The organism is Neorhizobium sp. PAMB6716 (genome assembly GCF_058242805.1).
Map to the genome: position 1 here is coordinate 565592 of NZ_CM177835.1, position 115343 is coordinate 680934.

A 115343-nucleotide genomic window follows, 5' to 3' on the forward strand; every position below is an offset into this window, starting at 1 on the left:
TGTTGCCGTATCGAGCGCCGTGCCCTGCGGCACGTCGGAACCGATGGCAACGACGCGCTGGCGCGAATGGCGCTTGATGGAGCTTGGGCCTTCCGAATAATCGACATCCGCAACGCTCGACAGCGGAACGCTTGTGCCGTTTGCCGTTGCAATGCGCAGCGCGCGGATGGCCTGCAGGTCGCGCCGGAGATCAAGCGAGGCCTGCACCCGGATGGGGATCAGCCGATCATCCAGCGAGATCTTTGGCAGCGCCGAATCGATATCGCCGATGGTGGCGACCCGCACGGTCTCTGAAATCTGTTGCGGGGTGATGCCGAGGCGTGCGGCTTCATCCTTGCGCGGACGGATCTGCAGTTCGGGGCGCGGCAGTGCGCCTTCGGAGGAGACATTGGCAAGGATGGGCGAGGCGCGCAGACGGCTTTCCAGCTTGTCGACGGCCGCGTTCAGGTCCTCGTTGTTGCTGGCGAGGAAGTTGAAGGACAGTTCCCGTTCGCCGCGGTCGTTGAGCTTGGTGATGCGCACGTCCGGAATGCCGCGTACCTTGGCAAACAGCTCCTTCTCAATCTCCCATTGCGGCCGGGTTCGGCCATTTTCGGGCAGTTTCGGCAAATGTGTGCCGATGAACGGCAGCGAGCCCAGCCCCTTGTTGACCAGCGTCTTTACCAGCGAATGTTCGATGGTGCCGAGAATGACGCGCACGGTGGCGCGGCGCCGTTCCAGGTCACCCTTCGGCGAGGCGCCGCCGAGCACGAAGACGCTTTCAACGCCGTCGAGACCCTTGATCGTGTCGTAAATCACCGTTGATGTGGCAGAGGTTTCCTCCAGCGTTGCGTTCGGCGGCAGTTCCACCGAGAGCACGATGCGCGAGGAATCTTCCGGCGGAAGAAAGCTGCCAGGTACCTGCATCAAGAGCATGATGGAGCCGATGAGGAAGGCAATGGCGCCAACGAGCGTCGCATACCGCATGTACCAGCGACGCGTGGTGCCGGACACAAGCCGCGTATAGGCCTTCATCAGGCGGCCGTCATTGTCGTGATGGTCGTCCATCGCGTCTTCCGCCCGCATCAGGTAGGCGGCCATCAGCGGTGTTATGAGGCGCGCCACAAGCAGCGAGAAGAGGACGGAGAAGGCAACCGTCAGGCCGAACTGGATGAAATACTGGCCGGGAATGCCCGGCATGAACGACACGGGCACGAAGACGGCAATGATGGTGAAGCTTGTGGCAATCACCGCAAGGCCAATTTCGTCGGCCGCTTCCAGTGCTGCCCGATAAGGCGTCTTGCCCATCTTGATATGCCGGGCGATGTTTTCCACCTCAACGATGGCATCGTCAACGAGAATGCCGGTGGCCAGCGTCAGCGCGAGGAAGCTCACGAGGTTGAGCGAAAAGCCCATGAGGTCCATCACCCAGAAGGTGGGGATGGCTGAAAGCGGTAGCGCAACGGCTGAAATCAGCGTGGCGCGCCAATTGCGCAGAAAGAGCATGACGACGATGACGGCAAGGATCGCGCCCTCGATCAGCGTGTGGATGGCGGCTTCGTAATTGCCATAGGTGAAGTAGACGCTATCATCGACCATCTGGATCGAGACGTTCGGATGGTCCTTGCGGATGCCATCCAGCTGCTCCGCCACGGTTTCGGCCACCGAGACTTCGCTGGCGCCCTTGGCGCGGAACACGGCAAAAGTGACGGTCGGTTCGCCATTGAAGCGCGAAAACGACTTCGGCTCCTCATAGGTATCCTTGACGGTGCCGAGATCGGTGAGCTTGACGAAATTGCCGTTCGGCAGTGCAATCGTCGTGTTGGCAAGCTGCGTCACATCACGCGAATCGCCAAGCGTGCGGATGGTCTGCTCGTTTTCGCCCACCTGCCCACGGCCGGAACCGAGATCGACATTGGTGCCGCGCAGCTGCTGGTTCACCTGGGGTGCGGTGATGCCGAAGGCGTTCAGCTTGTTCTGGTCAAGCGCGATGTTGATCTCGCGGTCGGCGCCGCCGTACCGATCGATGCGGCCGATGCCGGGCTGGCCCTGCAGCGAGCGGGTGATCGTATCGTCCACGAACCAGGACAGCTCTTCCAGCGTCATGTTGGGCGAGGAAACGGCAAAGGTCTGGATCGCCTGTCCTTCCACGTCAACCTTGGTGACGATCGGCTCTTCGACAGAGGCCGGAAGATCACCCCGGATGCGGTCGATGGCGTCCTTGGTGTCCTGCACCGCTTCTTCCGTCGGCTTTTCGATGCGAAACAGCACGACGGTCTGCGACTGGCCATCGGTGACGGTGGAGGAGATTTCATCGACGCCGCTGATCGAGGCAACCGCGTCCTCGATCTCCTTCGTCACCTGCATTTCAAGCTCGGCCGGCGAGGCGCCGCTCTGCGTGACGGTGATGGAAACCACCGGCACATCGATATTCGGGAATCGCGTGATCGGCAGCTTGTTGAAGGCCTGAATGCCCATGAACATCAGGAGGGCGAAGGCAAGAAGCGGCGCGATGGGGTTTCGGATCGACCAGGCGGAAAAGTTCATCTTGTGCGCTCTCAGTTCGAAACGACGGGGGCGGCCCGCACCGGTGTGATGCGGTCGCCATCGCGCACAAAGGCGCCGGCCTTGGCCACCACCACATCACCGGCGGCAAGACCGCTCAGGATCTCAACATACCCGTCATGCTGGATGCCGGTTTCGATCTTGACCTGCTTCACCACATTGTTCTCCACCCGCCGGGCGATGGAGCCGTGGCGATCCGTTGTCACCGCCGATTGCGGCAGCGACAGCGCCGTGGTCTCGGTGACTATGATGTTGGCTGATCCGTACATGCCGGCTTTTGCGCCGCTGTTCTCGTCCAATGCGATATGCACCGCGCCAAGGCGGGTGACCGGATCGACGGTGGGCGACACGAGGCGCACGGTGCCCGACAGCGGCTGATCGGCGCCATTGATCATCACGCGTGCGGACAAACCCTGTTTGATGCGGCGGATATCGCCTTCGGCAACATCGGCCACAAGCTCGATATCGCCGTCGCGGATGAGCGTGAAGAGGGGAGAGCCGGAGCCCGCGGCAATCGCGCCGATCTTGGCGTTGCGCACCGACACCACGCCATCCACTGGCGCCTTGATGGCGGTGCGTTCCAGACGAAGGTCGATATCGTCGATCTGGGCATCGACCACCTTGATGTCGGCCCTGCCGACATTAACCGCCTGACGGGCCGCATTAAGGCGCGCTTCGGCAGCCGATGCCGTCGCTGTCAGCTGTTCAACCTGCGAGGCCGACACCGTGCCGTTGCGGCTCAGCGTCTGCGCCCGGTTGCGCTGGCGGACCGCATCATCCAGATTGGCTTCCGCCTCGATAACCTGCGCCTGGTACTGGGCAAGGGCTGCTTCTGCCTTGGCCTTGTTGGCCTGCTGCTGGCTCTTTTGCAGGAGAAGCGTGTCTTCGTTGAGCGTGGCGACCACATCGCCGGCCTTGACCCGGTCTCCCACATCGGCCCCGAGCGACTTGATCGAAAGCCCGTCCACCAGCGGCTGGACGTAAACCTCCTGCACAGCGCGGATCGTGCCGCTTGCAACGACGCTGTCGGTCAAGGGCCTGTCCACCGCTTCTGTCACCACGATTGCCGGAAGCGCCACCTGGCCAGCGGCAGGGGCCGGTGCAGAGACTGGTGATGGCGTTGCGCCCGGCGCGGCCGCCTGCTGCGCGCCTGCCGGAAAGGCAAGCACTGCTGCAAACAGGCCGGCGGCGGTTGTCAGTATGGCAGCGGGCATCTTCTGGGCAATCATGAGCTTTCCGACCTGTTCCTGCATGCGGGCGCTGCCTCCAGGGGAAAGCGCGCCGAAATTTCAGAGGATCTTTTTAAACGGCGTTGCGCGCCGCACAGCCTCCTCCTGCTGTTTGGCGGGCCAAAAAATGGCAGCTGGCGTCGGTCTAATAGTTATCGACGCATAGGTGGTTACGTCGGAATTTTCCCGCAAGATCAGCGTACAAGAAAACGTGACCAGTTCAACCGTATCAGCCGCGTTGATCAATTCTGTGGCAGAGAGACCACAATTTCGCGTGGTGCAATAAAAAACGCGCGGCAGAGGCCGCGCGTCAGTATAACTCAAGTAGATCAGGCGGATGTTTTTACTTCAGTGCCGCCGCCGTGATCTCGGTCGTGTAGGCGCCCTTTGGTTCCTTGGTGATGACAGGATCCGAACCGCCACCGAGCAGGGTTTTGACCGTGCGGTCGTAGTCCGCCTTGTCCAGTGCGCCGTTGGAGCCGGCCGTCAGCTTTGCCACTTCGCCCATCATGCGCTTCTGGTGCTTTTCGGTCTGCGCGCCTGAGGCGTCGTTTTCCAGAACGATGCCGGCTGCTTCATCCGGGTTCTTCTCGGCCCACTTCCAGCCCTTCATCGAAGCGCGCACGAACTTGACCATCTTTTCCTTGAAAGCCGGGTCCTTCAGCTTGTCTTCCAGAACGTAAAGCCCGTCTTCCAGCGTCGCCACGCCTTCCTTTTCATACTGGAAGGTGACCAGCTGCTCCGGCTTGATGCCGGCATCGATGACCTGCCAGTATTCATTGTAGGTCATGGTGGAGATGCAGGCGGCCTGCTTCTGCAAGAGCGGATCGACGTTAAAACCCTGCTTCAGAACCTTGACGCCATCGGCGGAGCCATCCGTCTTGATGCCGAGCGTCGCCATCCAGGAGAGGAACGGATATTCGTTGCCGAAGAACCAGACGCCGAGCGTCTTGCCCTTGAAATCGGCGGGCTTGGTGATGCCGGTTTCCTTGAGGCACGTCAGCATCATGCCCGACGACTTGAAGGGCTGGGCGATGTTGACGAGCGGAACGCCTTTTTCGCGCGTTGCAAGGGCAGACGGCATCCAGTCGACGATCACATCAGCGCCACCACCGGCCAGAACCTGCGGCGGGGCAATGTCCGGGCCGCCCGGCTTGATGTCGACGTCGAGGCCTTCTTCCTTGTAAAAGCCCTTGTCCTTGGCGACGTAATAACCGGCGAACTGCGCCTGCGTCACCCATTTCAGCTGCAGCGTCACCTTATCGGCGGCGGCAGCCTGCATGGCCGTCAGCGAAACTGCTGCGGCCAGCAGCAGGGAGGCTAGTTTGATTGTCATGGTTCAGTTCCCTCTTGTTGTTGTTTGCGATTTTACCCTTACGCCCGCCCACCACGGACGGACGGATGCCAGAAGGTGACGGCCCGCTCACTGAGCGCCACCAGACCGTAAAAGACCGAACCTGCGAGCGCGGCCACCGCGATCTCGGCCCAGACCATGTCGACATTGCTGCGCCCCACTTCCGTGGAGATGCGAAAGCCCATGCCGACGATGGGCGTGCCGAAGAATTCCGCCACGATGGCACCGATCAGCGCCAGCGTCGAATTGATCTTCAGCGCATTGAAGATGAACGGCCAGGCGGCCGGAAGCCGGAGCTTGATGAGCGTCTGGCCCCAGCCGGCGGCATAGGTGCGCATCAGGTCGCGCTCCATGTGGCTGGATGCCGAAAGCCCCTGCACCGTGTTCACCAGCATCGGAAAGAAGGTCATGATCACGACGACGGCGACCTTGGAGGGCCAGTCAAAGCCGAACCACATGACCATGATCGGGGCGACGCCGACCACCGGAAGCGCGGAAACGAAATTGCCGATGGGCAGCAGGCCCTTTTGCAAAAACGGCGAGCGGTCGATGAGGATCGCGACGATAAAGCCAAGGCCGCAGCCGGCGACATAACCCGTGATGACTGATTTCAAAAACGTCTGCTGGAAATCCGCCCAGAGGATCGGCGTCGAGGAGAGGATGCGTGTCCAGATCATCGAGGGCGGCGGCAGAAGGATGGAGGGGATGGCAAAGCCGCGCACCACACATTCCCAGATGACGAGCAGCGTCACCCCGAACAGCACCGGCACGACAATGCCGATCAGCCGCGCAAAATTCCGGTTTTTCGGCCTGAGCTTCACCAGCCAGGCATTCAGCCCCCAGGCAAAAATCCAGAAGACGAGGGCAAAGACAAGAAAACCGCTCATGGCTTTACCCCCATGCGCTTCAGCACCCGTTGATGGGCAAAACCGACGATGGAGACAAGCACGGCGGCAAGCCCGGCGGCCATGAAGAGGGCAGCCCAGATCTGGATCGTCTGGCCGTAATAGGAACCGGACAGCAGACGCGCCCCAAGCCCCGCCACCGCACCCGTCGGAAGTTCCCCGACAATCGCCCCAACCAGCGAAATGGCGATGGCCACCTTCAGCGAGGTGAAGAGATAAGGCATGGAGGCCGGCCAGCGCAGCTTCCAGAAGGTTTGGGCCTGGCTTGCGTGATAGGTGTGCATGAGATCGATCAGCAGCACCTCGGGGCTGCGCAGGCCCTTCACCATGCCAACGACGATGGGGAAAAACGACAGATAGGTGGAAATCAGCGCCTTGGGCATCAGCCCGGATATGCCCACGGAATTCAAAACAACGATGATCATCGGCGCGATGGCAAGGATCGGAATGGTCTGGCTCGCAATCACCCAGGGCAGCAGCGAGCGATCCATCGCCCGGCTGTGAACGATGCCGATGGCAAGCGCGATGCCGAGCGCCGTCCCCATGCCAAAGCCCGCAAGCGTCGCCGAAAGCGTGATCCAGGCATGGTAGACGAGGCTGCGCTTGGAGGTGACCGCCTTGTTGACGGTGGTATCCCAAAGCTCGGCGACGATCTGGTGCGGCGCGGGCAGCACCGGCCGCTCCTGCGCAAACGTGCGCTCCACGATCTGCGACAGCGTGATCGCCTCGCCGGCGCGGGCCGCCTGATCGCGCACGAAGGGGGCGTTGAGGTAAACGACGGCGACATGCCAGAGGACGAGGATGGCGGCAATGACGGTGAGAACCGGCAGGATGCGGTCACGCAGGTAGGCGCTCATGGCGTTCCCCCTTGCGCTAAAAAGGCCGTTTGCAAAACACTATTCGTCATAGCTATGCCCCGCCTTCAGGCCCTGGCGCACGCGGTGGGCAATCTCCAGAAATTCCGGTGTCTCGCGGATATCGAGCGGGCGCTCCCGAGGCAGTGTCGATGTGATGATATCGGTGACGCGGCCGGGGCGGGGGCTCATGACGACGATCTTGGTGGAGAGATAAACCGCTTCAGGAATGGAATGGGTGACGAAACAGATGGTCTTTTTCGTTGCCGCCCAAAGCTTCAACAGCTGTTCGTTGAGGTGATCGCGCACGATTTCGTCAAGCGCCCCAAAGGGTTCGTCCATCAGCAGCAGGTCGGCATCGAAAGCGAGCGCGCGGGCAATCGAGGCGCGCTGCTGCATGCCGCCGGAGAGCTGCCAGGGGTATTTTTTGCCAAAGCCACTGAGATTAACGAGATCGAGCATGGCAGCGACCCGCTTGTCCTGCTCGGATTTCGCATAACCCATGATTTCGAGCGGCAGCGCGATGTTTTTCTCGATGCTGCGCCAGGGATAAAGGGCGGCTGCCTGGAAGACGTAACCGTAGGAGCGGTTCTTGCGCGCCTCCTCCGGCGTCATGCCGTTGACGGTGATGGTGCCGGCCGTGTGTTTTTCGAGATCCGCGATGACGCGCAAAAATGTCGTCTTGCCACAGCCGGACGGGCCGATGAAAGAGACGAAATCACCCTTGTTGATCTCGAGATCGACATTCGACAGCGCATGCACAGGCCCATCATTGGTCTCGAAGGTGAGGCCAAGATTTTGGGCGGAAACGACGGAAAGAGGCGAGGGGTTCATGAAAAAGCCTTGTCGGAAATGATGCGTGCGCAAAGGCCCGGATGGGCCTTTGGCTGAAAATATCGCCGCTTGATGTACCGCGTCATGCGCCTCTCACACGCCCGATGCTGGAATGCCCGAGCGTTCCACCTTGCGTGGGGCCGTCAGTTCCTTCCAGGTGGACAGCGCCTTGGAGACGGCCGGATAGGGCTCGCGCGCCACGAACTGGCCGTGGCCCTCGCGGGTCTTGATCGCACCCTCTTCGATGGCAACGACGCCGCGGGTCAGCGTGTAGCGCGGCAGACCTTTGACGGCCTTGCCCTCGAAGACATTGTAATCGATCGCGGATTGCTGGGCCTTGGCACTGATGGTCTTGGTCAGCGTCGGATCCCAGACGACGAGATCGGCATCGGCGCCGACGAGGATGGCGCCCTTCCTCGGATAGACGTTGAGGATTTTGGCGATGTTGGTGGAGGTGACGGCGACGAATTCGTTCATGGTGATGCGGCCGGTCGCCACGCCATGGGTCCAGAGCATCGGCATGCGATCTTCCAGTCCGCCGGTGCCGTTCGGGATCTTTCGGAAATCGCCCACGCCATAACGCTTCTGGTCGGTGGTGAAGGCGCAGTGGTCGGTTGCGACGACCTGCAGGGAGCCGCTCGCAAGCCCCGCCCAGAGACTATCCTGATGCTGCTTGTTGCGGAAAGGTGGGCTCATCACGCGGCGTGCGGCATGGTCCCAGTCGGGATTTGAATATTCGCTTTCATCCAGCGTCAGGTGCTGGATCAGCGGTTCACCATAAACCCGCATGCCGTTCTGGCGCGCGCGGCGGATGGCTTCATGCGCCTGTTCGCAGGAGGTATGGACAACATAAAGCGGCGCGCCCGCCATATCGGCAATAATGATGGCGCGGTTGGTGGCCTCGCCCTCGACGCTGGCGGGCCGCGAATAGGCATGCGCCTCCGGGCCGTTATTGCCCTCTGCCATCAGCTTTTCCTGCATGGCGGCAACGATATCGCCGTTTTCGGCATGCACCAGCGGCAGCGCGCCCAACTCGGCGCAGCGCGAAAACGAGGCGAACATCTCGTCATCGTTCACCATCAGCGCGCCCTTGTAGGCCATGAAATGCTTGAAGGTGTTGATGCCTTTCTCTTCAACGACCGTCTTCATGTCGTTGAACACCTGCTCGCCCCACCAGGTGACGGCCATGTGGAAGGAATAATCGCAATTGGCCCGCGTCGCCTTGTTGTCCCAGCGCTTCAGCGCATCGAGAAGCGACTGACCGGGATCGGGCAGACAGAAATCCACCACCATGGTTGTGCCGCCGGCCAAGGCAGCACGGGTGCCGCTTTCAAAATCATCGGCGGAATAGGTGCCCATGAACGGCATTTCCAGATGCACATGCGGATCGATACCGCCGGGCATGACATAACAGCCGGTGGCGTCCAGCACGGTATCGCCGGAGAGGTTTTCGCCGATCTCGATGATCCGCCCACCGTCCACCTTCACATCCGCCTTGTAGGTGAGATCGGCGGTGACGATCGTGCCGTTTTTGATGACTGTTGTCATGGTGGATTGACCCTCTAATCTAGCTCAATGACGAGGCTCGAGTTAAGAATAGCTGTTTTCTCGCCCTTGCCAGTTCCAACTGCTGACACCCTGATTCCCGCACCAGGGTTGCTAATAAGGTACATTGCAGCGTCTTCGATTTTGGCGAATTTGGTTGAATGAATATCTTCGTTCGACAACCGACCCTTGGGGAAGCATTTATAGACTGGCAGCGGATCGGTTGGGCCCTTGGTAGGCTTTGCTTCCCTCCCTGAAACTTTCCAGAAAATTCTCACCCCACAATCTCCGCAGTTTCCACCACCGCGTGAAACAGCACGTCGCAGCCGGCTGCTGCCCACTCCTTGGAAATCTCTTCCGCCTCGTTGTGGCTGACGCCGTTAACGCAGGGGCACATGATCATGGTGGAGGGGGCAAGCCTTGCCGCCCAGCAGGCATCGTGGCCGGCGCCGGAGATGATGTCCATGTGGCTGTAGCCGAGTTTTTCGGCAGCCGAGCGTACGCGTTCCACCAGCACCGGATCGAACGTCACCGGATCGAAATGGCCGACCGCTTCCACCGAGCAGCCGACGCCGAGCGGTTCGCAGATCTTTGCGGCCTCCGCCTCGATCTTTGCCCGCATGCGGTCGAGCTTTTCCTGGCTTGGCGTGCGCATGTCGACGGTGAAGACAATCTTGCCGGGCAGTACATTGCGCGAATTGGGGGAGAAGAAGGCCTGTCCGACGCCGGCAACGGCCCCCGGCTGCTCTTCCATGGCAACCGCCTGCACCATTTCCAGGATGCGGCCGAAGGCGAGGCCGGCATTGACGCGCATGGTCATCGGCGTCGAGCCGGTATGCGCCTCGCGTCCGACTAGCGTAAATTCAAGCCACCACAGCCCCTGGCAGTGGGTGACCACGCCAATCTGCTTCTCCTCGGCTTCAAGGATCGGGCCCTGCTCGATGTGATATTCGAAATAGGCGTGCATCTTTCGCGCGCCGACCTCTTCATCACCCAGCCAGCCGATGCGCTTCAGTTCCTCGCCATAGGTCTTGCCGTCGGGGTCTTTTCGTCCGTAGGCGTAATCGAGACTGTGGATGCCAGCAAACACGCCAGATGCCAGCATGGCCGGCGCAAAACGGGCGCCTTCCTCGTTTGCCCAGTTTGTCACGACGATCGGATGTTTTGTCTGGATGTTGAGATCGTTCAGCGTGCGGATGACTTCGAGCCCGGCGAGCACGCCCAGCACGCCGTCATATTTACCGCCCGTTGGCTGCGTATCGAGATGGCTGCCGACATAGACGGGAAGCGCATCCGGATCGGTGCCGGGGCGCGTTGCAAACATCGTGCCCATCTGGTCGACGCCGAGGATAAGTCCCGCCTCATCGCACCAGCGCTTGAACAGGTGGCGCCCTTCGCTGTCTTCATCCGTCAGGGTCTGGCGATTGTTGCCGCCGGCAATGCCGGGGCCGATCTTCGCCATCTCCATCAGCATGTCCCACAGCCGATCGCCGTTCACACGCAAGTTCTCGCCTGGTGCCGCCACCATTCGCTCATTCCTTCAACTGTTTCAGCCCTTGGGGGTCTGATGCCCGGCTGCTGTTCCCATGCGGTCGTGGCGCGCGTCCTTCTTGTGATGCAGCAAGCTATGGCTTGCCTTTGTCGGGTGCGTCGCCGATAAATTGACCGGTTGGTAAAACCTTACAATTTCCGTGGTTGCACTCAAGTCGAAAAACGCCGCCGGGATGAAAAAATGAACAGAAATCCGGCAACGGGCTTTCTGGGGTAATTTTTGTGCATCTGCGTCTTGTCGTGCGCAGTGCAAGAGGGGATAACGGGTCCATGATTCCACGAGCGGCGAAAACGCAGCGGCGCACCCGCATTCAAGAGGAGAAAGAGGAAAAGATCCTCGAAGCGGCGCTGGACGTGTTTTCCGCCTATGGCTTTCGCGGCGCAACGATCGACCAGATCGCAGACGCTGCGGGCATGTCAAAACCCAATCTGCTCTATTATTTCCGCACCAAGGAGGCCGTGCATCGCACGCTTCTCGACCGCATGCTGTTTACCTGGCTGGAGCCTCTGAAGGCCTTTGATGCGGACGGCGATCCCGAGTCTGAAATCCGCTCCTATATTCGCCGCAAGCTGGAAATGTCGCGGGATTTTCCGCGCGAAAGCCGGCTGTTTGCCAACGAAATCCTGCAGGGTGCGCCGCATATCGAGGACGAGTTGACCGGCCCCCTGAAGGCACTGGTGGACGAGAAGGCGCAGGTCATCCGCACCTGGGCAAAGGCCGGCAAGATCGCCAAATGCGATCCCTACCACCTCATCTTCTCGATCTGGTCGACCACGCAGCATTATGCCGATTTTGACGTGCAGGTGCGCGCTGTCCTTGGCAACAAGGCCGGAGAAGGCCGTTTCGAGGATGCCGCCCGCTATCTGGAAGAGCTTTTTCTGCGCGGGCTGAAGGTGGAAAAGGCTGTCAGCTGACGTGGGCTCAAAAGCCGGTCAGCTTCACCATCATATAACCGAAACCCGAGATGAACAGCCAGCCGAAGGCGCCAAGCGCCAGCGGCCGCAGGCCGCGGGCCGCAAGCTGGCGCACCTGCGTCTGCAGGCCCATCGCTGCAAGGCCTGTTGCAAGCAGAAAGGTCGCCGCCTGGCTGGCGATCTGGCGGAATTCAGACGGCAGGCTTGCGGCGCTGTTGAACGCCACCATCAGCAGAAAGCCGATGACGAACCACGGGAAGGGTGAGCCCGCCGCTTTCTCGCCCGCCGGTCTTTTAAACACGGTCAGCGCCAGCGTCAGAACCAGCGGTGCCAGCAGCATGACGCGGGCAAGCTTGCCGATCGTGCCATACTGGCCGGCAAGATCGCCGGCCTGGAAGGTGGCGGCCACGACCTGCGCCACCTCGTGAATGGTGGCGCCCGACCACAGGCCATAGGCCGTCGTATCCAGATGCAGAGGCACCATCAGCAGCGGATAAGCGAGCATGGAGATGGAGCCGAAAATGGTGACGCAGGCCACCGCATAGGCCACATCTTCGTCGCGTCCACGCACCGCCGCATTGGCGGCAATCACGGCCGATGCGCCACAGACGGAGGTGCCGGCGGCGATCAGCCCGGTCAACTGCCGGTCGACGCCGAGTACACGGCCCCCAGCCATGATGGCGAGGAAACTGACGGCCAGCGTCAGCGTCACGGTGATCAGGCCGCCAAGACCCAGTGAGAGGACCTGCGACAACGTGATCTGCAACCCGAGCAGAATGATGCCGAAGCGCAGCAGCCGTTTGAGCGAAAATGCCATGCCGGGGCGGCAGGCGGCTGGCGGCTGGGTGAAATTGCCGATCACCATGCCGATGATGATCGAAAGAATGAGCGGTGACAGCGCGCCGATGCCGGAATAGGCGCGAAACAGCATGGCGGACGCGGCAATGGTGCCGGTCAGGGCAAGGCCCGGCAGCAGGTCAAGGCCTGGCATGGCCGGGGTCTTGGCGCGATCAGCGGGGAGAGTTTGGTTCGGCATGACAGGCGCATCATTCTGAAAAATTTGATGCCCGCAGTGTGCGCCGGCCCCTTTCATCGGTCCAACAAATCGATATTGTCAGTTTAATCGAAAATAACGATGATTGCTGATGACCCTTGAACAGTTGCGGATCTTTCTGGCGGTGGCTGTGGAAAGCCATGTCACGCGGGCTGCCGAACAGCTCAATCTCACGCAATCGACCGTCAGCGCCGCCGTTGCCGCGCTGGAAACACGCCACGGCATAAAATTGTTCAACCGCGTCGGGCGCGGCATCGAACTGACCGAGGCGGGCCGGCTGTTTCTGCCGCAGGCGCGTGCCGTGCTGGAGCAGGCGGATGAGGCCGCGCGCCTGTTGAAGGATCTGTCTGGCGCGCCCTCCGGCACGCTGTCGATCCACGCCAGCCAGACGGTGGCAAGCTATTGGCTGCCCTCGCGGCTGATGGTCTACCGCGAGCGTCATCCGCCGGTGCTGCTGGCCATCAGCGTCGGCAATACGCGACAGGCAGCCGAGGCGGTGCTGGCGGGGCGCGCCGATCTTGCCGTGGTCGAGGGGCAGGTGGATGCGCCGGCGCTCTCGGTCACGCGGGTGGGAGAGGACCGGCTGGTGCTGGTTGTTGGCCGGCGCCACCGCTGGGCCAAAGGCGAGGGGCTTGCCCCGACCGATCTTCTGACCACAAGCTGGATCCACCGTGAACCGGGATCTGGCACGCGCGCTGGCCTTGAACAGGAGTTGCAACGGCTGGGCATCGCGCCCGCGGCCCTTCAGGTGGCGCTGGAACTGCCCTCCAATGAAGCCGTTATCGCGGCCGTCGAAGCCGGCACGGGCGCTGCCGTCCTCTCCTTTCGCGCGGTAGAGGCGCATCTGGCGCAAGGTCGGCTGGTCATGCCGGATTTCCCCATGCCGACGCGGCCGTTCTTTCTCCTGCGCCACCGCGAACGGCATGAAACGCGCGCCATGCGGGCGATGGTGGCGGTGCTGGGCGAGGGGCCGCCCGACGGGGCATAACCGGACCGGCTCGCCCTCGGGAAAGGCGGTGCCGCAGCATTGTCTTCCATCACAAGCGTTGCGAATGGCGCGCAAGCGAAAAAAGCCATTCGAGGCAGGCGCCTGTTGTCTGTCGCCCGCTCGGCCTGGAGCGTCGCATGAGACAAAATGGCTCCCGGTTTTTTGTTTCCTCGGCGGTTTTTACGAAATCCGATGTCTGTTATCCGGTGCGGAGCGCGGGGGAGAAGCCTGTCGTCATGGCTGCAGATCAAGGTTGAAGGCGGCCTTGCCGCAGGCCTTGGCGCGGTAAAGCGCCCGGTCTGCCCGCAGGAAAATTTCCTCCGGCGTGCTGGTCGGGCTGATCGCCGCCGCGCCGATCGAGGCGCTCACCGTCAGGCCGTGGAGGCTGAGGGATACGTCATCATCCAGCACCTCGGCGATCTGCCGGGTCAGCATGATCAGGTCTTGCTGCGTCTCGAAAGCCTGGATGATGGCGAATTCGTCGCCGCCGATCCGCGCCCGCATCACGGCCGTGGGTGCTGCCTCGATCAGGCGGCGCGCCGTCAACCGCAGGAATTCATCGCCGGCCTGATGCCCGAGCCGGTCATTGACCGCCTTGAAGCCATCGAGATCGATCAGCAGCAGGGCGTGGGGCAAGGCCTGCTTTTCCGTCCAGATCGTGCGAAACAGGTCCTCGAACCGTGCGCGCGACGCAAGGCCGGTCAGGCTGTCCACCTCTGTCATGCGGCGGATCTGCTCGAACATCAGCTTTTCCGAGGTGATATCCTGCTTCATGCCGAAAATGCGGACCGGACGCCCGTCGATCCGGTCGACGATTGCGGTGATCCGGATCCAGCGAAGATTGCCCTTGGCCGTCGTGATGCGGGCATCGAGCGTGAAGCCCGTGCCGTCTTCGATTGCCTTGTCGCGCACGGCCTTCAGCTCAAGACGCGATTGCGGACAATAAAGCGAGACGATGTAATCGCGGCTGATCGCCGATTGCGGCTCGATGTCGAACAGCTCAAACACCGTGTCTGTCCAGCGCAGCGTCTCATCCGGCAGGCTGCATTCCCAGATGCCGACGCGCGCCGCCTTGAACGAGCGGTCGATCAACGTGCCCAGATCGCCAAAATTGCCCGGAGGCGCACCGCTCTTCAGAATGGGGCTCGATCCATCCAAGTCCCGGCCTGGCGTTTCCAGCCAGGACCTCAGAATATCCGGTATCGATTCCACCATTGCAGATCCAATGCATGCGAAGATATGGCACGAAAGTTCAAGCGACAATTATGCCTTTCACCGGCTGATTTGGCCAGATGCTTCGCCTGCCTTTTGGTCCTCACGCCCGGTGCGACTGTCACGTTCGATTGACCTTGAGGGTGTTTGGATGGCCGGGTCCTTGGGTCTTGCCGCCGCTGCACGCGACACCGGCAAGTGAGGCCGCGGCGCGCGCAGCTTACGTCCGGCGCGCTTCCAGCCGTCGCCTGTCGCGCTCCAGATGCTGGACGCCAAGCGCCGTCAGGCGCATCTGTCGCTTCTGGAACTCGCCGCGCACCTCGACAAACCCCTGCTCTTCGGCTTCACCGAGCGTCTTCAGGCTGGTGCCCTTCGGGGGAGACTGCCAGTCCACGCCAACCGCGCTGTGCAGCAAAACCATGATCTTGATAATGTTTCTATCTCCGGAATGGGTGCGAAAAGGTGTCTGCCGACCAGTTGTCGCCGGTTGGGGAGGCAGAGAAGGTCTGCTCTTATCGCATCGCGAATGATTTGTAATGTGGGGGATGGTGAAGGCAATGTTCTCGTGCATTCAACTGACGATAGTGGTCGGTGTATGAAGCCGTGCGCCCACCTTTTGAGCCGCAGCGGTAAGCCTTTTGTCTCTGGTCCATAAGGCATATCTGCGATCGAACAGAGTCGATGCGAGCAAATGTGCGTCTGTATAGCCGATGCCCAAGCTGAATATGGAATCACGTGCGATCATCAGCATGACTTCCTCGTGTGTGGCTACCAAGGCTTGTTGCTGTGCCTCAAGCAACGCAATGACCGCATCACGATTTCGCAGACTGCCAAGCGCCAGTTCCCCAATCACGAAGGGGTGGCACAACAGACGGTCCTCTTCGAGGATCCTACGGAGTTCATCGTCGCCATGCCGAAAATGATCGATCCAGATGGAGGTATCGACCAAGATCATGCGCCGCTGTCGCTGCGGTGGCGCGGTGCTGCTTCTGCGTCAGGCATGGAGGCACCAAGGGCTGCGAGGCGCCTGCCGGATTCGATACGCACAAGCGTCTCCAACGCTTGGCGAACAAGCGCTGCCGTTTCCTTCGTACCGGTGAGGGCTCGTGCCTGCTCAAGAAGCTGGTCGTCGAGTTTTATTGTTGAGCGCATGACTTAGGCTCCTCTGCTGCTGCCAAATTAGCACCATCTGGTGCTAAACGCCAAGCTTATCGAAGGCGCGGTTGCACCGGCGCGCATGGTCTCAGACCCTTGGCACAGTCTCCTCGGTTGCATGAGGCGCAACGGAGGCGGGGGCGACGCAGCAGAAATAGCTTCCCCAATTGGCGGGGCGCTGCTCGGACGCGCCGCTGATGGCGCTACTTCTTTTTCTCCTGATCGCGATGCCATTTGATGGCGTAGAACATGCCCACGCCCAACACGAGAATCTTGAGCGGAAAGAAGACGATAGGGAACCAGTCCCACATATCGGATGTTTGCATGTTATGACTGGGCACTGTTGATCGTCAGGGACCTCTACCGCAAAACGACCGCATCCTAAATCAGCCATGTTGACGCAGAAGGGATCGTAACAGTCCCATCCGGGGCATGAGCGGGCTTGTTCCTGTTTCTGGAGAGGCTTTTGACCTTACAAGCTGGCGACTGCTTCCGGCGCAAGGCTGCAATCCCTTCCACCCCCACATCCCGCAAGCGGGGCATCACACCCCGCCCGCCTCGTGCCCCTTACTCCGCCGCAACCCTTGCCATCGGGTTGTTCGGATGCTGCGTCCAGTTCGCGTAAGCCGGATCCACGCGCTTGCCGGTGCGTTTGTCCAGGTCTCCGGCCGGCAGTGCCTCCAGCGTGATGCAGTTTTCCACCGGGCAGACGTTGACGCAGAGATTGCAGCCGACGCATTCCTCCTCGATCACCTCGAAGTGGCGCACGCCATCGACCATCTGGGTGATCGCCTGGTGCGAGGTATCCTCGCAGGCGATATGGCAGCGGCCGCATTTGATGCAGGCGTCCTGGTCGATATGGGCTTTGGCGACATAGTTGAGGTTGAGAAACTGCCAGTCGGTGACATTGCCGACGGCGCGGCCGGTGATGTCATCGAGCGTTTTGTGGCCCTTTTCGTCCATCCAGTCGGAGAGACCGGAAATCATTTCCTCAACGATCTTGAAGCCATAGGTCATGGCGGCGGTGCAGACCTGCACATTGCCGGCGCCGAGTGCTAAAAATTCCGCCGCATCGCGCCAGGTGGTGACGCCGCCGATGCCGGAGATCGGCATGCGGTAGGTTTCCGCATCGCGGGCAATTTCGGCGACCATGTTGAGCGCAATGGGTTTCACCGCCGGGCCGCAATAACCGCCATGGCTGCCCTTTCCGCCGATCGAGGGATTGGGCGAAAACGTATCGAGATCGACCGAGACGATGGAGGAAATGGTGTTGATGAGCGAGACGGCATCGGTGCCGCCGCGTTTTGCCGCGCGTGCCGGGTGGCGGATGTCGGAAATGTTCGGCGTCAGTTTGGTGATGACGGGCATGCGGGTATATTGCTTGCACCAGCGCACCACCATCTCGATATATTCCGGCACCTGTCCGACGGCCGATCCCATGCCGCGCTCGGACATGCCGTGAGGACAGCCGAAGTTCAGCTCGATGCCATCGACGCCGGTTTCTTCGACCAGCGGCAGGATGGCGCGCCACTCTTCTTCCACGCAAGGCACCATGATCGAGGCGACGAGCGCCCGGTCCGGCCAGTTCATCTTGACCTGTTTCATTTCGCGCAGGTTCGTCTGCAGGTCGCGGTCGGTGATCAGTTCGATATTGTTCAAGCCGAGCAGCCTGCGGTCGGCGCCCCAGATCGCGCCGTAACGCGGACCGTTGACGTTGACGACCGGCGGGCCTTCCGAGCCGAGCGTCTTCCACACGACACCGCCCCAGCCCGCCTTGAAGGCGCGCTCGACGTTATAGGCCTTGTCGGTGGGTGGCGCAGACGCCAGCCAGAAGGGGTTGGGCGATTTGATGCCGACGAAATTATTCCTGAGATCAGCCATGGTTCATCCTCCCCCTGTTCACGCGACAGCCACAGCCGGTTGACCGGCTGAGACAAGATGAAGATGAATGGCCTCTGCCGCATCGCGACCATGAGCGACCGCCTGCACCGTCAGGTCCTCGCCGCGGCTGGTGCAATCACCCCCGGCATAAACCTTCGGGAGGGAGGTTCGACAGTGTTCGTCGATGAGGATTTTGCCGCGTTCCATCGCAAGCGCGCCAAGGCCGCTTGTCGTGAAAGACTGGCCGATGGCCTTCAGAACCTGGTCGCAGGCAATCACGCCCGTCTCGCCTGTTAGGGTCAGGTGGCCGTCGCTAAGTGCGGTATAGTCGAGTTCGATGCCGGCAACCGTTCCGTCGCGGCCGAGGATACGTTTGGGCGACAGCCAGTGGCGGATCAGCACGCCCTTGGAGGCGGCAAGATCCTGTTCGTATTCGGAGGCGTTCATCTGCTCCTTGCCGCGCCGGTAACAGATGGTGACTTCGTCCGCGCCCAGCAGCTTTGCCTGGATGGCCGCATCGATCGCGGTCATCCCGCCGCCGAGCACGACGACGCGCCGACCGATCGGCACCTCTGCCCTGTTTTTGGCTTGGCGAAGGGCTGCAATGAAATCCACCGCGTCATCGACGCCGGCAAGATCCTCGCCCTCGAGCCCGAGCGCATTGACGCCAGCAAGACCGAGCCCAAGGAAGACGGCATCGTAATCGCGAACAAGGTCCGACAGCGAGAAATCGCGGCCGAGCGCCTGTCCGGTGCGGATCTCAATGCCGCCGATGGCGAGAACGTAATCCACCTCGCGCTGGGCAAACTCGTCGGTCGCCTTATAGGTGGCGATGCCATATTCGTTGAGACCGCCGGGTTTTTCGCGGGCATCGAAGATGATGGCGGTGTGGCCGTGCATGGCAGCCCGGTGTGCGCACGCCAAGCCCGCCGGGCCGGCGCCGATCACGGCGATGGTTTTGCCGGTTTCTGCCGCGCGGACAAAAAACTGCCGGCCGGTCTCCATGGCAATGTCGGTGGCATAACGTTGCAGGCGACCGATCTCCACGGGGCGATCTTCTGCCGTGTGGCGCACGCAAGCTTCCTCGCACAGCGTTTCGGTGGGACAGACGCGGGCGCACAAGCCGCCGAGAATGTTTTGCGAGAGAATGGTGCGGGCCGAACCCAGCGGATTGCCGGTTGATATCTGCCGGATGAACAGCGGAATATCGATGGCGGTGGGACAGGCCGTCATGCACGGCGCGTCGTGGCAGAAGTAACAGCGATCGGCGGCAACGAGCGCCTCGTGCCGGTCTAACCGTGGATGAAGGTCGGAAAAGTTCTTGTCATAGTCTGCGGGCGCCAGCCGGCCTCCCGCGATGCCGCTTCCCAGTCTGTCCATGTTGCATCCCTCTTTTATCATGGAATTCTTACGCAACTGCGGGAGCGTAACACGGCCAAAATTTTTATCAAACGGTAAAAGTTTGCCCGTGCGAATCGTCAAATCCTGCAGCGGTTCAGGCGGGCGCACATAATCATGATACAAACACTCAAGTTTATTCTTTACTCGATTTGTCATGTTATCTATGGTGCCCGCCAAGCACCCTTGCGAGGGGGAAATGACTCGGATGATGAAGAGGAAGACGAGCCGTGGCGAAGAAAGACAAGCGCAAGGCTGACAGCAGGGCGCGGGGCGAGGAAACACCGTCGAAGGCGCAGGACAGTCGCAGCGTCAAAAGCTTTCTCTATGTCGGCGGGCGTGATTGCCAGGTGGCGCATCTGCGCCAGATCGCCAGCAATTTCGGCGCCGAGCTGATCCACCACGATGGTGGCTTGCGCGAAGCCGTGTCGCGCATCGATACGCTTCTGCCTTCCGTCGACTGTGTGTTCTGCCCCATCGACTGTATCAGCCATGATGCGTGTCTGCGGGTAAAGACCGGCTGCAAGAAGTTTTCCAAGGCCTTCATTCCCTTGCGCAATGGCTCAAAATCCTCGCTGGAGCGGGCGCTTCAGACGATGCATGAGCGCAGTGAACAGAGATTGAGTGAGACGAGATGAGTGAAGATCGCCGCGACCCGACCCTTTTGATCGGCCTGCACAAGCTTGCCCAGCAGAATGGCGATGGCCTGGTGCCGGAGCTTTACGATCTCCTGACCCGCCGCCCCGACGAGTTGGAGGAGGACGAGTGCATCATGCGTTTTCCCATCGGCCGCACCCGCCTTCCCGGCGTTTCCCTGTCCGGAAACGAGGCAGCGCAACCGGCTCGAATCATTCCGCTTCGACGGGCATAATCACCAGCGCAAGAGCGTAGCTGCCACAGGGGGCATCGTTTCTGCCATGATATGGTTAACATTTTAGAGGGGTGAAAAGTAGCAATTGTGAAAAATCCTGCTGAGCGTAATTTCATCATCAGGAGGGCAGCTCATGTTGCGCATTACAATTCTTCTGGCATCTCTGGTTTTTTCAACGGCGGCAGCGGCAGATCAGGCGCGCGGCGATCCCATGAAGGTGTTTGAAACCTATGCGGTTTTCGTCGTGGCAAACACCAATTGCCTCGGCTTGAACTTCAACGTCGACAATCTTCAGGTCGAGCTGTTCAACCTCGGTGGAAAGATGAACTGGTCGTCCACCCGCAGGCGCCAGCAGACGGAGGCGCAGGTGGCAGCCAGCACCCTCCAGTATGGTCAAAATCCGCAGGCATTCTGCACCATGGCCCGCTCGCTGGTCACCCATCACGGCGCACGCCAGCTGCAAAGCGCCGGCCTGCTGTATCGCTCCTGAACTCGGCCCACAGACAGGCGAGGGCTTTTCCTGAAGCCCTTCGTGTAATCTGATCCGACCATAACGGCGTAAGGGACTATAGATCCCCAGTTTGACCAGCCGCCGGTTCATGACACGCAATCTCATCTTCATTCTCGGCGACCAGCTGTCGCCCGACCTTTCAAGCCTTCGCGATGCCGACCCGGCCCGCGACGTCATCCTCATGTGCGAGGTGATGGCGGAAGCGACCTATGTGCGCCATCACAAACGCAAGATCGCCTTCATCCTGTCGGGCATGCGCCATCATGCGCAAAGCCTGCGCGAGGCGGGATTTGAAGTCCGTTATACGTTCCTGGACGCCCCTGAAAACGCCGGTTCGTTTCGCGCCGAGCTTTTGCGTGCCGTGGCGGATCTGGCGCCGGACCGCGTCATCGTCACCGAGCCCGGTGAGTGGCGTGTGCTGGACGACATGCGCGGCTGGCAGCAGGCGGCAGGCTGTCCGGTGGACATCCGCCCCGACGACCGCTTTCTGGCCAGCCATGAAGAATTTGCCGCCTGGGCTGCGGGTCGCAAGCAGCTGACCATGGAGTTTTTCTACCGCGACATGCGCCGCAAGACCGGCCTTCTGATGGAAGGGGACGTGCCTTCAGGCGGGCGCTGGAATTTCGATGCGGAAAACCGCAAGCCCGCAAAACCGGATCTGCTGCGCCCGCGCCGCCGGCAGTTTGCGCCGGATGCGATCACGCGCGACGTTTTGGCGCTGGTGGCGGAACGGTTCAGCGATCATATCGGCCGTCTCGATGGATTCGGCCTTGCCGTCACCGCAGCCGATGCGCAAGCGCTTCAGGACGATTTTATCGCGGATTTCTTGAGCCAGTTCGGCGAAACGCAGGATGTGATGCTGGCATCCGACCCCACCCTCAACCACGCGCTTTTATCGTTTTACATCAATATCGGCTTTCTCGATCCGCTGTCCGTCTGTCGTGCGGCCGAACGCGCCTATCTGGAAGGCCACGCGCCGCTCAATGCCGTTGAAGGTTTCATTCGCCAAATTATCGGCTGGCGCGAATATATGCGCGGCATCTACTGGCTGAAGATGCCCGACTACGCCGCGAGCAATTTTCTGGAAGCTTCGCGCCCGCTGCCGGATTTTTTCTGGACGGCCGAGACGGACATGGCCTGCCTTGCCACCGTTATCGGCGAGACCATCGACAACGCCTATGCCCATCACATCCAGCGGCTGATGATCACGGGTAACTTTGCGCTCCTTTCAGGCATCGCGCCCTTAGCCGTTCACGAATGGTATCTGGAGGTTTATGCGGATGCCTATGAATGGGTGGAAATGCCCAATGTGATCGGCATGAGCCAGTTTGCCGATGGCGGGCTCCTGGGCTCCAAACCCTATGCCGCAAGCGGCAATTATATCTCAAAGATGTCGGACTACTGCACGGGCTGTCGGTACGACGTGAAGAAAAAGACGGGTGAGGGCGCCTGTCCGTTCAACGCGCTCTACTGGGATTTTCTCGACCGAAACCGGGAACTGCTGTCCGCCAATCACCGCCTTGCCCAGCCTTATGCCACATGGGCGCGCATGGCCGAGGCGCAGCGGCAGGATTATCGCGCAAGCGCGCAGCGGTTTCTGGAAAAGCTTGATGCAAAAGAACGGGTGTGAGGCAAAGAACCGGTCTTTCAGCGCTTGCGTATAAAGGAACTAACGACAACCCCGGAGACGATGATGACAGACGCCCTGATGACATCCCTGCCGCAGGATTACCGGGCGCTGGTGATCGGCGCGAGCGGCGGCATTGGTGAGGCGCTGTGCGCCGTCATTGCCGCTGATCCGCGCTCTGGCGAGCTGGTGCGCCTGTCGCGCAGCGAAAACGGACTTGATGTCACCGACGAAGAGAGCGTTCAACGGGTGGCCGCGACGTTGTCGGGTGAATTCCAGCTGATCTTCTGCGCAACCGGTGGCCTCACCATCGATGGGGTCGGCCCGGAAAAATCGATCCGCCAGATTTCCGCAGACGCGATGATGCGGCAGTTTGCCCTGAACGCGGTGGGAACAGCACTGCTGATCCGGTATTTTTCGCCGCTTCTCTCAAAACGCGACCGGGCGCTGATGGCGTTTCTGTCCGCCCGCGTCGGCTCCATCGGCGATAACCAGCTGGGCGGCTGGATGTCTTATCGCGCCTCCAAGGCGGCGCTGAACCAGATCGTGCGCACCGCCTCCATCGAGCTTGCACGCACCCATCCCGCCACCGTTCTGGTGCCGCTTCACCCGGGAACGGTTGCCACGTCCTTGTCGGAAAAATATTCGGGCGGCCACCAGCGCAGCGACCCGCAGGTGAGCGCAAGGGCGATGCTATCCGTGCTCGACGGACTTTCGCCGGAAGAAAGCGGCCGCTTTTTCGCCTATGACGGCCAGCCGATCGACTGGTAAAGCGGGTAGATGGCTGTCAGTCAAACGTGATGAGCGCCAATCCATAAGCAAACAGCACCAGCAGCGTGACAGAGAGGCGCAGGGTAAAATACCAGCGCTTTTCGAGCGCGCCCGACGCCAGATACCGGTCTCCGGCCAGAAGCCCGACAAACGATGCGGCCTGAAGCACCAGCGCCAGACGGCCTGCCGGCATCAGAACCGTGCCCCAGGCGATAAGCGCCAGCACATTGCTGATCACAAGCATGGATATCACAATCGACGACCGTTCAGCACTTTGCACCAGCCCCCACAACGTCCCCGCCATGAAGGCTGCTATGACCGCGCCATAGGCGATAAAGGCAAAAAGCCGGGCGCCCTCATCGAACACGGGCAGTTGCAGCAGGTAAAACGGCAGGGCGCCGGCGCATGTCAAAAGCACGGTGAGGCGTTGCGGCGAGACCATCACGCTTCCCTCTTTCGTGTTGTCCGGGCAGGTAAACTGTCGCAAAACATCTCTCTGAGCGTCACGCCCAGACCATGGCCGCTCAGAAACGCCGCTTCCACGCGGTTGCCGATGCACCAGTCGCCGCAGGCGCCGATCTGCTTGTCCCGGTCGAGGATGAAAGGCTGCCCGAGTGGCGTTTCCACATTGGCATAACGCCAGCGGTGCAGCTTCACACCGGTTGCGGCATCAAAGGCAAGGGTGGGAAAGAGATCCCGACAGGCGGCAAGCATATGCTCACGTACCGTGTCCGGCTCATCCTCGAGATGAGCATCGGACCAGGCGCTGCCGGCATGGATGACAAGCGTGTGGTCGGGCACTGAGCCTTGGGAAACGTCTGTGGCCGCCTCCCGCTCCGGCTTGCTGCTGTTGGCGGCAATCCAGCTGATCACAGGCAAACCCTCCGCCGCATCGGTCAAAGCCGACACCTGGCAGGCCTCGAACGGCAGCGGCTCATCACCCGGCAGTTGCAGCATCAGCGTGAAACAGCCGTTCATGCGTACCGTTGAAAGCGCTGCCTTATCCGCCTCGCCAAGTGGCAGGAGGTTTAAGCTTTGTGGCGCGGGTGCCGTCGAGATCACCCAGTCGAACGGGCCGTAAGGCTGATCGTCCGTCACCAGATACCAGCGCCCGGGATCGCCAACGATCGAGAAAACGTGTCGGTCGACCTTCACCTCGAAGGGAGCAGCCATTGCCTTGGCAAGCGAGGTCATTGCCGGCACGCCGACGAAGCGCGGCGCCCGTTCGACAAGCCGTTCCAGCGACCGATCCGCATTGAGGCGCATCAGCGGCGCATTCCACGCCTCGACATGGCCGGCCTCCAGAAGCGGCTCGAGTGCGCTGTGGAAGCGGGCATCGCGCACGGTAAAATATTGCGCGCCATGATCAAACCCGGTCTCGCCCACACGGCGTGTGGCAAGCCTGCCGCCGACGCCACGGCTCTTGTCGAATAGGGTCACCTGCGCATGCGCGGAAAGTTCTGCCGCAAGCGCAAGGCCTGCCATACCGGCGCCGATAATGGCGATGGACGGCTGTTTCATCTGGTCTCTCCCCTGGCTTTGCGGCACCGCTTAGAACAAAACTTGACCGCCGGCCAATCCCGCACCCACTTGCGCCGCCACGAAAACGGCCGGCTGCAGCAAACGCAGGTCTTCTGCGGCAACTCGCTTTTCTTCACCTGCTTCGGCATAAGGCAGCCCAATCACTTTTTTATGATTACGCGGTGATGAGCGACCCGGATCAGGGTTAGGGCTATCGTATTTGAAATAAGACCTTCTCTGGTCTGCCGGGCGACCGGGGCGAGCCATGGGGCTCGCTCCGTCCTTCGGACCCCCCACAAGGGGGGAGATACGAGGCAGTAAACGTCCCTTTCCAGAAACGGACGGCGCGGCCGGGTTAAGCCCTCCCCCTTGTGGGGAGGGTTGGGGAGGGGACTTGTCTCATATGCAATAGCCCTGGGACCAGAGACGGGCGGAAATGGTGCGCCGGATGGCCGTCTGCGGACGTTAATAGGCTTCCTGAAAGCGGCATTGAAGTGTGGCAACAGATGGCCTGTGGTTCTCGGCGATGCCGGGCGTCGGCAGGGCTGGTTCTACCCGTCGATCATCTCGACCACGTCTCGTGTTACACTATTGGCTGGAAGCGACAGAACACGGGGCAGTTCACGGGCAGCAGGTCACCGGCAGCGCCCTGTCCCGCGACAGAGTTTTTGCATACGCGAAAAGCGCTTGCAAACTCCCAGAGGGGCTCTAACATACCGGTATATTGGGTTTATCCCATCTCGTCGGTTCACGGGAGTTCCGTCCTTGACCAACACCCCCTATCTGCTTCTGACTGGTGCAAGCCGTGGCATTGGGCACGCGACGGTCAAGCTATTCATGGAGCATGGCTGGCGAATTCTGACGGTGTCGCGCCAGCCGTTTTCCGAGGAATGCCGTTGGCCGTCTGCGCAGGAAAGCCACATCCAGGCCGATCTGGCGGATCTTTCCGGCATCGATGCGCTGGCCGAGACGGTACGCCAGCGCCTGCCGGATGGCAAGCTGGCGGCTTTGGTCAACAATGCGGGCATTTCGCCGAAAGGGCCGGGCGGCAGCCGTATGGGGGTGGCGGAGACGGATGCCGAGGTCTGGATGAAGGTGCTGAACGTCAACCTCGTATCGACGGCGCTTCTGGTGCGGGCATTGCTGCCGGAACTCGAGGCGGCCCGCGGTTCCATCGTCAACGTCACATCGATTGCGGGGTCGCGCGTGCATCCCTTCGCGGGCGTGGCTTATGCGGCGTCCAAAGCCGGCCTTGCGGCGTTGACGCGGGAACTGGCGGGGGAATTCGGTCCCCGCGGCATTCGTGCCAATGCAATCGCTCCGGGCGAAATCGCAACGGCCATCCTCTCGCCGGGGACGGACGCATTGGTCAAGGCCGAGGTGCCGATGGGACGTTTCGGCACCACTGACGAAGTTGCAAGGACGATCTATTTCCTCTGCACCGACCAGTCTTCCTACATCAATGGCGCAGAGATCCATATCAACGGCGGGCAGCACGTCTGACGGTCTTTGTCTCCGAGATCTGGGATATTGTCTTGCAAACTGCGCCGAAGCGGCTAGGGACAGGCCGCGATATATCGGCATGACCGGTTGAAGATACGCGTGGCGGGGAGGTGGCTCAGAATGAACAACAATTTGAAACGTTCCGACCTGTTTCCGGATCATGGTGCCGCAAGCGCCGCCGGGCAGCCGAAGGCCCTTGCCGCCTATAATTTCATCCGCCACGCGATCATCACCATGCGCATGCAGCCGGGGACAACGATCAGCGAGAAGGAAACCTGCGCGCAACTGGGCGTGTCGCGCACGCCAATGCGCGAGGCTGTGCTGCGTCTGGCGCAGGAAGGCCTGGTGAATGTGGTGCCCAGCGGCGGCACCTTCGTCAACAATATTTCGCTCCGCGGCGTCATCGAGGGACACCTCGTTCGCTCCAGCCTCGAATTGCGGATGGTGCGGCTTGCCGCGCGTTGTTACGATCCGATCCATGACCGGGATTTCGATCTGCTGATGTTTCTGCAGGCGGATGCGGCCAAGCGTGAGGATTACGACCGGTTCCTCGCCGTCGACAATGACTTTCATCGCCTGATCTGCCGCATGGCGGGTTTTCCGGATATCTGGCAGACCATTCACAATGCGACCGGCCAGCTCGACAGGGTGCGGCGGACCGCCATTCCCCGGTCCGGTTATTTCGATGAGGTCGAGCAGGAACATCGCGCCATCTATGACGCGATCAGGGCTGGTGACGCCAGACGTGCCCACGATCTCTTGCGCCAGCATCTCGATGATATCGCCGCAGTCGTGGAATATGTCGTGACCGATCAGCCGGGCCTGATCGTGCAGGAACCGGGCTTTGACCTGTCCAAGCTGGATCTGATGCTGGCGCCGCCCGCTCAGTAACCGCGGCTTCGGCTCCCTGCATTCAGCGGGGCCTGTCCGGCGAGGACCCGCGTGGTGTTCTCGAAAATCTGCGCGACGACGTCCTGCGAATTTGGCATCGATGCGATGTGCGGCGTGGTGAAGATCTTCGGATGGCTCCACAATGGGCTTTCTTCGGGAAGCGGTTCCTGAAGGAAGACATCAAGGACCGCGCCCCGCAGATGCCCGCTGTCGATCGCATCCAGAAGGTCCGCCTCGACCAGATGTTCGCCGCGGCCCATGTTGATGATGCCGGCACCTTGCGGCAGCATGGCAAAGAGGTCCGCATTCAGGATGCCGCGCGTCGCCTGCGTCAGCGGAAGCAGGCAGATCAGGGCGCTGCAGCCGGACATGAAGTCTTCCAACTGCTCATCGCCGTGATAACTGGCGATGCCAGCCTCCTGCTTGGGGGAGCGTGCCCAGGCACGAACAGTGTAATCGAGGGCGCGCAGACGCTGCCCGACAATGCGCCCTATCGCGCCAAAACCCAGTATGCCGACCGTGTAATCTTTCGCGGCCGTCTGTTCGGGACGCTCCCAGCGTTTATGAACCGCGTTTTGCAGATGCAGATCCATCCTTCGATGAAACAGCAGAACCGACCAGATGGCATATTCCGCCATGCCGAACGCGTGCTGGCTATCGACGACACGACACACGGGAACGTCGGGCAGATGCGGATCGGCAAAGATGTTGTCGAGGCCGGCAGCAATGCTGTGGATGAGCTTCAGGTTCGGCATGGTTGAAACCAGGCCAGGGGGCGGGTTCCAGCACACGGCCACATCGGCCGCCTCAAAACCCTCTTGCGGATAGAGGCTCAGCCGGACATCGAGGCCTCTCGTTTTGAACGCATCCTTCAGGAAGGTGAGATCGAGCGTCGCGCTGATCAACGCGATGTGAGGAGCCTTTGCATCCCGCTGTGCCATCGATGCCATCGTCAGAGGCCTTTCTCTGCTGTCTGCATTTTTTCCGGATCCTGTCTCGTCCTGAATTTTCGCAGTTGATCAATTTTTGTGCGGCGCATGGTGGAGTTCAAGTTTTATGCAAAAATTCACCGGCCTTGCTTGACAGCTGCCGATGGCGGGAGTCAAGATGAGGCATCGATATATCGGTATATTGTTGCTCTGATATGATCGCGAAGTGACGTCTGCACGCAAACGAAAATCCTAAGGGGAACCTCATGCGACGACTGCTTTCTGCTTCATTGGCTCTTTTTCTCTCCACGACAGCGGCCTTTTCCCAGGCCGTTCCCGGCGGCAAGCTGAACCTGATCGTTCAGCCGGAACCGCCGAGCATCATGATTGGCACCACCACGAACGGCCCGGCTTTGCTGGTCGGCGGCAATATCTACGAGGGGTTGCTGCGCTACGACGAGGCCCTGAAGCCGATGCCGTCGCTCGCCAAATCCTGGACGGTTTCCGAGGATGGCCTGACCTATACCTTCGCTCTGCAGGAGGGCGTGAAATGGCATGACGGCAAGCCGATGACGTCAGCGGACGTGCTGTTTTCGGCCAACGACTACCTTTTGAAGATGCAGCCGCGCCATCGCAACCTGATGAGCCATGTGGCAAGCGTCACCGCGCCGGATGACAAGACGGTGGTGTTCAAGCTGAAGGAGCCCTTCGAAGCCTTCATGCGTGGCCTGTCGTTTTATACGATGCCGATCATCCCCAAACACATCTACGAAGGCACCGATTACGCCACCAATCCCGCGAACGACAAACCGATCGGAACCGGTCCCTTCAAGTTCGACGAATGGAAGCGCGGCAGCTACATCCACCTCGTCAAGAACCCGGACTATTATGTGAAGGGCAAGCCCTATCTGGATGAACTTTATTACCAGGTCATTCCCGATGGCGCCTCGCGCTCCGTCGCTTTCGAGACCGGCAAGGTCGATATTCTCCCGGGCGGTTCGATCGAAAACTTCGACATTCCGCGACTAAAAGATCTGCCCAATACCTGCACGACGGAAAAGGGCTGGGAATATTTCGCGCCGCTCTCCTGGCTGTGGCTCAACAACCGCAAGCCGCCGATGGACAATGTGAAGTTCCGCCAGGCGGTGATGTATGCGCTCGACCGCGAATTTGCGAAAGACGTGTTGTGGAACGGCTATGGCAAGGTAGCGACCGGCGCGCTGTCGTCAAAACTGCCTTTCTACAAGGATGTCGAGCCGCACTACGCGCACGATCCCGCCAAGGCCAAGGCGCTTCTGAAGGAGATGGGTTATGACGGCAAGGCGTTGAAGCTGCTGCCGCTGCCTTATGGTGAAACCTGGCAGCGCTGGGCGGAAGCCGTCAAGCAGAACCTCGAAGAGGTCGGCATCCCCATCGAAATCGAATCGGCCGACGTTGCCGGGTGGAACCAGCGCACGTCCAACTGGGACTATGACATCGCCTTCACCTATCTCTACCAGAACGGTGACCCGGCCATCGGCGTCGACCGCAATTACAAGACCTCGCAGATTGCCAAGGGCAATCCGTTCAACAATGTCGAAGGTTATTCGAACCCCGAACTCGACAAGCTGTTCGACGAGGCTGCCGTCGCCTATCCGGTGGCAAAGCGTCAGGAACTGTATGATCGGGCCCAGAAGATCCTCCAGGAAGACGTCCCGGTCGCCTGGCTGCTCGAACTCGGCTTCCCGACAATTTACAACTGCAAGGTTCAGGATCTGGTGACGACCGCCTCCGGCCTGCCGGAATCCATGCGCGACGCCTGGATCAAGAATTAAGTCGATACCGGGTGGAAGACCATCTCCACCCGGTTCATCCTGCACCTGGAAAATCGAGTCGGAGCCGTGCTCATGCTGAGATTCATCTCAGGCCGACTGCTGAAGGCCGTCGTCATCCTGATCTGTATCACCGTGCTCAACTTCTTCCTTATCCATGCGGCGCCGGGTGATCCGGCGTCCGTCATGGCGGGGGAGGCCGGTGATGCCGATCCTGCCTTCCTGCAACAGCTGCGAGAACGCTTCGGCCTCGACCAGCCGCTTTATGTGCAGCTGTGGATCTATGTCTCCTCCGTGGTCCAGCTCGACCTCGGTTATTCCTACCGCCAGCAGTTGCCCGTGCTCCAGTTGATCGGCGAGCGCCTGCCGGCGACCCTGCTTTTGTCTCTCTCGGCTTTTGTCATCTCGCTGGGCCTTGGCGTCACGGCGGGAGCCTTTGCGTCAGCCCGACAGGGGAAATGGGCCGATACGGTCATCTCGCTGGTGGCGCTGATCTTTTATGCGACGCCGCTGTTCTGGCTGGCGCTGATGGGGGTGCTTCTGTTTTCCGTACAGCTCGGCTGGTTGCCAGGCTTCGGCTATGAGACGGTTGGGGCCAACTATACCGGTCTCAGTCGCTCCCTCGATATTCTCCTGCATCTCATCTTGCCGGCCATGACGCTCGGGCTGTTTTTCATGGCGGTCTATGCGCGCATGACCCGTGCTGCGATGCTCGAAGTCGGCCAGCTCGATTTCGTCAAGACGGCCAAGGCCAAGGGCCTGCGTCCAGGCATCATCCAGCGGCGTCATGTGCTGCGCAATGCGCTTTTGCCGGTCGTCACACTTGCCGGCCTGCAGGCGGGGCAACTTGTCGGCGGCGCCGTGTTGATCGAGACGGTGTTTGCCTGGCCGGGAATCGGCCGGTTGATGTTCGATGCCCTGTCGCAGCGTGACTACAATCTGCTGCTCGGCGTCTTCGTCGTCTCGGCTGCCATGGTCCTGTTCTTCAACCTCATCACCGACGTGCTTTACCGCCTCGTTGATCCGCGCATCCGGGTGGCGTCATGAAGGATTTCTGGAAACGTTTTTCGCAAAACCGCGGCGCTGTCATCGGGCTCGTCATCCTGCTGCTTGTCGTCGTCCTGTCGATCGTTGCTCCCTTCATCTTCACCAAGTCGCCCTGGGCCATGGTGCAGCGGCCGTTCATTCCGCCGTTTACTATGGATGCCTTCGTGCTTGGCACAGATCCGATGGGGCGTGACCTTGCTGCGGGGCTTGCGCATGGGGCGCGGGTTTCGCTGCTGGTCGGCCTTGTCTCGACGGTGGTTTCGCTTCTCATCGGCATTCCGATCGGCGCCATTGCCGGTTATTTCGGCGGCTGGGTGGATGACGTGCTGATGCGGTTCACCGAATTTTTCCAGAGCGTGCCAAGCTTTGCGCTGGCGGTGGTTCTGGTGGCGATCTTTCAGCCCAGTATCACCTCGATCATCATCGCGATCGCTGTCGTCTCCTGGCCGCCCGTTGCGCGCCTGCTGCGCGGCGAGGTGATGTCGCTGAGGTCGCGGGAATTCGTCGAAGCCGCCGTCCTCTCGGGCCAGACGCATGCGACGATCATCTGGCGGCAGATCCTGCCGAACACGCTCTCGCCAATCATCGTGCTGGCCTCGATGATGGTGGCGGCGGCAATCCTCATCGAAAGCTCGCTGTCCTTCCTCGGCCTTGGCGACCGCAACATCATGTCCTGGGGGTATATCATCGGGGCCGGCCGCACGGTGATCCGGCAGGCCTGGTGGGTCAGTTTCTTTCCCGGTCTCGCGATCCTCCTGACTGTTCTGGCGCTTAATCTTGTCGGCGAGGGGCTGAACGATGCCCTCAACCCGCGTCTTGCGCGCAAAGGAAAGTAATCATGGCAGACACTCCTGCAATGGATGCCGTCATTCATCCGGGTGCGCTGAAGGAAGAGGGACGCGGCGAGCCGGTCGTCTTCATCGACAAGCTCAGCATAGCACTGCCTGATGGTGCCGACCGGGCCTTTGCCGTCGACCGCGTCAGCTTCAAGCTGTTTCCCGGCGAAATGCTCTGTGTGGTCGGAGAAAGCGGCTCGGGAAAGTCGATGTCGGCCAATGCGCTGATGGGACTTTTGCCCGATACGGTCAGGATCGCACAGGGTCGCATCCTGTTGGATGGCGAAGACCTGGTCCGGATGCCGGCGGATGCGCTTTACGCCATCCGGGGGCGTCGGGTGGCCATGGTATTCCAGGAACCGATGTCGGCGCTCAACCCGCTGATGAAGGTCTCGGCGCAGATCGAGGAGGTGTTCGAGGCGCATGGCCTTCTGACACCCCGCGAGCGCCGACAAAAAGCGCTCTCCCTGCTGACGGAAGTTGGTCTGCCCGATCCGGCGCGGGCCGCCGAAAGCTATCCGTTCCAGTTGTCCGGCGGGCAGCGCCAGCGTGTGATGATCGCCATGGCGCTTGCGCTCGAACCGGACGTGCTTGTTGCCGATGAACCGACAACCGCGCTTGACGTGACAACGCAGGCGCAGATCCTCACACTCATCGCCAAGCTTCAGAAAGAGCGCAACATGGCGGTGATGTTCATCACCCACGATTTCGGTGTCGTGGCCGAAATCGCCGACTATGTCACGGTCATGCAGTTCGGCCGCATCGTGGAGCAGGGGACTGTCGAAGAGGTGCTGTTTTCGCCGCAGCATCCCTATACGAAAAAGCTGATCGCGGCGATCCCGCGGCCGGGTCAGGCGGCCCCAAGCGTTGAAATCCGCGAACCGCTGCTTGCGGTGGAGAAACTCTCAAAAATCTACCGGATGGGCGGCGGGCTGTTTTCAAAGGCCCGCGACGTTCATGCCGTCAAGGATGTGTCCTTCACGCTCGGACGCGGCGAAACGCTCGGTATCGTCGGCGAAAGCGGCTCGGGCAAATCCTCGGTGGGGCGCTGCCTTGTGCGGCTGCAGGACCCCGATGGTGGACGTGTCCTGCTCGGCGGCCAGGACATGGCGCATCTGAAAGGTGCTGAACTCAGGGCCATGCGCCGACGCATGCAGATGATCTTCCAGGATCCCTATTCGTCGCTTAATCCGCGTGAGAAGGTGGGGCGCATCATTGCCTCGGGGCCGATTGCCTATGGGCAGGATACGAAACAGGCTTTGGCGCGGGCGGCAGAACTGATGGAAATGGTGGGGCTCGATCCGAGAGGCACTGATCGCTTTCCGCACGAATTTTCGGGCGGCCAGCGGCAGCGCATCGGCATTGCCCGGGCCTTGGCGCTGGAACCGGAGATCATCATCGCCGACGAGGCAGTTTCCGCGCTCGACGTGTCGATCCAGGCGCAGGTTCTGGAACTGCTTGCCCAGTTGAAAAAGGATCTCAACCTGTCCCTCGTTTTCATCACGCATGATCTGCGTGTCGCAGCCAAGATCTGCGACCGGGTGATGGTGATGCGGCAGGGAGAGGTTGTCGAACTCGGGACGGGGAGCGAGATCTTCGAGACCCCCCGGCACGCCTACACGAAAAGCCTGATCGAGGCCATTCCCGGTCGGGCAAAGGAAGCGCTGATGACGGCCTGATGCCGTCTCACGTCACCATCAATTGGGCCGATGACAGCCCGAACCGCTCAATGGAGAAAAACCGATGACGATCATGCCGAATTCGATGGAAGGTCGCGACATGGCCTACCAGCTGCACCCGAACGTGAACCTGCGCAAATATGAGAAGCAGGGCGGCTTGGTGATCGAGAGCGGTGACGGCATCTATGTGACCGACAGCCATGGCAAGCGCTATATCGAGGGCATGGCCGGCCTGTGGTCGGTGGCGCTCGGTTTTGGCGAAAAGCGGCTGGTGGACGTTGCCACGGCCCAGATGGCGAAGCTGCCCTATTACCACACCTTCTCCTACAAGACCCATGGCCCGTCGATTGATCTGGCCGAAATGCTGATCAAGATCGCGCCCGTGCCGATGTCCAAGGTGCATTTCACCTCGTCCGGCTCGGAGGCCAATGATCTCGCGGTCAAGATGGTTTGGTATCGTTCCAACGCGCTCGGCAAGAAAGACAAGAAAAAGATCATCAGCCGCATCAAGGGTTATCATGGCGTCACCATCGCCTCCGGATCGCTCACCGGCCTGCCGCGCAACCATGAGAGTTTCGACCTGCCGCTCGACCGCATGCTCCACACGTCCTGCCCGTCCTACGTCCATTTTGGTCTTGAGGGCGAAAGCGAAGCGGAGTTCACCAAACGTATTCTTCAGGATCTCGAGGATCTGATCCTGAAGGAGGGCCCGGAGACGATCGCCGCCTTCTGGGGCGAGCCGGTGATCGGCGCGGGTGGCGTTCTTGTGCCCCCGGATGGCTACTGGGCCGGCGTTCAGGCGATCCTGAAAAAATACGACATCCTGCTCGTCTCCGACGAGGTGATCTGCGGCTTCGGGCGCACCGGCAAGATGTTCGCCTGCGAGACGCTCGGCATTACGCCGGATGTGCTCGTCGTGTCGAAGCAGATCTCGTCCTCCTACATGCCGCTGTCGGCAATCATCATGAACGACCATTTTTACCAGCCGATCGCCGATGAATCGGATCGTATCGGCGTGTTCGGCCATGGTTACACGGCGTCCGGCCATCCGGTTGCAACCGCGGTCGGGCTGGAAAACCTGAAGATCATCCAGGAGCGTGATCTCGTGGGCAATGTCGCCCGCCTGGAAGCGCAGTTTCTCGCCGGTCTGGAAGAGCTTGCGAAACATCCGGTGTCGCATTCTGCGCGGGGCATCGGCCTGCTCGGCGCGCTTGAAATCAAGCCTTTTGCCGATGGCAAGGCCGGTGATGCGGCTGCCGCCGTGTCCGCCGCCTGCGAGGAGGAAGGCCTGATCGTGCGCAACATTGCCGAGGCCATCTGCTTCTGCCCGCCGATGATCATCACCGCCGAGCAGATCGACGAGATGTTTGCAGCCGTCAGCCGTGCGCTCGACAAGGTTCAGGCTGCACGCGCGTAATTCATTTCGAGGAAATGACATGAGCATGATGGAAAAAACGGATCTCGGCGAGATGACCGCAGCCCAGCTGTCCGAGCTGTTTGCCGCGCGCAAGGCGTCTCCGGTCGAAGCGGCAAAGGCGTCGCTTGCGCGGATCGAGAGGTTCAATCCGAGCGTCAACGCGTTTGCCTATGTGGTGCCGGAGCTGGCGCTCACAGAAGCGAAAGCCTCCGAAGCGCGCTGGAAGAAGGGCGAGCCGCTTTCGCCCATCGACGGCGCGCCGACCACGATCAAGGAACTGACGCCGGTCAAGGGCATTCCGTGGCGCCGGGGTTCAGCGCTGGGCGCCACGACCCCGTCGGACAAGGAGTTCCTGATCATGGAACGCCTGCGCGGCGCCGGTGTCACCATTCTCGGCACAACAACATCGCCCGAATTCGGCTGGAAGGGTGTGACGCACGGTCCGGCCTTCGGCAATACGCTGAACCCCTGGCGCACCGACCGCGCATCGGGCGGCTCGTCCGGCGGGGCAGCGGTTGCCGCGGCGCTTAACATGGGCGTGCTGCACGAGGGCTCCGACGGTGCGGGTTCGATCCGTATTCCCGCCTCCTTCTCCGGCACGTTCGGGATCAAGCCGACCTATGGCTGGATACCCTCCGACACACCAACGGCGCTTTTCGAACTTGCCCATCGCGGTCCGCTCACCCGCACCGTCGAGGATGCCGCATTGTTCATGAATGCAACGACCGGGCCGACGCCGAGGGCGATGTACGGTTATTGCCCGACACCGGTGCCGGATTGGCGCGCGGCGATCAAGGCCGCCAGCGTCAAGGGGTTGAAGATCGGCTATAGCCGCAATCTCGGTTATGCGCAGGTTCAGCCGGATGTTGCCGCCGCCGTCGAGCGCGCCGCACAGCGTCTGGCCGATATGGGGGCGATCATCGAAGAGGTCGATCCCGGTTTCTCCAATCCGCAGGACGCGCTGCTGGCGCTCTGGTATGCGGCAGAGGCGAGAACCGTCGAGTTGGTCAATCCGACTGACGAGCAGAGGCGGCTGATGGATCCGGGTCTTATCCGGATCTACGAGAAGGGCTGCGCCTACACCGCCCGCGATTATGTGGCGGCCGAACAGGTGCGTGCCGATCTCAAGGTGACGATGGCGCTGTTCCATGAAAAGTATGACGCCCTGATGCTGCCGACCATGCCGGTGACGGCGATCGAGGCGGGCGTCGATTTTCCAGGCGGCATCGAGGGCAAGGACTGGTCCGACTGGTCGCCCTTCACCTATCCGTTCAACATGACCGGCCAGCCGGCCGTCTCGGTGCCCTGCGGTTTCGATGCTGGCGGTCTGCCGATCGGCCTGCAGTTCGTCGGGCCGCGTTACCGCGACGATATCGTGCTGACGTTGGCTGCTGCCTACCAGGCGGCCTATCCGGAAGACCTTCTCAACGCACCGCGGGTCGCCTGAACCAAACCAAGATGCGGAGGCTTTCTGCCGTCGCATCCCCATCATTTTAAGCAGCACCGGGATAAAACAGATGGCCTCCATGGCAAGCCAAGAGGTGGCAGGCGGGCTTGGCGCAGAGCTGGAAACGGGCGTGACAGCCGTGCCGCCTGACCAGGCCGAGCGTATCGCGCGGGAAAAATACGGGCTCGTCGGCAAGGCCGAATGGCTCTGGGGCGAGAAGGACAGCAATTACCGGCTGACGCTCGACAACGGCACGCACTATCTCTTCAAGGTGCTCAACCCGGCCGAGCCCCCGGCGATGACCAGCATGCACAGCCAGGCACTGTTGCATGTGGAAGCCGCCGACCCCGGCATTCCGATCCAGAGGATCATCCGCACGCTGGACGGCGAGGCGGACTTCCGCATGACCGATGACGACGGTGGCACGCGCGGCGTGCGCATGGTCACCTTTGTGCCCGGTGTCTCCCAGAAATCGCAGCCGCAGTCGGCGCTCCAGCGTTTTCGCGTTGGTGTGCTGCTCGGCCGCATGCAGAAGGCACTGGCAGGTTTTTCGCATGAGGCGGCAGGCCACCGCATCACCTGGGACATGAAACACGCCGCGGGCATTCGTGACCTTTTCGGCGCCTTCGATGATGCAGGCCAGCGTGCCCGGCTCGAGCGCGGCATGGATGACTTCCAACACCTAATCGCGCCGCGCATGGCGGACCTGCCGGCGCAGGTCGTTCATAACGATTTCAACATGGAAAACATCCTCGTCAGCGCGGACGATCCGGACACGATCAGCGGCATCATCGATTTCGGCGACATGGTGCATGCGCCGGTTCTGTTCGATGTCGCCGTGGGGGCCGCCTATCAGATGGGCGATGCGAAAGACCCCATTGAGGCGATGTGTGATTTTCTGCGCGGTTACAGCACGGAAAAGACGCTGTCCGACCACGAGATTTCGCTGCTTTATCCGGCTGTCGTCACACGCATGGTGATGCGGCTTGCGATACCCGAATGGCGCAGCAAACTGTTTCCGGACCATCGGGAACTCTACACACGCAATAGCCCGACCGTCTGGCAACAGTTCGCCCGGCTGGACGCAATTTCAAAAGACGATGCCATGGCGCGCCTTGCCGCCGCCTGCCGCCTTCCCAGGGGATGAGAACCATGACCAAGCCCGCCACCACAATGATCAACGGCTTTGATGCCGCGCGTCTCGGCAGCCTGCCGGAGCGGGAGCGCTTGATGATCGAGCGGCGCCAGGCGATGCTTGGGCCATCCTATCGGCTGTTTTACGAAAACCCGCTGCATCTGGTGCGCGCGCAAGGTGTTTGGCTCTACGATCCCGATGGCAATGCCTATCTCGACGCCTATAACAACGTGCCCTCGGTTGGCCATTGCCATCCGCGCGTGGTCGCAGCGATGACCGAACAGGCGGCAGTGCTGAACACGCACACGCGCTATCTTGACGAAAAGATCCTCGACTATTCCGAAAAGCTGCTCGCGACCTTTCCCGATGACCTCGACCGCGTGATGTATTGCTGCACCGGCAGCGAGGCGGTGGATCTCGCGATCCGGCTTGCCTGTTATTATACCGGCGGCACCGGCATCATCATCACCGAAAATGCCTATCACGGCACAACGAGCGTGACCGCGTCGCTCTCGCCATCGCTTGGCCCGAATATGCCGCTCGGCATGCATGTCATCACCGTGCCGGCACCGGATGCCTATCGCGCCGACGGTCGGGATGTCGGCGAGGCCTTTGCCGAAGAGGTGTCCAAGGCGATCGCCTTCATGGTGCGTCGTGGCATCAAGCCCGCCGCCTTCATCGCCGACAGCATTTTTTCGACCGACGGGATTTTTTCGGAGCCGGCCGGCTTTCTGAAACAGACGCTGGACGTCGTACATCAGGCCGGTGCGCTTTATATCGCAGACGAGGTGCAGCCGGGATTTGGCCGTACGGGATCGCATATGTGGGGTTTCATGCGCCACGGCATCGTTCCCGATATCGCCGTGATGGGCAAGCCCATGGGCAACGGCCTGCCGATTGCAGCTGTGGTGATGAAGGGCGAGGTGCAGGAGCGTTTCGGCCGGGACATCCGTTATTTCAACACTTTTGGCGCCAACCACGTCTCCATTGCCGCCGCCAATGCCGTTCTCGACATCATCCGCGACGAGGACCTGATGCGCAATGCAGACACGACCGGCACCTATATGCTGGAGGGGATGCGCAAGCTGCAGCAGACATTTGACGTCATTGGTGATGTGCGCGGTGCCGGCCTTTTCCTTGGCCTCGAGTTCGTCAAGGATCGTGAAAGCCGCGAACCCGATGGCGCGCTGTCGCTTGCCGTCGTCAACCGTATGCGCGAGCGCCGTGTGCTGATCAGCGCTGCCGGCATCCATGGCAACACGCTGAAGATCCGCCCGCCGCTGCCTTTCGGCAAGGAGCATGCCGATATCTTCCTGAAGACATTGGAAGACGTGCTGCACGAGACGACCTGATCTCACCCGCTGCTGCTGCCCCGGATTGTGAAAGGACAAGTCCATGACTGCATCGCCTGAGATCGACACTGACCGCCTCTGGGCCGATATCATGACCATCGGAGCGATCGGCGCAACGCCCGGCGGCGGCAGTTATCGTCCGGCGCTGTCCGATGCGGATCGCGAGGCGCGCAACCTGTTTCGCCACTTTGCGCAGGAGGCCGGCCTGCTGGTCACCGTCGATGCGATTGGCAACATGTTTGCGCGGCGGGAAGGGAGCGATCCGTCTTTGCCGCCATTGATGATCGGCAGCCATCTCGACACCCAGACGCCGGGCGGCAAGTTCGACGGCGTCTTGGGCGTGCTGGCCGGGATTGCTGTGGCTCGCGCACTGAACGAAGCCGGGGTGACCACGAGACGGGCGATCGAGATCGCCAATTTCACCAATGAGGAGGGCGCACGTTTCCAGCCGGGGGTGATGGGCTCGGGCGTGTTTGCGGGACTTCTGCCGCTCGATCAGGCCTTGCAGTGCCGGGATGAAGCCGGAACGCTGCTTGGCGATGAACTGGCGCGCATCGGTTATGCAGGCGCGCTGCCGGTCGGCGGTCGCCCAGTACACACCTATCTCGAACTGCATATCGAGCAGGGACCGGAGATGGAAAAGGCAGGCGCGATGATTGCCGCCGTTTCCAACAGTTCCTGGGGATGCAGCGGCTTTATCGACATCAACGGCGAGAACGGTCATTCCCAGACGGCTGCGATGTCGAAGCGCCGAAATTCCCTGGTTGGCGCGGCAAAACTCATTCTCGAGATTGAAGCGATCGGGGCGGACAACGAGCCGGAAGGCATGGTGAGCGCCACCGTGATCCGCAACTGGCCGAACAACCGCGTCAACATTCCCCACCTGTCCAAGCTCTCTTACGTTGCCGTCCATGCGACGGAAGAGGGGCGCGCAAAGATCATCGCACGGATCGAGGCGGCGGCACGACGGATTGCCGAGGAAACAGGCCTTACCATCGACGCGACAACCGCTCACTACCGCCAGCGGATCGATCTCTCGCCGGAACTTTCCGGCCAGGTGATCGATACCGCTCGGCAACTCGGCTACACGTCGATGATGCTGCCGACACTGACCTCGCATGATGCCTTGTCGATGCATCATCTCTGCCCGACGGCCATCATCTTCGTGCCCTGCAAGGACGGCATCTCCCACAGCGAAAAGGAATGGTGCGACCCGGATCAGGTCACGGCCGGTGCGAAGGTCCTGCTCGACATGGCAGTCAGAATTGCCAATGAAGGCTGACCGCACCTGATATCGGCGGCAATGGGCGGCATTTTGCTCGCTGCGCCGGGCGAAGAAGAGAGCTATGTCTACGCGATAGCCCTCTTCTGATCGAAGCGCTTATGGCCAAGGTTAGCCATCGCCCTCTCTTCAGCTGAAGGCTTGATGAATGCCGGGCAGGATGCGTGCGAGATGGTTGAACTCCGTCATGTCGTGAACCGACATTTCATAGGCCGTCATTTCCGCAACCTGTTCGTTGAAGCCGATATGCTGCAGCATGGCCGGCGCCTTCTCCGCATTGGCAAAACGTGCCATGTCCGCATGGGCTCCGATCCAGTATCGGCTGAAGAGTTCCATGCCGGCGCTTGTATCGCGGGCGATATGGACCATCAGCGTGAACGGGATATCGGGTGCCGGCGTTGCGTAGCAGACGGCGCTGGCGCTTGCGGTAAAACCTTCCCGTGCCAGGGCCTGGGCGTCGAAGCCGAGCGTCGCCGGCTCGGCAAAATGGATGATGGCGTCGAGGCGGCTCGGGCCGATCCATTCCTGGATCCGATTGGGATTGTTGAAGAGCCGCTTCTCGTAGCTGAGCGAGGTATCCTTCAGGCGCGCCGGGTCCGCAACGCTGGTATCGATATGCGCCTGCGGAAACCACAGCATGTAGCGCTCTTTTTCGACGGGATGCCAGGTAAACCACCACTTGAACATGTCGGTGGTTACGCCGGGCATAACGATGCGGCTTTGCGCATAGGCCATCTGGCCACCAAGAACGGCATAACCGTTGTCTTTCGTCTTGAAGGACGGATCGATGAGGCGGTTGAGGTTCTGCGCGCTCGGCGAAGGCACCTCGCTGGGGTTAAGCTGTCCGAACTGGATGGCCTGCGTAGCCGCCGAGGGGACCGAGAGATCCGTATCGAGAAAGGCCGCATAAGGGGTGATGCGCACGGCCTCCTCATTCGCAGTGCGCTGCTTCTGGCACTCCAGGGAAAGGTATGTGACGGCGCTCCAGTCCCCGTACGCGTCGCGGTTCGAGCTGGGGTGGGCAACCGACGCCGCCTGCGCCGCACCCGGACGGCTCAGGAGGGCAGCGGACGTGGTTCCGACCACGGCGGCCGGGGCAGTTTTGAGAAGGCTGCGACGGGATATTGAGTGGGTCATGAGCGATTTCCTCCGGAAAAATTCGTTGCTTGACCCCAAAAATACGCCATGCTCATCATCAATCAAATCGATCTAGATGATGGGCGGAATTGACATGGTTGATATTTCCAAAATCGATCTCAACCTGCTGGTGGCGATGGAGGCCCTTCTGGAGGAAAAGAACGTGTCGCGCGCGGCGCGGCGGCTTTCTCTTGGCCAGCCCGCCATGAGCCATAATCTGGCGCGTCTTCGAGGCCTGCTGGGGGATGAATTGCTGGTGCGAAGTGCGGGCGGCATGGTGCCGACGGCAAAAGCCATCAGTCTCGAAGTCGAGCTTCGCGCCACCATGCGCAAGATCCGCATGCTGTTTGAAGAGCAAATGCCCTTTGATCCTTCAACAGCGCAAATGTCCTTTCGACTGGGCGTCACCGACAGCGCCGAAGCCATCCTCGTTCCAGCCGTCTCGGCCTTGCTGCTGGAAAAGGCGCCCGGCGTTTCACTCAAATTGATCCCCATAGACGGGGTCGATGTCGCCGATGGTCTGGAGATGGGGGGCTTTGATCTTGTCATCGGCACCTTTGCCGGGGGACGAAGCTACCATAAGCAACGGGTGATCTATCACGAAGGGTATCATACGGTTTTTAATGCGGCCCTGGTCGCAATCGGCGATGTGATGACGCTGGACGACTACAGGCGTTATCCGATGCTGGTGGTCGAGGGGGCAGATGGAGACGCCGTGCTGAACGCTTTGGAACGTCTGGATGTGTGGCCGCAGATTGCGCTGCGAACGCCCCACCTGCTGGCGGTGCCCTCTATCGTGTCTCAAGCCCCGATGATCGCCACAGTCCACACCCAGGTGGCGGAACGTTTCGCCGAGCATTTCAACCTGTCCGTCAGGCCGCTTCCCGAAGAGATCTGCCTTGCACCCGCAAAACTGATGCTGATGTGGCACGCCGCCAGCGACAAGGCCCCGGCGCACCAGTTTACGCGCGATCTCGTTGCCGAAGCGCTCAGATGTCTGCGTACGGGGAAATTTTAGACTTCCTTTGCGAAAGCGTCTGCGGTTCGCGGTTGTTTGTTGAAATGGCGCACCCGACTGGATTCGAACCAGTGACCTTTGCCTTCGGAGGGCAACACTCTATCCAGCTGAGCTACGGGTGCTTCTGCGAACCGATGCGTGACGCACTGTTCGTGCCGGTGCAGGGTTCATAACAAAGGTCGCGGGCGTCAGCAATCGGCAAAAGGCAGAAAACTTTGCATGGGGTTGAAAGATTGGCGGATTGTCGGGGCCGTATAGGCAGTAGGCAGTAGGCATTAGCAGGCGGGGAGGGGTGTGGTGCTCTGGCTGCGTGCGGTAGATATTTGCGTCAGCGCAGCGTGGCAAGGTGCAGCGCCCGGTCGATCAGCATGTTGGCGAGCATCATGCGGGTGTTGGCCTTGTCGCGAAACACGGCGTCGACGCTGTCGGGGTGGTTGTGGCGGGCAAAGGTGCGGCGGCGTTCGGCAAGGGTTTCGGGGCTGTCGGTCGGCAAGATGCCGAGGTCTTCCGCCACCTCCTCTTCGCCAAGGCGTGCAAGATGCGGGGGCATGACGGGTGGTTCGTGGGTTTTTGATGCTGGCTGGCGCTCTGGCATTGCCGGCGGCTCTTTTGCGCCAGCGTCGAACTGGTCGAGCATGGCGCGGTACGGATCGTCAAATCCCGAGATATCGCTGGCTTCAGCGGCGCCTGAGGGCATGACGAAGCCGCTGGTGAGGCCCGCCACGCGGTAGGATGGCGGCGTGGCTGGGATCTCGTCCGGCGCCTCCACGTCAAGTCGGGTGAGTATGGTCTGGAAAACCGATCGTCCGAACAGCATTGCGTGATCCCGATTGCCTGTCTCGCCTTGTCCATGCGTGCCGGACATAAAAACACAGGGGCATGGCGCGGAGCTTATGGATCCCGGCACCGGCGAGATCCAATAGGTGAAAATCGAAAATCTGCGCTTTGTCTCAGGCAAGGCCCTGCACCATGCATTAAGCAAGGCAAAACGAAGGCCATGGGGCCTGCCTTAAGCCAAGCCTGCCGGACGGCGAAAAACCCGGCACGGCTGCTACGGAAGGGTCAGGGGGCGTCGTCGTCGAAAAGAAAAAACCGGTGCTGAGGGGCACCGGTCTCTCATCATGGTCTGTCTACAATCGTGTCAAAAACTCAGGCTTGCGCCTGATCCTCTTGTGCCGGTGCTGGCCCAGAACTTTGGCTTTGCATCTGCCCGTCTGCGGGTTTTACGGTGAGCGAAACGGTGAGGTTCTCGCCGTGCGTGCCGGGGCCGATGCGCATGCCCGAGACCGGGGCGCAGTCCTGATAGCAGAGGCCGGTTGCCACGCGCACATAGCGGTCATCCGGGCAGATCTTGTTGGCAGCATCAAAGCCCACCCAGCCAAGCCCCGGAATATGGGCTTCCGCCCAGGCATGTGTTGCCACCTGTTCGGTCTGTCCTTCCATCAAAAGATAACCGGAGACATAACGGGCCGGCAGTTTGGCCACGCGGGCGGCGGCGATGAAGATGTGGGCGTGATCCTGGCAGACGCCGGATTTTGCCTCCAGCGCCTCCTCGGCCGTGGTTTGTGCATCCGTTGAGCCGGGCAGGTAAGCCACCGTCTCGTGGATGGTCTCCATCAGCGTGTGCATCTGTGCAAGTTCGCTGTCGCCCTTCAGCGAGCGGGCAAGCTCGCGGATCAGCTTGCCGGGTTTTGTGAGCGGCGTATCGCGCAGATAAAGCCAGAGTGGCACGAAGCCGGTATGGGGACCGAGCACGCCCGCTTTGTCCATCGTCTCGACCTCACCCGATGCGGTGATGCGGATGGTGTGCGCCCCGCCTTCGATGGAAACCAGTTCGACGCGGTTGCCGAACTGGTCGGCATAACCGGCTTCCACCTTGGCGCCATCCACGGTGATTGCCCAGTCGATGACCTTTTGCGTCGAGCCACCAAGCGGCGTCAGGCGCAACCGCTGCAGCGCATAGGCCACCGGCTCGTCGTAACGATATTCTGTCGTGTGAGAAATTTTCAAACGCATGACCGTACCCCCGCTCCGCTTATTGATAGAAGCGGTAGCCTTCTGAAATTTCGGCGCTCAACTTGTTGTTCCGGTTGATGAAATCTTCCAGAAACTCATGCAGGCCCTGGTCCATCACATCCGCAATCGAGCCACGTTTCAGCATGGTCTTGATCGAGGCGGCGGTATCATGCGCCGTGTGGCGCTCACCGTAATCCTCTTCCAGATAATGCAGATTGCTGACGATCTTTTCGTAGCAATAGGCCAGCGAGCGCGGCATGCGCACGTTGAGGATGAGGAAATCGGCAATGCTCGACGGCTTGTATTCGCCGTCATAGACCCAGCCATAGGAGCGATGCGCCGAAACCGAGCGCAGGATGGATTCCCACTGGAAATTGTCGAGCGACGAGCCAACCTGGCTGATCGCCGGCAGCAGCACGTAATATTTCACGTCAAGAATGCGGCTGGTATTGTCCGCCCGCTCGATAAACGTGCCGATGCGCGAGAAATTATAGAGATCGTTGCGCAGCATCGAGCCGTGGAAGGCCCCGCGGATGAGGCCGGCGCGCCGCTTGATCACGTCGATCGCTTCCGGCAGATCGGCAGGTTTCACCTTGCGGGACAAAAGCTGCTTCAACTCGATCCAGCATTCGTTGGTCGCTTCCCAGGTTTCCCGCGTCAGCGCCGTGCGCACCATGCGGGCATTGTTGCGGCCTGAATCGATGCAGGACATGACGCTCGACGGGTTGGACGTATCGCGCAGCAGGTAATCGATGGCGTTGGCCGCCGTCATCGTATCATGCACGGTCGCATAGGCATCGCGCACGCCGGCACTTTGCAGCACGCCGTCCCAATCCTCGTCGGAGGAGCCGGCCCGCGTCAGCGAGACCCGAAGGCCCGCATCGATGAGGCGGGCGATGTTTTCGGCACGCTCGATGTAACGGAACATCCAGTAGAGGCCGTTGGCAGTTCTTCCCAGCATTTTACGCCCTCAATCTTCCAGTACCCAGGTGTCCTTGGTGCCGCCGCCCTGGCTGGAGTTTACCACCAGCGAGCCCTGCTTCAGCGCCACGCGGGTCAGGCCCCCCGGAATGATCTTCACCTTGTCCGACACCAGTACGTAAGGGCGCAGATCCACATGGCGCGGCGCAATGCCCTTGTTGACGAGGATCGGCACGGTCGACAACGACAGTGTCGGCTGGGCGATGTAATTGGACGGGCGCGCCTTCAGCTTTTCGGCAAAATCGGCACGTTCCTTTTTGGAGGCGGTCGGGCCGACCAGCATGCCGTAACCGCCGGAGCCATGCACTTCCTTCACCACCAGCTCTTCCAGATGCTCCAGCACGTATTTCAGGCTGTCGGCCTCCGAACAGCGCCAGGTGGGCACGTTTTCCAGAAGCGCCTTGCGGCCGGTATAGAACTCGACGATTTCAGGCATGTAGGAATAGATCGCCTTGTCATCGCAGATGCCGGTGCCCGGCGCATTGGCAATGGTGATATTGCCGGAGCGATAAACATCCATGATGCCGGGAATGCCGAGCGCCGAATCTGGCCGGAAGGTCAGGGGATCGAGATAATCGTCATCGACGCGGCGATAAAGTACGTCGATGGCTTCATAACCGCGGGTGGTGCGCATCTTCACCTTGCCGTCGATGACGCGCAGGTCCGATCCCTCCACCAGTTCCACGCCCATGGTGTCGGCGAGGAACGAGTGTTCGTAATAGGCGGAATTGTAGATGCCGGGCGTGAGGACGGCCACGCGCGGGCGGCCCTTGCAGCCGGGAGGCGCCAGTGACGCCAGCGACTGGCGCAGAAGATAGGGATAGTCCTCGACCCGCTGCACCTTGTTTTGCGAAAACAGTTCGGGAAACATCTGCATCATGGTTTCCCGGTTCTCCAGCATGTAGGAGACGCCGGAAGGCGTGCGGGCATTGTCTTCCAGCACGTAGAACTGGTCTTCGCCGGTGCGCACGATATCGGTGCCGACGATATGGGTATAGACGCCGCCGGGCGGCTTGAAGCCGATCATTTCCGGCAGGAAGGTAACGTTCTTCTCGATCAGTTCGCGCGGAATGCGCCCGGCCCGGATGATTTCCTGCTTGTGGTAGATGTCATCGAGGAAGGCGTTGAGCGCCAGCACGCGCTGCTCGATGCCCTGCGCCAGCTTGCGCCATTCGCGGGCGGCGATGATGCGCGGAATGATATCGAAGGGGATCAGCTTCTCGGACGAATCCGCATGTCCATAGACTGCAAAGGTAATGCCGGTCTTGCGGAAGATGTTTTCCGCGTCTCTCGATTTCTGGATGAGATGAGCCGGATCCTGGCTTGCATACCACTCCTGGTAAGTCTGGTAAGGCGGTCGCGGATTGTTATCCGCAGTCAACATTTCATCGAATGCCAATGGTGCGTCCCCGGTTTTTGACCATAAGAGTACAACGCCGATGGCAATGCAAGAACCATGCACAGTCCGCGTTGATTTAATTCAAATGGACGAAGACGGGCGATGAAAGATGCGCCAGGCCGCCGCGCAAGGGTCGGGTTCCCCAATGATGCCGTCCATGCAAGGATCCGCTAAAATGCGTTGAGCGGAATGTCCGCTGGCAGACCAACGCTGGCAAGTCTTTCAAAAGATTGCAGTTGGCCAGAAAATGCACAGGCCTTTTCGTACCCCTGCACAAGTTAACGGCACTCAAGAAAGTCCGCATATAAGCCCGCAGAATGGTCACGACGCTTCAGGGAGATTCATCCTCCGGTGGAAGACCAGTCCAGACCAGCCTTGCTGGAACGGCAGCGCCAGCAAGGTGCAGCGTTGAATGTGTCCTGCCGTTTGCGCCGAGATCAACGCTTTCACGAAACAAAAAAGCCCGCCCCTTCTTAGAGAAAGGGGCGGGCCGAGGTCATTGGAGCTGTGCCAGAGGCAGATTAGGCGCGGTCACGCGTGCGGCCACCCTGGCCACCCGTGCGACCTTCGCCGCCGAACTTGACCGGGCCGCCGTTGCCGGCCGGCTTCTGGCCGGGACGGCCCTGGCCGGTGCGGGCCGTGCGCTGGGTTGCCGGCTCATGGGCGCCGTGGGCGGCATGGCCACCCTTGCGTTCGCCGTTGCGGGCCGGGCGACCATCGGGACGGCCACCGGCCGGCTTCTTCGTCGCGCGGAAATCCGAGGTCGAGGCAAGATCATTGTCGGCTTCGAAACGCGGAGCTTCCTCGTTGCGGCGCTGGCCACGGAAGGAGCGTTCGCCCAGTTCCTCGCCACGGGCCGAAAGGGCAGCGCCTTCCGGCGTGCGCGGACGGCGCGACGGACGGTTTTCGGCGCGGCCACGGCTCGGGCCTTCACCACGTCCGCCTTCAGGACGACCACCTTCAGGACGGCCACGACCGGCGCCGTTGCGGGCAGGGCCGCTGCGGGCGGGCTTGCCGCTGGAGCGGGCAGGGCTTGCCAGCACCGTCGGGCGTTCGCCGGAGGCAACGGTGATCTCGATGTTCATCAGGCGCTCAATGTCGCGCAGCAGACGCGTTTCATCCGGTGCGCAGAAGGCAATCGCAATGCCATCACGGCCGGCACGGGCGGTACGGCCGATGCGGTGGACATAGGCGTCGGCGACTTCCGGCAAGTCGTAGTTGAACACATGCGTCACGCCCGGGATATCGATGCCGCGGGCGGCAACGTCGGTTGCGACGAGAATGCGGATTTCGCCGTCACGGAAAGCCTTCAGTGCGCGTTCGCGCTGGCCCTGGCTCTTGTTGCCGTGAATGGAGGCAACCTTGAACTGCAGGTGTTCGAGGTACTTGAACAGCTTTTCAGCGCCATGCTTGGTGCGCAGGAACACCATGGCGCGGCCATCCGGGTTCTTTTCCAGCGAAGCCTTCAGAAGCTCGGTCTTGTCGTTCTTGCCGTTGACGAAGTGAACATACTGTTCAACCTTGTCGGCAGCCTTGCCCGGAGGGCTGACTTCGACCTTGACCGGATCTTTCAGGAAGTCGCCGGCGAGGTCGGCGATTGCCTTCGGCATGGTGGCCGAAAACAGCAGGGTCTGGCGACGGGCCGGCACCATCTTGGAAATCTTGCGCAGGTCATGCACAAAACCGAGATCCAGCATCTGGTCGGCTTCGTCGAGCACCAGGTAACGCACGGCGGTCAAGCCGATGGCGCGGCGGCTGATCAGGTCGAGCAGGCGGCCGGGGGTGGCAACCAGAATGTCGGTGCCCTTTTCCAGCTGCATCTGCTGCTTGTTGATCGAGGCGCCGCCAACGACGGAATTGATCTTCAGCGGCGTATTGCGTACGTAGCTCTTCAGGTTGGCAGCGATCTGGTTCACCAGTTCGCGCGTCGGGGCAAGGATCAGCGTGCGGGTGGTGCGGTTATCAGGACGCTTCTGTTCCTTAAGCAGCATTTCAATAAGGGGAAGGCCGAAAGCTGCGGTTTTGCCGGTGCCGGTCTGGGCAAGGCCGATCATGTCGCGGCCTTCGAGCAGAAGCGGAATGGCCTGCGCCTGGATCGGCGTCGGGGTCTCGTAGCCAAGGCTGATAACGGCGGCAACGAGCTGCTTGGTCAAACCAAGCTCGTGGAAATTCGTCAAGTCGAATACCTTTTCGGGGCGCCAAAAACGTATGCCGGTGCGGCACCATGCCGTCCGGTCTGTTTCTGGCGTCAAGAACCCCGCGTGAAGTGGGAACTTGTCAGTGGAAATTGCTTCCCAGCGCTGGCCTCTTGGGCCTGATAAGAGCGCCTTGTTCCTTCTTCGCGAATATTCTCGTCGCAGGGCCAGCTCACGCGGCGGCCGGAAGGTGAAAGCTGATGCTGCATGTGCGTCTTTTACGCTTTAAAGTCAAGAGCCCGCGTCGAGATCGACGCGGGCTCCTTGATTTTATCGGCTGATGAGGGTCAGCCGCGACCGCCCGCCCACATGCCGCCGTTGCCGACTGCTGTCAGTAAGCCGGGCAGACGCGGACCCGGTAGGCATCGCCCCATTCGTTTTCCTGCCATTCGAAATGGCAGCGCGGACGCGGCGCTTCGCGATAATAGGTCCGCTCATAAACCACCTGGCGCGGCGGAGGCGGGGGAGGTGCATCATAGATGCGTTCTTCATAGACGGGTCCGCGCGGCTGCGAAGCGATCGCGCCACCGATGAGGCCGCCCACGGTGCCGGCAGCAACGCCTGCCCAGAAATGATCCCGCGCTTCGGCAGCAGGGGCAGTTGCGATCAGCGCGCTGGTCAGCGAGAGCGCGACAAGACCCGCAGTAAAACTCTTCTTCAGAACTGACATGGCTTTGTTCCTTTCACCCGTTTGATCCTTATCGGGTACATCCTCAAGATCATCCCAGATCGCGGCAAATTAAAGGAAAAACAAAAGGATAAGTCTGAACATCCGTTCATCTGGCGAAAGCCGGAAGTTGAACATGTGGGCGGCTTCGGCGCGGTCAGCGGGTACTGTGGCGAAACGGTGGCGGATTGGTGGCTCTAAGTGGGCGGCTTGTTTCCGGTGTTGTCGGGCCCTCAGGATCGCATCAGCCTTTCCGTTGCTGCTCCATGCCGGCCCAGAAACAGTTTGTTAACCATAGTGGTGCTCAAGTTCCGGTTTGATGCATCATGGTGCGAATCATGGGCGGTGGTGTCAGTGTGGCGGTTCGTTGGGGGATCGGGTGAGTAGCGATAGTGAACTTCTGCAGCGGGCCTGCGAAAGGATCAACGATCTCGACGTACCGGCCTTCATCAAGGACGGGATGCTGCGTTATGTAGCCGTCAACGATGCCTATGCGCACCTGTGCGGTGCCGAGCGGGCGGATTTTCCGGGTCTTGTCACGTCCGATCTTGCGCTGTCGCTCGAAGATGAGGCGGGTCTGGACAAAGAGCGTCGGGCGCTGGTCTTCGGCAGTGACGAGGTGGCGTTGTGCCGGGATGCCGCCGGGACGCTGCGCCATGAACTGCGCATCGAACGTTTCGTCACCGATGATGACCAAGCCTATCTGTTTGGGATTTTCGAGCCTGTGGCCTCTGCTGTTTTCCCGGTGGGAGCAGAGCCGGCCTTGCCGCAAGGCGCGGTCGATGACGAAGGTGGCCTGGCGCGCGGACAGGTGAGCCTTGACATGCTCGGCACGGCGCTGGACCTGCTGGATGCCGGTATCGGCATTTTCAGCGAAACCGACGAGCTTCTCTATCATAACACGCCGCTGGCGCAGTATTTTGAAAGCCTGGGCGCCACTCTCTCGCCCCGCCAGACGCTCGATCGGCTGATCGAGCAGGTTTATGATCATACGGCTGAGGTGGCAGACGACGCCGCGGTTGCCAGCGACCGGCGCCGCGAATGGCTTGAAGAGCGCAGGCGCATCCTGCATCTTCAGAGCTGGCAGGCGATGGAGCCGCTGGCCGACGGGCGCTGGATGCGTAGCGTCAACCGCCGGCTGGACAATGGCTGGCTGATCATGCTGCGGCTGGATGTTACCGAATACAAGGTGCAGGAAATCCGCCTCGGCAAGAAGATCGAGGAGGCCGAGATCTTTCGTGCCGCCTTCGAAGACCTGCCGGTGGCCGTGTTCCTGCGCGACAGCCAGCGCCGCTTGATCTATGCCAATGCCGCCTATGAGGCGATGCTTGGCAAGGAGCGCGCCGACCTGATCGGCCTCACGGAAGAAGAAATGTTTCCGGGCGCTGCCGACCGTTTCCGCCGGGAGAATGACCAGCTTCTGGCTGAAGGCGGTTCGATCGAAAAGACGGAGGATATTCCGCTTGCGCAAGGAACGACGATTGCAGCCATCACCCGGCTTGCACGGATTTCGTCACCGGCAGGCGAGCCTTACGTGGTTGGCTCCATCACCGATGTCTCTCTGGTGCGCAAGGCCCAGCAGGAGGCCGAGCGGCTGCATCTTGAAGTGCAGGCCATTCTGGATTCGCTGCCGGTCGGCGTTGCCATCCTCGATCGCAATCACGCCTTCGAATATGCAAACCGCACCTTTCACGAACTGCTCGGCGGCGATGGGGCGGCCGGAGGTGGCCTGACAGGCCAGTCATACCGGGATTTCCTGCGCGGCAGTTACGACGCGGGTATCTATGGCCAGGGCGATGAAAGTTTCGATGCTTTCTACGATGCGCGCATTGCGGTGCTGACCAGCCCGGACGATTTTTCGCCGATCGAGCTGCGCACCGCCCAGGGCCGCACGCTTCTCATGTCGCGCGAGCATCTGTCTGACGACAAGATGCTGCTGAGCTATATTGATACCACCGCCATGCGCCGGCGCGAGCAGGAAGTGCAGGAGGCGCGCGCGGCCCTCGAACAGCACGGCGCCATGATGCAGGATGCGACCAGCGTGATGTCGCAAGGCCTGCTGATCCTGCGCGAAGGCAAAGTGGTGTTTTCCAACGAGGCACTGGCTGCGATCCTGCAGGTGCCGGCGGGTCTCGTGCAGGCGGGAAAACCCTGGCGGGCCGTTTTTGCCTATATGGCAGCCCGCGGCGATTTCGGCTCGCCGGAACAGGCGGAAGATACCTTTCGCTACTGGCAGACGATGGAGACGGAGGGCAAGGGCTTTTCCGCCTCGCTCTGCATCGAGGATATCTGCTGGATCGACGTGGAGATGAACCTCAGCGGCAATGGCAACTGGCTTGCCGTGTTTAATGACGTCACCGATGTGCGCCAGCGCGAACGTGAACTGGAACGGCTGCTGGACCGCGCCGAATCCGCCGACCGGGCAAAATCCGAGTTTCTGGCCAATATGAGCCACGAGATCCGTACCCCGATGAACGGCGTGCTGGGCATGGCCGAACTTCTGGCCAAATCCAATCTCGATACGCGCCAGAAGACGTTTACCGATATCATCGTCAAATCCGGCAATGCGCTTTTGACCATCATCAACGACATCCTGGATTTCTCCAAGATCGATGCCGGGCAGATGACGCTGCGCAAGGCAAGTTTCGATCCGGTGGACGCCATCGAGGATGTGGCGACGCTGCTATCGTCTTCGGCAGCCGACAAGGACATCGAGCTTCTCGTGCGGGGGGCCTCCAACCATTATACGGTTGTGGGCGATCCTGGCCGGTTTCGCCAGATTGTGACCAATCTCGTCGGCAATGCGGTGAAATTCACGGAAAAGGGCCATATCCTCATCGAGGTGGTGTCCGATGTGGTCGATGAGGCGACTGTATCGCTGACGATCCGCATCGAGGATACCGGCCTTGGCATTCCCGATGACAAGCTGAAGACGATTTTCGACAAGTTTTCGCAGGTCGATACATCCTCCACCCGCCGTTACGAGGGAACCGGGCTTGGCCTTGCCATCACGGCAGGGCTGGTCAAGCTGTTCGGCGGCACGATCGGCGTCGAAAGTGTCCATGGCAAGGGATCGGTGTTTACCGTCACCCTGCCGTTGGCCATCGGCGCCCGGCGCATCCTCCCGGAGGCCTCGACAGCCAGCATTCGTGGCGCGCGCATCCTCGTGATCGACGACAACCGGGTCAACCGCCAGATTCTCTCTGAGCAGCTGTCTCTCTGGGAGTTCGATGCCGTTGCCGTGGAAAACGGCATGGAAGGACTGGCCGTGCTGCGGGGCGCCGCTGCCATGGGCGTCACCGTCGATGCCGTCATTCTCGATTATCATATGCCGGAAATGAGCGGGCTCGATGTGGCCGCCGAAATCCGCAACGATCCGGCGCTTCGTGATCTTGCCATCATCTTTCTGACCTCGATGGATACGGCAAGCAGCGAACAGGCCTTCCAGACGCTGAACATCCAGGCGCATCTGATGAAGCCGGCGCGCGCGCATCTTCTGCGCTCAACCATTGCCGAAGTGGTGCGCACCGGCCGCCAGGAGCGCCGGCTGGCCGAGACGCAGCAGGGAGAGACGCCGCGGAGAGAGACATCCCCGGCGCCGGTCAAAGCCGTTGCATCGGCGGCACCCGGCGTGATGTCGCGCATGATCATCGACATGCCGGCCGAGCGCGAGGGCCTGCTCGACGTGCTGGTGGCCGAAGACAATGACGTCAACCAGATCGTCTTCACCCAGATCCTGCAGGCCACGGGCCTGCGTTTTCGCATCGTCGGCAATGGCGCCGAGGCGGTGGAGGCCTGGAAGGCGCAAAAGCCGGCGCTCATCCTGATGGATGTGTCGATGCCTGTGATGAACGGCCATCAGGCGAGCCGCCGCATCCGTGAAATCGAGGCGGAAGAGGGTGGCCATGTGCCGATCGTCGGTGTCACGGCCCATGCGCTGGAAAGCGACCGGGATCTCTGCCTTGCCGCCGGCATGGACGATTACCTGTCAAAGCCGATCAGCCCGGAGATCCTGGAAGCCAAGATCGGCCGATGGCGCATCAACCGCCATGGCAGCGAGGCCTCGCGCGGCTGACGATAACTGTTCAGGCGGGGCGGGTGCCTGAGAGCATTTCGCGCTTGCCGGCAAAACCCGGTGAGCGGTTGACGATAAAACCGGCGGCCTGCAGGTTGCGGCGCACGAAGCCGGCAGCCGCATAGGTGGCAAAGCTTCCGCCGGGCCTTGTCTTGTCAAACACCGCCTGCATCAGGTGCGGTGACCACATGGCCGGATTGCGCGACGGCGCAAAGCCATCGAGAAACCAGGCATCGACATCGGCCGCCATCAGGGGCACCGTGCTTTCCGCCGCACCGCAGATCACCGTGAGGGAAACATTGTCTGCAGGTTGCAGCGTGATGCTGCCTTGGCAGACATCCGGCCACCGGGCAATGAGCGCCTTTCGCTCCTCATCGATCTGTGGCCAGTGGGCAAGCGCCCGGTCGATGTCGCAGCCGGCCATCGGGTATAGCTCGAACGAGGTGAAATGCAGGCTGGCGCTTTCGGGAGCCAAGAGCTTCCATTGCCGAAAAGTATCGCAAAAATTTAAGCCGGTGCCGAAACCCAGCTCGCCGATGCGAAATGTCTGCGCCTCTGCCCAGCGCTCCGGCAGGCCGTTTCCGGCCAGAAACACATGGCCGCATTCCAGCCGGCCATCGGTCTGGCAATAAAAATGATCGCCAAACTGGCTTGAATAGGGCATATCGCCCTCGCGCCATTGAAGCGCCAAGTCCACATGTGTGTCTGTCATCTCGGCATCTGACGCAGGATCTGCAAGGGGCCAGTCTTTCATGACAAAAGCCGATAGTCCCGTCTTCATCCCCGGTCAATCCGCAAACCCGGCCACCACAACGCCTGGACATGTCGATCTCTTGATCGTCGGCGCAGGTATCATGGGGCTCTGGGCGGCGGTGAAGGCCGAGCGGCTGGGCATAAGGGCGCTGCTGATCGATCAGGATCACCCCGCATCGGGTGCAAGCGGCGGCCTTCTCGGCGCGCTGATGCCGCATATGCCGGATCGTTTCAACGAGAAGAAACAGTTCCAGTTCGATGCGCTGCTGGCGTTGGAAGACGAAATTTTCCGTCTGGAAGCCGAGACGGGCTTGTCCTGCGGTTATGCGCGCTGCGGCCGGCTGATCCCGCTGCCGAAACCGCATCTGCGCAGCCTTGCCGAAGGCCATTCGAAAATGGCCGAAACCCATTGGCAGGCACCCGACCGGCAGTTTTTCTGGAACGTGCTGGACCGGCCGCCGCAGCCGGACTGGCTGTCGCCGGATGCCGCCCCCTGCGGCGTAGTCGAGGATACATTTGCCGCGCGCATTTCGCCGCGCCGGCTGACGGCAGCGCTCGTCAATTCTGTTGATGCCGGGCGGCATGTGCGCCGGCTCGATGGCGTTCGAGTCGAGCGGCTGGAGGGGCGGCTGGCGCAGCTTTCCACCGGTGAAACGATCGCTTTTGGCCATGCCATCATCGCCGCCGGGCCGGGCTCCTTTCCGCTCCTGCAGCAACTGGGCACAAGGCGCCAGCCTCTTATTCGTCCGCTCGGCAGCGCGGTGAAAGGGCAGGCGGCACTCCTGAAGGCGGATATCGATCCGGGTCTGCCGGTGCTCTTCCTCAACGGCCTTTATGTCGTGGCCCACGAGGGAGGACATGTGGCGGTTGGCAGTACCAGCGAGGAAATGTTCGACGACCCCCACTCCACCGATGTGCTGCTGGACCAGCTGATCGAAAAGGCGCGGGCGCTGTCGCCAAAACTTCATGATGCGCAGGTTGTGGAACGCTGGGCGGGCCTTCGCCCCAAGGCCATCGACCGTGATCCGATGGTCGGACCCCATCCTGATTTTGCCCATGTCATTGCTTTGACGGGCGGCTTCAAGGTGAGTTTTGGCCTTGCCCATCGGCTGGCCGATGCAGCGCTTGCGTTTGTGGGTGGCATGCCTTGCCCGCTGCCGGCTTCTTTTTCCCTGTCACATCATCTTGAAGTTGCGCAAAGGCAAAAATAACCCCTATGCCGCGTCGTCAATCTGTCACGCAAATCACCTAGATCCTACCTCAGAGAGAGGGGCCTGGCGGGTGCGAGGTGAGGTGACGTATGCGATATGCCATCAATTTTACGCCGCCGGCCAGTGATCCGCTGACGCTTGCTGCTGCGCAATGGCTGGGGCGAAATGCCTTTTCCGGGGAGGCGACGGAGCCGCCGGCCATTCGCGGCCTTGGCATTCACGAGATTGCCTTCAACACGGCCGTGCCGCGCCGCTACGGGTTTCATGGCACGCTGAAGCCGCCTTTCCGGCTGGCGGACGGCATGACCGAGGCGCTGCTTTTGCGCAATCTCATGCATTTTTCCGGCCAGCACCCGCCATTTCGCCTGCCAAAGCTGGAAGTGGTGCGGATTGGCAACCGCTTTGCGCTGGCGCCAGTGTTGCCATCGGAACCGCTGCATCATCTGGCGGGCGCTGTCGTGCAGCATTTCGATGTGTTTCGCGCAAGCCTCACCGAGGCGGAACTGGAACGCGCCGATCCCGGCCATCTGTCGGCCACGCAGTTTTCCAATCTCTACCGCTTCGGCCATCCGCATGTGATGGATGAATTCCGCTTCCACATGACGCTGACGGGGCCGGTGGGAGCATCGGAAATCCCCCGCTTCGACGCGATGTTGCGCCGTTATTTCGAGCCGTTTCTCGAACGGCCGCCGGAAGTGTTGAACCTTGCGCTGTTTGTCGAAAGCGAACCGGGCGCGCCTTTCGTCGTCCATTCGCTGCATCCGCTCGGCAGCGTGTCTGCACGCCGGAGCGCCTGACATCTCCTTGCGTGCAATGCAACATTGCGTCTCGACTTTCGCCACGCGGATGTTACCGTCAGGCCTTTGCTTCAAAAGGTGATTTGATGGTGGCAGAGACTGATTATCCGCGCGATCTCGTTGGTTATGGACGCCAAGTGCCGCATCCGCACTGGCCGGGAGAGGCCCGCGTGGCCGTGCAATTCGTCATCAATTACGAGGAGGGCGGCGAAAGCTGCATTCTCGATGGCGATCCGGCCTCTGAAAACCTGCTGTCGGAAATCGTCGGTGCGGCAGCATGGCCTGGCCAGCGCAATCTCAACATGGAAAGCATCTACGAATACGGCTCGCGCGCCGGCTTCTGGCGCCTGCACCGGCTGTTTACCGGGCTGAACGTGCCCTGCACGGTTTATGGCGTCACGCTTGCCATGCTGCGCAACCCGGAAGCCGTGGCTGCCATGAACGAGGCCGGCTGGGAGATTGCCAGCCACGGTTATCGCTGGCACGAATACAAGGATTACCCGGAAGACCTCGAGCGCCAGCACATTCTGGACGCCGTGCGCCTGCACACCGAGATTGCCGGCGAGCGGCCCTACGGCATGTACCAGGGTAAGCCCTCGGACAATACGCTGCGGTTGGTGCAGGAGGAGGGCGGTTTTCTCTATTCCTCCGACAGCTATGCCGATGACCTGCCGTTCTGGGTGAGGGGCGTGGACGGCAAGCCGTTCCTCATCATTCCCTACACGCTCGATGCCAACGACATGCGTTTTGCAACGCCGCAGGGTTTCAATTCCGGCGACCAGTTCTATTCTTACCTGAAGGATACGTTCGATACGCTTTATCAGGAAGGCCTGGAAGGCGCGCCGAAAATGATGTCCATCGGCCTGCATTGCCGCCTTGTCGGCCGTCCGGGTCGTATCGCCGCGCTCAAACGCTTCATGGAATATGTGCTCTCCCACGAAAAGGTGTGGATCCCGAAACGCATCGAGATTGCCCGCCACTGGCACGAGCACCACAAACCGGAAACGATCTGATGATCACGCGAGAAGATTTTGTCGACCGCTTCGGCGGCATCTTCGAACATTCGCCGTTCATTGCCGAGCGCGCCTATGACGACGGCATGGTGCTCGGTGACCATCTGAACGTCGATCGCGTCCATGCTGCGATGGTGGCCGTGTTTCGAACGGCGGATGCCGAGGAAAAGCTTTCCGTTCTCAGCGCGCATCCGGATCTTGCCGGCAAGCTTGCGGTGGCAGGCGGACTGACCGAGGACAGCGCCAAGGAACAGGCCGGTGCCGGCCTTGATCGCTTAAGCCCGCAAGAGCATGCGCGCTTTACCGAACTGAATACCGCCTATGTCGAAAAATTCGGCTTTCCCTTCATCATCGCCGTGAAGGGGCTGAACAGACACGATATTCTGGCGGCCTTCGAGGCCCGTATCGGCAACAGCCGCGCAGACGAGTTCGAGACCGCGTGCGGCCAGGTGGAGCGCATCGCGCTGCTGCGGCTCGAAAGCCTGCTGCCGGATCCGTGAAGATCGCTTTGCCGCCAAGGCAACGTCGCTTATAGTCACCGGTGCAGAAGGAGTGTTTCCATGCGCCCATCGGAAGTGCTGGAGAGGAACCGCGACGTCATTCGTCGCCTTGTGGCAAAGCGCAAGGCTGAAAACCCGCGCGTCTTCGGCTCCGTTGCGCGCGGCGAAGACCGCGAGGGCAGCGATCTCGATATTCTGGTCGACCCACTGGAGGATACGACGCTGTTTGATCTCGGCGGACTGCTGGTCGATTTGCAGAATGCCTTGCAGGGCGCCGAAATCCATCTTCTGACACCCGGAGATTTCCCACAGCGCATCCGTGCGCAGGTGCTGCAGGAAGCAAGGCCCGTATGACGCGCCCGCGCCTGATCGTGTATCTGGAGGAAATGACGCGGGCGTGCAACGAGATTGGCCAGTTTATCGCCAGCATGTCCAAGGACGGGTTTCTTCAGGACGTTCTGACGCAACGCGCGGTGGGGATGAATCTTCTCATCATCGGCGAGGCGGCCACGCAACTGGCCGATCTCTATCCGGATTTCGCCGCAGACCATCACGATATGGCGTGGGTGGAAATGCGCGGCATGCGCAATCGCATCGCCCACGGATACCTCAGTATCAATCTCGATACGGTGTGGATGACGGCGACTAAGGCCGTCCCCGACCTTCTTTTCCAACTGCGCATGCTGCGCCAGATCCATGCCCAGGGTGAATGATTTTAGATGCCGACGATGCTTCCTGTCCGTGCGCTGACGCGCGATGCCTTCCTGCCCTTTGGGGATGTGATCGAGGCCGATCCGGCCACCATGAGACACATCAATGGCGGCAATACCGAGCGGTTTCATGCGCTGGGGGCCGCGGAAGCACTGGGCGAGGGTGCTCGCGTCATCCTCAACATCTTTCGCGGCCAGCCGCGCAGCTTACCCTATGCCATCTCCATGATGGAGCGCCATCCCTTTGGCAGTCAGAGCTTTTCGCCGCTTTCTGGCCGGCCTTATCTCGTTGTGGTGTCAGAGGATGAGGGCGGGCGGCCGGGCGTGCCGCAGGTTTTTCTGGCACGCGGCGATCAGGGCGTGAACTACCGGGCCAATGTCTGGCACCATCCCCTGATGACGATCGGGGCCGCCAGCGACTTTCTGGTTGTCGACCGCGACGGGCCCGGCAACAATCTGGAAGAATTCTTTTTCGATCAGCCTTTTTTCATCAGCGAGCCACACTCATGACCGGATTGACCACGCATGTTCTCGACACGGCCCTCGGCACCCCGGCGGAAGGGCTGCGTATCGACCTCTTCCGATTGAACGGCGAAAGCCGCTCGCTTCTGAAGACGGTCGTGACAAACGGCGATGGCCGGGTGGAGGGCGGACCCATTCTGATCGGCGAAGATTTCAAGGCCGGCATTTACGAGCTGGTGTTTTATGCCGGCGATTACCTGCGCAAGGTGCAGGCGCCGCTGGCCGAGCCCGCCTTTCTCGATGTTATCCCGATCCGTTTCGGCATTGCCGATGAGGCCGGGCACTATCATGTGCCGCTTCTCATCTCGCCCTATGGCTATTCCACCTATCGCGGGAGCTGACCAGTGATGCGTTTTGCCGCCATCGCCGATATTCATGGCAATTGTGCAGCCCTTGAGGCCGTGCTGCTTGATATCGGCGCACAGGGAATTGCCACCAATGCCATCGTCAACCTGGGCGACTGTTTTTCCGGGCCGCTGGAAGCGGATCGTGTGGCCGACCTCTTGATGTCGCTCGATCTTCCCACAGTGCGCGGCAACCATGATCGATACCTGATCGAGCAGCCGCGGGCTGATATGCATGCCTCGGATGCTGCAGCCTACGATCTTCTGGATCCGCTGCATCTGGAATGGCTGACAACCCTTACCCCCACGCTTGTCTGGCATCGCGATGTCTATCTCTGCCATGCAACGCCTGAGGACGATAACACCTATTGGCTGGAGACGGTCTCGCCGGACGGCGCGGTGCATCTGCGCCCGCGCGCCGGTATCGAGGCGCGCGCGGAGGGCATTGCGCAGTCGCTGATCCTTTGCGGCCATTCGCATCTTGCGCGCGCGGTCCAGCTTTCGGATGGCCGGTTGATCGTCAATCCCGGCAGCGTCGGCTGTCCGGCCTATGAAGACGATGCGCCCGTCTACCACCGCGTCGAGGCCGGCACGCCGATGGCCTCCTATGCTATCTGTGAAACGGGCGATGCCGGCTGGACCGTCAGTTTTCGCCTGGTGCGTTATGACAACATGGCGCAGTCGCGTGTCGCAGACGAAAACGGCCGCCCCGATTGGGCAGCCGGTCTGGCAACGGGGTGGCTGGCGTAAGCTTCGATGGTTGCGAATCGGCAATTGATAGCCTAACGTACGTCATAGGGCCCAGGACGTGCTGATTTTATTCAGCCGGACTACGCTCATGAAAGATTATAAATTCCCCATTCCAATTGGCGAAGTTGCTTTGGTGTTAGTCGAAAGACTGGCTCTTCAGAGAAAACAATGCTGTTGCCAAGAAGTGTCTGCGGAACACTGCAAGCAAGTTCATCCGCAAACACTTGATGGCTCATCGGAAGCCAAAGCCCTCAATACGGCGAGTGCGCAATAATCCCCTTGTCCACGGCCTTGATGTCGCGTTTGCCGCAGAGCGCCATGGTGATATCCATCTCCTTGGCGATGATGGAAAGCGCAAGTTCGACGCCTTCTTTCCCCATGGCGCCAAGGCCGTAGAGGAAGGGGCGGCCGATATAGGTGCCTTTGGCGCCAAGCGCGACGGCCTTCAGCACGTCCTGGCCGGAGCGGATGCCGCTGTCGAGATGCACCTCGATGCGGTCGCCAACGGCTTCCACGATTTTCGGCAGCATGCTGATGGCAGACGGTGCGCCATCGAGCTGGCGGCCGCCGTGGTTGGAGACGATGATGGCGTCTGCGCCGGTATCGGCGGCAGCGCGCGCATCTTCCTCGTCTAGAATGCCCTTGATGATCAGCTTGCCCTGCCAGCGCTCCTTGATCCAGGCGATATCGGCCCAGGAGAGGCGCGGGTCGAACTGTTCCGCCGTCCAGACGCTGAGCGAGGAAAGGTCGGAAACATTTTTGGCGTGGCCGACGATATTGCCAAAGCCGTGGCGTTTGGTGCGCGCCATGTCGAGGCACCACTTGGGCCGCGTCGCCATCTGCCAGATGTGTTTTGGCGTGAATTTCGGCGGGGCGGAAAGTCCGTTGCGCAAATCCTTGTGGCGCTGGCCAAGGATCTGCAGGTCGGCCGTGACGACAAGCGCCGAGCAACCGGCAGCCTTGGCCCGCTCGATGAGGTTTTCGATGAAGGCGCGGTCCTTCATCACATAAAGCTGGAACCAGAACGGTTTTGTGGTGACCGAGGCGACATCCTCGATCGAGCAGATGCTCATGGTCGACAGTGTGAAGGGCACGCCAAACTCTTCCGCAGCCTTGGCTGCCAGCATTTCGCCATCGGCATGCTGCATGCCGGTCAGACCCGTCGGCGACAGCGCCACTGGCATGGAAACCGGCTGGCCGATCATCTCGCTCTTCAAGGAGCGGTCCGTCATGTCCACCAGCACGCGCTGGCGAAGCTTGATCGCCGCAAAATCCTGCTCGTTCGCCCGGTACGTCCCCTCCGTCCACGAGCCGCTGTCGGCATAGTCGAAGAACATTTTTGGCACGCGGCGGCGAGCGAGGTTTTTGAGGTCGGCGATGGTCAGCGGCTTGGACATGGGCGCGGTATTCTCCTCTGAAGGGCTTGCTAGATCACTACCATATGGGGCGGGTGAGGAAAGTGAATTCCGCAGACAACAATCAAGGGTAGGCTGCTGTGATAACGGGCCTTGGTGTGATATATGGTGCGAAAAATCAGCTTAAAAAAGGTGACGAATGCAGCGTGTCGAAGCAGAGATGGCCGTCAGTGTCTCCGATGTGAAGAAGAACCCAACCGCTGTCGTGGACGGGGCAAACGGGCAGGCGGTTGCCGTCCTCAACCATAACCGGGTGATCGCCTACATGGTGCCTGCCCGGACCTATGAAGCGCTGATGGACGCGCTTGATGACCAGACGCTTGCCGAGATTGCGCGGGCGCGGGCAGGGGATAAGGGTGTTCCGGTCGAACTCGATGACCTATAGACTCGAGTTTCTGCCCGCCGCGCTCAAGGAGTGGGAAAAACTCGGGGATACGCTGCGCGCGCAGTTCAAGCGCAAACTGGCTGAGCGGCTGGAGCATCCGCGCGTTGCGGCCGATCTCCTGCGTGGCATGCCCGATCACTACAAGATCAAGCTGCGTGCCGCCGGATACCGGCTGGTCTACCGGGTGGAAGACAGCCGCATCACCGTGGTTGTCGTTGCCGTCGGCAAGCGGGAGCGTTCGGCCGTCTACAAGGCCAGTCAAACGCGATCATAGCCCGCTCTTCATCGCCCGTCCCGCCACATAAGTCTCCACCACGCTGCGGTCGTCCCCCAGCGTCTGCAGCAGGAAAAGCTCTTCCGGCAGCGTGCTGATCGTTTCCATCCGCAGCTTCATGGCGGGGGTCGCTGCGGCATTCAGCACCACGAGGTCGGCGTCGGTGCCGTCTTCCAGCGTGCCGATGCGGTCGGCCAGTGACAGCGCCTCGGCATTGCCGCGGGTCATGTGATAAAAACTGTCGAGCGGGTTCAGGCGCTCACCGAGCAGCTGCTGGATCTTGTAGGCCTCGTCCAGCGTCTTCAGCATGGAATAGCTCGATCCGCCGCCGATATCGGTAGCTACGCCGATGCGCACCGGCTTGTCCCGCCGTGCGAGCGCTTTCAGCGGAAACAGGCCTGAGCCGAGAAAGAGGTTCGAGGTGGGGCAATGCACCGCCACCGAGCCGGTGTCTGCCAGCACGTCTGCCTCGCGCTCCGACAGGTGGATGGCATGGCCAAGAAGGGTCTTTTTGCCGAGAAGACCGTAGCGGGCATAGATGTCGGTGTAGTCGGTCGCGTCGGGATACAGTTCGCAGGTGTAGCGGATCTCGTCGTGGTTTTCCGACAGATGCGTCTGGATATGCAGGTCTGGAAATTCTTGCGCCAGCGCCTGCGCGGCGCTCATCTGCTCCGGCGTGGAGGTGATGGCAAAACGCGGCGTGATCGCCACGTGGTTTCGGCCCTTGCCGTGCCATTCCTCGATCACCGCGCGGGTTTCGTCATAACCGAGCTGGGCGGTGTCGAGCAGGCCCTGCGGGGCGTTGCGGTCCATCATCACCTTGCCGCCCACCATCAGCATGTTGCGGCGCATGGCCTCGGCAAAAAAGGCGTCGGCGGAGGTCTTGTGAACGGAGCAATAGGCAACGGCGGTCGTGGTGCCCTGGCGCAGGAATTCGTCATAAAAATGCGTGGCGATGCGCGCCGCATGGGCGGTCTCCACGAAGCGGCATTCCTCCGGGAATGTATAGGTGTTCAGCCACTCGAGCAGGTTTGCGGCATAAGAGGCAATCACCTGCATCTGCGGAAAATGCACATGGGTGTCGATCAAGCCGGGCAGGATGAGGTGCGGGCGGTGGTCCACCTCCTCGGCGGTCTCAGGAGCCTGCGCCTTCACGTCGCGATAGGTGCCGGCCTTCACGATCCGGCCATCCTCGATCAGCAGTCCGCCATCCTCCTCATAGAGGTAGCTTGCGGTATCGGAGAGGCTTTCGGGCGCGCGGTGGAAGGACAAAAGGCGGCCGCGCAGGAGAAGGCATGTCATTAGCGTGTGGCTCCGGTGGCGCCCGTGGCGCTTTCATACCACGCGGTCAGAAGCTTGCGCTCCTCCGGCGTGATGGCTGTGATATTGCCGGGCGGCATGGCATGGCTGCGGCCGGCCTGGATATAGATTTCATGGGCATGGGCGGCAATCTCGCCATCCGTTTCGAACTTTACGCCCTTTGGTGCAAAGCTGATGCCTTCCCAGGCCGGTTCTGCCGCATGGCACATGGCGCAGCGGCCCTGCACCACATCGCGGGCGGAGGCGAAATGCACGTCGCTCGCAAACTTTTGCTGGATGGGCGACAGGGAAACCTCCGTTTCACCCGTCAGAACTTTTGGCACGGTCGACAGCCACATGATCAGGATAAACAGGATCACCGTGACGAGCCATGTCCAGGTCGGTTTTCCCTTGCGCGCATGCGTGGTGTTGAACCAGTGGCGGATGGTGACGCCCATCAGAAACACCAGTGCTGCAATCATCCAGTTAAACTGCGTGCCAAAGGCCAGCGGATAATGGTTCGACAGCATGAAGAAGATGACGGGCAGCGTGAGATAATTGTTGTGCAGCGAACGCTGCTTGGCGATGCGTCCGTATTTCGGATCGGGCGTGCGCCCGGCAATCAAGTCGGCAACGACGATCTTCTGGTTGGGAATGATGATGAAGAAGACATTGGCCGACATGATGGTGGCGGTGAAGGCACCCAGATGCAGGAAGGCGGCGCGGCCGGTAAAGACCTGCGTATAACCCCAGGCCATGGCGACCAGCACGACATAAAGCAGCGCCATCAGGCCCCAGGTATTGTTGCCGATGGGCGATTTGCAGAGCTGGTCATAGATGATCCAACCAACCGACAGCGAGGCGATGGAGAGACAGATCGCCTGCCAGGGAGCCAATTCCAGAAGGCTGTGGTCGATGAGGAAGAGATCTGCGCCGCCATAATAAACGATGGCGAGCATCAGGAAACCGGACATCCAGGTGGCATAACTTTCCCACTTGAACCAGGTCAGGTGCTCCGGCATCGAGGCGGGCGCCACGAGATATTTCTGGATGTGGTAGAAGCCACCGCCATGCACCTGCCATTCCTCGCCATAGGCGCCGGCGGGCAGATGTGCGCGTTTGACCAGCCCGAGATCGAGCGCGATGAAATAGAAGGACGAGCCGATCCAGGCAATGGCCGTGATCACATGCAGCCAGCGCGCGGCAAAGCTCAGCCATTCCCAGGCGATGGCATATTCGTACATTCCAGAATCCCTTCCTGTTCCCCGGCCAGATACTGTGCGAAAATTTTGTGCCGAAGGGAAGGGGAAAGGGTGCGCTGCAACAGGTGCTTCCCACGCAAAGTCGCAATCAGCGGGGCTGGTGCCAGGCTGTCGGCGACTGTGAATTGTGCATTGCGATAAATGCGGATTAGCCGATGCATGCTTATGCGCTAATATGATGCTTGCAAGGCAGCCGGTGAAGGCAACCGTGGCGCGTTCACCGACGATGACATGCACACATCAACGGAGACTAAGCTCATGCGAAGCATTCCGATACTGGTGGTGGTTGCGTCTGCGTTCCCGTCCAGCCTGCTCGCCCACGAGGCGCTGACCGGTTGGAAATATGAAGCCTTCTGTTGCAATGGCAACGAGCACAATGGCGATTGCCAGATGATCTCGACGAAGAACGTCCGGGTTACCCCCCAAGGTTATGAGATTTCGCTGCGTCCCGGCGAACACCGGCTGGTGACAAGGCGCCACGATTTCAGTGTGCCGCAGAGCCAGACCCGCCGCAGCGGAGACGAGGAGTATCATCTCTGTCTTTATCCCGACGAGGATACGCTGCGCTGTTTTTATGCCCCCGACATGGCCTATTGACCTGATGACAACCAGGACGGCAGGGTGCCTGTCATCCACTGGCGAAAGGCCACGACCTTGGCCGATCTGCGCCGGCTTTTCGGCGAGATGAGCCAGTAGGTTCTGTCGTCCTTCTTGAAGATGTCGAAGGGCATGATCAGGCGGCCGGCCTCCAGTTCCTCGCGGTGAAGAAACGGGCTCAGCAGCGCCACGCCGTGACCGGCAATGGCGGCGCTGCCTTCCAGATCCAGCGCGCCGTCGGCATCGATCGTGATCGTGCCGGGCAGGGGGGTGTCGATGCCGTTCGACCGGAACCAGATCCCCCACCATTTGCTGCTGCCGCCGATCAGCGGCAGTTTCAGAAGATCCGCCGCGGTTGTCACGCCGCCGATTGTTTCGGCCAGCTTCGGGCTCAGCATGGGTGCATAGTTCAATCGGAACAGTTCATGCGCCTCCACATCCGCCGACGGCCGCTCGCCCCGCCAGATGACGACATCGGCATTGTCGGTACCAAAATCGACCGGCTTGTCCACCCTGAGGATGCGCACCGCAAGCCCCGGATGCTGGAGCTGGAAAGCGCCGATATGGCGGGCGAGCCAGTGGGAGGCAAAGGTTGGCGTGGAGCGGATTTCCAGAATACCGTCTGCCTGTTCCCGCGCGTCGGCCAAAGCATCGGTCAACAGTCCGAAGGCTTCCGAGATTTTCGGCAGCATGCGCTCGCCGGTTGCCGTGAGGATGCTGCGCCGCGCCTGGCGGATAAACAGCATCTCGCCGACATGGTCTTCCAGAAGCCTGATCTGGTAGCTGACCGCCGTTTGCGTCATGCCCAGTTCTTCGCCCGCTTTGGTGAAGCTGCCGAGCCGTGCCACGGCCTCGAACACCCTGACTGCGTTGAGCGGCACCTTGCGCGACAGTTTCACCGATAAGCTCTCTTTCTGTCTTGGCTGTTCGTTTGAATTGGTATGGCGCAGGAAACGGGTGGTATGTGACTGAATAGAGGCTCATCTGTCGAGCCAGACATCAAATAATTCTTAAAATTTGGAGACGATCATGGCGGTCTGGACCAGAGGTTCTGCCGGGTGGAGAGGCGCGTTCTTGGCTTGGCTGAAACGGCACTTGCCGTGCCGCAGCCGGCGCGCACTACCGAATGTCAGCCATCTCACGAATGCCCTGCGCCTCGACGTGTCGGCGCCGCCGCAACTGCTCCCGTCACGAGAGGACGATCTGTGGGAGCGCATCCGCACGGCAAAGCTGCCGCCGCTTTAACCTCAACACCGGCTCACGTCCTGCTTTCAGAAGGGTTGGCATCAAAACCCGGCAGCGCCTTTTTGAGGAACGCGCGGAACGCACGCACCTTGCCGGAATTGCGGCGCGCTTCGGGATAGACCAGCCAGTAATGCGATCCATCCTCGCAGGTGAGATCGAACGGCTGGATCAGGCGCCCCATCGCCACTTCCTCCGGATAAAATTCCGGGCGCAGAATGGCAACGCCATGGCCGGCAACGGCGGCCGCCGCCTCGAAGGATTGTGCACCGAGCTTGCTGCGCGGATACCGTGCCAGATCCGCATCCGGATAACCGGCGGCATTAAACCAGATCCGCCACCACGGGTCGCTCGGATCGATGATCCTGAGTTTCAACAGGTCCAGCGGCTCACGGATGCCGCCGATACTGTCGGCCAGCTGTGGGCTCAGCATGGGAGTGAAATGATTGCGCATGGCAAAATGCGCCGTCAGGCCGGGCCAGTGCCCCTTGCCGGTGCGGATGGCAAGGTCGGCTTGCGTCTTTGAAAAATCGATGACCTCCTGCGATGTTTCCAAGCGCACGGCGATGCCCGGATTTTGCAGCTGGAACACCCCGAGATGGCGTGCCAGCCACTGCGAGGCAAAGGTTGCCGTGGCATGGATGGTGAGCGTGCCCTCGGCCGTCTGGCTGAGATCGTTCATCGCCTCACGCAGAAGCTCGAAACTCTCCGACACCTTGGGCGCCAGCCGTTTTCCGGCATCCGTCAGCTGGATCCGGCGCGGCTGGCGCAGGAACAGCACCTCGCCCAGCGTATCCTCCAGCAGTTTTACCTGATAGCTCACCGCCGTCTGTGTCAGGCCGAGTTCTTCGCCGGCCTTGGTAAAGCTCAGGTGGCGCGCCACAGCCTCGAACACCCGCAAGGCATTCAGCGGGAACTGTTTTGACATCTTCAATGCATCAACTCTCTTGATCCATGCAGACGAAGCTTCGATTGGATCCTCGCCCTCTTTTCCCGCATCCTAAAGACAATTCGCTCGACAGGATAGAGGGAGCAAGCCCATGAGTTTACACGAAATTAGAGGTATCGTCCGCCCGGCACTGCTGCTTGATATCTGGCGCCAGATCGGTGTGTGGCTTGGCGGAAAAAGCAGGCCACGCAGCAATGCGCTTCATCTGGAGGAGATGCCGGGATCGCAGTTGCAGGACATCGGGTTTTGCGATGGGCGCCAGACGCGTCACGGTTTGCCTCACAAGACCGCCTTCGACGCTGCCCGCGATGCCATGCTGCGCCGGTCGTTATGAAGGTGCGCCGGGGAGGCTGGCATAAACGGTGAGCAGTTCGGCGGCCACCAGCGCTGCGATGACGGTCGGGCGCTTGTCACGCACCGTTGTGCCGCCGATGGGCAGGATGAGCCGATCGGCGGAGAGGGCACCGTCCGTTTCCCGCGCCAGCCAGTTTCGGAATGTGGCGCGTTTTGTGGCCGAACCGATCATGCCGACATAAGGCAGGTCGGCGCGCGACAGCGCCTCGCGGGCGATCAGGAAATCCAGCGCGTGATCGTGAGTGAGGATGAGGACGGCGCTGCCGGGGGCAAGATCGCGCACCAGCGCTTCCGGCATGGCGACATGGCGGGCTTTTACGCCCTCGGGCAGATCCTCCAGCGCCTCGGCCCGCGTCTCCACCACCGTAACCGAAAAGGGCAGGGGCTGGAGCGCGCGCGCCAGCGCCTGTCCGACATGGCCGGCGCCGAACAGCATGACTCCGGGGAAGGCGGCAGACTCTGCGGCAGCGCGTGCCCTGAGGTCAGCGGCCATCTGTGGCGTTACCGTCTCGAAACTCAGCAATGTGCGCCCGCCGCAGCACTGGCCGATGTCTGGGCCAAGCGGAATGTCCATCTCGCCCAGACCTTCGCCATCGATGAGGCGACGCGCATTGTCGATTGCCATGAATTCCAGCTGCCCACCGCCGATCGTGCCCCAGCTTGCGGTGGCGGCAACCAGCATGATGGCGCCTGCCTCACGCGGCGTCGATCCCTTGGCCTGGCGGATCGTCACGCAGACACAAGCGGCATGCCTGTTGAGAAACAGTTCTAGCCCGGCTTCAGACATCGTCGCCCTGGCGGAAGACGCCAACCAGTTCGAACCTCAGCCCGTCCGGGTCGTAGGTCGTCGCGCCGGTTCCGGAAAAATAGTTGGCGACGATCTGGTCGGTGAGGCGTGAGCCGAAGCCGCGACGTGTGGGGGCAGAAACCGGCGGTCCACCGCTTTCGTGCCAGGTAAAGCGAAAGGCATTGTCCGTCCCGGCCGACCAGATGATATCGATGGTTCCGCTGCCATTGGACAGAGCGCCATATTTCAGCGCATTGGTTGCGAGTTCATAGACGGCAAGAGACAGGCCCACGGCCTGCTGCGGCGAAACGCGAACTTCCGGACCGGAGATGCGGATGCGTGCGGGATCATCCACATGGGCTGCCATGCTTTCGGTCACAACCGCGTCGATCAGCGCATCGTTTTCCGATTGGTGGATGAGGCTTTGCGCCTTGCCAAGGGCTGCGACACGGTTTCCAAGCGTCAGGCGTGCTTCCTCCAGCGTCTGGGCATGGCGCATGGTGGCGCTGACAACGGCGGTGGTGACCGCCATGGTGTTCTTCACTCGATGCACCAGTTCCCGCCGCAGCATTTCCTGCTCGCGTTGGCTCTTGATCAGCGGTGTGGTGTCGACCGCCACGTTGATCAATCCACGAACAATCCCGTCGTCATCGTAAAGTGGGCTATAGGAAAAGGTCCAGAAGGTTTCCTCCAGATAGCCGTTGCGCGTCATCATGAGGCGCATGTTTTCCATATAGGTGCTCTTGCCGGCGAGCGCCTGATCCACCAGCGGTTTTACGTCGTCCCAGACGTCGGCCCAGATGGTGTGAAACGGCTGGCCAAGGGCGCCCGCCTCCTTCGCGCCGAGAAACGGCCGATAGGCATCGTTGTAGAGCATGTTGAGGTCAGGACCCCAGAACAGGCAGATCGCATGGCCCTGCTGCACCATCATCTGCACGATGGCGCGCAGCGACTGAGGCCAGGTGTCAATTCCATCCATCCCTGTGCGGGACCAGTCGAACACGCGGATCGCCTGTCCCATCTGCCCACCGTCTTTGGGAAATTCCTTCACTGCGTCTTGTCTCCGGCCGCATCTCATCACGGTTATATATTATCGATTGCAGCAGCTATCCGATAGGGCGCTTGTTCGGCCGGGGTCACACTCTACAACGACTTCAGCCTCTCCACCGCCATCAGCACGCGCTCGGGCGTCGCGGGGGCATCGAGTCTGGGGCAGACGCTGTAATCGGCCACGGAAGCCACCGCCATGGAAATCGCTTCCAACACCGAGATCGCCAGCATGAAGGGCGGTTCGCCGACGGCCTTGGAGCGGCCGATGGTGGGTTCGCGGTTTTCCGACCATTCGGCAAGCTTGACGTTGAAGATCTTTGGCCGGTCGGAAGCGAGCGGGATCTTGTAGGTGGAAGGGGCGTGCGTGCGAAGCCTGCCCTTGGCATCCCACCACAGTTCCTCCGTCGTCAGCCAGCCCATGCCCTGCACGAAGGCGCCTTCCACCTGGCCGATATCGATGATCGGGTTCAACGAGCGACCGACGTCGTGCAGGATGTCGGTACGCTCCACCATGTATTCGCCGGTCAACGTGTCGATGGAGACTTCCGAGCAGGCGGCGCCATAGGCGTAATAATAGAAGGGGCGGCCGCGGCCGGCGGCGCGGTCCCAGTGGATTTTGGGCGTCTTGTAAAAGCCTGCGGCAGAGAGTTGCACGCGGTCGAAATAGGCGGCCTTCACCAGTTGATCGAAGGACAGCGTTTCGGTGCCCACCCGCACGCGGTTGGGCAGGAATTCCACGTCCGCCACCGTCACCTGCCATTTGCGGCAGGCGAAATCGACAAGCCGTTCCCTGATCTGGCGTGCGGCATCATAGGCCGCCATGCCGTTCAAGTCCGAGCCGGAGGAGGCGGCGGTGGCAGACGTGTTCGGCACCTTGCCCGTCGTCGTCGCGGTGATTTTTACCCGCTCGATATCGACATTGAAGGCATCCGCCACCACCTGCGCCACCTTGGTATAAAGCCCCTGGCCCATTTCCGTGCCGCCGTGGTTCAGATGGATCGAACCATCGGAATAGACATGCACGAGGGCTCCCGCCTGGTTGAAGGCGGTCATGGTGAAGGAAATGCCGAATTTGACCGGTGTGAGCGCGATGCCCTTGCGGATAACAGGGCTTGTTGCGTTGAAATCGATGATTGCCTGACGCCGCGCGCGGTAATCGCTGGAGGCTTCGAGTTCCTCCACCACGCGCAGGATCACATTGTCCTCCACCTCCTGGTGATAGGGGGTGAGCGTGCGCCCGGAGCCGGGCTGCCCATAAAAATTCAGCTTGCGCACATCAAGCGGGTCTTTGCCCACCGCATAGGCGATTTCCTCGATGAAACGCTCGCCGCCCAAAAGCCCCTGCGGCCCGCCGAAACCGCGAAAGGCGGTGTTGGAACAGGTATGCGTCTTCAAAGGCTTCGAGGTCAGATGCACATGCGGATAGAAATAGCTGGAATCGGTGTGGAACAATGCGCGGTCGGTGACGGGGCCGGAGAGATCCGAGGAAAACCCGCAGCGTGCTGCAAACGTCGCATCCACCGCATGGATACGGCCTTCCTCGTCAAAGGCGAGATCGTAATCGACGCGGAAATCATGGCGCTTGCCGGTGACGGCCATGTCCTCGTCGCGGTCGGGGCGAAATTTGACGGCGCGGTTGAGCTTCTTGGCGGCGACGGCAGCCAGACAGGCAAAATGATTGCCCTGCGTTTCCTTGCCGCCGAACCCGCCGCCCATGCGCCGCGTGTTGACGGTGACGGCATGGTTGGCGCAGGCGAGCACATGCGCCACCATATGCTGTACTTCCGTCGGGTGCTGGGTGGACGACCAGACGGTCACATCCTCGTCTTCGCCGGGAATGGCGAGCGCAATCTGGCCTTCGAGATAAAAATGCTCCTGCCCGCCAATCACCATATGGCTCTGGATACGCAGCGGCGGTGTGTTGATCTCGGTTTCCGGCTCGCCGCGCTTCAGCGTCATGGGTGAGACGACCATCGGTGCGCCATTGGCCAGCGCGCCTTCGATGTCGGTCCAGTGCGGCAGATCGCGGTATTCGATCTTGGCAAGCCGTGCCGCACGACGCGCCGCATCCCGGCTTTCGCCGATCACCACGAAGATCGGCTGGCCGTGGAACTCGACCTTGTCGGTGGCGAGCAGCGGCTCGTCATGGCTACCGTTGGAGGAGACGTCGTTGACGCCTGGAATGTCGTCTGCCGTCAGCACCGCCACCACGCCGGGGGCGGATCTGACTGAGGAGAGATCGATGGAGAGGATATCCGCATGCGCCCGGTCCGCCATGCCAAGTGCCGCATGCAGCGTGCCCGCGGGCTCCGGCATGTCGTCGATATATTCGGCCGTTCCCGTCACATGCTTGTGGGCGGAATCGTGCCGCAGCGAGGCGTGCATCGGGCCGTTGATGGTGGTTTTTGCTTCGAAGGTGGTGTTGTCCATCAGCGGGTTCCTTCGATGACGCTATATTTCGCAATTGCTGGGTGGCGTTGCCGCCCCCTCATCCGCCCTTCGGGCACCTTCTCCCCGAGGGGAGAAGGGAGGTGCCGCAACGCTGCCGTTCCCCTCTCCCCTCGGGGAGAGGTCCGCCGAGCGAAGCGGAGGCGGGGTGAGGGGGCCGCATGGGCAGAGGTCAGAAAATATGCGCCCATCCTCACACCTCCTCCACCACGTCGAACCGCTTCAACTCCTGCGGCTGGCCGGCGGTTTCCAGGAAAAAGCGGGTGAGCAGGTTTTTCGCCGTCAGCGCCCGATATTCGGCGCTGGCGCGCCAGTCCGACAGCGGCTGATAATCCTCGGCAAAGGCGTCCTGCGCTGATGCCACCGTATTCCAGCTCCAGGGTTTGCCGAGAAGCGCGTCCTCGACAGCCTTGGCGCGTTTCGGCGTGCCCGCCATGCCGCCGAAGGCGATGCGGCAGGTTTCCACGCAGCCTTCGCCGTCAAGGGTGATGGTGAAAGCGCCGCAGAGCGCCGAGATATCCTCGTCACGGCGCTTGGAGATCTTGTAGACGGCGTAGAACGCATCCTCATGCAGGGTCGGCACAAAGATTTTTTCCACGAATTCGCCGGGCTGGCGATCCTGCCGGCCGTATTCGATAAAATAATCCTCAAGCGGCAGTGTGCGCGAGGCCGTGGCCGAGCGCAACGTGACGGCGGCGCCAAGCGCAATCAGCGCCGGCGGCATGTCGCCAATGGGCGAACCGTTGGCGATATTGCCGCCAATCGTGCCCATGTTGCGCACCTGCGCGCCGCCGATGCGGTCGATCAGCCGGCCAAGGGCGGGATAGGCAAGGTCAAGAGCGTTCAGCGCATGGGCATAGGTGACGCCGGCGCCGAGCGTGATGCCGGCCTCGTCCTCGGTGATCGTCTGCAGATCGGTCAGCTGGTTGATGAAGACGACCGGATCGAGCTTGCGCATCTGCTTAGTGACCCAGAGCCCGACATCGGTGCCACCGGCCACCACAGTCGCCTGCGGCTCGCGGGCCAGCGTATCGGCGAGGCTCGCAAGCGTGCCGGGAATGATGGCGCGATCATTGCCCTTTGTGACAATAATGGTGTCGGAGGTGGCGCGGATGGTCCAGAGTTTTGCCATCACTTCGGCGCGGTCACGCTCGATCGGGTCAAACAGCGCGCTCGGGCGTTCCGCCGCCACCTGTTCGGCGGCCTTCACAATGGGCTCATAGCCCGTGCAGCGACAGAGATTGCCCTGCAGCGCCTGCTCGATTTCTTCGCGGTTCGGCTCGCCGTTGGCCATCCAGAGGCCATAGAGCGACATCACGAAGCCCGGCGTGCAGAAACCGCATTGCGAGCCATGACAGTCCACCATCGCCTGCTGCACCGGGTGCAGTTTGCCGTCCTTGCCGGCCAGGTGCTCCACCGTCACCACATGGGTTCCGTGCAGGGAGCCGAGGAACCGGATGCAGGAATTGACGCTTTCATAACGCAGGGCGCCGCCGATGAGGCGCCCGACAAGCACCGTGCAGGCGCCGCAATCGCCTTCCGCGCAGCCTTCCTTGGTGCCGGTCAGCCGCTTTCTGAGACGAAGATAATCGAGCAGCGTCTCGGTGGGGTGAAAATCCCCCAGCACAATCTCGTCGCCGTTCAGAATGAAGCGGATGGCTGATGTCATGCGTGCCCCTGCGGTCGTTACTGGGCGGTCCAGCCGCCATCGATGGAAATGTGGGTTCCGGTGATCTGTCGTGCGGCGTCGCTGGCGAGATAGAGGGCGGTGGCCGCAACCTCTTCAATGCTGACGAATTGCTTCGTCGCCTGCAAACGGAGCATGACGTCCGTCTTGACCGCCTCTTCCGAGATACCACGTTCGCGCGCCGTATCGGGGATCTGTTTCTCCACGAGGGGCGTCAGCACGTAGCCGGGGCAGATGGCGTTCACTGTAATGCCGAATTCGGCCAATTCCAGTGCGGCGGTCTTGGTGAGGCCAAGAATGCCGTGCTTGGCAGCCACATAAGCAGATTTGTACGGCGATGCAACAAGCGCGTGCGCCGAGGCGACATTGATGATGCGGCCCTTGCCGGCCGATTTCATCAGCGGAATGGTGCTGCGCAGGGTGTGGAAGGCCGAGGATAGCAGGATGGCGATCAGCTGATCCCATTTCTCCACCGGGAAATCCTCGATTTTTGCCACATGCTGGATGCCGGCATTGTTGACGAGGACATCGACGCCGCCAAAGGCATCTTTGGCCGTGGCGATGAGGTCGGCAATCTCGTCCGGCTTCGTCATATCGGCGCCGTGATAGAGGGCGCGGCCGGACCCCAGTGTTTCGAGTTCGGCACGCGCCGCCTCGATCTCATTGGCCTTGCCGAAACCGTTGATCACCACATTCGCGCCGTCGCTTGCAAAGGCGCGGGCAATGCCAAGCCCGATGCCGCTGGTCGATCCGGTGATGACGACGGTTCTTTCCATGCCTGCTCTCCCCCATGCGCGTGTTCTGTTGCACCGCAAGAGGCAAGGTATGCGCAAACGGGGAGGGCTGGCAACGGCTGTTTCAACCGGGTGGTGCCTTGCGCAGGACCACCCGGTTGTCTTGATTTACCGGCAGCGGCTGACTTCGTTGAGCGCTGCCGTGATGCCGCGCAAGGAATAGGTATAGGTGGTGTTGGTGCCGCGGGCAGACACCGCCTTCAACGTCATGTCGCTGCCGCCGCGCATGGCGCGAACCAGCACCGGTTCGCGCGCCGGGTCACGCACCCATGCGGCATTTTCCTTTGGCACAAGGGTGAAATTTTCCGAACCGACCGATAGCGAAACGCGCGAATCCGCCTTCAGTCCATAGCCCATGATCGCCTGCGGCATCAGGTTGGAGGCGCCCGCCTGTGGTGCGACCAGGAAAAAGTTTTCGCCATGATTGACGCTGGCCGGCTGCTGCGATGTCGGAACGGATAGCGCGTAGCATCGCTTCGCATTGCCGCTACCATAGGAATACACACCCCATGCATCGAATTGCTTGACCCTGGTCGGCTGGGCGCTGGCGGCCAGCGCGGACATCAGGACGGCGGAAACGGCAAGGGCGTATGTCTTGCTGGACATCGGATACTCCTCAAAAATGGCAGAATGGAACATCCCGGACGGGAAATTTCGTCGGGCGTAACAGCGTGCGATTGAAAGCGAGGAGGATTAGCGAAAGGTTAATGCAGGGATCAACCCTTGTGAGCAGAACCTCACAAAGGGTTGATGACAGGTGTTCGGGTTTTGCCTCTGCGGCGGATGCGCCGCCGCAGAGATGAGCGAGAGGGCGTCCGTTGCGGATCAGGGGCGCGCGGGAATTTCGACGCCGCGCTGCACGGCAGGCCGCGCCATGACCCGTTCAAACCAGGCGGGCAAGGCGGTGAGGGTATCGAAACCGACGAGGTCGCCGGCGCCGTAAAAGCCCGTCAGCGCCCGGATCCAGCCGACGATCGCGATATCTGCAATCGTATAATCGTCGCCCATGATGAAGTCGCGGCCGGTGAGGCGCTGTTCGAGAACACCCAGCAGCCGCTTGGTTTCGTTGAGGTAACGGTCATGCGGGCGCTTGTCTTCATAATCCTTGCCGGCAAACTTGTGGAAAAAGCCGAGCTGGCCGAACATCGGGCCGATGCCGCCCATCTGGAACATCACCCACTGGATGGTTTCATAACGGGCAGCGGCATCCGTCGGCAGGAACTGGCCGGTCTTTTCCGCCAAGTAGATGAGGATGGCGCCCGATTCGAACAGCGCCAGCGGCTTGCCATCGGGACCGTTCGGATCGAGGATCGCCGGGATCTTGCCGTTCGGGTTGAGTGACAGGAATTCCTCGCCCCAAGTCTCGTTCTGGCCGATATTGATGAAATGCGGCTCATAGGGGAGGGCGGTCTCCTCCAGCATGATCGAGACCTTGACGCCGTTTGGCGTCGGCGTCGAATAAAGCTGCAGGATATCAGGGTTCTGTGCCGGCCAGCGGCGGGTGATGGGGAAGCTGGAAAGATCGGCCATGGGAGGTCCTTCTCGAGGGGCTTTGATATCGTGACTATATCCCCACGCCATCACAATGCCAGCCATCCGGTCCAGCCATCCGGCACGGGCATCGGTTGACACAGTGTTTCACAGGTCGACGCCGCTTGGTCAGTCGCGACTTTCTTTATCTTTTCAGCAGGATGCCGCCGCGTGTTGGTGCAGTGCTTTCGAATGCCTTGATTTTTCTCGGCTTTTTGAGATTTTCCGGTAAAGAGCTTTGGAAGTTGAGTCCGTCTCTTGCGCCAAGTGCCTGAGCGAAGAGTCTTTTCCTTCTGCCTGCCATCCAGATTTTAGACGCCCGCCGTCGAAACTTTCGCCTTTGAGTTTAGCGGCCGCCTTTCTATCTAGGGTTCAAACGCAAATCATGGATATCACGATGGAACTTGGCCTTTACACCTTCGCGGACGTCGATCCGGCTATTGCAAGCGGCAGCCGTGGCGCAGACGCCGCCGTGCGCCTCAAACATCTGCTGGAGGAAATCGAGCTTGCCGATCAGGTGGGCCTCGACGTTTTTGGCCTCGGTGAACATCACCGTCCCGATTATGCCGTGTCCTCGCCCTCGACCGTTCTGGCCGCCGCTGCCGTAAAGACGAAGAACATCCGCCTGACGAGTGCGGTCTCCGTTCTGAGTTCCGACGATCCGATCCGGGTTTTCCAGCAGTTTGCGACCGTCGATCTTCTCTCGAATGGCCGCGCAGAGATCATGGCGGGGCGCGGATCCTTCATCGAATCCTATCCGCTGTTCGGTTATGACCTCAACGATTACGACCGGCTGTTTACCGAAAAGCTCGACCTGCTTTTGACGCTGCGTGACAACGAGATCGTGGAATGGGCGGGCGAGCTGCGTGCGCCGATCAACCGGCGCGGCGTTTATCCGCGCCCGCTGCAGGAAAAGCTGCCGGTGTGGATCGCCGTGGGCGGCACGCCGCAATCGGTGGCGCGCGCCGGCGCCATGGGCCTGCCGCTCGCCATCGCCATCATCGGCGGCGAATATGCGCGTTTTGCGCCCTTCTTCGAGCTTTACCGCGAATCGGCCCGCCGCGCCGGTCAGGATGCCACAAAGCTGAAGACCAGCATCAACGTGCATGGCTTCATTGCCGATACGACTGAAGCGGCCGCCGACCAGTTCTACGGTCCGCAGGCTGCCGTGATGGACCGCATCGGCCGCGAGCGTGGCTGGGGCCCCACCAACCGTGCCCAGTATGACCGCGCCCGCTCCGCGCCCGGCAATCTCTTCGTCGGCGATCCGGAATCCGTGGCGGAAAAGATCGTGGCTGCCCACAAGGTTTTCGGCAATGATCGCCTGCTGATCCAGATGGCCATCGGCCTTATGCCGCATGAGCAGATCATGCGCGGCATCGAGCTGTTTGGCACCAAGGTGGCGCCTCTGGTCAGAAAAGCGTTGACGCCTGCGCAGGATGGCGCGAAACCGGCGGCCTGAAAAAGCTGCCCGGGAAAACATGGCATGATCGTTTCTAATGAGACCGAACTCGACAAGCTGAAAGCGATCGGCCGTCTTTGCGCACACACCGTCAACACGATGGCGAAAGCGCTGGAACCGGGCATCACCACGGCCGAACTCGATCTCATCGGGCGAAAGGTGCTGGAGGATGCCGGCGCGCAGTCAGCGCCGGAATTCTGCTACCAGTTTCCCGGCGCCACCTGCATCAGCGTTAACGAGGAAGTGGCGCACGGCATTCCGGGAGATCGGGTCATCCGTGCCGGCGATCTCGTCAATATCGATGTGTCGGCCGTCAAGGACGGGTTTTTCGGCGATACCGGCTCCTCCTTTGCCGTGCCGCCGGTCAGCCGCGACATCGAACGGCTGGTGCGCGATGGCCGTCGCGCCTTGTGGACCGGCCTTCAGCAGGTGAAGACCGGCAAGCCGATTGCCAGCATCGGCAATGCCATCGGCACCTTTGCCGCCAAGAACCGCTATACGCTGATCACCAACCTCGCCAGCCACGGCGTTGGCCGCTCCCTGCACGAGGAGCCGACGGAAGTGCCGACCTGGCCCGATGCCGACGAAAGCCGCGTGATGGAGGAGGGAATGGTGTTTACCGTCGAACCCTTCCTGTCGCTGGGTGCCAACTGGGCCGAAGACGCCGGCAATGGCGACCCCTGGACGCTTTACGGCGATCCGAAGGCGCCAACCGTGCAGTTCGAACACACCCTCGTCGTCACCCGCAACGGGCCGCTGATCCTGACGCTTGCTGATTGAGCGTGTCGATTGCGGCAGGCCGCACCACCTTTGTCGCCCAAGCCAGCTCGACCGGCATGAGCGGCCGGTGCTTCAGGGCCATCAGCAAAACTGATTGATGCGATGCAAAATGCGCGTTTGTCGCAACGCATCAATGCTGCGATAGAGGCTTGATGTTGGCAGAAGACAAGAACGTCAATCCCGTCATGGCCGGTCTTGCCGGCGGCCTTGCCATGGCCGCCGCCATGGGGTTTGGCCGATTTTTCTATACGCCAGTGCTTCCGGGCATGATGAGCGGCCTGCCGTTGTCGGCCGCCGATGCCGGGCTGATCGCGGCCGGCAATTTTGCCGGTTACCTCGTCGGCGCCATGCTGTCGGCCTATGGCTGGGCGGCAGGGCGTGAACGCGCAGTTGCTCTTGCAGGGCTGTTTTCGACAGCACTTCTGCTGGCGGCGATGGCTGTTACGTCATCGGTGCAGCTGTTTATGCTGATCCGATTCCTGGCAGGCATGGCCAGCGCACTTGCGATGATTTTCACATCCTCGGTCGTGCTGCCCTATGCGGCAGGCAGGGTGGAAGTGCAGGCCCTGCATTTCGGCGGTGTAGGCGTTGGCATTGCATCTTCGGCTCTCGTCGCTTTCCTGATCAATGGGCTTGCCGGTGATGGCGCGCATGGCTGGCGCTGGAACTGGCTCGCCGGCGCGTTGTTGGTGGCTACGGCCACTCTTATGATCGCCCGTTTCCTGCCGCGCCCTGTTGCGGGCCATGGTGCGGTTGCGGAACCGCCGATCGCCTGGACACGGCCGCTGGTCCTGCTGACGGCATCCTATGGCCTTTTCGGTTTTGGTTACGTGGTGACCGCAACCTTCCTCGTTACAATTGCCCGACTTGCGGCAGCGGGCCCGGTGGTGGAATTTTCCGCTTGGTTCGTCACGGGAACGGCGGCGGCCTTGTCGCTCTTCGTCTGGCGCGGCGGGGTTGCGCGGTTTGGAATGGCCTGGATCTATCTGGCCTGTCTTTGCATCGAAGCGATCGGCGTGTTTGCCTCTGTCGGCCTTGCCCCGATGACGGGAACGCTGATCGGCGGGCTGCTGCTCGGCCTGACCTTCATGACGGTGACGGCCTATGGCCTGCAGATTGCAAGACAACTTGCGCCACAGAGCCCGCGCCGGGCGCTTGCCTTCATGACGGTCGCCTTTGGTATCGGGCAGACCGTTGGGCCCCTGGCGGCCGGCTGGGCGGCTGAGTGGAGCGGCAGTTTTACGCTGGCATCCGTGATTGCGGCCCTGGTGCTGCTGCTCTCCGGGTTGCTGGCGCTGCCGGTGGCCATCGATCCGGCTTTGCGCGCCGGTCGGTGAATTGCTAAAAATTAAGGGACGCGAGCCTTTGCCGCGTCCCCTTTGGTTTATCTCTTAACGGTCCGCTCGATGCCAGGCCGGTCAGTTATCCGCCGGTCTGGCAAGGGTGTCGGAACGATCAGAACTCGGTCCAGCTTTCCTGCGACACTGCAATGGCGGCATTGCCGGAAAATGCGCCGGCAAGCTTGCGGCCAAGGGCGCGCGCCGGCGAGGGAGCCGGCGCATGGCTTGCGCGTGCTGGCGCGGGCGTTGCCACGGCATTTGCCATGCCGGCGCCCTGCAGCTTGAACTGCGTCAGCAACTGGTTGAGCGAGGATACTTCGCGCGCCAAGCTGTGGCTGGCGGCAGTGGATTCTTCCACCATCGCGGCATTCTTCTGCGTGTCCTGGTCCATCTGGTTGACGGCCGTATTGATCTGCTGGAGACCGGACGACTGTTCCTGCGCCGAATCGACGATGGCGCTCACATGCTGGTTGATCTCCTGCACCTCCGCAACAATCGTCTGCAGGGCCTTGCCGGTCTCACCGACGAGGTTCACACCTTCGGCCACTTGCGTGTTCGATGTGTTGATCAGCGCCTTGATCTCCTTGGCTGCCTTTGCCGAGCGCTGCGCCAGTTCACGCACTTCCTGGGCAACCACGGCAAAGCCCTTGCCGGCTTCGCCAGCGCGGGCCGCTTCGACACCGGCATTCAGCGCAAGCAGGTTCGTCTGGAAGGCGATTTCGTCGATGACGCCGATGATGTTGGAAATCTCGCTGGACGAGGTTTCGATCTTGCCCATGGCAATCACCGCACGGCGCACGATTTCGCCTGACGTTTCAGCCCCTGTGCGGGTACGCGCCACAAGCTGGCCGGCCTCCTGCGCGCGACGGGTGGAATCGCGAACCGTGGTGGTGATCTGCTCGAGAGCTGCGGCTGTTTCCTCCACAGAGGCTGCCTGCTGTTCGGTGCGTTTTGCCAGATCGTCGGCTGCCGCCTTGATCTCGTTGGCACCGGCATCGATGCCGCGGGCATTTTCCGCGACCTGTACCAGCGTCGATTGCAGCTTGTCTGCCGAGCGGTTGAAATCGTGCCGGACCTGGTCCAGCGTTTCGGCAAAGCCGTCATGGATGCGGTAGGTCACATCGCCATCGGACAGGTGCGAAAGACCGGCTGCCAGGTTGTCTACGGCAAACTTCACCTCGGCGGCTTCCTTGGCGCGCTCGGCATCGCGTTCGATGCGCTCCTTTTCAGACAGGCTGCGCGTGGAATCCGCTTCCTGCGCCAGACGATGGCGCTCGATCGCATTGTCGCGGAATATGGCAACGGCGGCGGCCATCTGGCCCACTTCGTCGCGCCGGTCGAGACCATCGATCGCCTCATCCGTCTTGCCATCGGCAAGCGTTATCATCCGGGCGCGAAGCCGGCTTATCGGCTGGATGATGCCGCGGGAGGCCACCAGCAGCGATACGGAAAAAATGGCGGTAAACAGCAGGCCGATGGCAAGAAGCGTCGTCAGAATTGTCGATTGGGTGCGGCTCGACAGATCGGCGGAGGCGTCGTTCAGCGACTTCAGAGTGGCATTGTTGGAATCGCGCAAATTATTGCGCCAGGACCGGATGTCGGGGTTGATATTGACGAGAACGGCTTTTGCTTCCGCCTGTTTGCCTTGGTTTGCAAGGGTGACGGCCTTGTGCAGCTCGAGGTAGATTGCGCGGGCGCTGCCGGCAAAGCGATCGATATCCGTCGCATTCTCAGGCGTCAGCGACTTGGCCCGCTCCAGACGGCGAAAAAGCGTGGCCTCACCCTCGCTGAAATCGTCCATCGGATTGAGGCGCGACACCGTCTCGGCGTCCAGCGAGGCCATCTGGTAGGCGGCATTGGTGGAGGCGACGAGCGAGGTGGTCGACCGGAACATCTCCATGGCCGAGACCATGTCTTCGGTCATAAACGCAGAATACTGCACGTCGCTGTCATGGTAACTATTTGCCATCAGGCCGATGCCGGCGATGCCGACAATGCCGATCGAGGCGACCAGTGACAAGATTTTGGTTCGAATGGGAGTATTCTTCAAGAAAGACAAATCAACACCTCATGGGAGGGGGCGATCCGTTTCTTCCCCGCGTCGGAAGTGGTCGGACATATCAAATGAGCGAAGCCATGGCGCGGAAAAAGCCTGATCATCAGGCCCGTGAATGCGTCACAGTGTCATGTTTTGCGATTGCTATAGCGTTAATTTTTATCTTCAGAACCCATAATTCCGACCACTATGTCGGTTTACAATTTTCGGTTGCTCCACTCGTGTGACGCGCCACAGCAAGGTTTGTCGCCTCAACTCTTACATTTCCTCCACATTCCACGGGCGCCATTGCCGCCCCTTGTGAACTGGCCTAGTTTCGCCGTCCACAGCTGGCAGCATCAGTGCCAGATCCGCATCAAGGGAAGTTCGTTTCCGTGTTCCATTCCTTCTTTCCAAAACCGAAATTGTTTTTCACCTCGGCCGCGCTCTGGACGCTGGTCTGTATCCTCGTCTGGTATACGGTCGGTCCGCAGGTCGGTGCCGCCATCGGCCTGCCGCCTTTGGCTGAAGGGCAGACCCCGCCGGTGGGTCTCGGGTTCTTCTTCACCTCCGACAATCTGTGGTTTTATCTCTATTTCACCATCTTCGTCGGCCTGTTCGGTCTCACCTGGCAGGTGATCGCCCGCGGCCACCCCTGGCTTAACTGGTCGGTCTGGGGCTCGGCCTTCATCATCTTCATCGCCTATTTCAGCGTGCAGATGTCGGTTGCCGTGAACAACTGGCGCGGACCGTTCTTCGACCTGTTCCAGAAGGCGCTGAATGGCGATGGCACGGTGACGACAGGCCAACTCTATGAGCTGCAGCTGCGGTTTCTGGAAATAGGGCTGGTCGGCGTGACGCTTTCAGTCGTGACGGCGTTTTTTACCAGCCACTACGTCTTTCGCTGGCGCCAGGCGATGAACGATTTTTACCTGTCGAAGTGGGACAAGTTGCGTCACATCGAAGGCGCCTCGCAGCGTGTGCAGGAAGACACGATGCGGTTTGCCAATATCCTGGAAGGGCTCGGCGTCGCGCTGATCAACTCCGTGATGACGCTGGTCGTCTTTTTGCCGATCCTGTTTCGCATGTCTGAACATGTCAGCGAATTGCCGATCCTCGGCGTCGTGCCGCATGCGCTGTTCTGGCTGGCCATCGGCTGGTCGCTGTTCGGAACAGCACTTCTGATGATCGCCGGGATCAAGCTTCCAGGCTTGAATTTCCGCAACCAGCGTGTCGAGGCAGCCTTCCGAAAAGAGCTGGTCTATGGCGAAGACCATGCCGACCGTGCCCAGCCCGTTACCGTGCGCGAACTCTTCACGAATGTGCGGAAAAACTATTTCCGCATGTACTGGCACTATACGTATTTCAACATCGCGCGCTTCGGTTACGGCCAGCTCGATGCAATCTTCCTGACTGTGATCCTCATCCCGACGGTCGTTGCCGGCCGGATCACCATGGGCCTCTGGCAGCAGATCGCCACGGCATTTGGCGAAGTCACCAACAGCTTCCAGTATCTTGTCAGCTACTGGTCAACCATCATCGAGCTTCTGTCCATCCACAAGCGCCTGAAAGCCTTCGAAGCCGCCATCGATGACAAGCCGCTGCCGGAAATCGATCAGCGTTACCTGAAGCGTGAGGCCGAAGGTGGCGAGATCGAGGCCGACCGTCCTTATTGACGGGCAAGTCTTTGACGGCATAACAACCCTTTAAACCGCATCGGGAAACCGGTGCGGTTTTTTCTGGGCGTTAGAGCCCCGATGCATCCCGTTCGGCGTGTCCGGGGGCCGGCGCCGCATCTGCCTTCTGAAGCGCTTCCATCGCCTCGCCATAGGTGACGCAGGCGACATCTTGCATGGAGCAGATTTCCGCGGCGAGCCGGTCGAGCGCCCGCCAGTACGCGCCACCATTCATCAGCACGAAGTGAAAGCCGAGTTGCAGAGGAACCCGCTCGCCGGTGTACTGCGCATCAAACGCCTTGCGAAAAGCCTGGTAGGCGCGCTCCTCGAACTCCGCCGAGCGGCTCGGGTTTTCGACACCGGCGGAATGACGGATGAAGAGGTTATAGTCCATGGCGATGATGTTGCGCTGTTCGGGTCCTTCCGGAATGAGCGGCAGGCCAAAATTGATGACGCCGTTTTCACGGCGCGGCATCATGGGCCCCTTGGTCACGCCGCTGGCATCATAAGCAAAACCTTGGGCTTGTTCCGCTTCGTTCAGCGGCTCACTGGTCGATAGATAAGGTGCGCGAAACCCTTTTATGCCGGCAATGAACGGCCGCCAGCCTTCCGGTTCGCGGTCGCAGGCATCCAGATCGGCCCAAGCGGAGGTGAGCACCGAGCGGAAATTTGTCATTTCCTCCCGCCACTCCGCGCTCGACCACTGCCGCCCGTCAAAATGGCCGCAGGTGTGGCTGGCGATTTCATGGCCTTCCAGATGGGCGTTCCAGATGTGGTCGAGCCGCGTGCGCGCCTCGTCCGCCGTCTGGGCAAAGCCGATATTGGAGCGCCCCGGTTTCTGCCCCGGCCCCTGATAGGTTTTGGCCCGGGCGCGATCGATGACCAGCGTGCAGGAGAGAAAATAGGTGAAATGCGCGTTCACCCGTTTTGCCATCGCCCGGCTTCTCTCCCAGAGCGCATTGTTGCCGGCGCCATCGAAGGAAATCATCACCAGCTGCTTCGGCTTTTCTCCGGCGAAAACGAGCGAGACCGAAAGAAGCAGGCTGGCAAGCGTTGCAACGGGACGAAGGCATGGACTGGCTTTGGGGCGGTCAGAAATTGGCAAGATGAAAACCTGTCTGGCAATGCAAATTGCGTCTTCTGCTGAGCGAATGCGGCAATCGTTGGAAGAAAGAGGCATCAACTCTGCGCGTGACGTTGCAATCCACCCCTTACATCCCGGGAAAAATAGGTTAGAAGGCAGGCTTTCGAGTTGAAGGGCCGCCGTTCGGCCGGAGTTTGGCATGGTACAGGACAACGACAGCTTTATCCGCGAAGTCAACGACGAGCTGCGTTCAGAGCAGTTCAGCGGTGCCTGGAAGCGGTTCCGTTATGTCATCATGGGCGTGGCTGTTCTGATCGTGGTCGGCACGGCCGGATATCGCGGTTATGAATACTGGCACAGCCACAATTCCTCGCAGTATGGCGATCAGTTCCTGGCAGCGCTGAACCTTGCCAAGGCCAACAAGCCGGACGAGGCGATTGCAGCCTTTGCGGCGCTGGAAAAAGACGGCAGCGGTTCTTATCCGGTGCTGGCGCGCCTGCGCTCGGCAACGCTTCTGTCTGAAAAAGGCGATGTGGCCGGTGCCGTTGCCGCCTTCGATGCGGTTGCCAAGGATAATGGCGTACCTGAAGTCATCCGCGATGTGGCGCGCGTGCGCGCCGGCTGGCTGCTGATCGATGGCGGAACCTATGATCAGGTCTCGGCACAGGTGGAAGTCATGGCAACACCCGGCCACGCGCTGCGCCACTCGGCGCGCGAGGCGCTGGGACTTGCCGCTTACAAGGCCGGCGATATGGCGAAAGCCAAGGAATGGTTCCAGCAGATTGCTGGCGACGCGCAATCGCCGCGCAATATTGCCAACCGCGCCCAGATCATGCTCGATACGATTGCGGCAACCGGCAAGGCTGCCTGAACCAACACGACACGATTTTACGACAAAACAACAAGACAAAGCCCGGAAAGGGATCCACCCATGAGCTTCACAGTCGCCATCGTCGGGCGCCCGAATGTCGGCAAGTCCACGCTGTTCAACCGGCTGGTGGGAAAGAAGCTTGCACTGGTGGATGATACGCCGGGCGTTACCCGTGACCGTCGTCCGGGTGATGCAAAGCTGATCGACCTGCGTTTCACCATCATCGATACCGCGGGCCTTGAAGAGGCCGGCCCCGAGACGTTGCAGGGCCGCATGCGCGCCCAGACGGAAGCAGCCATCGATGAGGCGGATCTGTCGCTCTTCGTGGTCGATGCCAAATCCGGCCTCACACAGATTGACCAGACGCTGGGCGAGATGCTGCGCCGTCGCGGCAAGCCTGTCGTGCTCGTGGCCAACAAATCCGAAGCGCGCGGCTCCGATGGCGGTTTCTACGATGCCTTCACGCTCGGCCTTGGCGATCCGGTGCCGATCTCGGCCGAACACGGCCAGGGCATGATCGACTTGCGCGATGCCATCGTCGAGGCCATTGGTCCGGAAATGGCGTTTGGCGACGAAGATGACGAAGCCGAAACCAATGTCGATCTGCGCGGCCTGTCCGCCGATGGTGAAGACATCGACGACGAGTTCGAACCGGCCTATGACGAAACCAAGCCGCTGCGCGTGGCGATCGTCGGGCGCCCGAATGCCGGAAAATCGACGCTGATCAACCGTTTCCTCGGCGAAGACCGGCTGCTGACCGGCCCGGAAGCCGGCATTACCCGCGACAGCATTTCCGTCGAATGGGACTGGCGCGGCCGCACCATCAAGATGTTCGACACCGCCGGCATGCGCCGCAAGGCCCGTGTGCAGGAAAAGCTCGAAAAGCTGTCGGTGGCCGATGCGCTGCGCGCCATCCGTTTTGCCGAAACTGTTGTGATCGTTTTTGACGCCACAATCCCGTTCGAAAAGCAGGACCTGCAGATCGTCGATCTCGTGCTGCGCGAAGGCCGCGCCGCCGTGCTCGCCTTCAACAAGTGGGATCTGGTGGAAGACACGCAGGCGCTGCTGGCCGAGCTTCGCGAAAAAACCGAGCGGCTTCTGCCGCAGGCGCGTGGCATCCGCGCCGTGCCGATGTCCGGCCAGACCGGTTACGGCCTCGAAAAGCTGATGCAGAACATCATCGACACCGACATGGTATGGAACAAGCGCATCTCCACCGCCAAGCTCAACCGCTGGCTGGATACGGTGCAGGTTCAGCATCCGCCACCGGCCGTGTCGGGCCGTCGCCTGAAGCTCAAATACATGACGCAGGTAAAGGCCCGCCCGCCGGCCTTCATGATTTCCTGCACGCGTCCTGATTCGGTGCCGGAATCCTATCTGCGTTATCTCACGAACGGCCTGCGCGCCGATTTCGCCATGCCGGGCGTTCCGATCCGCATTCACCTGCGCGCTTCGGAAAACCCGTTCGAGAACAAGCGCAAGAAGCGCTGATTTCTTCTGGCTCAGGAGGGCAGGGCGCGAAACCCGTTGCGTGGCAGCGGCAGGCGCTTGCGCCCTTGCGCGATCAGCACATTGTTGAGGAACTGTTTTGACGCGGCTTCCCAGGTGAAATCGCGGGCCAGGCGCCGTGCGTTTTCACGCGGGCATTCGAGCGCCTCCAGGCAGGCGAGACGCAGGTCGTCGTTGAGAGCACCGGCGCCGCTTCCCTCAGTGATGATGTCGATCGGCCCCGTCACCGGAAAGGCTGCCACCGGCACACCGCTGGCGAGCGCCTCGAGGATCGTATTACCAAACGTGTCGGTCTTTGAGGAAAACACAAAAACATCCGCCTGCGCATAGGCTTGCGCCAAGTCCTCGCCGGTCTTCATGCCGGTAAACAGCACATGCGGATAACGCCGCTGCAACTCCTCGCGCTCCGGCCCGTCACCCACCACAACCTTGGAACCCGGCAGGTCGAGATCGAGGAAGGCCGGCAGGTTCTTTTCCACCGCGATGCGGCTGACCGTCATGAAGATCGGGCGGGGCAGGCCAAACGGGGTTGCTTCCTGCGGCATCGGGTGAAACTGCGTCTGGTCAATGCCGCGGCTCCAGCGCAAGAGGTTCTTCAGGCCGAGCTTTGACAGTTCCCGCTCAAGGCTTGCGGTGGCCACCATGCAGCCATTGCCGGCATTGTGGAACCAGCGCACGAAGGCGCGCAGCCAGCGGATCGGCACGGGAAAACGTGCCGCCACATATTCAGGAAAACGGGTGTGGTAGCTGGTGGAAAACGGCAGGTTGTTTTTGAGGCACCAGCGGCGGGCGAGAAGTCCAAGCGGCCCCTCGGTTGCGATATGCACCGATGTCGGCCCGAACTTTTCAATCGCGCGGGCAACGGCGGCATAACTTGCGACCGACAGCCGGATTTCCGGATAGGTGGGGCAGGGAACGCTTGTAAACTCCTGCGGCGTGATCATCGACACTTCGATGCCCATGCGCGTCAGTTCGCGATTGGTGTTTTCGATGGAGCGCACAACGCCGTTTACCTGCGGATACCAGGCGTCCGTGACGATGGTGATCTTGGTCATGTCCTGCGCAGGCCCCTTGTGCCGATGCGCGATCAGACTCGCGCGTTGCGGGCGTCTCTGCGGTTTCTATCGACCAGATTTGTTACAGGGGAATGTCAGGTCACTCCGGCAGGAGTGCGTGGTCGATCAGTGCGCCGTGGTGGCCGATGACGACGGAGGCGATGGCGGCGCCGTGGGCGGCTGATTCGGCGCTGGATGTGCCGGTCATCAGTTTTGCCAGGAAACCGGCGTTGAAACTGTCGCCGGCGCTTGTTGTGTCCACCAGCTTTTCCGGGGTGATGGCTGGCACGAACACCGTCTGCTCGCCTTCCGCCACCGTTGCGCCCTGTGCGCCGTTCTTCACCACGATGGTTTCGGCGCCGAGAGAGCGGTAGCGCTCGATGGTCGCTGCCACATTCGCATCGTCGAAATGGGCCGCTTCATCGTCAAAGCTCGGCAGCACGATGGAGGCGGCGCGGGCGCCGGCGCTGATCGTGTCGAGCATGCGAAGGCGGTCGCTCCAGAGACGCGGGCGGATGTTCGGGTCGAATGCCACCGTTTTTCCGGCAGCGCGTGCGCGGCGCAGTTCCGAAAGCAGGGTTTCAGCCCCAGATGCCCCGAGGATCGCAAGCGTGATGCCGGAGAAATAAACAAGGTCGGCACTTTCGATTGCCTGCCTCAGGTGGTCGGCGTCATCGGCCAGAAGTTTTGCCGCCGACGTATCGCGCCAGTAGCTGAACGTCCGTTCGCCGTCCTTCAGCGTGATCAGGTAAAGGCCGGGCGTGCGCCCCGGTATCCGGCGAATGGCCCCGGTTCCGATGTTTGCCTTTTCCATGAAGGCGAGCATTTCATCCGACAGCGGGTCGTCGCCAAGGCCGGTGAGGTAATCCACCTGCCAGTCCTCAGGAAGGGCGGCGCGCAGGTACCAGGCGGTGTTGAACGTGTCGCCGGCAAAGCCCTTGCGCAAAAGTCCCTGGCCGGCCTGGGCCAGTTCCACCATGCATTCGCCGATCGAAAGAACCCGCTTTGCCATCCCAATTCCTCCATGACACCGTTCGGCAATAGGCTGAAGAGGCGACCAAGGCAAGAGCCGGGCGTGTGCGAAGCCACGGGTTTGACACGGTTCTTTGTCTTTCTGAGGCGCGTCGCCCTTTGTCTTTTCAAATAAGGCGACTAGGTTGTCGGTGAACAGGACATCGAAGGAGTGAAAGACGCAAATGGCGATGCTAACGGCACAGAAGGGCGATGCGAACTGGTGGCGCGGCGCGGTGATCTATCAGGTCTACCCGCGCTCCTTCCAGGATACGACGGGCGACGGCATCGGGGATATCAAGGGTATCACGGCGCGGCTGCCGCATATCGCCTCGCTCGGTGTCGACGGGATCTGGCTGTCGCCTTTCTTCACCTCGCCCATGGCCGACATGGGCTATGACGTGGCCGATTATTGCAATGTCGATCCGATGTTCGGAACGCTTGCCGATTTCGATGCGATGATGGCCGAATGCGAACGCCTCGGGCTCAAGGTCATCATCGACCAGGTCATTTCCCACACGTCCGACCAGCATCCCTGGTTTGTCGAGAGCCGGTCGAGCCGCAGCAACCCGCACGCCGACTGGTACATCTGGGCTGATCCGAAGCCGGATGGTACGGCACCCAACAACTGGCTTTCCATCTTCGGCGGTCCCGGCTGGGAGTGGGATGGCGTGCGCAAGCAATATTACATGCACAATTTTCTCGGCTCGCAGCCGGATCTCAATTTTCACAATCCGGATGTGCAGGATGCCATGCTCGGCACGGTGAAATTCTGGCTGGACCGCGGCGTCCACGGGTTTCGCCTCGATACCGTCAACTACTATTTCCACGACCAACAGCTGCGCGACAATCCGCCAATGGTCTACGATCCGCATTCGACGGGGCTCGAAACCGATACCAATCCTTATTCGATGCAGCACCACCTCTATGACAAGAGCCAGCCGGAAAACATCGAGTTCCTGAAGCGCCTGCGCGCGCTGCTGGATGAATATGATTGCCGCACGACGGTCGGTGAAGTCGGCGATGGCGATCGGTCGCTGACGACACTTGCCATCTATACCAGCGGCAATGACAAGCTGCACATGTGCTACACGTTCGACCTGCTCAGCCCACGGTTCACTGCCGAGCATATTCGCGGCGTGGTGTCGAAGTGCCAGGAAATCGTCACCAACGGCTGGGTCTGCTGGGCGTTTTCCAACCATGACGTGGTGCGCCATGTGACGCGTTTCATGGAAAATGCCGGCGAGCGGGAGGCCGTGGCAAAGCTGGCTATCAGCGTGCTGTCCACGCTGCGCGGCTCCATCTGCCTCTATCAGGGCGAGGAACTGGGCCTGCCGGAAGCCGAGCTTGCCTTCGAGGACCTGCGCGACCCCTATGGCATCCGCTTCTGGCCGGCCTTCAAGGGCCGCGACGGATGCCGCACGCCGATGGTCTGGGATGTCGACAAGCCGCTCGCCGGTTTCAGTGAGGGCAACAAGGCCTGGCTGCCGGTGCCTTCAGAGCATCAGACGCTTGCCGTCAACGGACAGGAGAATGACGAAAACTCCGTGCTGAACCACTATCGCCGCACGCTCGCCTTCCGCAAGCAACATCCGGTGCTGCTGGATGGTGACATGACCTTCCTCGAAACCAATGCCGATCTTCTGGCCTTTGTGCGTGAAAAGGCCGGCGAGCGGTTGCTCTTCGTGTTCAATCTCACACGCAGTCCCCAGGATTTCTCGCTGCCGGCGGCAATGGCGGGCGCCACGCCGGAGCCGATGCCCGGTTACGATCCGCCGGTCGAGGACAAGGTGGTGAAGCTTGGCGCGCTCGACGTGTTCTGCGCAAGGCTCTGACGTTCACTCACGCGGAGGCCGGCGCATAACGCGCCGGCTCCGTCTTGAGGCGTGACACATCCTGGATGGGCGGTGCGCCGAACAGGCGGCGATATTCGCGGCTGAACTGCGAGGGGCTGTCATAACCGACGCGGTGGGCAGCACTTGCCGCATCCAGCGCTTCCGAGAGAATCAGCCGACGCGCCTCCTGAAGCCGAAGCTGTTTCTGGTATTGCAGCGGGCTCATGGCGGTTACTTCGCGAAAATGCTCGTGGAGCGAGGACGTGCTCATGCGCGCCTCTTCCGCCACCCGTTCGACGCTGAACGGCTTGTCGAAATTCAGGCGGATCCAGGCGATGGCGCGGTTGACCTGAGACAGCCGGCTTTCCGGCATCAGCATGCGCCGCAGTTTCTCGCCCTGGTCACCGCGCATCAGCCGGTAGAGCAGTTCGCGCTCCGCAAGCGGCGCCAGAAACGGGATATCCTCCGGCGTATCGAGCAAACGCACCAGCCGAACGGCGGCATCGAGAAGCTGCGGATCGCTGCGCCCAAGGCAGAGCGCCTTGCCGCAGCTTTTTGTATAGGGCGGGAAGGCCTGGCCGACAGGGGCTTTCGGCATCACCTCCATCATCATGGCGCTGAGGGCGGTCAGATCCAGGTCAAGCCGCAGACTGAGATAGGGCTTTTCCGCTGTCGCCTCGATCACCTGTCCGGTAATCGGCAGCTCGGCAGAGGCGATCAGGTGGCGCGCCGGGCCGTATTCGAACACTTCTTCGGCCAGCAGAACCTGTTTTGTGCCCTGCGCGATGATGCAGAGCGATGGTTGTTGCACGCCGGGTGCCGGTTCGGTTTCCCTGGAGAGTCGCACCAGCGACAGGCGCGGGATGGCTGTCGCCACCATGCCTTCGCTATCGGTGTGTTGTGCAATAAGGGCTGCCAGATCGTTCAGTCGGTGCATCATCTTCTTATCCGATAATCCCGCAATTCCCGCGCCTTGCAGCGCGTTCTGTGATTTCACACCTACCAGCCGGCTCGTTTTCCTGAAAGAGCCTTCGGTGAACTTCCGGATTTTTGTGCAATGATGGCGGAGTCCTGATCTACCGCCCCGGGCTCTGTCTCCGCCATATTCGGTCCTGCAAGACACGAACAAACGGTTATCCCGAAGAAAGGAGACGGAAATGCGAAATTTCCAGCGGCTGCTTGAAAGCCCGATGACATGGTTGATGGATTGGCTGGATCGGTCGAGGCAGACCTATCGCAGATCCGTCGCACGGCGGCGGGATCAGGACCTGCGTCGCAGATATATGAACGGCTGAGCCCGTTTCAAAGCGCCGGCGGCAATTTGGGTCGCCGGCCGCCCCTTTTCATACAATCCGACAAGGAGATCACCATGGCGTCTCACCGATATACGGGCCTCTGGGTCACCCAGGATGGCCATGTTCGCCATGCACTTTTGCCGAACGGGCGTTATGTGGAGGCCCGCGGCAATCGTGAAGGGGCCTATCAGGGCCGTTACGAAATCAACGGCGACCACATTGCCTACAAGGACGATACGGGCTTCACCGCCGATGGCGAGTTCCGCAAGGACGTTCTCTACCATGCCGGCATGGTTTTGATACGCGACTGAAGTCTGCCCGATGCCTGCTTTGCCTGTTGGCAGCGGCACGTAAAATCTGCCGCGACACATTTTCGCCATGGAACCTGATAACGTCGCGTCACGGGTTTCACGAGGGCATTGGCGAATGGCGGTCTCGGCACTGCGCGCATCGACGCAGGCGGATGGGTTTGGTGTCATCCATCCCGCGCATACCGTCATCCGGTTTTCGTTTGTCAGCCATTGGCGCATCACGCTGGCGCTTGTGCTGCTGGCCGTCGCGTCCATCTTCCTGCTCGGCGAATGTATGGTCTTTGCCACGGCAAGTGCTGCTTTCCCGCCGAAATCGGTCGTCTGGAGGGCGCCGCGCCGCCAGCCGGTCAGTACGCCGAAACAGGGCAGGGTGTGGATGCCGGTTTTGGCCGAGACGCCGAAGCTCGACCTCATCGAGCGGATGAGCGACGGCTCCTTTGCCCGCTCGGCCTATTTCGATGTGTCGCTCGATCTTGCCGAAGACGCGGATCAGGCCAAAGCAGGTCCGCTTCAGGCCTATCAGGAGCAGCCTTCCCACGCCGATCCGTTCGATCTGGTGATACGGCCGTCGGCAGGTGAGACCGCGCTGGTTGCGGCGCCTGCGCCAAAATCGACACGGGTTGCCAAGTCGGCCCGGCCTGTTCCGGTGCGCGGTGAACCGATCAATGTCAGCATTGCCGCGCCGTTGAAGCCAGCCTCGAAAATCCGCCGGCTGGTATCGCTGCCGGCGCGCGAAGAGCCGCTGCGCAATATCGAAGGCGCCGTTGACGTGCCGGAGGCCGAGTTTGCAAGCCTTGCCCGCGAGCTTGGCACTGACAGCGTCAAGCCTGGCGAGGAGCTTGATATGCTCGTCGAGGATACCGCCACCGGGGATACGCAGATCGTTTTTGCCCGCCATGTCTCGCCCCGCAAGGGCGAAAGGCTGCTTGCCCGCCTCGATAGCGGTCATTTCCGCACGACGGCCGAACGCCATCTCTATGACCGGCTGGTGGCCGAGGCTGCGGCGGGTGAAGCCCCCGCCGCCACAAAACCTGCGCCGCATCCGCAGGAGGCGCGGGATCTTGGCCGGGCCGCGTCGGCTTATCCAAAGCTTGCCGACCATCTGGCGCGCGGCAAGGTGCCCTCAACCGTCGGCCTGCAGGTGGTGGAACTGTTGAAGGCCAACAATATCCGCTGGTCGAAATCCGATGACATGCCCGTCCTCGACGTGGTGTTCCGCAAGGGTGAGGACGGTGGCGATGAACTGGTTTCGATCACCCTGCATGAGGGCGAGACGGAGCGGCATTTCTATCGTTATCAATCCACTGAGGACGGACAGACCGAGTTTTTCGATCATGAAGGCCGCTCCGTCTCCAAAAGCCTGATGCACAAGCCGGTCTCTGCCGGCCAGCAGGGCGATGGTTTTGGCTGGCGCGTTCATCCCATCCTGCAGGTGAAGAAGTTTCACAACGGCGTGGATTTCAGGGCGCCCAAGGGGTCCCCCATCGTTGCCGCCGGCGATGGCGTGGTGGAGAAGATTTCCTGGGAAGACGGGTATGGCAAGTTCGTGCGCATCCGCCACGATGGCGGTTATGAAACCACCTATGCCCATATCGATGGAACGCCGAAGGACCTGAAGGTCGGCCAGCGTGTCGCCCAGGGCCAGGTGATTGCTTATGTCGGTTCAACCGGTCTCTCCACCGGCCCGCATCTTTATTACGAACTGCGCGTCGGCAATACCTATGAGGACCCGACCAAGGCGCAGATGCCGGCCGGCACCGTTCTGCGCGGCCGCGCTCTGGATGAGTTTCACCGGCAGGTGGCGCATGTGGAAGCCATTACCCAGGCGATCAAGACGACGGCCACATCCGCGGCCGAAGCCGTGGCCCATGCGCTGACGCCGGATAGGGAACGCGGGCCGCAATAAGCGACCCGCCGTGACGGTCGCGGCCTATGCCAGAAGCATGAACTTGTCGACGTCGACCATGCCCTTGTCGGAAATCTTCAGGTGCGGAATGACCGGCAGCGGCAGGAAAGCCACCTGCAGAAACGGTTCTGCAAGCGTGGTGCCGAGCGCGTAAGCCGCCTTGCGCAGGTCCGTCAGTGTGTCGCGCACGCTCTCATAAGGCTCAAGGCTCATCAGGCCGGCAAGCGGAAGCGCGATCTCGCCGGTGACCTTGCCATCCTCGACCACGACGAAGCCACCGCGGATGTCTGACAGCCGGTTGGCCGCCAGCGCCATGTCGTCTTCGCTGACGCCGACGACGCAGATATTGTGGCTGTCATGGCCGACCGTGGAGGCGATGGCGCCCTTCTTCAACCCGAACCCCTGCACGAAGCCGTTGGCATGGTTACCGTTCTTGCCATGCCGCTCGATGACGGCGACCTTGATGATGTCGTTGGCAAGATCCACGGTCGTCTGGTTGCCGGAGGAGGGCAGGCGGTAACGGCGATGTTCGGTGATGATCTTTCCCGGCAGCACGCCGATGACAGGCTGTTCTTCGGTCTTGACCGGCACGGAGAAATCCGCCGCCTTGACGATGCGTGCCTTGACGCTGTCGAGCCCGACCGGTTCGACGGGCAGGCGGGTCGCAAACAGTTCAGCCGTGACACGGCGGCCGGCTGAAAACACCATCTCGGCGTTGCAGTTTTCAAGACTGTCCACCACCACCAGATCCGCCCGCCAGCCGGGGGCCACAAGGCCGCGGTCGCGAAGACCGAAGGCGCGGGCGGCGGAAATGGAGGCGGCGCGGTAAATCGCCAACGGCTCCACACCATGGGCGATGGCCGTGCGGATCATGAAATCCAGATGGCCTTCCTCAGCGATATCGAGCGGGTTTCGGTCATCGGTACAGAGTGCCAGATAAGGCGACAGGCGCTCGGTGATGATCGGCATCAGCGCGTGCAGGTCTTTCGACACGGAACCCTCGCGCACCAGAATATGCATGCCCTTGCGGATCTTTTCCATCGCCTCTTCGGCGCTTGTGGCCTCATGTTCGGTGCGGATGCCCGCGGAGAGGTAGCCGTTCAGGCCATGGCCGAGAAGCAGCGGTGCGTGCCCGTCGATATGCCCGCCCTGGAAGGCTTCGAGTTTGGCCATGCAGATCGGATCCTTGTGGATCACGCCTGGGAAATTCATGAACTCGGCAAGGCCGATGACTTTTGGATGGTCGCGAAACGGCAACAGGCGTTCGATCGGCAGATCGGCGCCGGCGGTTTCCAGATGCGTGGCCGGCACGCAGGAGGAAAGCTGCACGCGGATATCCATGATCGTCTGCTCGGCCGAATCGAGGAAGAACTGGATGCCCTCCGTGCCGATGACATTGGCGATCTCGTGCGGATCGCAGATCACGGTCGTTACGCCATAGGGCAGCACGCAGCGGTCGAACTCGTGCGGCGTCACCAGCGAGCTTTCGATATGCAGATGCGTATCGATGAAGCCGGGCACGACGATTTTGCCGGAAATGTCGATTTCCTCGACGCCTTCGTAAGCCTCGCAGGTGCCAACGATGGTATCGCCGCAAAGCGCGATATCGGAAGCCACCAGTTCGCCGGTCACCAGATCGAAGAAACGGCCGCCTTTCAGGACGATATCGGCCTTCACCCGTCCGGTGCCCTGATCGATGCGGTTTTCCAGATGGCTCATGGCTTTCGAACTCCGATTGCGCTGTTCCAGCCAGTCTATCCGGCCTTGGCCCGCATTGGAACGCAAAAGCCCGAACAGTCCCCAGACGCTGTCTTTGACGGATGGTGGACGGCGCTGCAAGGCCATGATCCGAAATGATGTTTGGCCCTTTTCGCTCGGGGGTTCCCTACTCGAAAACCTTCGTCTCATTTAGGCTTGACGCACTGCAAAAACGGGGCCATGGGAAAGGTGTGATGAGCAATTCATCCCATCCAAGGACCCCGATCATGGACCCCGACAGTCGATTGTCGACATCAAAGACTGAGACCCGCCGGTAAGGATGCTGCGTCCGCTCCGGAACGGGTTTTTAAAAGCCCCGAAGGAGCCACTCATGCTGCGTATCTATGGACGCGATGCTGACCGCCTGATCCTGCGCGATGCAAACCCTGCAATCCCATCCGACATCACGCCCCCGGACGCTGTCCCGGCACCTCAGCCTGTGTGGTTCGACCTGATTTCCCCGTCGCTGGAGGAAACCGCACGGGTGCAGGCCGAGCTTGGCATTCTCCTGCCGACACGCGACGAGATGGAGGAAATCGAGCTTTCCGCCCGCCTGTATCAGGAGGACGGGGCCGAGTTCATGACCATGACGGCGCTGACCAAGCTGGATGGCGAGGAGCCAATGAAAACGCCGGTGACCTTCGTGCTGAAGGGGCCGACGCTGGTGACGGTGCGCCATGCCGAACCAAAACCCTTCACGATCTTCTGCAACCGGGCCCTGCGCTCCAACGGCCAGACCTATGGCGGCGGCGACGAGATCATGCTGGGCCTGATCGAGGCGATCATCGACCGGCTGGCGGATGTGCTGGAGCGGATCGGCAACGAGATCGACGGCATTTCACGCGAAGTGTTCCGCGGAAAATCCGGCACTGTCAGCAAGAAGACACAGGATCTGCAATCGCTGATCGATCAGCTCGGCCAGAAGGGCGATTTTCTGAGCAGCGTGCGTGAAAGCCTCGTCAGCATCTCAAGGCTTGTGGCCTATCACGCCGCGCTGGAAAGCCCGCAGCGCAAGCCCTCCAAGGAAACGCGCCAGATGGTGAAGCTTCTGCAGCGCGATGCCCTGTCGCTTGGTGACCACGCGACCTTTTTGAACGGCAAGATCAATTTCCTGCTGGATGCGACGCTTGGCCTGATCAATCTCGAACAGAACCAGATCATCAAGATCTTCACCGTCGCCTCGGTGGTCTTCCTGCCGCCGACGCTGGTCGCTTCCGTCTACGGCATGAACTTTGCCATGATGCCGGAGCTGAACTGGTCTCTGGGATACCCTTGGGCTGTTCTTCTGATGGTCGCCTCCGCCGCGTTGCCGTTTTATTACTTCAAGCGTCGCGGCTGGCTCTGACAGCCTGTCTTGTCTCACAACGAAAACGCCGCGTGAAAAATCACGCGGCGTTCTGCATTGAGGCCAAGCCTCAGATATTGTTGTTGATGATCTCGCGCAGCTTGCCGAAAATCTCGTCGATATGATGTTTTTCGACGATCAGCGGCGGCGACATGGCGATGATGTCGCCGGTGGTGCGGATCAGCAGGCCATCGTCATAGGCCTTCAGGAAGGCGTTAAAGGCGCGTTTGGTCGGCTCGCCGGCGATCGGATCGAGTTCGATGGCGCCGATCAGGCCTAGATTGCGGATGTCGATGACGTTCTTGCAATCTTTGAGCGAATGCAGGCCGTCTTCCCAATAAGACGCGATGTCGGCGGCGCGCTCGAACAGGCCTTCTTCCTTGTAGGTGTCGAGCGTGGCAAGCGCTGCAGCGGACGCGATCGGGTTGCCGGAATAGGTATAGCCGTGGAAGAACTCGATCATGTGTTCCGGGCCGTTCATGAAGGCATCATGGATTTCGGCGGTGACGAACACGGCGCCCATCGGGATGACGCCATTGGTCAGGCCCTTGGCAGTGACCATGATATCCGGCTTCACACCGAAATACTGTGAGGCAAACGGCGTGCCGAGGCGGCCGTAACCGGTGATGACTTCATCGAAGATCAACAGGATGCCATGCTTGGTGCAGATGTCGCGCAGCTTCTGCAGATAGCCCTTCGGCGGAATGAGAACGCCTGTAGAGCCGGCAACCGGTTCCACGATGACGGCGGCAACGGTGGAGGCGTCATGCAGGGTGACGATGCGCTCCAGTTCGGTTGCCAGATCGCCGCCCACTTCAGGCTCGCCGCGGGTAAACGTATTCTGGCCGGGCAGGTGCGTATGCGGCATGTGATCGACGCCGGTCAAAAGCGTGCCGAACATTTTTCGGTTCGAGACGATGCCGCCCACCGAAATGCCGCCGAAATTGACGCCGTGATAACCGCGCTCGCGGCCGATCAGCCGGAATTTTGCGCCGTTACCCTTGGCGCGGTGATAGGCAATCGCAACCTTCAGTGCCGTATCGACCGATTCGGAACCGGAATTGGTGTAGAGGACATGATCGAGACCTTCAGGCGCGATATCGACCAGACGGTTTGCCAGTTCGAAAGCCTTGGGATGGCCAAGCTGGAAGGCCGGCGCATAATCGAGTTCACCGGCCTGTTCGCGGATGGCCTCGGTGATTTTCGGGCGGCAGTGACCGGCGTTGACGCACCACAGGCCCGCCGTCGCGTCCAGCACCTGGCGACCGTCATGCGTCGTGTAATGCATGTCCTTGGCGCCGACGAACAGGCGCGGTTCTTTCTTGAACTGGCGGTTCGCCGTAAAAGGCATCCAGAACGCCCGCAAGTCATTTGGGGCGGTATTCAGGCGGTTCGACATCATGATCTCCATGGCCTGTCAGAGCGGGGGCCAGTACCCGGCCGGCAGCCCTCTGGCCACTGGCGACACTGCGCCCAAGTTACCAAGCGCGTCACCGCCGTCAAGCCGCGTTTACAGGCGCAAGCTTGGCATCCCACGGCATAAATTTGATGGTCTGTCGTCGGTCACGGAAAGACGGCGCGATGGCCGAAACTCTATCATCGAGGTGAAAGAGCGCGGCCGATAAAACGCGCGCAACAACGGCAGGGGAGCAAAATTTTTGCCCGGCTCCCCGCCTTTTTTGATCTTTTTCAGCCGGATGTCAGCGCTGTCATCAGGCCGCAGATTTAGCCGGCTCGGGCTCGCAATAAAGGGTCTCGAGCGTTTCGAGAACTTTCATCACCGATTCGGCCGAGCTGGAATAATAGATCGTCTGCGCATCACGGCGCGTGTTGACCAGCTTCTGCGCGCGCAGTTTGGAAAGATGCTGCGACAGGGCGGACTGGCTGAGACCGACCTTCGTCGCCAGCGCCCCCACGGCAACCTCGCCCTTGACCAGGCAGCATAAAATCATAAGCCGTTTCGGATTGGCCATTGCAGACAACAAATTTGCTGCTGCAGCCGAATGCTCAGTGAGTGGCATCATCTCTTTGTTCCTCAGTCGTCCCCTAGCAATCGTAACCGGCCTTGGCTGGTAACAATGTGTCAGAAATCTAGCAAGTTTTTGGCAGGATTGTATATCCCTAAATTTTACGTAGTCGTTATACAGCTTTAAGTATTATACGAATTTCGCCATCCGCTTCCGTAACGGTACGGCAGAGGGACGAAAATTCGTAACGCAGACCATTCCCGGCGCCGATCAGGTCAAAACCGGCCGGATCCACGCCGCAAAGGCGATATTTTGCCTGTTCTCGCCCTCCTGCCGCGGCGGCGAGCCGACTCACATCGCTATGTTCCATTATAATATTTTCCTGAAGAACAAGCCAGTCCGTCATGTCCCCCGCCATATCCTGCGGGGGAGCGAGGAACAGCGACGTGCCCTTGATCGCATAGGCGCGTCCGAAGCCGCCATTGAGCGAAGCCGTCTGCGGCACGAGGCGGAAAAACAGGAAATCGGGAAAGTCGATATAAAGTGCCGCCTTCGGATGCCGGTGGAGAAAGCGGGTGCGCAGGAGGCGATGATGGTCACTGTCGCGCGCCACCGCCTCTGCCCGGCACATCACGGTGATGCGCGGATGGGCAAGCGGATCACCCTTGCCGGGTTCGCCGGCGAGAAGCGAGCAGCGCTGGTCGGACAAAAGGCTTTTTGTGTGGCTTGAGAGTTGCGAGACGAGGATGATCGGCACGCAGTCGAAATCGGTTGCCACCAGCGCTCGGCTGACGGCCGGGAAACCGGTTTCCGGATCCAGCACGCCAAGCGACACGGTACGCGCTGCCCGGATGAGGCAGCGCGCCTGGTGAAGCGCTGCCTCGTCTGTTTCGCGCAAGACCGAAGGCTTGTCCGCCACGCCCTAGACCTCGCGGCGCCGGTGGCGGGTGAGGCCGGCAATCACGTCGTCTGCCCCGATGGTGCCGATGACAGTGCCGTTGTCGACGATGCCAACGACGCCCGGCTGACGGGTCATGGCGTCGAGGATATCGACAAGCGGCGTTTCGGCGCGCGCCGTGGCCGTGACGGGTGACTGAGTGGCGGCGGCGCCCGCGCGCATGATGTCGCCGGCCGTCAGCATGTTGATCGGGTTCATGTTCTGCACGAAATCCGCGACATACTGGTCGGCCGGCGCCTGCACGATCTGCTGCGGCGTGCCGCACTGGATGATGCGCCCGCCTTCCATGATGGCGATGCGGTTGCCGATGCGGAAGGCCTCATCCAGATCGTGGCTGACGAAGAGGATGGTCTTTTTCAGCCGGCTCTGGAATTCCAGGAGTTCATCCTGCAGCCTTGTGCGGATCAGCGGATCGAGCGCCGAAAACGGCTCGTCCATCAAGAGGATCGGTGCGCCCGTGGCAAAGGCGCGGGCAAGGCCGACACGCTGCTGCATGCCGCCGGAGAGTTCGCCCACCTTGCGCTCGCCCCAGCTCGAGAGGTTCACCAGTTCCAGCTGCTCGGCCACACGTTTTTTGCGCTCCCCCTCGGGCACGCCGGCAAGCTCCAGCCCAAAGCCGACATTGTCGGAAACGGTGCGCCAGGGCAAAAGCCCGAACTGCTGGAAGACCATGGAGACGGTGTGCATTCGAAGATCGCGCAGGGTTTTTGCCGAGGCCCGGTAAGGATCGATCGGGCCCTTGGCACTTTGTACCGTGACACTGCCGCGCACGACGGGGGCGAGCCCGTTGACGGCGCGCAGAAGGGTGGACTTGCCGGACCCCGAAAGCCCCATCAGAACAAGGATCTCGCCCTGCTTGATCGTCAGCGAGGCATTGGAGACGCCCAGCACCAGTCCCGTTTCTGCACTCACTTCATCACGCGAACGACCCTGGTCCATCAGGGTGAGCGCCCGTTCGGGCCGGTCGCCGAATACGATATCGACTCCGCCAAATATGATCGCGTCGCTCATGCGCCTTCTCCTGCGTCGGTGCGGAACATCCGGTCGAGAATGATTGCGAGGATAACGATGCAGAGGCCCGCCTCGAAACCGCGAGCAATGTTGACGGTGTTGAGCGCGCGCACGACGGGAACGCCAAGGCCGGAGGCGCCGACAAGCGCTGCAATCACCACCATCGACAGTGACAGCATGATCGTCTGGGTCAGCCCCGCCATGATCTGCGGCATGGCAAACGGCAGTTCCACCTTGCGCAGAACCTGCGAGGGCGTCGCGCCAAAGGCCATCGCCGCTTCCGTCAGCGCATCCGGTGTCGAGACAATGCCGAGCCGGGTAAGGCGGATGGGAGCCGGGATGGCAAAGATCACGGTGGCGATCAGGCCGGGCACCATGCCGAGACCGAAGAGGATCAAGGCGGGGATGAGATAGACGAAGGTCGGGATGGTCTGCATGAGGTCGAGCACCGGGCGCATGACCTCGTAAAGCCAGGGGCGTCTGGCAGCGGCGATGCCGAGCGGCACGCCGATTGCCATGCTGACGGCGGCGGAAGCGACGACGAGCGCCAGCGTTTCCGTGGTTTCCTTCCAGTATCCCTGGTTAATGATGAGGAGGAGCCCGAGACAGGTAAAGAGGGCAATGCCAACAGAGCGGCGCAAAAACCAGGAGAGGGCGGTGAAGGCAAAAACAACGGCCAGCGGATGGGGCCATTGCAGCACGAACAGCAGGCCGTCGATCACGCTCGACAGGACGGAGGAGAGCCAGTCGAAGAACCAGGCGCCATTCAGCGTCAGCCAGTCCACGGCGTTTTTGGCCCACATCCCAATCGGAATACGGTGGTCGGTCAGAATTTCCAAGGGCTTCTTCCAGTGCGGGTCAGGTTTCGGCGGGAAGGGCGGGCCGCAGGGTCAAGGCGGCCTGCCTTTCGGCGAACTCCGTTCCCGGATGGTCTCCGGGCAACGGATGAACACATCGGAATTGCCGCCCGGGCCTTGGTCTGCGGCAGTTTTGGCCACCGCTTGGAAAGGCTTTTGCCGGGCGGAGAGAAAGCCTCAGAGGCCGAGCTTGCTTTTGACTGCCGCAAGGCCGTCCTTGCCGTCAAGCGTGGTGACATTGGCAAGCCAGGGTGTCACGGCGGCCGGATTGGCCTTCAGCCATGCGGCTGCCGCCTTCTGCGGATCCTCGCCATCGTTCAGGATCTTGCCCATGATCTCGTTTTCCATCGGCAACGAGAACTTGAGATTGGTGATGAAGGTGCCGGCGTTCGGGCAATCCTTGGTGAAGCCGGCGCGCACATTGGTGAACACGCTGGCGCCACCGAAATTCGGTCCGAAGATGTCGTCGCCGCCGGTGAGGTAAGTCAGCTTGAAATTGCTGTTCATCGGGTGCGGTTCCCAGCCGAGGAACACGACCGGCTTGCCGGCGCGGTCGGCGCGGGCGACCTGCGCCAGCATGCCCTGCTCGGAGGATTCAACCACCTCAAAGCCCTTTAGGCCAAAGGTGTCCTTGTCCACCATGTCGAGGATCAGGCGGTTGCCGTCATTGCCCGGCTCGATGCCGTAGATCTTGCCGTCGAGATCCTTGGAATGGGCGGCGAGATCCTTGAAGTCCTTGATGCCAAGTTCGGCGCCCTTGGCATTGGTTGCCAGCGTATATTTGGCGCCAACGAGGTTCGGACCAAAAGATTCCACCGACTTGTCGTCGAGGAAAGGACGCACGTCATTTTCCTGCGTCGGCATCCAGTTGCCGAGGAAAACATCTATATCCTTGTTCTTCAGCGACTGGTAGGTGACCGGCACCGACAGGACCTGCACCTGCGGCTTGTAGCCGAGCGCCTCCAGCACGACCGAAGCCGTCGCCGTGGTGGCGGTAATGTCGGTCCAGCCGACATCCGAGAAGCGGACGGCGCTACAGCTTGCCGGATCGGCAGCCAAGGCCTGGCTCGAGACGATCGCGGCAATCGAGGCGGCGAGCGTGAATTTCAGCGATGTTGCGCGCATGGTGGCTCCTTCTTTTTTGTTCCCCGCCATTATCAATATCCCTGTTGCGCAAGCAAGCGCGCCGGATCGCGGCGCGCAATAGGGGCTATTTGCGACAAAATGGCAGAAATGTGTTTTGACCTCGGTCAAATCCCGGCCCGGCGCAAGGGCGTATGAGCAGGTCCGCAATGAACACAGGATGCGGCATGGGCCTTGCGAAAGGTCGCACGGCGCGCCAAGGAGATTTAACGATGAAAACCTTCCTCACCAGAACGGGCTTTGCAGCGCTCGGTCTTGCTCTTTTGTCTTCGGCAGCGCTTGCCGCCGACATTGAAGTCAAAATGCTGAACAAGGGTGCCGATGGCGAAGCCATGGTGTTCGAGCCCGCAGCCGTCAAGGTGGCCGTTGGTGACACGGTCCACTTCGTGCCTGTCGACAAGGGGCATGATGCGGCAGCCGTCAAGGAACTGCTGCCGGAAGGTGTTGCCGAGTTCAAGGGCAAGATGAACCAGGAACTTGTCGTGACCATCGAGAAGGAAGGCGCCTATGTGGTGAAATGCACACCGCATTGGGGCATGGGCATGGTGGCGCTGATCGTGGCCGGTGATGGCACGCCCGCCAACCTCGAGGCCATCAAGACGGCGAAGATGGCCAAGAAGACCCGCGACCGGCTGGATGCCGAGATTGCCAAGCTCGGCCTCTGATCAGGGCAGGGCTGCTGCCGTTATAGCCGGCGTGATTGCCCGTCGCGGCGTTGTCGCGGCGGCCAGCCAGCATCCATTTTACCACGCCTATCTCACAGGGACTGCGGCGTTTTTCAAAATCGGCTGTTAATTCATGGCATGATCGCGTGTATGCGTGATGGCGTGCCGGGACGCTGAAGCAAGAGATGCGCCCGGTGGCACGGCTCGGGAGTGGCAGCATGACGGATGGAGCACAGGGACGTCACGGTGACGATACAGGGTCTGCGATGGGCGAGATCCGCGACGCGCTGACCGCGATGATGGCCGATCTCCAGGCCCCTGCGGGAAAACCAGCACTGATCGACCGCGCCCGGCTTGACGGGCTGGAGGAGAGGCTGGCAGCGCTTGGCGTGCGTTTTCGGGTGGCTGAGGGGCAGGCGGCTCATCGGCTGGCCGATCTTGCAATCGCCATCCGGCGTCTGTCTGCACCTTATCTCATGCCGGTGGCCAAGCCGCGCCGTGCGCCACTTTTGCGTCTTTTCAGTCGTCGCAGCGAGGCCTTGCAGGAGCCTGTGGCGCCGCTCATCTTTGCCACGCAGGCATGGCAGCTCGCGGGCGATATTGCGGGTCTCCTCTGCGTTCTCCAGGCGCAAAAGCTTTTCCTCGATGATGCCCTGCCGCCTTGCGAGGCGTTTGCCGATACCCTCAAAGACGCCGGCGACAAGAAGGCGGCGACGAAACGGGATCCCGTGCTCTTTGCCGGCTGGCAGGAACTGACGCATGATCTGATCGATCTCGTCATCGACATGACGGCCAGCTGCAACATCCTGCGCAACCTGCTGACGGTCGAGACTGAGGCTTTCGTTCTCCTGGTCGCCGGCGTCGATGGCACGCTTCTCGCAGACATCGAACGCGATCTGCCGGCTCTCGAACCCTATCTACAGCAGTGGAAGGCCAGCCGTCTCTCGGCAAGAAGCATCGATGCTCGTCGGGCGCTTCTCGCCGAGGTTTATCATCATCGCTTCGGTGGTGCTCGACAAGCGACGGCCGCGTCACTACCTGAAGGCCGATAAAGGAGATCCATGCATGATCGCTGCGTTTTTGAGCCGGTTCCTCGATGCCCTGAAGCGCAGCTTCCGGCTACTGTTTGCCTGGATGGCATGGCCCTTCATGGCGGCGCATGGCTGGTACGGCGGCCGTAGCCTGATGATCAAGGCGCCGCTTGGCGTGTTTCTTCTGGGGCTTGTTGCCCTCTATGGTTATTTCATCTGGCAGACGCAGGTGTGGACCGGCTTTGATCCGAACTTCGTCGACCGCTACCATCTGGCGGAGCGCCAGCGTTCTGCCGGACAGGAACTGCCGGCCGCCGTTCCGGCCGCAAGCCCTTCGCCTGCCACGGCAGGCGCCACTACGACAACGCCTGTGGCCGCACCGCGCCAGTGCCAGACCTCGGCCATCGTTGAGGTTGCGGCTGACCTCACCGACATGAATGTCAACGAAAACGCCTGGATTTCCTCCATGCTGCTCTATCGGGCGGGCTTTTTCGGCATGGACTGGGACAACACGCCTTTCCTCGACAACAAGGCAAGTTTTCAGCGCGGCGTGAACCAGGCGGTGCGGCGCACCTCGGCAGAACTGGTCGATTCGCTCGGGCGCGTGCGCGGCACATCGGGCATCAACGGCGATCTCCAGGATGCGCGCGGCAACCTGCAATTTGATGAATTCTCGTGGTATTTCGGCCTTAACCCGTTCGGCTTCAAAACGCCGACCCCGAGTTATTACCGCTCGGCCATCAAGAGCCTGCGCCAGTTCAACACAGATCTGGCGGCCTGCAACGCGATTTTCGATACCCGCGCCGATAACCTCGTGCAGTTTGTCGATCGCATCGCAAACGATCTTGGTTCCACCTCGGCGATCCTCCGGGAACGTTCGGAAAACCACAATGGCGGCTGGTTCGATACGCGCGCCGACGACCGTTTCTGGTTCGCCTATGGCCAGCTCTATGGTTATTATGCCGTGCTTGCGGCTGCCCGCGCCGATTTCGACCAGGTGGTGCGCGAGCGCAATCTGGCGCCGCTCTGGGCCGATACTCTGTCGCAGTTCCAGTCGGCGCTGCGGATCCAGCCGGCTATCATCTCCAATGGCCGGGAAGATGGCTGGATCATGCCGACCCATCTCGCGACCATGGGCTTTTACATCCTGCGCACCCGCTCGAACCTCGTGGAAATCCGCGCCGTTCTCGATCGGTAACGCAAGGACAAGGGGCAGAGCCGTGAAGCGCTGCTCCTTGTTTGCAACACGTGTCGCACGGGGCGGGCCGTACCGCTGGGGCTTTGCAGCCGGAGGCGCACGGTGCCTATCGAGGGTCGGAGGCAGCAATCATGCGAAGGTCGCCATAAGTGGGTGGCATCTCGAAGGTGATGCCGACGATATCCCCGCCGCTGCCTTCCTTTGCGCGAAAACGGCCAACGGAGCAGCATAACTTGTAGTTGTTGCCCTGCGAAACCACCCGATAGGTCTTGTGGATGGCGACACGGCGGGCGGCTGCCGCTTCATGACCCTCCATCGCCACGGCCAGATCGTCCGGATGGATGCGTGCGGTAAGCGCCACCACGTCAAGCGGACCATCGGTGGCGGCCATGCCGAAAATGGCACTCGCCTGGCTGCAGCCAAACAGGTGCCCGGTGTCGATCTCGAACCGCCAGAAGCCGGTCCGGTTGAATTGCATGAAAAGGTGCAGGGTGTCTTGCGCGCTGAGACCAAAAGTCTCCTCACCGAAGGCAGGAATGTCATTCGCGACAATAGGTTGAAGCAAACTGTCAGACTCCATGAATGCGACGGTTCCGCGATCTAGCTGATCAGCCGCAGGCGTATGGCCTTGGCAACCAGCTGGGTCCGGTTAACGCAATCGAGTTTCTTGATCGCCTTGTTGAGATAGGCGTTGATCGTGTGATCGGACAAAGACAGGATACTCGCGATTTCGGAGGATGTCTTGCCTTGTGATGTCCAACGCAACACTTCCAGTTCGCGCACCGTCAGCAGTTTTATCGTCGCCGGCTCCTGCCGACGCAGCCGGTCATAGATCGTGAAGGCCTGCAGAAGCAGCATACCCACTTCGTTGAGTTCGGGGAGCGTCAGAAGCGGGCGGGAGCCCTCCAGTTGGATGATATAGCTGGAGCCGTCGCCCGAGTGCAGTGGCATGACAACGCCCGCGCACGTGTCATGGGCCTTCAGAAGATGCCGCAGCGTATCCGGAATCTCGGGCCTACAGCCCTCCGCAGGAACGGGCTCGCAATTCCAACAGAGTGGCAGGATCATGGTCTTCAGCAGCGGCACCAATGGAGAGCTTTGCAGAAAGCGATTCTGGTCAAAGGCGCGAATATAGGCCTGTGGAAGCGTGCTTTCGACGATCAGCGGTTCTAACAGCATGTCCGTGGAAACGGGTGCATTGGCCAGCGTAAAGTAGCGGAAACCGAACTGTCTGGTGATGTGCGACAATGCTGTGACCACTTCGGCGCGAGTATCGGCCGAGGATAAAGCCATGCTGATATGCGATTGGCGTTCAAGGGTGATCATTCATTTTGCGATTTTTAAGTGCGACAATATTTCTGTCGGATTGACAAGTATTACAATTCAAGTCCCGGAGCCAGAGCCGTTTTCGAATATTAGAATTTACAACTAAAAGTGCTTACGATCGTCTTAAATACCCTTTTGAAGGCGTGCGGTCTTTGTTGAACGGCTGTGCAGCGTTTAGTGCGCTCGCTAGGTTTTGCCAGTGAATTTTCCGGCCCCGTCCTGGAAATTCTGAGCTTGTGTCGGAATTGACACGATTTGATCAACTAAAACATGATACACAGAGTCATGTTTAATGTTGACAAACAGGATCATGTTTTTTATTCGGCATGGATAAGGCGCTTCTGCGTCGCCGGTCTATTCATCTTCAGTATTGAACGTCGCTCCTTGCGCGGCCGCGATTTTGTGCGCGCTGTTGCTTGGGGGCTGGGAAAGGTTTTCATGCTAAACCGCTTGCGCGTTTCTCTTCTTGCCTGCACAGGTCTGTCGCTCCTTGCGCTGGCTCTTCCAGCCATCGCACAGGAGGCCGCCGTTTCTGCGGAAAATGCTGCCTCCGATACCACCGTGCTTCAAAGGGTCTCGGTGAAGGGCGAGCGGGCCGCGGCGGCGGCCAAGGGCAGTGCGACCGACAGCCCACTCACCACAGAGACCACAAGTGCCGAGCTTGAAGACAAGCAGATCACCAATCTGGAAGATCTCGGTCGTGTTGCCGAACCGGGCGTGACGTTCAACCGCACGACCGGTGCCGTCAACATCCGCGGCCTTGAGGGCAACCGCGTGCTTTCCACCATCGACGGTATCCCGATCCCCTATTTCAACGATCCAACCCGCAGCGCGACCGGTGGCGTCGATACGTTCAGTTTCTCGTCGCTGTCAGCCGTGGATGTCATGCTTGGGGCTGATTCCAGCCGTGCCGGCGCGGGCGCGCTGGGCGGTGTTATCGCCTACCGCACGCTTGAGCCGCAGGATCTGATCGGCGAGGGGCGTGACTGGGGCGTGCTCTTGAAGTCCACCTATGACAGCACGGATAAGAGCTGGGAAGGATCGGCTGCCGTCGCCAAGAGGATCGACAATACCTCGATGCTGTTCCAGGGCAGCTACCGCAAGGGCCATGAGCGCGAAACGAACGGCTCGACCGGTGGCACCTATACGAATCGCACGGAGGCGAACCCCTCCGATTTCGACCAGTATAATTTTCTGGTCAAGCTGCGCCAGGAGCTGGAAGGCGGCCACACGATCGGCATCACGGGCGAACGCTATCGCAAGGACCGCGATACCGACATGAGGTCCACCCAGGCGACGGCCGCCCAGTCGTCGACCAGCAATTATTTTCCCGGCGACTATACCAACAACAAGGAAAACGAGCGCGACCGCGTCTCGCTGGACTACAAGTTCGAAAGCGAGAGCGATGACAGCATCATCGACAATGCCTGGGCCTCGCTCTACTGGATGAAGACCCGCACGGTGGATGGCTATACCGGCTACCGCTCTTATTCCGTCATCGGGCCCATTGGGCGCGCCAATTCCAACGAGGAAAGCACGTTCGGTCTGATTGGCGCGGTGCAGAAGGATGTGGATCTCGGGGCGACCAAGCACCTCTTCACCTTCGGCTTCGATCTCGCCACGAGCACGATCGAACAATATTCGGCTGGTTATGACAATTGCCCCGCGCCCCTTTCTAGTGGCAGCTATCCGACCGGCTTTACCGCCTGCAGCAATCTGCACACCAATCAGGCCGATACGCCGAAGGTGGATAGCAACCGCATTGGCCTCTACCTTGATGACGAGATTTCCATCGGTGACAGTGGCGTCAAGCTCACCCCCGGCGTGCGTTTCGACTGGGTAAAGCATGAGCCGAAGATGACGCAAGCCTACGATGACAATGCCAGCAACCCGACGCTGCCGGCAGGCTTCGAGGATGCCGGCCTATCGCCGAAGTTGCGGCTTGCCTATGACCTTGCGCCCAAGGTCGAGCTGTTTGGCCAATGGGCGATGGGTTTCCGGGCACCGTCTGCCGGCGAGTTGTATAGCTCGTTCGGTGGTCCGGGCACCTATCTGCGTCTCGGCAATGCCGATCTGGAAACCGAGACCAGCCATGGTTTCGAAGTGGGGGCAAACCTGGGCGACGAGGAATTCGGCGGCCGCATCAACCTGTTCTATAACCGCTACAAGAATTTCATCGACATGCGCGCCCTGAATGATGCCGAAGCCGCCGCCCTTGGCCTGTCCCGGGCCGATTATCGGCAAGGCGGCATCTCCCAATACATGAACGTTGCCCGCGCCGAGATCTACGGCCTGGAACTTTCCGCCCACAAGACCTTCGACAGCGGCCTGCGCCTTGGCGGTGGCCTTACGGCATCCACCGGCAAAAACCTCGACAGCTACAAGAACCTTGCCTCCGTTGCGCCGATGAAGGTGGTGGCAAGCATCGGTTACGATACGAGCTTCTGGGGTGTCGGCGTCGATCTGACCGGCGTTGCGGGATCGCATGACAATGGCAAGGTCGACCAGACCACCTATTCGCGCGCTGCCGGTTACGGCCTTGTCGATTTGACTGCCTGGTGGGAGCCGGAACAGGTGAAGGGTCTGCGCTTTAACGCCGGTGTCTACAACGTGTTCGACCGTACCTATTACGACTACACCACCATCCGCCAGACCAGCGGTGCGACCAACAATGCCTTCTATTCTGAGCCCGGCCGCAGCTTCAAGATTTCGCTGACGCAGCGTTTCTGACCTCCAGTCCCCTGCATCAGCTGAGGCGGCGCGACACTGTTCGCGCCGCCTTTTCTGTTCGTCACCTTCGATCACCAGGTTCTGGCCATTCCAGCCGGCATCGCGATGCGCTAATGAAGGCGCCATCCTGCAAGGTGTAAGAGCGAGGAATGAATGGGAACCGTGCCGTCCGATATCGATATCGCCAGAGCCGCCACCAAGAAGCCGATCTTCGAGATCGGCGCCAAGCTTGGCATTCCGGCGGAGGATCTGGTTCCCTACGGCCATGACAAGGCAAAGCTTTCCGCCTCTTTCATTGCCGCGCAGGCCGGCAGGCCGGATGGCAAGCTGATCCTCGTCACCGCCATCAACCCGACGCCGGCGGGCGAAGGCAAGACGACCACCACCGTCGGCCTTGGCGATGGCCTCAACCGCATCGGCAAACGCGCCATCATCTGCGTGCGCGAACCCTCGCTCGGCCCCTGTTTCGGGGTAAAGGGTGGCGCGGCCGGCGGCGGTTATGCGCAGGTCGTGCCGATGGAGGATATCAATCTCCATTTCACCGGCGATTTCCACGCCATCACCTCGGCGCATAACCTGCTTGCCGCGATGCTCGACAACCACATCTACTGGGGCAATGCGCTGGATCTTGATCTGCGCCGCATCACCTGGCGGCGCGTGATGGATATGAACGACCGGGCGCTGCGCCAGATCGTTGGCCCGCTCGGCGGTGTCTCCAACGGCTTTCCGCGCGAAAGCGGTTTTGACATCACCGTTGCCTCGGAAATCATGGCGATCCTCTGCTTAGCCTCGGACCTGCATGATCTGGAACAGCGTCTTGGTGCCATCATCGTCGGGTATCGCCGCGACCGCACACCGGTGTTTGCCCGCGACCTGAAGGCCGATGGCGCCATGGCGGTGCTGCTGAAGGACGCCATGCAGCCGAACCTCGTGCAGACGCTCGAAAACAATCCGGCATTCGTGCATGGCGGCCCATTTGCCAACATCGCCCATGGCTGCAATTCGGTGGTGGCGACGCGCACCGCGCTGAAACTTGCCGATTACGTGGTGACGGAAGCCGGCTTCGGTGCCGATCTCGGGGCGGAAAAATTCTTCGACATCAAGTGCCGCAAGGCAGGCCTTCAACCCGCTGCTGCCGTCATCGTCGCAACCGTGCGGGCCTTGAAAATGAACGGCGGTGTCGCAAAGGCGGATCTCGGTGCCGAAAATGTCGAGGCCTTGCAGCGCGGCTGCGTCAACCTTGGCCGCCATATTGAAAACATCAAGAAATTCGGCGTGCCTGTGGTTGTCGCCATCAACCATTTCTCCTCCGACAGCGAGAGCGAAGTGGCCGCCGTTAAGGCCTATGCCGCCACGCATGGGGTGGAAGCCATCCTCTGCCGCCACTGGGCCGATGGTTCTGCCGGCATCGAGGATCTCGCCCGGCGTGTGGTGGACATCGCCGATGCCGGCACGGCCGATTTCAAGCCGCTCTACGCCGACGCACTGCCGCTGATGGACAAGATCGAAACGGTGGCAAGCGAAATCTATCGCGCCGGCGACGTGACCGCAGAACCTGCCGTGCGCGAACAATTGCGCCGCTTCGAGGAAGAAGGTTACGGCCACCTGCCGGTCTGCATCGCCAAGACGCAATATTCCTTCTCCACCGATCCCGAACGTCTTGGCGCCCCAACAGGCCACACGGTCAGCGTACGTGAAGTGCGTCTCTCGGCAGGCGCCGGTTTCGTGGTGGCCATCACCGGCGAAATCCGCACCATGCCCGGCCTGCCGCGCTCACCGTCTGCCGAGCGTATTGCGCTGAATGAGGCAGGCTATATCGAGGGGCTGTTCTAGCCCCCGCACTTACCGGCAGTAGCGATAGCCACCCTTGCGCTCCATCACATCGAGATGCAGGTGGTCCTGATGGGTGGCATCGCTGCCGGGAGAGAGGACGGTGGTGAAGTAAAGGCAGGCGCCGGCGGTTGCCGTGCGCTGGAAGGCGCCGGTCATCGTGGAATCCTCCTCCTTTGGCGTCATGGCAATGGTTTCGTCATTGTCCAGCTTGAAGCCGGCGATATCGATGGCGTTGCCGCGGGCATGCTCGGAAATCTTGCCAGTTTCAGCGTGGTTGCGCAGCCGGCAGACATAGCTCGATGCGTTGCTGATCCCGACAATACGCCGCTCCGGCAGCGCGGTCTTGAGGCTGGGTTCCACCAGATCCTTCATCCAGCGGGCAAGCGACAGGGCAGCCTCGCAGCGCATCGGCGTTTTGTCGGAAAGCGGAATGCCCGGCAGCACCTGCGATAGCGCAATCGGCTTTTCGATGCCGCAGCCGTTCTGCTCGTCGGTGACCGGGGGCAAGCTTTCGAACTCCGCCCCCAGTGCCTTCAGGTCTCTCAGGCAGGCCTCGAGCTTTTGCGGATCTTCCTTGACGATAGGCGGCGGGGCAGGGGATGCCTCGTCCTTCTTGTCGTCTTGCTTCTTCTCGTCTTCCTTGGCGTCGTCCCGCGCGTCGTCCTTGGCCGTGCCGGATGCATCATCCGGCTTCCCCGCTGCGGGCTTGTCAGTATCGGGTTTGCCAGTATCGGATCTGGAGGGGGCGGCGTCGCTTTCGGGCTGGTCGCCTTTGATCTCATCGGGCTTTGCCGCTGGAACGGGAATGTCCGAGGGCTGGCTGGGTGTTTCCACCGCCGTCTTTGGTGTGTCGGCGGTCGGATTTTTCGCCTGAACGTCTGTCTGTTCGGACACGAGCGGCTTCACATCGGGGCGCGGACCGTTTTCCGGCAGGTCCATGCCCATCAGGATCAGGCTTGCTGCCGCCAGGACCAGTATTCGCTGTATCATTCCACCCGCTCCTCGTGCCGTTCTGGCAACGACAACGCACGAGCGGGCTTTTGGTCTCATCGCCTGTCGAGGCGGTCACGCATCCCAGCCTCCGGCAGGCTTCAGGCGGCACGGCTGGTTTCTGATCCCTGCCTGTCATTGCGGACGAACTGGCCGACCAGATGCACCATGTCCCCCACTTCCTCGGTGAGCGAATGGGTGGCAGCATTCATTTCCTCCACCATGGCGGCATTCTGCTGGGTGATCTGGTCCATCTGGTTGACGGAGGAATTGATCGCCTGCAGCACGTCGGCCTGCTCGAATGCCCCTTGCGCGATGGTATCGACATCGCCCGCGATCGAGGCGATGTCGCTCTGGATTTCGGTCAGTGCCTCGCCGGTGCGGCTGACGAGATCGACGCCGCCGGCAACGGCGGTGGCCGAACGGGCAATCAGACTGTTGATCTCATGGGCTGCCGCAGCCGAGCGTTGCGCCAGCGCGCGCACTTCCTGCGCCACCACGGCAAAGCCCTTTCCGGCCTCGCCGGCGCGTGCGGCTTCCACCCCGGCATTCAGCGCCAGAAGATTGGTCTGGAAAGCGATCTCGTCGATCACGCCGGTAATCGAAGCGATCTGCTGCGAGGCATCCTCGATACGCTCCATGGCGGCAATCGCCTCGCGCACGATCTGTGAGGATCGCTCGACGTTCTCGCGTGCATGGGTGCTCTTGACCAGCGTGTTGCGAGTGAGGCTGCTGGAGGTGGCAACCTTGCTGGTGATCTGGTCCAGCGCTGCGGCGGTTTCCTCGAGTGCGGCCGCCTGCTGTTCCGTGCGGCGTGCGAGATCGTCGGCGGAGCCATCGAGGCTTTCGGAATTGGCGCGGATCTCGTCGGCCTTGCCGAGCACCCGCTTCATGGTCTGCTGGAAAACGGCCAGCGAGCGGTTGAAGTTTTCGCGCAGCACCTCGAATTCGGCATGGAAGGGGTCGTCGAGCGTCACATGGATATTGAACTTCGACAGCCGGTCGAGACCGGCGCCGAGATCATCGATCACCTTCTTCAACGTTGCGGCCCGTTCCACTTCGCTTGCCAGTTGCTGGGCGCGCTCGGTTGCGGCGCGGTTTGATTGCAGGCTTGCCTCAGCCTCCAGCGCCTGCTTGTCCAGCGCGGCCGTGCGGAAATGTGCTACCGCCTTGGCCATTTCGCCCACTTCGTCCTGACGATTGCTGTGCGGCACCGGGCTCTGGTAGTCGCCAGCAGCAAGCGCCGTCATGAAACGGCCGATATCGCGCATCGGGCTGACGGCCATCCGCCGGAACAGCGTCAGCCCCCCGAAAAGCGAGGTGATGGCAAACAGACAGGCACCGTAGGCGAGCATGCGAAAGGTGGTGTCCTGCGATTTCGAGTGGCTTGCAACCGTGGCCATATAGGTCTCCGACAGGCCCACCAGCGTCACGACAGCCGCCCGTTGCTCGAGGAACAGCCGGCGAAGGGGCACAAGGTTGATGTCGCGTCCGTCCGCTTTTGCCAGGTTGAACTGCGGCACCATACGGCGAAACAGCATGTCCCAGAACGCGTCTGTGGCCGGCTTCAGCTTCGTTTCGATCTGTGTGCGGATCTCGGCGGGCAAGTCCTTGCCAGCCCAGACGGCAAGACGCGTCTCGCTGTCCTGGCGCAACTTTTGCAGGACGACAATATTGGCATCGGTCTCTTCCGGGTGCCGGGCGGTCTCGATGGCGGTGAGATAGGCCTCCACCAGAAACATCGGCGGCGGAAGAATATCGGCGACCAGATCCTTGGCGTCGACGATCCGCTCATACTGCGGCCCCTCGATCTTCAACTGTTGCAGAGAATACAACAGGATGCCGACAGCAAGGCAAAAGCTTGCCATCAGCGTGCAGCCGAAGACGACAAGAAACCGAGAGATTGTTATCTTCATCCGTAAGACCCCGAACATGCTGATAATCCGGCCGCGACGCCCCCGTGGCAACCGTTTAATTTCGGAGTAACTAAAACACGGATTTATTATTTAAACGCTAATCTGGTGTGCCTGCTGCGGTGCAACCGGTCTGGCCTGAAAGCGCGCGGGGGGCTTGCGGGACGCGGGATGACGCGGTATCACCATGCTCATGAAAACGTCGATGATCATGGCTATCTGGTGGTGGGCTCGCTAA

Annotated in this window: 104 protein-coding genes, 1 tRNA gene and 1 pseudogene (1 of these 106 cut by a window edge); 49 read left to right on the forward strand and 57 right to left on the reverse strand. The window is 60.9% G+C overall.

All coding sequences use genetic code 11. The features are described from left to right. The 8 genes from AC4CWH_RS02690 to AC4CWH_RS02725 form a co-directional block, all read right to left on the reverse strand. A protein-coding gene (locus AC4CWH_RS02690; protein ID WP_491320267.1) for an efflux RND transporter permease subunit crosses the window boundary here: on the reverse strand, positions 1-2526 show its 5' portion. Its footprint begins 804 nt before the window's first position; 2526 of the gene's 3330 nt are visible here — the first part of the coding sequence; it begins with the start codon at positions 2524-2526; the stop codon falls past the left edge of the window. A gap of 11 nt (positions 2527-2537) precedes the next feature. Continuing rightward, a complete protein-coding gene (locus AC4CWH_RS02695) occupies positions 2538-3758 on the reverse strand; it encodes an efflux RND transporter periplasmic adaptor subunit (protein ID WP_491321336.1) in 1221 nt (406 codons plus the stop codon). Positions 3759-4116: 358 nt separating this feature from the next. Beyond that, positions 4117-5109, reverse strand: a complete 993-nt coding sequence (locus tag AC4CWH_RS02700; RefSeq protein ID WP_491320268.1) for an ABC transporter substrate-binding protein — start codon at positions 5107-5109, stop codon at positions 4117-4119. A 38-nt stretch (positions 5110-5147) separates the two neighbouring features. Continuing rightward, a complete protein-coding gene (locus AC4CWH_RS02705) occupies positions 5148-6014 on the reverse strand; it encodes an ABC transporter permease (protein WP_491320269.1) in 867 nt (288 codons plus the stop codon). After that, on the reverse strand, positions 6011-6889 hold the full coding sequence (locus tag AC4CWH_RS02710) for an ABC transporter permease (protein WP_491320270.1): 879 nt from the start codon (positions 6887-6889) through the stop codon (positions 6011-6013). The genes AC4CWH_RS02705 and AC4CWH_RS02710 overlap by 4 nt, the downstream gene beginning before the upstream one ends. A 39-nt stretch (positions 6890-6928) precedes the next feature. Further along, positions 6929-7720, reverse strand: coding sequence for an ABC transporter ATP-binding protein (locus tag AC4CWH_RS02715; protein ID WP_491320271.1), 792 nt, complete (start codon positions 7718-7720; stop codon positions 6929-6931). Between the two features lie 93 nt (positions 7721-7813). Further along, complete coding sequence (gene hydA / locus AC4CWH_RS02720) at positions 7814-9268, reverse strand: dihydropyrimidinase (protein ID WP_491320272.1); 1455 nt, start codon at positions 9266-9268, stop codon at positions 7814-7816. 271 nt (positions 9269-9539) lie between these two features. Continuing rightward, positions 9540-10793, reverse strand: coding sequence for a Zn-dependent hydrolase (locus tag AC4CWH_RS02725; protein ID WP_491320273.1), 1254 nt, complete (start codon positions 10791-10793; stop codon positions 9540-9542). Positions 10794-11086: 293 nt separating this feature from the next. Here AC4CWH_RS02725 and AC4CWH_RS02730 point away from each other — a divergent pair, with 293 nt between their 5' ends. Further along, a complete protein-coding gene (locus tag AC4CWH_RS02730) occupies positions 11087-11731 on the forward strand; it encodes a TetR family transcriptional regulator C-terminal domain-containing protein (protein WP_491320274.1) in 645 nt (214 codons plus the stop codon). A gap of 7 nt (positions 11732-11738) precedes the next feature. On the opposite strand, the gene AC4CWH_RS02735 is transcribed toward AC4CWH_RS02730, so the two are convergent. Then, on the reverse strand, positions 11739-12767 hold the full coding sequence (locus tag AC4CWH_RS02735; RefSeq protein WP_491320275.1) for a YeiH family protein: 1029 nt from the start codon (positions 12765-12767) through the stop codon (positions 11739-11741). Between the two features lie 109 nt (positions 12768-12876). On the opposite strand from AC4CWH_RS02735, the gene AC4CWH_RS02740 reads away from it, so the two are divergent. Then, a complete protein-coding gene (locus tag AC4CWH_RS02740; protein WP_491320276.1) occupies positions 12877-13773 on the forward strand; it encodes a LysR family transcriptional regulator in 897 nt (298 codons plus the stop codon). Positions 13774-14007: 234 nt separating this feature from the next. On the opposite strand, the gene AC4CWH_RS02745 is transcribed toward AC4CWH_RS02740, so the two are convergent. From AC4CWH_RS02745 to AC4CWH_RS02770, 6 genes are all read right to left on the reverse strand, one after another. Further along, positions 14008-14988 (reverse strand): diguanylate cyclase domain-containing protein, encoded by a 981-nt coding sequence (locus tag AC4CWH_RS02745; protein WP_491320277.1) that lies wholly within the window; start codon positions 14986-14988, stop codon positions 14008-14010. A gap of 217 nt (positions 14989-15205) precedes the next feature. Continuing rightward, positions 15206-15406 carry a hypothetical protein gene (locus tag AC4CWH_RS02750; protein WP_491320278.1) on the reverse strand — a complete coding sequence of 67 codons (201 nt, stop codon included), beginning with the start codon at positions 15404-15406 and terminating at the stop codon, positions 15206-15208. Between the two features lie 150 nt (positions 15407-15556). Beyond that, positions 15557-15940, reverse strand: a complete 384-nt coding sequence (locus AC4CWH_RS02755; protein WP_491320279.1) for a type II toxin-antitoxin system VapC family toxin — start codon at positions 15938-15940, stop codon at positions 15557-15559. Further along, positions 15937-16137: a type II toxin-antitoxin system VapB family antitoxin gene (locus tag AC4CWH_RS02760; protein ID WP_491284100.1), complete on the reverse strand. Its 201-nt coding sequence runs from the start codon at positions 16135-16137 to the stop codon at positions 15937-15939. The genes AC4CWH_RS02755 and AC4CWH_RS02760 overlap by 4 nt, the downstream gene beginning before the upstream one ends. A gap of 570 nt (positions 16138-16707) precedes the next feature. Then, positions 16708-18021, reverse strand: a complete 1314-nt coding sequence (gene preA / locus AC4CWH_RS02765; protein WP_491320280.1) for an NAD-dependent dihydropyrimidine dehydrogenase subunit PreA — start codon at positions 18019-18021, stop codon at positions 16708-16710. An 18-nt stretch (positions 18022-18039) separates the two neighbouring features. Further along, on the reverse strand, positions 18040-19401 hold the full coding sequence (locus AC4CWH_RS02770) for an NAD(P)-dependent oxidoreductase (protein WP_491320281.1): 1362 nt from the start codon (positions 19399-19401) through the stop codon (positions 18040-18042). A 248-nt stretch (positions 19402-19649) separates the two neighbouring features. Here AC4CWH_RS02770 and AC4CWH_RS02775 point away from each other — a divergent pair, with 248 nt between their 5' ends. The 5 genes from AC4CWH_RS02775 (at position 19650) to AC4CWH_RS02795 (ending at position 23199) form a co-directional block, all read left to right on the forward strand. Beyond that, a complete protein-coding gene (locus tag AC4CWH_RS02775) occupies positions 19650-20057 on the forward strand; it encodes a DUF2325 domain-containing protein (protein ID WP_491320282.1) in 408 nt (135 codons plus the stop codon). Then, the gene (locus AC4CWH_RS02780; protein WP_491320283.1) at positions 20054-20290 is read left to right on the forward strand and encodes a hypothetical protein; all 237 of its coding nucleotides are present in this window, start codon (positions 20054-20056) and stop codon (positions 20288-20290) included. Before AC4CWH_RS02775 ends, AC4CWH_RS02780 begins: the two co-directional genes overlap by 4 nt. A gap of 133 nt (positions 20291-20423) precedes the next feature. After that, positions 20424-20780, forward strand: a complete 357-nt coding sequence (locus AC4CWH_RS02785; protein WP_491320284.1) for a hypothetical protein — start codon at positions 20424-20426, stop codon at positions 20778-20780. 109 nt (positions 20781-20889) lie between these two features. Next, on the forward strand, positions 20890-22431 hold the full coding sequence (locus AC4CWH_RS02790) for a cryptochrome/photolyase family protein (protein ID WP_491320285.1): 1542 nt from the start codon (positions 20890-20892) through the stop codon (positions 22429-22431). A 63-nt stretch (positions 22432-22494) separates the two neighbouring features. Then, a complete protein-coding gene (locus AC4CWH_RS02795) occupies positions 22495-23199 on the forward strand; it encodes an SDR family NAD(P)-dependent oxidoreductase (protein WP_491320286.1) in 705 nt (234 codons plus the stop codon). A gap of 16 nt (positions 23200-23215) precedes the next feature. On the opposite strand, the gene AC4CWH_RS02800 is transcribed toward AC4CWH_RS02795, so the two are convergent. Genes AC4CWH_RS02800 through AC4CWH_RS02810 form a run of 3 tightly spaced genes read right to left on the reverse strand, consistent with a single transcriptional unit; the run spans position 23216 to position 24869 of the window. Beyond that, positions 23216-23641: a DUF3429 domain-containing protein gene (locus tag AC4CWH_RS02800; protein ID WP_491320287.1), complete on the reverse strand. Its 426-nt coding sequence runs from the start codon at positions 23639-23641 to the stop codon at positions 23216-23218. Then, positions 23641-24720, reverse strand: coding sequence for an NAD(P)/FAD-dependent oxidoreductase (locus AC4CWH_RS02805; protein WP_491320288.1), 1080 nt, complete (start codon positions 24718-24720; stop codon positions 23641-23643). Before AC4CWH_RS02805 ends, AC4CWH_RS02800 begins: the two co-directional genes overlap by 1 nt. Beyond that, positions 24717-24869 (reverse strand): DUF2256 domain-containing protein, encoded by a 153-nt coding sequence (locus AC4CWH_RS02810; protein WP_491320289.1) that lies wholly within the window; start codon positions 24867-24869, stop codon positions 24717-24719. The genes AC4CWH_RS02805 and AC4CWH_RS02810 overlap by 4 nt, the downstream gene beginning before the upstream one ends. Before the next feature lie 634 nt (positions 24870-25503). Here AC4CWH_RS02810 and AC4CWH_RS02815 point away from each other — a divergent pair. Both AC4CWH_RS02815 and AC4CWH_RS02820 read left to right on the forward strand, forming a co-directional pair. Then, the gene (locus AC4CWH_RS02815; RefSeq protein WP_491321337.1) at positions 25504-26223 is read left to right on the forward strand and encodes an SDR family NAD(P)-dependent oxidoreductase; all 720 of its coding nucleotides are present in this window, start codon (positions 25504-25506) and stop codon (positions 26221-26223) included. A 120-nt stretch (positions 26224-26343) separates the two neighbouring features. Further along, positions 26344-27114 carry a GntR family transcriptional regulator gene (locus AC4CWH_RS02820; RefSeq protein WP_491320290.1) on the forward strand — a complete coding sequence of 257 codons (771 nt, stop codon included), beginning with the start codon at positions 26344-26346 and terminating at the stop codon, positions 27112-27114. On the opposite strand, the gene AC4CWH_RS02825 is transcribed toward AC4CWH_RS02820, so the two are convergent. Continuing rightward, entirely contained in the window at positions 27108-28055 is a 948-nt protein-coding gene (locus tag AC4CWH_RS02825; protein WP_491320291.1) for a 2-hydroxyacid dehydrogenase, read from the reverse strand. The two genes, AC4CWH_RS02820 and AC4CWH_RS02825, sit on opposite strands and share 7 nt — an antisense overlap. Positions 28056-28309: 254 nt before the next feature. On the opposite strand from AC4CWH_RS02825, the gene AC4CWH_RS02830 reads away from it, so the two are divergent. The 9 genes from AC4CWH_RS02830 (at position 28310) to AC4CWH_RS02870 (ending at position 40049) form a co-directional block, all read left to right on the forward strand. After that, positions 28310-29857: an ABC transporter substrate-binding protein gene (locus AC4CWH_RS02830; protein WP_491320292.1), complete on the forward strand. Its 1548-nt coding sequence runs from the start codon at positions 28310-28312 to the stop codon at positions 29855-29857. Positions 29858-29929: 72 nt separating this feature from the next. Continuing rightward, complete coding sequence (locus tag AC4CWH_RS02835; RefSeq protein ID WP_491320293.1) at positions 29930-30901, forward strand: ABC transporter permease; 972 nt, start codon at positions 29930-29932, stop codon at positions 30899-30901. Beyond that, a complete protein-coding gene (locus AC4CWH_RS02840; RefSeq protein WP_491320294.1) occupies positions 30898-31737 on the forward strand; it encodes an ABC transporter permease in 840 nt (279 codons plus the stop codon). The genes AC4CWH_RS02835 and AC4CWH_RS02840 overlap by 4 nt, the downstream gene beginning before the upstream one ends. A gap of 20 nt (positions 31738-31757) precedes the next feature. Then, positions 31758-33416 (forward strand): ABC transporter ATP-binding protein, encoded by a 1659-nt coding sequence (locus tag AC4CWH_RS02845; RefSeq protein ID WP_491321338.1) that lies wholly within the window; start codon positions 31758-31760, stop codon positions 33414-33416. 64 nt (positions 33417-33480) lie between these two features. Then, entirely contained in the window at positions 33481-34833 is a 1353-nt protein-coding gene (locus AC4CWH_RS02850) for an aspartate aminotransferase family protein (protein WP_491320295.1), read from the forward strand. Between the two features lie 19 nt (positions 34834-34852). Further along, on the forward strand, positions 34853-36280 hold the full coding sequence (locus AC4CWH_RS02855; protein ID WP_491320296.1) for an amidase: 1428 nt from the start codon (positions 34853-34855) through the stop codon (positions 36278-36280). Between the two features lie 70 nt (positions 36281-36350). Then, a complete protein-coding gene (locus tag AC4CWH_RS02860; protein WP_491320297.1) occupies positions 36351-37427 on the forward strand; it encodes a phosphotransferase in 1077 nt (358 codons plus the stop codon). 5 nt (positions 37428-37432) lie between these two features. Continuing rightward, a complete protein-coding gene (locus AC4CWH_RS02865; RefSeq protein ID WP_491320298.1) occupies positions 37433-38767 on the forward strand; it encodes an aspartate aminotransferase family protein in 1335 nt (444 codons plus the stop codon). A gap of 43 nt (positions 38768-38810) precedes the next feature. Further along, positions 38811-40049 (forward strand): Zn-dependent hydrolase, encoded by a 1239-nt coding sequence (locus AC4CWH_RS02870; RefSeq protein ID WP_491320299.1) that lies wholly within the window; start codon positions 38811-38813, stop codon positions 40047-40049. Between the two features lie 129 nt (positions 40050-40178). On the opposite strand, the gene AC4CWH_RS02875 is transcribed toward AC4CWH_RS02870, so the two are convergent. Further along, entirely contained in the window at positions 40179-41186 is a 1008-nt protein-coding gene (locus AC4CWH_RS02875; RefSeq protein WP_491320300.1) for a DAPG hydrolase family protein, read from the reverse strand. 94 nt (positions 41187-41280) lie between these two features. On the opposite strand from AC4CWH_RS02875, the gene AC4CWH_RS02880 reads away from it, so the two are divergent. Then, complete coding sequence (locus AC4CWH_RS02880; protein WP_491320301.1) at positions 41281-42204, forward strand: LysR family transcriptional regulator; 924 nt, start codon at positions 41281-41283, stop codon at positions 42202-42204. A 45-nt stretch (positions 42205-42249) separates the two neighbouring features. On the opposite strand, the gene AC4CWH_RS02885 is transcribed toward AC4CWH_RS02880, so the two are convergent. From AC4CWH_RS02885 to AC4CWH_RS02915, 7 genes are all read right to left on the reverse strand, one after another. Beyond that, positions 42250-42326 (reverse strand) — tRNA-Arg (locus tag AC4CWH_RS02885). Positions 42327-42532: 206 nt separating this feature from the next. Beyond that, the gene (locus tag AC4CWH_RS02890; protein ID WP_491320302.1) at positions 42533-43021 is read right to left on the reverse strand and encodes a hypothetical protein; all 489 of its coding nucleotides are present in this window, start codon (positions 43019-43021) and stop codon (positions 42533-42535) included. Between the two features lie 332 nt (positions 43022-43353). After that, positions 43354-44220, reverse strand: a complete 867-nt coding sequence (locus AC4CWH_RS02895; RefSeq protein WP_491320303.1) for a transglutaminase family protein — start codon at positions 44218-44220, stop codon at positions 43354-43356. A gap of 19 nt (positions 44221-44239) precedes the next feature. Beyond that, complete coding sequence (locus AC4CWH_RS02900; protein WP_491284124.1) at positions 44240-45181, reverse strand: alpha-E domain-containing protein; 942 nt, start codon at positions 45179-45181, stop codon at positions 44240-44242. A gap of 9 nt (positions 45182-45190) precedes the next feature. Next, a complete protein-coding gene (locus AC4CWH_RS02905) occupies positions 45191-46600 on the reverse strand; it encodes a circularly permuted type 2 ATP-grasp protein (protein ID WP_491320304.1) in 1410 nt (469 codons plus the stop codon). 521 nt (positions 46601-47121) lie between these two features. Continuing rightward, complete coding sequence (locus tag AC4CWH_RS02910; protein ID WP_491284126.1) at positions 47122-48777, reverse strand: DEAD/DEAH box helicase; 1656 nt, start codon at positions 48775-48777, stop codon at positions 47122-47124. A gap of 349 nt (positions 48778-49126) precedes the next feature. Beyond that, positions 49127-49465 carry a hypothetical protein gene (locus AC4CWH_RS02915; protein WP_491320305.1) on the reverse strand — a complete coding sequence of 113 codons (339 nt, stop codon included), beginning with the start codon at positions 49463-49465 and terminating at the stop codon, positions 49127-49129. 376 nt (positions 49466-49841) lie between these two features. On the opposite strand from AC4CWH_RS02915, the gene AC4CWH_RS02920 reads away from it, so the two are divergent. After that, a complete protein-coding gene (locus AC4CWH_RS02920) occupies positions 49842-53537 on the forward strand; it encodes a response regulator (protein WP_491320306.1) in 3696 nt (1231 codons plus the stop codon). A 10-nt stretch (positions 53538-53547) separates the two neighbouring features. Here AC4CWH_RS02920 and mnmC2 read toward each other — a convergent pair whose 3' ends face one another. Beyond that, positions 53548-54249, reverse strand: coding sequence for a tRNA (5-methylaminomethyl-2-thiouridine)(34)-methyltransferase MnmC2 (gene mnmC2, locus AC4CWH_RS02925; protein WP_491320307.1), 702 nt, complete (start codon positions 54247-54249; stop codon positions 53548-53550). 40 nt (positions 54250-54289) lie between these two features. Between mnmC2 and AC4CWH_RS02930 the strand changes: the two genes are divergently transcribed. The 9 genes from AC4CWH_RS02930 (at position 54290) to AC4CWH_RS02970 (ending at position 60137) form a co-directional block, all read left to right on the forward strand. Next, positions 54290-55501, forward strand: a complete 1212-nt coding sequence (locus AC4CWH_RS02930; protein WP_491320308.1) for an NAD(P)/FAD-dependent oxidoreductase — start codon at positions 54290-54292, stop codon at positions 55499-55501. Positions 55502-55590: 89 nt separating this feature from the next. Continuing rightward, a complete protein-coding gene (locus AC4CWH_RS02935; RefSeq protein WP_491284132.1) occupies positions 55591-56298 on the forward strand; it encodes a DUF1045 domain-containing protein in 708 nt (235 codons plus the stop codon). Between the two features lie 86 nt (positions 56299-56384). Further along, complete coding sequence (gene puuE, locus AC4CWH_RS02940; RefSeq protein WP_491320309.1) at positions 56385-57311, forward strand: allantoinase PuuE; 927 nt, start codon at positions 56385-56387, stop codon at positions 57309-57311. Beyond that, positions 57311-57811, forward strand: coding sequence for a 2-oxo-4-hydroxy-4-carboxy-5-ureidoimidazoline decarboxylase (gene uraD / locus AC4CWH_RS02945; RefSeq protein WP_491320310.1), 501 nt, complete (start codon positions 57311-57313; stop codon positions 57809-57811). The genes puuE and uraD overlap by 1 nt, the downstream gene beginning before the upstream one ends. 60 nt (positions 57812-57871) lie before the next feature. Further along, a complete protein-coding gene (locus AC4CWH_RS02950) occupies positions 57872-58165 on the forward strand; it encodes a nucleotidyltransferase family protein (RefSeq protein ID WP_491320311.1) in 294 nt (97 codons plus the stop codon). Then, a complete protein-coding gene (locus tag AC4CWH_RS02955; RefSeq protein WP_491320312.1) occupies positions 58162-58524 on the forward strand; it encodes a HepT-like ribonuclease domain-containing protein in 363 nt (120 codons plus the stop codon). Before AC4CWH_RS02950 ends, AC4CWH_RS02955 begins: the two co-directional genes overlap by 4 nt. 6 nt (positions 58525-58530) lie before the next feature. Beyond that, positions 58531-59031 (forward strand): ureidoglycolate lyase, encoded by a 501-nt coding sequence (locus tag AC4CWH_RS02960; protein ID WP_491320313.1) that lies wholly within the window; start codon positions 58531-58533, stop codon positions 59029-59031. Next, positions 59028-59384 carry a hydroxyisourate hydrolase gene (gene uraH / locus AC4CWH_RS02965; protein ID WP_491320314.1) on the forward strand — a complete coding sequence of 119 codons (357 nt, stop codon included), beginning with the start codon at positions 59028-59030 and terminating at the stop codon, positions 59382-59384. The genes AC4CWH_RS02960 and uraH overlap by 4 nt, the downstream gene beginning before the upstream one ends. A gap of 6 nt (positions 59385-59390) precedes the next feature. Further along, positions 59391-60137: a metallophosphoesterase family protein gene (locus AC4CWH_RS02970; RefSeq protein ID WP_491321339.1), complete on the forward strand. Its 747-nt coding sequence runs from the start codon at positions 59391-59393 to the stop codon at positions 60135-60137. 251 nt (positions 60138-60388) lie between these two features. On the opposite strand, the gene AC4CWH_RS02975 is transcribed toward AC4CWH_RS02970, so the two are convergent. Beyond that, a complete protein-coding gene (locus AC4CWH_RS02975) occupies positions 60389-61534 on the reverse strand; it encodes an alpha-hydroxy acid oxidase (RefSeq protein WP_491320315.1) in 1146 nt (381 codons plus the stop codon). Between the two features lie 157 nt (positions 61535-61691). Between AC4CWH_RS02975 and AC4CWH_RS02980 the strand changes: the two genes are divergently transcribed. Both AC4CWH_RS02980 and AC4CWH_RS02985 read left to right on the forward strand, forming a co-directional pair. After that, complete coding sequence (locus AC4CWH_RS02980; protein WP_491320316.1) at positions 61692-61937, forward strand: type II toxin-antitoxin system Phd/YefM family antitoxin; 246 nt, start codon at positions 61692-61694, stop codon at positions 61935-61937. Further along, on the forward strand, positions 61927-62211 hold the full coding sequence (locus AC4CWH_RS02985; protein WP_491320317.1) for a type II toxin-antitoxin system RelE family toxin: 285 nt from the start codon (positions 61927-61929) through the stop codon (positions 62209-62211). The genes AC4CWH_RS02980 and AC4CWH_RS02985 overlap by 11 nt, the downstream gene beginning before the upstream one ends. On the opposite strand, the gene guaD is transcribed toward AC4CWH_RS02985, so the two are convergent. Then, positions 62206-63513, reverse strand: a complete 1308-nt coding sequence (guaD, locus tag AC4CWH_RS02990) for a guanine deaminase (protein ID WP_491320318.1) — start codon at positions 63511-63513, stop codon at positions 62206-62208. The two genes, AC4CWH_RS02985 and guaD, sit on opposite strands and share 6 nt — an antisense overlap. Beyond that, positions 63513-64754 (reverse strand): urate hydroxylase PuuD, encoded by a 1242-nt coding sequence (gene puuD, locus AC4CWH_RS02995; RefSeq protein ID WP_491320319.1) that lies wholly within the window; start codon positions 64752-64754, stop codon positions 63513-63515. Before puuD ends, guaD begins: the two co-directional genes overlap by 1 nt. A 276-nt stretch (positions 64755-65030) precedes the next feature. On the opposite strand from puuD, the gene AC4CWH_RS03000 reads away from it, so the two are divergent. Continuing rightward, complete coding sequence (locus AC4CWH_RS03000) at positions 65031-65369, forward strand: hypothetical protein (RefSeq protein ID WP_491320320.1); 339 nt, start codon at positions 65031-65033, stop codon at positions 65367-65369. Here AC4CWH_RS03000 and AC4CWH_RS03005 read toward each other — a convergent pair. Then, positions 65363-66268, reverse strand: coding sequence for a LysR substrate-binding domain-containing protein (locus AC4CWH_RS03005; RefSeq protein WP_491320321.1), 906 nt, complete (start codon positions 66266-66268; stop codon positions 65363-65365). The genes AC4CWH_RS03000 and AC4CWH_RS03005 overlap by 7 nt on opposite strands. Positions 66269-66443: 175 nt before the next feature. Between AC4CWH_RS03005 and AC4CWH_RS03010 the strand changes: the two genes are divergently transcribed. Further along, positions 66444-66614, forward strand: a complete 171-nt coding sequence (locus AC4CWH_RS03010; RefSeq protein WP_491320322.1) for a hypothetical protein — start codon at positions 66444-66446, stop codon at positions 66612-66614. Positions 66615-66627: 13 nt separating this feature from the next. On the opposite strand, the gene AC4CWH_RS03015 is transcribed toward AC4CWH_RS03010, so the two are convergent. After that, positions 66628-67539: a LysR substrate-binding domain-containing protein gene (locus tag AC4CWH_RS03015; protein WP_491320323.1), complete on the reverse strand. Its 912-nt coding sequence runs from the start codon at positions 67537-67539 to the stop codon at positions 66628-66630. A gap of 112 nt (positions 67540-67651) precedes the next feature. Here AC4CWH_RS03015 and AC4CWH_RS03020 point away from each other — a divergent pair, with 112 nt between their 5' ends. Then, positions 67652-67894: a hypothetical protein gene (locus tag AC4CWH_RS03020; RefSeq protein ID WP_491320324.1), complete on the forward strand. Its 243-nt coding sequence runs from the start codon at positions 67652-67654 to the stop codon at positions 67892-67894. Here AC4CWH_RS03020 and xdhC read toward each other — a convergent pair. The 8 genes and pseudogenes from xdhC to AC4CWH_RS03060 all read right to left on the reverse strand — a co-directional run bounded on the left by xdhC (position 67889) and on the right by AC4CWH_RS03060 (position 76210). After that, positions 67889-68701, reverse strand: a complete 813-nt coding sequence (gene xdhC, locus AC4CWH_RS03025; protein ID WP_491320325.1) for a xanthine dehydrogenase accessory protein XdhC — start codon at positions 68699-68701, stop codon at positions 67889-67891. The two genes, AC4CWH_RS03020 and xdhC, sit on opposite strands and share 6 nt — an antisense overlap. After that, complete coding sequence (locus tag AC4CWH_RS03030) at positions 68694-69752, reverse strand: sensor histidine kinase (protein ID WP_491320326.1); 1059 nt, start codon at positions 69750-69752, stop codon at positions 68694-68696. Before AC4CWH_RS03030 ends, xdhC begins: the two co-directional genes overlap by 8 nt. A gap of 92 nt (positions 69753-69844) precedes the next feature. After that, entirely contained in the window at positions 69845-72181 is a 2337-nt protein-coding gene (xdhB, locus tag AC4CWH_RS03035) for a xanthine dehydrogenase molybdopterin binding subunit (protein WP_491320327.1), read from the reverse strand. Positions 72182-72232: 51 nt separating this feature from the next. Beyond that, positions 72233-72382: pseudogene (locus AC4CWH_RS03040) on the reverse strand (endonuclease domain-containing protein); the annotation flags it as partial. A 10-nt stretch (positions 72383-72392) separates the two neighbouring features. Beyond that, complete coding sequence (gene xdhA / locus AC4CWH_RS03045) at positions 72393-73868, reverse strand: xanthine dehydrogenase small subunit (protein ID WP_491320328.1); 1476 nt, start codon at positions 73866-73868, stop codon at positions 72393-72395. Between the two features lie 17 nt (positions 73869-73885). Then, the gene (locus AC4CWH_RS03050; protein ID WP_491320329.1) at positions 73886-74662 is read right to left on the reverse strand and encodes a 3-hydroxybutyrate dehydrogenase; all 777 of its coding nucleotides are present in this window, start codon (positions 74660-74662) and stop codon (positions 73886-73888) included. A gap of 126 nt (positions 74663-74788) precedes the next feature. After that, complete coding sequence (locus AC4CWH_RS03055; protein ID WP_491284153.1) at positions 74789-75286, reverse strand: invasion associated locus B family protein; 498 nt, start codon at positions 75284-75286, stop codon at positions 74789-74791. A gap of 219 nt (positions 75287-75505) precedes the next feature. After that, positions 75506-76210 (reverse strand): glutathione binding-like protein, encoded by a 705-nt coding sequence (locus AC4CWH_RS03060; protein ID WP_491320330.1) that lies wholly within the window; start codon positions 76208-76210, stop codon positions 75506-75508. A gap of 397 nt (positions 76211-76607) precedes the next feature. Between AC4CWH_RS03060 and AC4CWH_RS03065 the strand changes: the two genes are divergently transcribed. The 3 genes from AC4CWH_RS03065 to AC4CWH_RS03075 all read left to right on the forward strand — a co-directional run bounded on the left by AC4CWH_RS03065 (position 76608) and on the right by AC4CWH_RS03075 (position 79789). Further along, the gene (locus AC4CWH_RS03065) at positions 76608-77672 is read left to right on the forward strand and encodes an LLM class flavin-dependent oxidoreductase (RefSeq protein WP_491320331.1); all 1065 of its coding nucleotides are present in this window, start codon (positions 76608-76610) and stop codon (positions 77670-77672) included. A gap of 24 nt (positions 77673-77696) precedes the next feature. Then, on the forward strand, positions 77697-78452 hold the full coding sequence (gene map / locus AC4CWH_RS03070) for a type I methionyl aminopeptidase (RefSeq protein ID WP_491320332.1): 756 nt from the start codon (positions 77697-77699) through the stop codon (positions 78450-78452). Between the two features lie 152 nt (positions 78453-78604). Next, positions 78605-79789, forward strand: coding sequence for a YbfB/YjiJ family MFS transporter (locus tag AC4CWH_RS03075; RefSeq protein WP_491320333.1), 1185 nt, complete (start codon positions 78605-78607; stop codon positions 79787-79789). Between the two features lie 118 nt (positions 79790-79907). Here AC4CWH_RS03075 and AC4CWH_RS03080 read toward each other — a convergent pair whose 3' ends face one another. Next, positions 79908-81851 (reverse strand): methyl-accepting chemotaxis protein, encoded by a 1944-nt coding sequence (locus tag AC4CWH_RS03080; protein WP_491320334.1) that lies wholly within the window; start codon positions 81849-81851, stop codon positions 79908-79910. A gap of 371 nt (positions 81852-82222) precedes the next feature. Between AC4CWH_RS03080 and sbmA the strand changes: the two genes are divergently transcribed. Next, positions 82223-83503 carry a peptide antibiotic transporter SbmA gene (gene sbmA / locus AC4CWH_RS03085; protein WP_491320335.1) on the forward strand — a complete coding sequence of 427 codons (1281 nt, stop codon included), beginning with the start codon at positions 82223-82225 and terminating at the stop codon, positions 83501-83503. A gap of 70 nt (positions 83504-83573) precedes the next feature. Here sbmA and AC4CWH_RS03090 read toward each other — a convergent pair whose 3' ends face one another. Beyond that, positions 83574-84608, reverse strand: coding sequence for a polysaccharide deacetylase family protein (locus tag AC4CWH_RS03090; RefSeq protein WP_491320336.1), 1035 nt, complete (start codon positions 84606-84608; stop codon positions 83574-83576). Between the two features lie 178 nt (positions 84609-84786). Between AC4CWH_RS03090 and AC4CWH_RS03095 the strand changes: the two genes are divergently transcribed. Together AC4CWH_RS03095 and der are read left to right on the forward strand one after the other, a co-directional pair. Further along, the gene (locus AC4CWH_RS03095) at positions 84787-85458 is read left to right on the forward strand and encodes a tetratricopeptide repeat protein (protein ID WP_491320337.1); all 672 of its coding nucleotides are present in this window, start codon (positions 84787-84789) and stop codon (positions 85456-85458) included. A 60-nt stretch (positions 85459-85518) separates the two neighbouring features. Continuing rightward, positions 85519-86949: a ribosome biogenesis GTPase Der gene (gene der, locus AC4CWH_RS03100; RefSeq protein ID WP_491320338.1), complete on the forward strand. Its 1431-nt coding sequence runs from the start codon at positions 85519-85521 to the stop codon at positions 86947-86949. An 11-nt stretch (positions 86950-86960) separates the two neighbouring features. On the opposite strand, the gene AC4CWH_RS03105 is transcribed toward der, so the two are convergent. Both AC4CWH_RS03105 and AC4CWH_RS03110 read right to left on the reverse strand, forming a co-directional pair. After that, positions 86961-88022: a glycosyltransferase family 4 protein gene (locus AC4CWH_RS03105; protein WP_491320339.1), complete on the reverse strand. Its 1062-nt coding sequence runs from the start codon at positions 88020-88022 to the stop codon at positions 86961-86963. Between the two features lie 100 nt (positions 88023-88122). Next, complete coding sequence (locus AC4CWH_RS03110; protein WP_491320340.1) at positions 88123-89034, reverse strand: sugar kinase; 912 nt, start codon at positions 89032-89034, stop codon at positions 88123-88125. 190 nt (positions 89035-89224) lie between these two features. Here AC4CWH_RS03110 and bglA point away from each other — a divergent pair, with 190 nt between their 5' ends. Further along, complete coding sequence (bglA, locus tag AC4CWH_RS03115) at positions 89225-90868, forward strand: beta-galactosidase BglA (RefSeq protein WP_491321340.1); 1644 nt, start codon at positions 89225-89227, stop codon at positions 90866-90868. 7 nt (positions 90869-90875) lie between these two features. On the opposite strand, the gene AC4CWH_RS03120 is transcribed toward bglA, so the two are convergent. Beyond that, positions 90876-91808 carry an AraC family transcriptional regulator gene (locus AC4CWH_RS03120; protein WP_491320341.1) on the reverse strand — a complete coding sequence of 311 codons (933 nt, stop codon included), beginning with the start codon at positions 91806-91808 and terminating at the stop codon, positions 90876-90878. A 429-nt stretch (positions 91809-92237) separates the two neighbouring features. On the opposite strand from AC4CWH_RS03120, the gene AC4CWH_RS03125 reads away from it, so the two are divergent. Together AC4CWH_RS03125 and AC4CWH_RS03130 are read left to right on the forward strand one after the other, a co-directional pair. Continuing rightward, a complete protein-coding gene (locus tag AC4CWH_RS03125; protein WP_491320342.1) occupies positions 92238-92474 on the forward strand; it encodes an Atu4866 domain-containing protein in 237 nt (78 codons plus the stop codon). A gap of 115 nt (positions 92475-92589) precedes the next feature. Beyond that, positions 92590-94380, forward strand: a complete 1791-nt coding sequence (locus AC4CWH_RS03130; protein WP_491320343.1) for a M23 family metallopeptidase — start codon at positions 92590-92592, stop codon at positions 94378-94380. Positions 94381-94404: 24 nt separating this feature from the next. Here AC4CWH_RS03130 and ade read toward each other — a convergent pair whose 3' ends face one another. Continuing rightward, positions 94405-96099: an adenine deaminase gene (gene ade, locus AC4CWH_RS03135; RefSeq protein WP_491320344.1), complete on the reverse strand. Its 1695-nt coding sequence runs from the start codon at positions 96097-96099 to the stop codon at positions 94405-94407. Between the two features lie 370 nt (positions 96100-96469). Between ade and corA the strand changes: the two genes are divergently transcribed. Continuing rightward, the gene (gene corA / locus AC4CWH_RS03140) at positions 96470-97483 is read left to right on the forward strand and encodes a magnesium/cobalt transporter CorA (protein WP_491320345.1); all 1014 of its coding nucleotides are present in this window, start codon (positions 96470-96472) and stop codon (positions 97481-97483) included. A gap of 70 nt (positions 97484-97553) precedes the next feature. Here corA and aptA read toward each other — a convergent pair whose 3' ends face one another. From aptA to AC4CWH_RS03170, 6 genes are all read right to left on the reverse strand, one after another. Continuing rightward, a complete protein-coding gene (gene aptA, locus AC4CWH_RS03145) occupies positions 97554-98882 on the reverse strand; it encodes an omega-aminotransferase AptA (RefSeq protein ID WP_491320346.1) in 1329 nt (442 codons plus the stop codon). A gap of 313 nt (positions 98883-99195) precedes the next feature. Continuing rightward, positions 99196-99507, reverse strand: coding sequence for an ArsR/SmtB family transcription factor (locus tag AC4CWH_RS03150; protein ID WP_491284170.1), 312 nt, complete (start codon positions 99505-99507; stop codon positions 99196-99198). Positions 99508-99622: 115 nt separating this feature from the next. Further along, positions 99623-100369, reverse strand: coding sequence for a HugZ family pyridoxamine 5'-phosphate oxidase (locus AC4CWH_RS03155; protein WP_491284171.1), 747 nt, complete (start codon positions 100367-100369; stop codon positions 99623-99625). Positions 100370-100372: 3 nt separating this feature from the next. After that, entirely contained in the window at positions 100373-101419 is a 1047-nt protein-coding gene (gene choV, locus AC4CWH_RS03160; protein WP_491284172.1) for a choline ABC transporter ATP-binding protein, read from the reverse strand. After that, on the reverse strand, positions 101416-102258 hold the full coding sequence (gene choW / locus AC4CWH_RS03165) for a choline ABC transporter permease subunit (RefSeq protein ID WP_491320347.1): 843 nt from the start codon (positions 102256-102258) through the stop codon (positions 101416-101418). The genes choV and choW overlap by 4 nt, the downstream gene beginning before the upstream one ends. Before the next feature lie 195 nt (positions 102259-102453). Next, positions 102454-103401, reverse strand: coding sequence for a choline ABC transporter substrate-binding protein (locus AC4CWH_RS03170; RefSeq protein WP_491320348.1), 948 nt, complete (start codon positions 103399-103401; stop codon positions 102454-102456). A 230-nt stretch (positions 103402-103631) separates the two neighbouring features. Between AC4CWH_RS03170 and AC4CWH_RS03175 the strand changes: the two genes are divergently transcribed. From AC4CWH_RS03175 to AC4CWH_RS03185, 3 genes are all read left to right on the forward strand, one after another. Further along, positions 103632-104084, forward strand: a complete 453-nt coding sequence (locus tag AC4CWH_RS03175) for a pseudoazurin (RefSeq protein WP_491320349.1) — start codon at positions 103632-103634, stop codon at positions 104082-104084. Between the two features lie 218 nt (positions 104085-104302). Then, positions 104303-105136 (forward strand): hypothetical protein, encoded by an 834-nt coding sequence (locus AC4CWH_RS03180; protein WP_491320350.1) that lies wholly within the window; start codon positions 104303-104305, stop codon positions 105134-105136. Between the two features lie 13 nt (positions 105137-105149). Then, positions 105150-106313 (forward strand): DUF2333 family protein, encoded by a 1164-nt coding sequence (locus tag AC4CWH_RS03185; protein WP_491320351.1) that lies wholly within the window; start codon positions 105150-105152, stop codon positions 106311-106313. A gap of 106 nt (positions 106314-106419) precedes the next feature. Here the strand turns inward: AC4CWH_RS03185 and AC4CWH_RS03190 are convergent, their stop codons facing one another. Continuing rightward, a complete protein-coding gene (locus AC4CWH_RS03190) occupies positions 106420-106791 on the reverse strand; it encodes a PAS domain-containing protein (protein WP_491320352.1) in 372 nt (123 codons plus the stop codon). A 122-nt stretch (positions 106792-106913) separates the two neighbouring features. Further along, positions 106914-107606, reverse strand: a complete 693-nt coding sequence (locus tag AC4CWH_RS03195; protein WP_491320353.1) for a helix-turn-helix transcriptional regulator — start codon at positions 107604-107606, stop codon at positions 106914-106916. Between the two features lie 471 nt (positions 107607-108077). On the opposite strand from AC4CWH_RS03195, the gene AC4CWH_RS03200 reads away from it, so the two are divergent. Continuing rightward, positions 108078-110369, forward strand: a complete 2292-nt coding sequence (locus tag AC4CWH_RS03200; protein WP_491320354.1) for a TonB-dependent hemoglobin/transferrin/lactoferrin family receptor — start codon at positions 108078-108080, stop codon at positions 110367-110369. 153 nt (positions 110370-110522) lie between these two features. Further along, complete coding sequence (locus AC4CWH_RS03205) at positions 110523-112202, forward strand: formate--tetrahydrofolate ligase (RefSeq protein ID WP_491320355.1); 1680 nt, start codon at positions 110523-110525, stop codon at positions 112200-112202. A 9-nt stretch (positions 112203-112211) separates the two neighbouring features. Here AC4CWH_RS03205 and AC4CWH_RS03210 read toward each other — a convergent pair whose 3' ends face one another. Both AC4CWH_RS03210 and AC4CWH_RS03215 read right to left on the reverse strand, forming a co-directional pair. Then, positions 112212-113192, reverse strand: a complete 981-nt coding sequence (locus AC4CWH_RS03210; protein WP_491320356.1) for an extensin-like domain-containing protein — start codon at positions 113190-113192, stop codon at positions 112212-112214. A gap of 101 nt (positions 113193-113293) precedes the next feature. After that, positions 113294-115108, reverse strand: a complete 1815-nt coding sequence (locus AC4CWH_RS03215; protein ID WP_491320357.1) for a methyl-accepting chemotaxis protein — start codon at positions 115106-115108, stop codon at positions 113294-113296. Between the last annotated feature and the right edge of the window lie 235 nt (positions 115109-115343).

Coding starts and splice junctions, on each gene's coding strand:
- AC4CWH_RS02695 (WP_491321336.1), bottom strand. CDS start 3,758: ATGCCCGCTGCCATACTGACAACCGCCGCCGGCCTGTTTGCAGCAGTG.
- AC4CWH_RS02700 (WP_491320268.1), bottom strand. CDS start 5,109: ATGACAATCAAACTAGCCTCCCTGCTGCTGGCCGCAGCAGTTTCGCTG.
- AC4CWH_RS02705 (WP_491320269.1), bottom strand. CDS start 6,014: ATGAGCGGTTTTCTTGTCTTTGCCCTCGTCTTCTGGATTTTTGCCTGG.
- AC4CWH_RS02710 (WP_491320270.1), bottom strand. CDS start 6,889: ATGAGCGCCTACCTGCGTGACCGCATCCTGCCGGTTCTCACCGTCATT.
- AC4CWH_RS02715 (WP_491320271.1), bottom strand. CDS start 7,720: ATGAACCCCTCGCCTCTTTCCGTCGTTTCCGCCCAAAATCTTGGCCTC.
- hydA (WP_491320272.1), bottom strand. CDS start 9,268: ATGACAACAGTCATCAAAAACGGCACGATCGTCACCGCCGATCTCACC.
- AC4CWH_RS02725 (WP_491320273.1), bottom strand. CDS start 10,793: ATGGTGGCGGCACCAGGCGAGAACTTGCGTGTGAACGGCGATCGGCTG.
- AC4CWH_RS02730 (WP_491320274.1), top strand. CDS start 11,087: ATGATTCCACGAGCGGCGAAAACGCAGCGGCGCACCCGCATTCAAGAG.
- AC4CWH_RS02735 (WP_491320275.1), bottom strand. CDS start 12,767: ATGCCGAACCAAACTCTCCCCGCTGATCGCGCCAAGACCCCGGCCATG.
- AC4CWH_RS02740 (WP_491320276.1), top strand. CDS start 12,877: ATGACCCTTGAACAGTTGCGGATCTTTCTGGCGGTGGCTGTGGAAAGC.
- AC4CWH_RS02745 (WP_491320277.1), bottom strand. CDS start 14,988: ATGGTGGAATCGATACCGGATATTCTGAGGTCCTGGCTGGAAACGCCA.
- AC4CWH_RS02750 (WP_491320278.1), bottom strand. CDS start 15,406: ATGGTTTTGCTGCACAGCGCGGTTGGCGTGGACTGGCAGTCTCCCCCG.
- AC4CWH_RS02755 (WP_491320279.1), bottom strand. CDS start 15,940: ATGATCTTGGTCGATACCTCCATCTGGATCGATCATTTTCGGCATGGC.
- AC4CWH_RS02760 (WP_491284100.1), bottom strand. CDS start 16,137: ATGCGCTCAACAATAAAACTCGACGACCAGCTTCTTGAGCAGGCACGA.
- preA (WP_491320280.1), bottom strand. CDS start 18,021: ATGGCTGATCTCAGGAATAATTTCGTCGGCATCAAATCGCCCAACCCC.
- AC4CWH_RS02770 (WP_491320281.1), bottom strand. CDS start 19,401: ATGGACAGACTGGGAAGCGGCATCGCGGGAGGCCGGCTGGCGCCCGCA.
- AC4CWH_RS02780 (WP_491320283.1), top strand. CDS start 20,054: ATGAGTGAAGATCGCCGCGACCCGACCCTTTTGATCGGCCTGCACAAG.
- AC4CWH_RS02785 (WP_491320284.1), top strand. CDS start 20,424: ATGTTGCGCATTACAATTCTTCTGGCATCTCTGGTTTTTTCAACGGCG.
- AC4CWH_RS02790 (WP_491320285.1), top strand. CDS start 20,890: ATGACACGCAATCTCATCTTCATTCTCGGCGACCAGCTGTCGCCCGAC.
- AC4CWH_RS02795 (WP_491320286.1), top strand. CDS start 22,495: ATGACAGACGCCCTGATGACATCCCTGCCGCAGGATTACCGGGCGCTG.
- AC4CWH_RS02800 (WP_491320287.1), bottom strand. CDS start 23,641: ATGGTCTCGCCGCAACGCCTCACCGTGCTTTTGACATGCGCCGGCGCC.
- AC4CWH_RS02805 (WP_491320288.1), bottom strand. CDS start 24,720: ATGAAACAGCCGTCCATCGCCATTATCGGCGCCGGTATGGCAGGCCTT.
- AC4CWH_RS02810 (WP_491320289.1), bottom strand. CDS start 24,869: ATGCCGAAGCAGGTGAAGAAAAGCGAGTTGCCGCAGAAGACCTGCGTT.
- AC4CWH_RS02820 (WP_491320290.1), top strand. CDS start 26,344: ATGAACAACAATTTGAAACGTTCCGACCTGTTTCCGGATCATGGTGCC.
- AC4CWH_RS02825 (WP_491320291.1), bottom strand. CDS start 28,055: ATGGCACAGCGGGATGCAAAGGCTCCTCACATCGCGTTGATCAGCGCG.
- AC4CWH_RS02830 (WP_491320292.1), top strand. CDS start 28,310: ATGCGACGACTGCTTTCTGCTTCATTGGCTCTTTTTCTCTCCACGACA.
- AC4CWH_RS02835 (WP_491320293.1), top strand. CDS start 29,930: ATGCTGAGATTCATCTCAGGCCGACTGCTGAAGGCCGTCGTCATCCTG.
- AC4CWH_RS02840 (WP_491320294.1), top strand. CDS start 30,898: ATGAAGGATTTCTGGAAACGTTTTTCGCAAAACCGCGGCGCTGTCATC.
- AC4CWH_RS02845 (WP_491321338.1), top strand. CDS start 31,758: ATGGATGCCGTCATTCATCCGGGTGCGCTGAAGGAAGAGGGACGCGGC.
- AC4CWH_RS02850 (WP_491320295.1), top strand. CDS start 33,481: ATGACGATCATGCCGAATTCGATGGAAGGTCGCGACATGGCCTACCAG.
- AC4CWH_RS02855 (WP_491320296.1), top strand. CDS start 34,853: ATGAGCATGATGGAAAAAACGGATCTCGGCGAGATGACCGCAGCCCAG.
- AC4CWH_RS02860 (WP_491320297.1), top strand. CDS start 36,351: ATGGCCTCCATGGCAAGCCAAGAGGTGGCAGGCGGGCTTGGCGCAGAG.
- AC4CWH_RS02865 (WP_491320298.1), top strand. CDS start 37,433: ATGACCAAGCCCGCCACCACAATGATCAACGGCTTTGATGCCGCGCGT.
- AC4CWH_RS02870 (WP_491320299.1), top strand. CDS start 38,811: ATGACTGCATCGCCTGAGATCGACACTGACCGCCTCTGGGCCGATATC.
- AC4CWH_RS02875 (WP_491320300.1), bottom strand. CDS start 41,186: ATGACCCACTCAATATCCCGTCGCAGCCTTCTCAAAACTGCCCCGGCC.
- AC4CWH_RS02880 (WP_491320301.1), top strand. CDS start 41,281: ATGGTTGATATTTCCAAAATCGATCTCAACCTGCTGGTGGCGATGGAG.
- AC4CWH_RS02890 (WP_491320302.1), bottom strand. CDS start 43,021: ATGCTGTTCGGACGATCGGTTTTCCAGACCATACTCACCCGACTTGAC.
- AC4CWH_RS02895 (WP_491320303.1), bottom strand. CDS start 44,220: ATGCGTTTGAAAATTTCTCACACGACAGAATATCGTTACGACGAGCCG.
- AC4CWH_RS02900 (WP_491284124.1), bottom strand. CDS start 45,181: ATGCTGGGAAGAACTGCCAACGGCCTCTACTGGATGTTCCGTTACATC.
- AC4CWH_RS02915 (WP_491320305.1), bottom strand. CDS start 49,465: ATGTCAGTTCTGAAGAAGAGTTTTACTGCGGGTCTTGTCGCGCTCTCG.
- mnmC2 (WP_491320307.1), bottom strand. CDS start 54,249: ATGACAGACACACATGTGGACTTGGCGCTTCAATGGCGCGAGGGCGAT.
- AC4CWH_RS02930 (WP_491320308.1), top strand. CDS start 54,290: ATGACAAAAGCCGATAGTCCCGTCTTCATCCCCGGTCAATCCGCAAAC.
- AC4CWH_RS02935 (WP_491284132.1), top strand. CDS start 55,591: ATGCGATATGCCATCAATTTTACGCCGCCGGCCAGTGATCCGCTGACG.
- puuE (WP_491320309.1), top strand. CDS start 56,385: ATGGTGGCAGAGACTGATTATCCGCGCGATCTCGTTGGTTATGGACGC.
- uraD (WP_491320310.1), top strand. CDS start 57,311: ATGATCACGCGAGAAGATTTTGTCGACCGCTTCGGCGGCATCTTCGAA.
- AC4CWH_RS02950 (WP_491320311.1), top strand. CDS start 57,872: ATGCGCCCATCGGAAGTGCTGGAGAGGAACCGCGACGTCATTCGTCGC.
- AC4CWH_RS02955 (WP_491320312.1), top strand. CDS start 58,162: ATGACGCGCCCGCGCCTGATCGTGTATCTGGAGGAAATGACGCGGGCG.
- AC4CWH_RS02960 (WP_491320313.1), top strand. CDS start 58,531: ATGCCGACGATGCTTCCTGTCCGTGCGCTGACGCGCGATGCCTTCCTG.
- uraH (WP_491320314.1), top strand. CDS start 59,028: ATGACCGGATTGACCACGCATGTTCTCGACACGGCCCTCGGCACCCCG.
- AC4CWH_RS02970 (WP_491321339.1), top strand. CDS start 59,391: ATGCGTTTTGCCGCCATCGCCGATATTCATGGCAATTGTGCAGCCCTT.
- AC4CWH_RS02975 (WP_491320315.1), bottom strand. CDS start 61,534: ATGTCCAAGCCGCTGACCATCGCCGACCTCAAAAACCTCGCTCGCCGC.
- AC4CWH_RS02980 (WP_491320316.1), top strand. CDS start 61,692: ATGCAGCGTGTCGAAGCAGAGATGGCCGTCAGTGTCTCCGATGTGAAG.
- AC4CWH_RS02985 (WP_491320317.1), top strand. CDS start 61,927: ATGACCTATAGACTCGAGTTTCTGCCCGCCGCGCTCAAGGAGTGGGAA.
- guaD (WP_491320318.1), bottom strand. CDS start 63,513: ATGACATGCCTTCTCCTGCGCGGCCGCCTTTTGTCCTTCCACCGCGCG.
- puuD (WP_491320319.1), bottom strand. CDS start 64,754: ATGTACGAATATGCCATCGCCTGGGAATGGCTGAGCTTTGCCGCGCGC.
- AC4CWH_RS03000 (WP_491320320.1), top strand. CDS start 65,031: ATGCGAAGCATTCCGATACTGGTGGTGGTTGCGTCTGCGTTCCCGTCC.
- AC4CWH_RS03015 (WP_491320323.1), bottom strand. CDS start 67,539: ATGTCAAAACAGTTCCCGCTGAATGCCTTGCGGGTGTTCGAGGCTGTG.
- AC4CWH_RS03020 (WP_491320324.1), top strand. CDS start 67,652: ATGAGTTTACACGAAATTAGAGGTATCGTCCGCCCGGCACTGCTGCTT.
- xdhC (WP_491320325.1), bottom strand. CDS start 68,701: ATGTCTGAAGCCGGGCTAGAACTGTTTCTCAACAGGCATGCCGCTTGT.
- xdhB (WP_491320327.1), bottom strand. CDS start 72,181: ATGGACAACACCACCTTCGAAGCAAAAACCACCATCAACGGCCCGATG.
- xdhA (WP_491320328.1), bottom strand. CDS start 73,868: ATGACATCAGCCATCCGCTTCATTCTGAACGGCGACGAGATTGTGCTG.
- AC4CWH_RS03050 (WP_491320329.1), bottom strand. CDS start 74,662: ATGGAAAGAACCGTCGTCATCACCGGATCGACCAGCGGCATCGGGCTT.
- AC4CWH_RS03055 (WP_491284153.1), bottom strand. CDS start 75,286: ATGTCCAGCAAGACATACGCCCTTGCCGTTTCCGCCGTCCTGATGTCC.
- AC4CWH_RS03060 (WP_491320330.1), bottom strand. CDS start 76,210: ATGGCCGATCTTTCCAGCTTCCCCATCACCCGCCGCTGGCCGGCACAG.
- AC4CWH_RS03065 (WP_491320331.1), top strand. CDS start 76,608: ATGGAACTTGGCCTTTACACCTTCGCGGACGTCGATCCGGCTATTGCA.
- map (WP_491320332.1), top strand. CDS start 77,697: ATGATCGTTTCTAATGAGACCGAACTCGACAAGCTGAAAGCGATCGGC.
- AC4CWH_RS03075 (WP_491320333.1), top strand. CDS start 78,605: ATGTTGGCAGAAGACAAGAACGTCAATCCCGTCATGGCCGGTCTTGCC.
- AC4CWH_RS03095 (WP_491320337.1), top strand. CDS start 84,787: ATGGTACAGGACAACGACAGCTTTATCCGCGAAGTCAACGACGAGCTG.
- der (WP_491320338.1), top strand. CDS start 85,519: ATGAGCTTCACAGTCGCCATCGTCGGGCGCCCGAATGTCGGCAAGTCC.
- AC4CWH_RS03105 (WP_491320339.1), bottom strand. CDS start 88,022: ATGACCAAGATCACCATCGTCACGGACGCCTGGTATCCGCAGGTAAAC.
- AC4CWH_RS03110 (WP_491320340.1), bottom strand. CDS start 89,034: ATGGCAAAGCGGGTTCTTTCGATCGGCGAATGCATGGTGGAACTGGCC.
- bglA (WP_491321340.1), top strand. CDS start 89,225: ATGCTAACGGCACAGAAGGGCGATGCGAACTGGTGGCGCGGCGCGGTG.
- AC4CWH_RS03120 (WP_491320341.1), bottom strand. CDS start 91,808: ATGATGCACCGACTGAACGATCTGGCAGCCCTTATTGCACAACACACC.
- AC4CWH_RS03125 (WP_491320342.1), top strand. CDS start 92,238: ATGGCGTCTCACCGATATACGGGCCTCTGGGTCACCCAGGATGGCCAT.
- AC4CWH_RS03130 (WP_491320343.1), top strand. CDS start 92,590: ATGGCGGTCTCGGCACTGCGCGCATCGACGCAGGCGGATGGGTTTGGT.
- ade (WP_491320344.1), bottom strand. CDS start 96,099: ATGAGCCATCTGGAAAACCGCATCGATCAGGGCACCGGACGGGTGAAG.
- corA (WP_491320345.1), top strand. CDS start 96,470: ATGCTGCGTATCTATGGACGCGATGCTGACCGCCTGATCCTGCGCGAT.
- aptA (WP_491320346.1), bottom strand. CDS start 98,882: ATGTCGAACCGCCTGAATACCGCCCCAAATGACTTGCGGGCGTTCTGG.
- AC4CWH_RS03150 (WP_491284170.1), bottom strand. CDS start 99,507: ATGATGCCACTCACTGAGCATTCGGCTGCAGCAGCAAATTTGTTGTCT.
- choV (WP_491284172.1), bottom strand. CDS start 101,419: ATGAGCGACGCGATCATATTTGGCGGAGTCGATATCGTATTCGGCGAC.
- AC4CWH_RS03170 (WP_491320348.1), bottom strand. CDS start 103,401: ATGCGCGCAACATCGCTGAAATTCACGCTCGCCGCCTCGATTGCCGCG.
- AC4CWH_RS03175 (WP_491320349.1), top strand. CDS start 103,632: ATGAAAACCTTCCTCACCAGAACGGGCTTTGCAGCGCTCGGTCTTGCT.
- AC4CWH_RS03180 (WP_491320350.1), top strand. CDS start 104,303: ATGACGGATGGAGCACAGGGACGTCACGGTGACGATACAGGGTCTGCG.
- AC4CWH_RS03185 (WP_491320351.1), top strand. CDS start 105,150: ATGATCGCTGCGTTTTTGAGCCGGTTCCTCGATGCCCTGAAGCGCAGC.
- AC4CWH_RS03190 (WP_491320352.1), bottom strand. CDS start 106,791: ATGCAATTCAACCGGACCGGCTTCTGGCGGTTCGAGATCGACACCGGG.
- AC4CWH_RS03195 (WP_491320353.1), bottom strand. CDS start 107,606: ATGGCTTTATCCTCGGCCGATACTCGCGCCGAAGTGGTCACAGCATTG.
- AC4CWH_RS03200 (WP_491320354.1), top strand. CDS start 108,078: ATGCTAAACCGCTTGCGCGTTTCTCTTCTTGCCTGCACAGGTCTGTCG.
- AC4CWH_RS03205 (WP_491320355.1), top strand. CDS start 110,523: ATGGGAACCGTGCCGTCCGATATCGATATCGCCAGAGCCGCCACCAAG.
- AC4CWH_RS03210 (WP_491320356.1), bottom strand. CDS start 113,192: ATGATACAGCGAATACTGGTCCTGGCGGCAGCAAGCCTGATCCTGATG.
- AC4CWH_RS03215 (WP_491320357.1), bottom strand. CDS start 115,108: ATGAAGATAACAATCTCTCGGTTTCTTGTCGTCTTCGGCTGCACGCTG.